This window comes from Zhengella sp., from assembly GCF_041397485.1.
In the GTDB taxonomy this organism is placed as follows: Bacteria; Pseudomonadota; Alphaproteobacteria; order Rhizobiales; family Rhizobiaceae; genus Zhengella.
Map to the genome: position 1 here is coordinate 115,344 of NZ_JAWKWO010000006.1, position 112,689 is coordinate 228,032.

Genomic DNA, 112,689 nt, shown 5'->3' on the forward strand with positions numbered 1-112,689 from the left:
AGCTGGTCGCGCAGGTTTCCCAGCCCGAGGATACCGATCCCGTTCTCATTGACGAGAATCGATATCGTACCATTTGCTTGAACGGATTCGCCGGACAGCGCGCACAGTTTCATGGAATGGCCCAATTGCTCCACGGCGCATTGAAGATATTCCTGTTCGCTCGCAGAGAACGCCCGCGCACCTTTCCCGATCCGGTAGCTCGACAGGTAGAAGGACGCCAGCCGCCCCTTGCGATGGTTCATCACGGTGGCGATCTTGTCCAGCCCGTAGCGGTCCGAGAGCGTGGTCATGCCGTCTGTCTGGCGCCCTGAGCGGCGGTCATAGGTGGCGATCGTCCAGGGACATTCCAGCAGCCGTTCGGCCAGCAGGTCCTCGTCTGCCATGGACATCCAGAAGGAAAAATAGTCGTCCGGCAGGTTGAGCGTGGCATTGGCGTGGATCTGGACGCCGGATGCATCGATCTGGGCCCATCCATACCAGGCGCATTCAAAACCGATCTTTTCGGAAAGCTCGCCGACCATCCAGCGCGCCAGGCCTTCCGAATCCGTTTCCGTGGCCATCGCATGGATTTCCGTGACCAGATTGGAAAACGACCGCAGCCCGAATTGCGACGTCATCGGTCCCGGCCCGACGGATCAGCGCCAGAGTTTCTCGTCTCCTGCAAATTCGACACCTGGCAAAACTCCTTCCCGCATGAAAGCATCAAGGACATTCCGCATCACCCTGCCCACGTTATTCTCGCCGTCATGGCAAGGCAATGCCTGGGACCACGCAATGGAACCGGCAGCAAACACGGCGCCGTTGTTTGGCGTGGTAAAGTAGATCATGTCGCCGCGAACCTGCGGGTCCTGGGTTCCGCCCCGTCCCGGAAAGGCATAGGTCACTTCTTCGGACACCAGCGGGTAGTTGTCCGAATGGCCCCAGGAAGACGCCAGCAGCAGCGTATGGGGCGGCGTGCCGAGCCCCTGCTCGTACCGATCCAGTTCCACGCCGGCGCATCCGCCGGCGGCAAGGCCGAAATCGCCGATGGCCTCGCGCTCTGCGATGCCTTCGAAAATCCAGCTCACGCGCTTGTGGAAACTGTCCGGCATCCGCTCGAAGGGCTGGCTTTCATCCATGCCCTCGGCCGTGAATCCGAGGCCGACGATCTTTTGCGGCGCCCGCCCGCGGGAGCGCCACAGCCCGGACCGCTCTCCGGTGCATGCGAGATATCCCTCGCCAGGCTCCGCCTGCCAGGCGCGTGAGCCGGTGTCGAGCTTGCGCACCTCGATGCAATGCGGCTCGCCATCGCGCAGCCCCGTGACCCAGTAGTAGCCGTTGCCACCGATATACATGACACGGCCGCCACCGGCCAGGTATTGCTCGGTGCCATCCATCATCTCTTCGGAATAATATTCGGGATGGGTTCCGTTGAGCACCACCTTGTAGGGTTCGAGCAGTGCCTTGCCCTCCGCGTGCAGGTCGTGATCCGTGATCACGTCATAGGCATACCCAGCATGTTCGAGCCACCAGATCAGCGACAGGTCGGCCGGCAGCGCCCACGGGAAGTTCATCGCGGGCATCCGGTATCGCGGCCTCAGCGAGATGATGGGCCGCCGCCAGGATGAGTAGCAGCAACCCGCGCCATCGCTGTGATGGTCATAGGTCGACAGACCGAACTCTTCCAGCTTCTTGTATTCCAGGTCCTCGGGAACGATGACCGGCGTATGGGCGGTGATTGCCTGTGCGATGGGCGCTTCATAGGCCAGGTGCTCGTTGGCATAGGCGAGATAGGTGAATGTCGGCAACAGCACGGCCACCGGCGCGCGCGGCCTGTCCGGCCGGACGATGAAGACCACGTGGTCGTCCGTCGCCCCGTCATCAAGACGCAGCGCATAGACGCCGCTCTTCAGGCTGGCTGGCACATCCCAGGCCAATGTGGTTTCCCACCGCGAATCGGTCAGGGCGTCCTCGTGATAGTGGACGCCGCCATAGGTCCGCGGTGCGAGGCGGAAACTGTCCGCTCCGCGCCAGTTGAAGCCGGTCATGCAGCGGATGGGACGGTTGACACCGTCCAGGTGAAGTCCGTGCGGACCGGTATCGCGAATGATGTCGTCAATCCCCTTGTCGGTATAGCCTTCAGTCGGGTCCCAATAGGCAAGAAGGCCGTCGCGTGAAGCGATTTCCCCGCGTGACAGCGCCTCGGCCTCCGCAGCTGCGATGTCGCGTGTAAACATGCCCGCGCGGTCGATCTTGCCGTTGAAGAGAAGGGAGACATGCGGCCCGCGGCTCGCATTGGATTCGCTGGCACCGGCCAGCATGAACCGCACATGGTCCGCCGTCCGCGCCGGCGCCGCGCGCAACGTCTCGACCAGCCAGGTGCCGAATTGGAAAGGCACGACGGTCGAGTAGCGGGAGTTCCAGGGATTGACACAATTCATGACGCGCAACCAGGCTTTCCGGCTCTCCGCGTCGAATCCGGCCGCCACGAAGTACCAGCAGCGCTCGACCACCGGTGTCTCGGCAACGATCTGGTCCACCGCGTCCCCGTCGCCGACCCAGAACGAGAAATGGCCGTTGGGATCGAGCCCGAGCCCGTAGCCCTTGTTCTCGTCGCTGCACCATTGGCCCATGACCTGCTGGCGCTCTGCCTTGCGCAGGGTCGGAAAGACATGCGCGAAAAGGGTGAAACTGCCCGGCGCGTCGAGGCGCCTGTCCGGGTCGCGGGCCACGCTGAAGGCGCCGATCTGGGTGAACTGGCGCCTGACGGCGAGCCGCGCCGGAATGCCGGCCTCGATTTCCTCCTCCACGAAGCCAGGCCCCTCCGGGTTCTCGTCGCCGTGGAGCAGGCGGACGATGCGGGCATTGACCTCGTGCACGCCTTCGACCGACAGCTTGAACTCGACCCTTTCGCCCGCCTTGGCAACGAGCGGGTCGCTGTAACCGAATATTCTTGTCGTCGTCATGGTCTCAGCTCTCCAGGAGGTCGTTCACACGCAGCAGGAAAACCGCGTGATAGGCTTCCTCGATGCTTTCGTAGACCCGGTCATCGACGATGCGCGGCGGCGCGCCGCGTTCGCCGGACAGGGCCACGATGGTGTAATGGTTGAAGGCGGTCGGCTGGCGCATGATCGCGTATTTGTCCGGCATCTCGCCGCGGCGGAAATAGTTGAGCACCCGGTTGAGCCCGTCGGAATGGCGCCCGAGCGGCTTGCGCCGGTGCTCTTCGATCAGATCCGGCGTGATGAGCTGCTTCAGTTCCTCGCGCAGGCGCTTGTGGAAGCGGCGATAGTAGATCTGCTGCTTGTCGGCCATTTCGGTTGCTTCCTCGGGCATCACCTCCCCTCCCTTTTCCGTTCTTCGGGCACGCGCCTCGGATCGTTTGCGGTTGCGATAGTTCCGGAACTGCTCGCGCGCGCCGACAAGCCCGTTATGGGCAAACAGCGTGACCAGCATCATGATGACGGCGATCAGGAGGATGCGCGCCGGGCCGAGTTCGAGCAGGCCCTTGTCGATCAGCACCACGATGGCGGTGCCAAGCACGGCGCCATCGGCGCGGCCGATACCGCCGATCACGATCATCGCGAAAAGCAGCAGCAACTGGTCGAGCGAAAAGATGGCTGGCGAGATGGAACTGTAATACATCGCATAGAAGGCGCCGATGACGCCAAGGCCCGCCGATGAAGACATGAAGACCTGCACGCGCGCGCGCCGGTAGTCGATCCCGATGGCCTCGGCGAAGGCTTCCTCGTCACGGGCCGTTTGCAGCAGGAGGCCGAGTCGCTCGGAATTGATCAGGCGAAACAGCGTCAGCGCGCCGAGCAGGAGAAGGAAGGCCATGCCGAAGTGAGAACGCCGGTGCAAAAATCGCCCACGGAAGCGGCCGGATGATCCGGCTGTTGGCCGGAGTAAAACTCCGCCAGTGGTAGCCTTCTCGCCTTTGGCAGAGGGCGGGGATGAAGGGCGTGGAACTTTATGGACGTGTCAGGCGGGCGGTTTTCGTCGAGGGCATGAGCCGGCGCGAGGCGGCCCGTGTTTTCGGGATCGATCGCCGGACGGTGGAGAAGATGCTGCAGTTCTCGGTTCCGCCGGGGTATCGGCGCAGTAAGCCTGTTCGCCGTCCGAAGCTCGACCCGTTTGTCGAGATTATCGACCGGATCCTGGCGGAAGACAGCGACCGGTCGAAGAAGCAGCGCCACACCTCGAAGCGGATCTTCGAGCGTCTGCGTGACGAGCGCGGCTATGTTGGCGGCATCACGATCGTGAAGGACTATGTCCATGCCGCCCGACAGCGCCAGCGCGAGATGTTCGTGCCGCTGGCCCATCCGCCGGGCCACGCCCAGGTCGATTTCGGCGAAGCGCTTGGCGTGATCGGCGGCGTCGAGCGCAAGATTCATTTCCTGGCGATGGACCTGCCGCATTCCGACGGCTGTTTCGTGAAGGCCTACCCGGCAGAGACCAGCGAGGCCTTCTGTGACGGTCACGTCTCGGCCTTTGCATTCTTCGGCGGGGTGCCTGTTTCGATCCTTTATGACAACACCAGGATCGCGGTCGCCCGCATTCTTGGCGACGGCACCCGCAAGCGGACACGCATCTTCTCGGAACTGATCTCCCACTATCTGTTCGAGGATCGCTTCGGACGTCCTGGCAAGGGCAACGACAAAGGCAAGGTCGAGGGGCTGGTCGGCTATTGCCGTCGCAACTTCATGGTGCCGCTGCCGCGGTTCGCCAGCTTCGACGATCTCAATGCCTGGCTGGAAGCCCGGTGCCGCCGGCGCATGAGCGACAGGCTGCGCGGTCATGGCGAGACGATCGGGGAACGCCTCGAACGCGACCGCGCCCACTTCCAGCCTCTTCCGGCCGTTGCCTACGACGCCTGCGACATGCGCACCGCCCGGGTCAGTTCGCTGTCGCTGGTTCGCTATCGCGGCAACGACTATTCCGTCCCAACCACCTACCTACGGCCATCGCGAGGTTCTCGTGCGCGGCTACGTCCACGAGGTGGTGATTGCCTGCGGCGCCGAGATCATCGCCCGCCATCGCCGTTCCTGGGAGACGGAGGACTTCATCTTCGACCCGCTGCACTACCTGGCGCTGATCGAGCAGAAGACCAATGCCCTCGACCAGGCGGCTCCGCTGGCCGGTTGGGACCTGCCGGAAGCCTTCACCACGCTGCGCCGGCTTCTGGAAGCGCGCCTGGGTAAAAAGGGCAAGCGCGAGTTCGTCCAGGTGCTGCGCCTGATGGAGACATTCTCCGTCGACGATGTCCATGCCGGGATCCGATGTGCGCTGGAACGCGGCACGATCGGGTTCGACGCGGTCAAGCATCTCGTCCTGTGCCGGATCGAACGCCGGCCACCACGCCTCGACATGACGGTCTATCCCTATTTGCCGAAAGCCCGCGTCGAGGTGACGTCGGCGCGGAGCTACATGAGCCTTCTGGCCGGAGCCGGGTCATGAACGATACGCCGCAACTGCTGCTGTCCCATCACCTGAAGGCGCTGAAGCTGCCGACCTTCCTGCGCGAATACGACAAGCTCGCCCGGCAGTGCGCCGCCGAAGGCGTCGATCATTCGCGTTATCTCCTGCGGCTTGCCGAACTCGAGCTGATCGATCGCGAACGGCGCATGGTGGAGCGGCGGATCAAGGCGGCCCGCTTCCCCGCCGTCAAGAGCATCGATAGCTTCGACTTCAATGCCATCGCATCGCTGAACAAGATGCTGGTGATGGAACTGGCGCGCTGCGACTACGTCACCCGCAACGAGAATGTCATCGCCGTCGGCAACAGCGGCACCGGCAAGACCCATATCGCTCTCGCCCTCGGTCTGGCCGCCTGCCAGAAGGGGCTGCCTGTCGGCTTCATCACCGCATCGGCCCTGGTGCACGAACTGCTCGAGGCGCGTGACGACAAGCGACTGCTGCGGCTGCAGAAGCAACTGGCCAAGGTTCGACTGCTGATCATCGACGAACTCGGCTACGTGCCGCTGTCGCCGACCGGAGCCGAACTGCTGTTCGAGGTCTTCTCACAGCGCTACGAACGCGGTTCGACCATCGTCACGTCGAACCTGCCCTTCGATGAATGGACCAGCGTCTTCGGCTCCGAGCGACTGACCGGCGCGCTCCTCGACCGGCTCACCCACCATGTCCATATCCTGGAAATGAACGGCGAAAGCTATCGCCTCGCACAATCCCGCAAGGCTGCCGAGCCAAACCGCGATTCCGCAACGGACTGATCCCGACGAAACGGCGCGCCGTCATGCGAAGGGGCCCGATCGGGCCCCTTCGCATGACGTCATCTGGCGCATTTTTGCTCCGGCCAACTGGCGCATTTTTGCTCCGGCGTTGACATCAGCCAAGGCAAGCGTATCGAAAAGCAGGTGGCGTTTATACAGCGGGCACTTATTCGTCTGGGCGATATCATATCAAGCGATGGTGGCCGAATCCTCATACTGCGCCGCGCAGCGTGAGCCGTATCAGGCTATCAAACCGGGATGACTCAGCAGGGTTCCTGCAAGATGCTGATTAGGCCAAGGATTATGGCACGACCAGAAAAGCGTTACTAAGTCATTGAAATTTAATGCATTGTGGCGGAGAGGGGGGGATTCGAACCCCCGATAGAGTTGCCCCTATGCCGCATTTCGAGTGCGGTGCTTTCAACCACTCAGCCACCTCTCCGCTCGTGGTTGACACCGGATACCGGCGCGGGCGCTTCAATAGCGGCAGGCAGGGCGGGTTACAAGGGCTAATTTGCCGCCCGGCTCGCTTTTCCTTCCGTCGCATCGGGCCGGAGCATTGACTCGCTCGCCCCGAAAGAGTATCCGCACGCCGATCCGGCGGTGTGGGCCAACCATGCCGCTCGATTGTTTTGGCCTTTCCGAACATGCATCGCCCGCCGGCCGCGCCGGTTGGCCGCGAAATCGGAACGGCCGGCAGACCGGGTTTCATCCGGTCCAAGACTGACAAAAAGACGGGCGGGCCGGCCGACGGGCGGTTCAGATCCGGACGGACACTGAAAGGAAGAAAGATGTTCGCAGTCATCAAGACGGGTGGCAAGCAGTACCGCGTTGCCGCCGAAGACGTGATCCAGATCGAGCGCGTTGCCGGAGACGCCGGCGATATCGTGACGCTCGGCGATGTTCTCATGGTCGGCGAAGGCGCTGACGCCTCCATCGGCGCGCCCTTCGTGGACGGCGCCTCCGTGGCCGCCGAGATCCTCGAGCAGAACCGCGGCCCCAAGGTGATTTCCTTCAAGAAGCGCCGCCGCCAGAATTCGCGCCGCAAGCGCGGCCATCGCCAATTGCTGACCACCGTGCGCATTTCCGAAATCCTGACCGGTGGCGCCAAGCCCTCCAAGGCCGCTGCCCCGAAGAAGGAAAAGGCAGCCGAGGCCGCTCCGGCCGCCGCCGCCGCGCCGCTCTTCACCGCGCCGGAAGGCGATGCCGACGATCTCACGAAGATCAAGGGCATCGGCCCGGTCGCCAAGCGCCAGCTCGCCGAACAGGGCATCACGCAGTTTGCCCAGGTTGCCGCGCTTTCCGATGAAGACATCGTGAAGATCGACGAGGCGATGCCCTTCTCCGCCGACCAGATCAAGGACTGGCGCGAACAGGCGCGGGAAATGGCGAAGTAAATCGCCACCGGCTGAAGCTTGAATTCGGGCGCATGAACGCCCATAAGGAACGAAAGGCGCCCCAGCGGCGCGAAGGAGACTTGAAATGGCACACAAGAAAGCAGGCGGTTCGTCCCGTAACGGTCGCGATTCCATTGGCCGCCGTCTTGGCGTGAAGAAGTTCGGCGGCGAGAAGGTCGTCCCGGGCAACATCATCATTCGTCAGCGCGGAACCAAGTGGCATCCGGGCAACAATGTCGGCATGGGCAAGGATCACACCATTTTTGCCGTGACCGAAGGTGCCGTGTCTTTCGCCCGGAAAGCCAACGGTCGAACCTATGTATCCGTCGTGCCGATGGCCGACGCAGCGGAGTAAGCCGGTTCCGCACCAAACACCGGCGGCCCACCTCGGGTTCCGGTGTCTGGCAAGGCAGCAAATGGATCAGGGGAGATGGGCCGCCATCTCCCCTTTTTCTTTTGGCCTGACGGAGGAACCCATGGTCGAGGATATCAAGGAGACTGAAGAAGACAGTTCGTTGCGCATCGATTGCCCGGTGCTGGTCACCGATCGCCTGGTGCTGCGCAAGCCGCATGAGACGGATGCGTCCGATCTCGCCCGGCTGGCCAACAATCCGCGCATCGCGATGATGCTCACCCGCATGCCGCATCCCTATGGCGAAGCGGATGCCGGGAACTTTCTCGACCATGCTTCGCGGCGCCGGAGCGGCTGCATCTACGCGGTCACCCTGGCCGCCAACGGCCGCTTCATCGGCTGCGCCGGCCTCGAGCCCGCCGACGGCGCGCTGGAAATCGGCTATTGGTTTGGCCAGCCCTTCTGGGGCAAGGGCTACGCAACCGAAACCGCCCATGCCCTGGTGGACACGGCGTTCCGCTGTACCGCCATCGAGCGGATGGAAGCCTCCTGCCGTGTCACCAACAGCGCCTCGCGCCGGGTTTTGCACAAGTGCGGCTTCCAGTTCGCCGGCCACGGCATGAAGACCTCGCAGGCCGCCGGCCGCATCAATGTCGAGCGCTATCGCCTCGACCGCGCCACCTGGATCGGCCTGAAAAGCTGGACGGCCCGGTCATGAGACCGGATCGTTCAGGCCATCTCCACCCAGACCGGCCGGTGGTCGGACCCTGTGGCGGTCGAATCGACACGCGCATTGCCGAAGCGGTGTGCGATGCCGGCACTGGCGAAACAATAGTCGAGCCGGCGCGGCTGCAATTTGCCGGCCGGGTCGAACCAGCTCGCCGCTCCGTCCGTCGTCACCGAGACGTCGCAGGCGAACCGCGCGTTGACCTGCCGGCCGTATTCGGCGTCCAGCGGACCTGCGAGAGCGACGTATTCCGGCGATTCCGGGTCCATGTTGAAGTCGCCCATCAGCACGAAATCCTCCGGCAGCGGCAATTCCGGAAAGCCGTTGACAGCAAGGCCCGTCGCCGCGCCGCCATCGAGGCGATGCTCCAGCGCCGTGCGCATCAGCCAGCGGATCTGGGCCAGCCGTTCGGCTGCACTTGTGTGATCGAGATGAACCGAATGGAAGCGGACATGCCCTGCGGGCGTATCAACGATCGCCTCCAGGGCGCCGCGCTGCAGGTTGAGCACGCTGACCGACCGGCTGCGCGGAAGCAGGAAATTGCGCGTGGCGATGATCGGCGTGCGCGACAGGATCATGTTGCCGAATTCGAAGAAGCGGCTGACGGCGCGCCCATTCTCCATGCCGCTGCCCATGTCGATCTGGAAGGGCGCGCCGAAGGCACAGAAATAGTCGGGAAACAGCTCACAGAGCCCGGCCACCATGTCGGCACCGCCGTTCTGCGGGTTGTTGCGGCTGACCTCCTGCAGCGCGATGACGTCCGCGCCCTTCACCTCCTGCCCGATGCGCTCCAGGTCGTACCGCCCGTCCATGCCGATGCCGTACTGGATGTTGTAGCTCACACACGAAAACGCCATGTTTTCACCTTCCGGGAGGATTTGCCTGATATGTCTCGCGATTCGTCGCCACATGCGTTAGAGCAACGTTTCAGAATTTCGCCAATCATTCACCGAACAGTGCGACAGTCCCATGAAATTTCTTGACCAGGCAAAGGTCTACATCCGTTCGGGCGACGGCGGCGCAGGCTCCGTCTCCTTCCGTCGCGAAAAATACATCGAGTTCGGCGGTCCGGATGGCGGCGATGGCGGGCGCGGCGGCGACGTCTGGATCGAGGCTGTCGACGGGCTGAACACGCTCATCGACTACCGTTATCAGCAGCATTTCAAGGCGAAGACCGGCATGCATGGCATGGGCCGCCACAAGACCGGCGCCAAGGGTGCGGATGTGGTGCTGAAAGTGCCGGCCGGAACCCAGGTCTTCGAGGAGGACAACGAGACCCTGGTCTGCGATCTGACCGAAACCGGCCAGCGTTTCCGCATCGCCAAGGGCGGCAATGGCGGCTTCGGCAACATGCATTTCAAGTCGTCCACCAACCAGGCCCCGCGCCGTGCAAATCCCGGCCTGCCCGGCGAAGAGCGCACCATCTGGCTGCGCCTGAAGCTGATTGCGGATGCCGGGCTCGTCGGCCTGCCGAATGCAGGCAAGTCCACCTTTCTGGCCGCGGTAACCCGCGCCAAGCCGAAGATCGCCGACTATCCCTTCACCACGCTGCATCCCAACCTGGGCGTGGCCCGCATCGATGCGCGCGAATTCGTCATCGCCGACATTCCCGGCCTCATCGAGGGCGCGCATGAAGGCACCGGCATCGGCGACCGCTTTCTCGGCCATGTCGAGCGCACCCGCGTGCTGCTGCACCTCGTCTCCGGGCGCGAAGAGGATGTGGCGGCGGCCTATCGCACGGTCCGCCACGAACTCGAGGCCTATGGCCATGGCCTGACGGGCAAGGCGGAGATCGTCGCCCTTTCGCAGGCCGACCTCCTCGACGCGGAGGCCCGCGCCGAAAAGCTGGCGGCGCTGGGTGAGGCTTGCGGGCGTGCGCCCATGCTCATCTCGGCGGCCACCGGTGAAGGCATGGAGGCCGTGCAACGCGCCCTGATGGAAATCATCGAAGCCGCACGAAGCGCCGATACGCCCGAAGAACCCGACGAGCGCTGGCAGAAGTGAAACCGGAACCATGGCCATGCTCTCCGCATACAGGCGCATCACGGTCAAGATCGGCTCTGCCCTGCTGGTCGACCGCAAGACAGGGCTGAAACGCGGCTGGCTGGCCGCGCTCGTCGCCGATATCGCCCGGCTGAAGGCGGGTGGCGCCGATGTTGTGGTCGTGTCCTCGGGCGCCATTGCCCTTGGCCGCACCATTCTGGGCCTCGGGCGAAGGCAGTTGAAGCTGGAGGAAAGCCAGGCGGCGGCGGCGGCAGGCCAGATCGCGCTGGCCCAGGCCTGGTCGGAGGAACTCGCCCGCCATGCCATCACGGCCGGGCAGGTTCTCGTCACGCTGGGCGACACGGAAGAGCGGCGGCGCTATCTCAATGCCCGCGCCACCATCGGCACATTGCTCAAGCTCGGTGCCGTGCCGGTCGTCAACGAGAACGACACGGTGGCGACCACGGAAATCCGCTACGGCGACAATGACCGGCTGGCCGCCCGCGTCGCCACGATGATGTCGAGCGACCTGCTGATCCTGCTCTCCGATATTGACGGGCTTTACACCGCGCCGCCCGCCCTCGATCCCGCTGCACGGCATATCCCGCTGGTCGCGCGCATCACGCCGGAAATCGAGGCCATGGCCGGCGCCGCCGCCTCGGAACTGTCGCGCGGGGGCATGCGCACCAAGCTCGATGCCGGCAAGATCGCCACGACGGCCGGAACCGCCATGATCATCGCGTCCGGTGAGGTCAATCACCCGTTGGGCGCCATCGAGGGTGGCGCCCGCTTCACCCGCTTCGAACCGGCCGGCAATCCCGTCTCCGGCTACAAGAGCTGGATCGCCGGGCAACTGGAACCGGCCGGACGGCTTCTCATCGATGACGGCGCCCTGAAAGCCCTGCATGAAGGCCGTTCGCTGCTCGCCGCCGGGGTGCGCGCGGTGACGGGCAATTTCGCCCGCGGCGATACCGTGGCCGTGCTCACCGCCGATGGCACGGAGGTGGCGCGCGGCCTCATCGCCTATGATGCCGCCGACGCGATGCGCATTGCCGGCCGCAAGAGCGCCGAGATCGAGCAGGTTCTGGGCTATCAGGCCCGCTCCGCCATGATACACCGCGACGACCTGGTGGTGACCGCGCCGGTCCCGTGATGAACCGGCGATTGCCCGCCGCCACCGGACCATGTATTGACCCTGCGACAGGGAGACCCGACATGCTGACCACCGACAGCACCGGCAAGACAGACGTTCACGCCCTCATGGCAGACATGGGAAGGCGCGCCCGCGCCGCCGCCGCCCCGCTTGCCATCGCCAGCCCGCAGGCCAAGCATGCCGCGCTGATGGCCATGGCCGATGCCATCGAGACGGGCATGGACACGATCCTGGCCGCCAATGCACGCGACATGGAAAACGGCGTGGCGGCCGGCCTCTCGCCGGCGATGCTGGATCGCCTGAAACTCGACGGGGACCGCGTGCGCGCCATGGCCGGCGGCATCCGCGCCATCGCGGAACTCAAGGATCCCGTGGGCGAGATCATCGCCGAATGGGACCGGCCCAACGGTCTGCACATCGAACGGGTGCGCACGCCGCTCGGCGTCATCGGCGTCATCTATGAAAGCCGGCCCAACGTGACCGCCGATGCCGGCGCGCTCTGCCTGAAGGCCGGCAATGCCGTCATCCTGCGCGGCGGCTCGGACTCGGCGCATTCATCGGCGGCCATCCACGCCTGCCTCGCCGAGGGGCTGGAGGCGGCAGGCCTGCCAGCCGATGCCATCCAGCGGGTTCCGGTGACCGACCGCGCCGCCGTCGGCGAATTGCTGACAGGACTGGACGGCAATGTGGACGTCATTGTCCCGCGCGGCGGCAAGAGCCTCGTCGCCCGCGTTCAGGCGGATGCCCGGGTGCCGGTCTTCGCCCACCTGGAAGGCATCTGCCATGTCTACGTGGACAAGTCCGCCGATCCGGCCATGGCCGTGGCCATCGTGACCAATGCCAAGATGCGCCGCACCGGCATTTGCGGCGCGGCGGAAACGCTGCTGGTGGACCGCGCCTGCGCTGCCACCCACCTGCCGCCGATCCTGCAGGCCCTTGCGGAAAAGGGTTGCGAAATCCGTGGCGACGACACCGTCATGGCCCTTTGGGACGATGCGAAGGAAGCGGCGGCCGAGGACTGGTCGACCGAATATCTCGACGCCATCATTTCCGTGGCCGTCGTCGATGGCGTGTCCGGCGCCATCGGGCACATCAACCGCTATTCGTCGCATCACACCGAAGCGATCATCGCCGAGGACGATGAGGCCGTCGCGCGCTTCTTCAACGAGATCGACAGCGCCATCCTGCTTCACAACGCCTCCACCCAGTTCGCCGATGGCGGTGAATTCGGCATGGGTGCCGAGATCGGCATCGCAACGGGCAAGATGCATGCGCGCGGACCCGTCGGCGTCGAACAGCTCACCTCGTTCAAGTACCGGGTGCGCGGCACCGGTCAGACCCGCCCCTGATGGAGGAGGCCGAGAGCGTAGCCCGGCACTATCTGCGCATGCCCGCAACCGCGCCCGGCTTGCGGGTCGGCCTGTTCGGCGGCTCTTTCAATCCGCCCCATGGCGGTCACGCGCTGGTTGCCGAGATCGCCCTGCGCCGGCTGGCGCTCGACCAGCTCTGGTGGATCGTCACGCCGGGCAACCCGCTCAAGGACAATTCCAACCTGGCGCCGCTGGCCCGGCGCGTCGCCGCTTCCGAGGCGGTCAAGCCTTCCCCGAAGGTGAAGATCACGGCCTTCGAGGCCGCATACCGGGTGCGCTTCACGGCCGATACGCTGGCACTGGTCAAGGCGCGCCGGCCCGGCGTGCGCTTTGTCTGGATCATGGGCGCGGACAACCTGCGCTCCTTTCACCGCTGGCAGCGGTGGCGGCAGATCGTCCGTACCTTCCCCATCGCCGTGATCGATCGCCCTGGCGATACGCTGGCGTTCCTTTCATCGCGCATGGCGAAGACCTTCGCGCACGCGCGCATCGATGAAGCCGATGCCCCGCGTCTGGCCTTTCTCGATCCGCCGGCCTGGACCTTCATTCACGGCCCGCGCTCCTCGCTCTCATCGACCGAGTTGCGCGCGAAGGCGGGGCAGGAGTCGCAGACGCGTTAGCAAACGTGAAAACAGTCGATCCGCCGTGTCTTGAAAATGCAAGGCTTTGCTGCCACCTTTCAAGCGTACGCTGGACACGGCGTGCGGCGTTGCTCTCATGATGAAAGGAAAGACACTGAGAACAGCAACTGTAGTGAAGGCAGACGAATTGTCTTCCCGGGCTGAGGCCGGCCGGAGCTCCGGCGCCGAAGCAGCCCTTCAGACGGCCCTTGAATCGCTTGAGAATTCCAAGGCCGAAGATATTGTTTCCATTGACATTCAGGGCAAGTCCAGTCTTGCGGACTACATGATCGTGGCCTCCGGGCGCTCGCATCGTCATGTTGCCGCCGTGGCGGATCACCTGATCCGGGCCCTCAAGGAGGCCGGCCATGGCAATGCCCGCGTCGAGGGTCTGGCCAGCGCCGACTGGGTGTTGATTGATTCGGGCGACGTTATCGTCCATGTCTTCCGGCCTGAAGTCCGCGAGTTCTACAACATCGAGAAGATGTGGCAGGCTCCGGACCTGGAGGACGGCACCCTGCACTGAACCCTGCGGGGTCATGGACAGGGAGCAAGCATGCGGATCGTCGTTCATGCCGTGGGCCGGATGAAGGCCGGCCCCGAGCGGGATTTGTCGGCGCGCTATTTCGAGCGCTTCGCCAAGGCCGGATCTCCGCTCGGACTGGATTTTGCCGGTGTGAAGGAAATGGCCGAGAGCCGGGCGCCCGATGGGGCGCGGCGCAAGGCGGAAGAAGCCGAACCGCTCCTGCGAATGGCTGCCGATGGCGCTTTCCTTGTGTTGCTCGATGAAACCGGAAAGTCCGTCACGTCCGCCGATTTCGCTGAGCGGCTGGCAAGCCTGCGCGATGAGGGTCCGCGCGATCTCGTCCTGGCCATTGGCGGGCCTGACGGACACGACCCGGCCTTGCGCGGGAAAGCCGGCATGCTCCTGTCTTTCGGCCGGATGACATGGCCCCACCAGATCGCGCGCATCCTGCTGGCCGAACAGCTCTATCGCGCCTGCACGATCCTTTCCGGCCATCCCTATCACCGGGCCTGATGCACAGGCCGTCGCGTGTCTTTGGTTAATGATTCCTTTGCCGTGCTCCGTTAGGCTGGTGCCATGAAACCGCGATGGAAGCTTGCCACCTGCGCCCGCTGCCCGGCCCTGCTTGCCGGCGCATTGGCGCTTGGCCTTCTGGCGTCCTGTCCCGCCAGCGCCCAGGATGCGGCCGCCCCCGATCCGGCAGCGCTGGAATCGCGACAGGGCGAAACCCGGGCGGCCTATGAACGGATCGCCGCCGAGATGGCGGCCGCGCAGGATCGCAAGGCGGCGCTGGTCGCGGAAATCGAATCACTGGAAAAGGACGCCACCGCGATCACCGCCGCGCTGATCCGTTCGGCAGGGGAGGAACGCAAGCTCGCCGAGGACATCGACGCCATCGCCGGCCGCATCACCGATCTGCATGCCCGGCAGGAGGCGGTTCGCCGGTCACTGGCCAGCCGGCGCGGCATCCTGGCGGAAGTACTCGCCGCCTTGCAGCGCATGGGGCTCAATCCCCCGCCGGCCATTCTGGTCAGGCCGGAGGATGCCCTTGGCTCGGTCCGCAGCGCCATTCTGCTTGGAGCCGTCGTGCCGGAACTGCGCAGCCAGACGGCGATCCTCGTTGCAGATCTCGAGGAGCTGCAACGCGTCACGGCGGCCATCATGCGTGAACGCCAACAGCTTGAAGGCGCCGTTCGCCGCCAGGTGGCCGAGCGCGAGCGCCTGGACGCCCTGCTTGCGGAAAAGAAGCGGTTGCGTGAGGAGACCGAGGCGCGCATTGCCGCCGAGACGGCCCGCGCCGAGGAACTGGCCGCACGCGCCACCTCCTTGCAGGAACTCATCGCCTCGCTCGACGCCGAGATCGCCACGGCCCGCGAGGCAAGCGAGGCGGCACACAAGGCCGAGCAGGAAGCCCTGGCCCGCAGCGAGGAACTGGAGCGTCTGCGCCGGCAGGAAAGCCCGGTGCCGGAAGAAAACAGGCTGGTGACCGGCCTGCCCTTCGATGCCATGAAGAAGCGCCTTCTCCTGCCCGTCTCCGGGCAGCTACGGGACCATTTCGGCGAGGTCTCGCCGGATGGCCTCCACCGGACCGGCGACACCATTCAAACACAATCGGGCGCTATCGTCACATCGCTGGCGGATGGTACGGTTCTCTTTGCCGGTGCCTTTCGTTCTTATGGCCAACTCTTGATCCTGGATGCCGGCGCCGGATATCATGTCGTAATGGCAGGCATGGGCAGGCTCAATGTGGTCCAGGGCCAGAAAGTGGCGGCAGGCGAGCCGGTTGGCGCCATGGGGGAAAGACGGGTGGCGGCTGTTGTCGCTACGGGTGATGAAAACGGACAGCCGGAGCTCTATGTTGAGATTCGGAAGGACAGGAAACCCGTTGATCCGGCACAATGGTGGTCGGACAAGGTAGCCGGAAGGACGAGGAATGATTCGTAAGTTTGCACTGCTTGGTACGGGCGCGCTCGTGGGCGCGGCGGCCATGGTGTCGATTCAGGGCGGGCCCTGGGCGCCGGCCAATGCCGCCGGGTCCGAGACCTATCGCCAACTGGCCATTTTCGGAGACATCTTCGAGCGCGTACGCGGCCAGTATGTCACGCCGCCCGATGAGAAGAAGCTCGTCGAATCCGCGATCAACGGCATGCTCACCTCGCTCGACCCGCATTCCTCCTACCTGAATGCGGATGACGCCAAGGACATGCGCGTCCAGACCAAGGGCGAATTCGGCGGTCTCGGTATCGAGGTCACGATGGAGAATGAACTGGTCAAGGTCATCACGCCCATCGACGACACCCCGGCCATGCGCGCGGGCGTCCTGGCGGGCGATCTGATCGCCGAGATCGATGGTGAGGAAGTGCGTGGCCTGTCGCTGGCCGATGCGGTCGACCGGATGCGCGGCGAAGTCAACACGCCCATCGAGTTGACCATCCTGCGCGAGGGCGCCGACAAGCCGCTCAAGATCAAGATCGTTCGTGACGTCATCAAGGTGAAGGCCGTCAAGGATCGCATCGAGGAGGATGTCGGCTATCTCAAGATCACGTCCTTCACCGAGAAGACGTTCGGCGATCTTCAGGACGCGATCACGCGGATCAAGAAGGAATTGCCGGACGACAAGCTGAAGGGCTATGTGCTGGACCTGCGCCTCAATCCGGGCGGGCTGCTGGATCAGGCCGTGGCCGTCTCCGATGCCTTCCTTGACAAGGGCGAGATCGTCCGCACCAAGGGCCGCGAGGAGCGCAACATCGATCTCTACACCGCACGCGCCGGCGATCTGACCAATGGAAAGCCGGTGATCGTCCTGATCAATGGCGGATCGGCCAGTGCCTCGGAAATCGTCGCAGGCGCGCTTCAGGATCACCGCCGCGCCACGGTGCTCGGCACGCGTTCCTTCGGCAAGGGTTCGGTGCAGACCATCATTCCGCTGCAGGAGAACGGTGCCCTGCGCCTGACCACGGCGCTCTATTACACGCCCTCCGGCAAGTCCATCCAGGGGGCCGGCATCAACCCGGATATCGAGGTTGCCCAGCCCCTGCCCGACGAACTGAAGGGCCGCGACCTGACGCGCGGTGAATCGGAACTTCGCGGGCACATCAAGGGTGATGAGGAAAACGAGGAAGGTTCAGGCTCCATCGCCTATGTTCCGCCGGAAGCCAAGGACGACCTGCAGCTTCAGGCGGCCTTGAAGCTGCTGCGGGGCGAGACGACAAATCCCGCCTTCCCGCCGAGCCCGGACAAGGCCGTCGTGCTTCAGCAGGCCGATTAAGACATCAGGAGTGCCGCCGCACGCGGCGGCGCTTCGCTTTCTACAGGGTGACACGGCCGGTCTTCCCGGCGGGCAATGCGAGCCGGACGAGACATGACCGATAGCGGGCACGACAGGCGCCAGCGGGAAATCGACCGGCCTCTCGGGCTGGAAGGGCGCCCCCGCAAGTCTGGCCTGGGGCTTCCAAGGGGCGTCCTCGGCGCTGCGGCCGCTCTCATCCTGGTGGGCTTGCCGGCAGGCTGGATTGCCTTGTCCAGCGATCCGTTCCGCGAGGTCCAGCCGGAGATCTCGGCCATTCCCGAACCGGCCACGAACCAGCCGACAACGGCCCGCGAGCCTGAGACCATGCCGGTGGCGGCAGCGAAAGGTGAGGGGCCCGCCGTCATCAAGGTCCCGCCCGATGACGCGGGCAAGGCGGCATCCGGCACCAAAGCGAGCGAATCCGGCAGCGTCATCATCATCCGCGATCCGTCGGAACTGAAACAGGACGGCCGGACCGCCCACCTGCCGGACAGGGCGCTGATCGAGCAGTCCGAACACGGCCCGTTGCCGGTCACCGGGCCGGATGGCCGCCGACCCTTCGATGTCTATGCGGGATCCTGGTCGGGAACCCGCGGCGCCAGGGTTGCGATCGTCATTGGTGGGCTGGGGCTTTCGCAAACCGGGACACAGGAGGCCATCCAGAAACTTCCCGGAGGCGTGACACTTGCCTTTTCCCCCCAGGGCAACAGCCTGAACCGATGGATGCAGGAAGGCCGGCGCAAGGCCCATGAAGTCCTGCTCCAGCTTCCTTTGGAACCTTTCGATTATCCCCGGGTCAATCCCGGTCGCAACACCCTGACGGTGGATGCGCAGCCGGAGCAGAACCTGTCCAAACTGTACTGGACGCTCGGCCGAACGACGAATTATGTCGGCGTCATGAACTATATGGGCGCGCGGTTCATGTCCGATGCCAACGCCATGCAGCCGGTCATGGCGGATTTGGCCGCGCGCGGCCTGATGTTTCTCGATGACGGCACCTATGCCCGTTCGTTGGCACCCTCGATGGCCAGGGGCGGCAAGATGCCCTTCGCCACCGCCGACACGATCATCGATCAGGTTCAGGACCGGGCAGCCATAGTGAAGAAGCTGGATGAACTGGAAGCGACCGCTCGCGCCAGCGGGTCGGCGATCGGCATCGGATCGGCTTTCGACGTCACGGTCGCAGCCGTGGCGGCATGGGTCGCGGAAGCCAGGAAAAGAGGCGTGGAAATCGTGCCGGTATCCGCACTCGCAACAGATCCGCGCATGTAGAGACAGGAGACGGAGGGGCGGGACGCATGGGAAAGAAAAAGATCAAGTCTGACGACCTGCCGTACAGGCCATGCGTCGGCGTCATGGTGCTGAACGGCGACGGGCTGGTCTGGGCCGGACGCCGCATCGCGGCCGATGACGGCGAAATGGCCGGCGCAACGCACCTCTGGCAAATGCCACAGGGCGGTATCGACAAGGGTGAAACGCCCCTGGAGGCGGCCTGGCGGGAACTCTATGAGGAAACCGGCATCCGCACCGCCTCGCTGGTCATGGAGGCTCCGGACTGGATCCATTATGACCTGCCTCCAGAACTCGTCGGCATCGCGCTCAAGGGCAAGTATCGCGGCCAGAAACAGCGCTGGTTCGCGTTCCGTTTCGAAGGCGATGAAAGCGAAATCCGGATCAATCCGCCACCGGGCGGCCATCAGGCGGAATTCGACGCCTGGTCATGGAAGCCCATGGCCGAATTGCCGGACCTGATCGTTCCCTTCAAGCGCAAGGTCTATGACGAGGTTGTGGCCGTCTTTTCGCACCTGGCGGCAACGCCGGCATGAAACTGATCGGTTTGCTTGGCGGCATGAGCTGGGAATCGACCGCCCTTTACTACCGCCTGATGAACGAGGAAGTCAGGCGATTGCGTGGCGGCCTTCATTCCGCGCGCCTTCTTCTTCATTCGGTCGATTTCCATGACATCGAGCAACGCCAGCACAAAGGTGACTGGGAGGGGACGGCCGACATCCTGGCCACCGCTGCGCGCGGCCTGAAGGCCGGCGGCGCAGATTTTGTCGTACTGGCAACCAACACGATGCACAAGGTCGCCGACAGGATCGGCGCCGCGTCCGGGCTCGATCTCCTGCATATCGCGGATCCGACCGGAACCGCCCTGAAAACGGACGGCGTCCACCGCGTTGCCCTTCTCGGAACGCGCTTCACGATGGAACAGGATTTCTACCGCGCGCGGCTCGAAAATGACTTCGGTTTGGACGTTCTGATTCCCGCGCCCGGCGACCGTGCCGACATCCATCGGATCATCTACGATGAGCTTTGCCGCGGCATCGTCGCCGACCGCTCGGCGGCCCGTTTCGGTGAAATCATCGAACGGTTGAAATCACGGGGCGCGGAGGCAGCGATCCTCGGCTGCACCGAAATCACCATGATCGTGAATGACGGCAATTCGGCCTTGCCTGTCTATGACACGACCGCTCTCCATGCCCGCGCCGCCGTGATCCGCGCCTTGGCGGACTGAAGAAGCCGCGCCACCAGGAGACGCATGCCGCAAACAGAAAACGGGCCCCGCAGGGCCCGTTTGAAACTGCGCGACATTCCTGCCTGGCATCAGGCCGGCAGAATGGCACCTTGAAGCGTCGTCAGCTGGTCCAGGAATTCCTGGGCGCGCTGACGGTTGTCGTCATCCTGCGCGTCGGCGAGGTCTTCACGCGCTTCCGCGATCCGGCGCTCGATATCCGCCTTGTCGATATTGTCGACATGCACCGACGCCTCGGCAAGCACTGTGCAGCTCTCCGGCATGACATCGGCGAACCCGCCGAAAATCACATACTGGTCTGCCTTGCCGCCTGCCGTATTCACCGTCACGACACCCGGCCGGATCGAGGTCATCAGCGGCGCGTGACTGGCCATGATGGTCATCTCGCCGTCAACGCCGGGGATCACGACAGATGCGACGTCTTCCGAGACAAGCAGCTTTTCGGGCGACACCAGTTCGAACTTGAAGGATTGGGCCATGTTCATCCAGCGAACAGCGAATAGCGGACAGCGTGACTGCCTAGACTATCCCTGCTCGCTACTCCCTGTTCCCGATTCGCTTTGATCAGGCCGCTTCCGCAGCCATCTTCTGGGCCTTCTCGACCGCTTCCTCGATGGACCCGACCATGTAGAAGGCCGGCTCGGGAAGGTGATCGTAGTCGCCGGCGCACAGACCCTTGAAGCCCTTGATCGTGTCTTCGAGGTCAACGAGCTTGCCCGGCGAGCCGGTGAACACTTCGGCCACGAAGAACGGCTGCGACAGGAAGCGCTCGATCTTGCGCGCGCGCGCCACCGTCAGCTTGTCCTCTTCCGACAGTTCGTCCATGCCGAGAATGGCGATGATGTCCTGGAGCGACTTGTAGCGCTGCAGGATCGACTGAACCTGGCGGGCCACTTCGTAATGCTCTTCGCCGACGATCATCGGGTCCAGCATGCGCGAGGTGGAGTCCAGCGGATCCACGGCCGGATAGATGCCCTTTTCGGCAATCGAACGTGACAGAACCGTCGTGGCGTCCAGGTGGGCGAACGAGGTTGCAGGCGCCGGGTCGGTCAGGTCGTCGGCGGGCACGTAAATGGCCTGCACCGAGGTAATCGAGCCCTTGGTTGTCGTGGTGATGCGCTCCTGCATGGCGCCCATGTCGGTCGCCAGCGTCGGCTGGTATCCCACGGCAGAGGGAATGCGGCCGAGCAGCGCCGACACTTCCGAACCGGCCTGCGTGAAGCGGAAGATGTTGTCCACGAAGAACAGCACGTCCTGGCCTTCGTCACGGAAATGCTCGGCCACCGTCAGGCCCGACAGGGCGACACGGGCGCGCGCACCGGGCGGCTCGTTCATCTGGCCGTAGACGAGCGCGGCCTTGGAGCCCTCGCCACCGCCGAGCTTGTTCACGCCCGATTCGATCATCTCGTGATAGAGGTCATTGCCTTCGCGGGTACGCTCACCCACACCGGCGAAAACCGAGTAACCGCCGTGCGCCTTGGCGACGTTGTTGATCAGTTCCATGATCAGAACCGTCTTGCCCACGCCGGCGCCGCCGAACAGGCCGATCTTGCCGCCCTTGGCATAGGGTGCCAGCAGGTCGACGACCTTGATGCCCGTGACCAGGATTTCCGCCTCGGTGGACTGTTCCACATAGGCCGGGGCTTCCTGGTGAATGGCGCGCGTCGACTTGGTTTCCAGCGGACCGGCCTCATCGACCGGCTCGCCGATCACGTTCATGATGCGGCCGAGGGTTTCAGGGCCGACGGGCACCGAGATCGGCGCCCCGGTATCGGATACGAGCTGACCGCGGACCAGGCCTTCCGTGGCGTCCATGGCGATGCAGCGCACGGTGTTCTCGCCCAGATGCTGCGCGACTTCGAGAACGAGGCGGTTGCCGTTGTTGTTGGTTTCCAGCGCGTTCAGGATCGGCGGAAGGTGGTCGGCGAAGGACACGTCGACAACGGCGCCGATAACCTGTGTGATCTTGCCGGTCCCACCGGCCTCCTTGGACGCTGCAGCCTTCTTGGCCGCTGCGGTTTTGGGGGTCGCTGCTTTAGCCATCGATCCTTACCTTTTCTAACCTCAGAGCGCTTCGGCGCCCGAAATGATTTCAATGAGTTCCTTGGTGATCTGCGCCTGGCGCTGACGGTTGTAGGAAAGCGTCAGCTTGTCGATCATCTCACCGGCATTTCGCGTCGCATTGTCCATGGCGGACATCTGCGCGCCGTAGAAGGAGGCCTGATTTTCCAGCAATGCGCGGAAGATCTGGACGGAGATGTTGCGCGGGATCAGCGTCTCCAGGATCGTTCCGGCATCCGGTTCGTATTCGTAGGTCGCCCCGGCCGTATCCGCGGCCGCCGTCTCCCCACCCGCCTGGGCCGGGATGATCTGCTGGGCGGTCGGCACCTGGCTGATCACCGACTGGAATTCCGAATAGAACAGGGTGCAGACATCGAACTGGTTGTCGTCGAACAGCGCGATGATCTTCTTGCCGATGGCATCGGCATTGACGAAGCCGATATTGCGCACTTCGCGCAGATCGACGCGGTCGATGATCAGGTTCGCATGATCGCGGCGAAGCTGATCATAGCCCTTCTTGCCAACGCACAGGATTTTCACCTGCTTGCCGTCCGCGAGAAGCTTGCGGATGCGTTCACGCGCAAGACGCACGATCTGCGTGTTGAAGCCGCCGCAAAGGCCGCGTTCGCCGGTGCAGACGACGAGCAGATGCGTCTCGTCCCTGCCCGTTCCCGTCATCAGGCGCGGCGCATCCGCCCCGTCGCCGACCACGGATGCGATATTGGCAAGCACTGCGCCCATCCGCTGCGAATAGGGACGGGCGGCCTCCGCCGATTCCTGCGCCCGGCGCAGTTTCGCGGCGGCGACCATCTGCATCGCCTTGGTGATCTTCTGCGTCGCCTTGACAGATGCAATGCGGACGCGGAGGTCTTTCAAAGAGGCCATGTCGGTTCCCGTTCAGCTATCAGGCAAAGCTCTTGGCGTAGGCGTCGAGCTGTGCCTTCAGCTTTTCCTCGATCTCGGGCGTCAGCGCCTTCTCGGTGCGGATGGCTTCCAGCACATCCTTGCCTTCGCCACGCATGTGGGCGAGCAGACCCTGTTCGAACTTGCCGACCTGGTTGACCGCCAGCTTATCGAGATAGCCCTTGACGCCCGCATAGATCACCGCGACCTGCTCTTCGGTCTTGAGCGGCGAGAACTGCGGCTGCTTGAGCAACTCGGTCAGACGGGCACCGCGGTTCAGCAGGCGCTGGGTAGCGGCGTCGAGGTCGGAGCCGAACTGGGCAAAGGCCGCCATCTCGCGATACTGCGCCAGCTCGCCCTTGATCGACCCGGCCACCTGCTTCATCGCCTTGATCTGGGCAGAGGAGCCCACGCGCGACACCGACAGGCCGACGTTCACCGCCGGGCGGATACCCTGGAAGAAGAGATCCGTCTCAAGGAAGATCTGGCCGTCGGTGATCGAGATCACGTTGGTCGGAATGAAGGCCGAAACGTCGTTGCCCTGCGTCTCGATGACCGGCAGCGCGGTCAGGGAGCCAGCCCCGTTGTCCTCGTTCAGCTTGGCGGCGCGCTCCAGCAGGCGGGAGTGCAGGTAGAAAACGTCACCCGGATAGGCTTCGCGGCCGGGCGGACGGCGCAGCAGCAGCGACATCTGGCGGTAGGCGACGGCCTGCTTGGAAAGGTCGTCGTAGCCGATCAGGGCGTGCATGCCGTTGTCGCGGAAATATTCGCCGATGGCGCAGCCGGCAAACGGGGCGAGGAACTGCATCGGCGCCGGATCGGAGGCAGTCGCAGCGATCACGACGGAATATTCCAGCGCACCGCGGTCTTCCAGGACCTTCACGAACTGGGCGACGGTGGAGCGCTTCTGGCCGACCGCGACATAGACGCAGAACAGCTTGTCCTTCTCCGGACCGTTGTCGTGGATCGGCTTCTGGTTGAGGAACGTGTCCAGGATGATGGCGGTCTTGCCGGTCTGGCGGTCGCCGATGACCAGCTCGCGCTGGCCGCGGCCGACCGGGATCAGCGCGTCGATGGCCTTCAGGCCGGTCGACATCGGCTCATGCACCGACTTGCGCGGGATGATGCCCGGTGCCTTGACGTCCACCTGGCGGCGCTCCTTGGCCTTGATCGGGCCCTTGCCGTCGATCGGGTTGCCCAGCGCGTCAACGACGCGGCCGAGAAGCTCCGGACCGACCGGAACGTCCACGATGGCGCCCGTGCGCTTGACCGTGTCGCCTTCCTTGATGTCGCGGTCGGAGCCGAAGATGACGACGCCGACATTGTCGCTTTCGAGGTTCAGGGCCATGCCCTGGATGCCGCCGGGAAACTCGACCATTTCGCCCGCCTGGACGTTGTCGAGACCGTAGACACGGGCGATGCCGTCACCGACGGACAGAACCTGGCCGACTTCGGAGACCTCAGCCTCCTTGCCGAAATTCTTGATCTGATCTTTCAGGATTGCGGAAATTTCCGCGGCGCGGATATCCATCAGCCGACCTCTTTCAGTGCAAGCTTCATCGAAGTGAGTTTCGTTTTGAGCGACGTATCGATCTGCCTGGAGCCGATCTTCACGATCAGGCCGCCAAGAATGGAGGGATCAACCGTCAGATTGATGGCAACGTCCTTGCCGGCCACATCCTTGAGGGTGGCGGCAAGTTCCTTCTGCTGCGTCGCGTTCAGCTCATGCGCGCTGACGACATCGGCAGCGATCTCGCCGCGCGCTTCCGCCGCGATGGCGCGAAACGCCGTGATGATGCCGGGCAGCGCAAACAGGCGGCGGTTGCGCGCCACCACCTTCAGGAAATTGGCCAGCAGGCCGTCGATGCCGGTCTTTTCCGCGATCGCGGAAATTGCCTTGAACTGGTCGTCCGCGGAGAAGACCGGGCTTTCGATCAGTCGCTTGAAGTCGGCCGATTCGCCGATCAGGGCTTCAACCTGGCCGAGGCCGGTTTCCACCGCTTCGACGGAACCGGATTCCGCTGCCAGCTCGTACAACGAGCCCGCATAGCGCCTGGCGACACCGGAAATGAGAGAGGAAGACTGTGTCACGGGTGACCGTTTCTCTTTCTGGCGGGATCAAGACCTGGCTTCGAGCCAGCCGAATGGCTTGCCCAAGCCCTTGATCATATTGACGTTTTCTGGCGTATCTCAAGGCTTGGCCGCCTTGTTTCCGCCAAAATGCGCTTGCCGTCTAACACAAGCTCAGGAGACTCGCAACATGGGCGCAGTCATGCTTTCGGATCAACTTGCCGCAGCGCGGCGGGGAAGCGGCCGCAATGCAGCAACCTTCAGGCGGCATATCCGAGCGCATGGGCCCCGCTGAGTCCGGCAAGCACGGCGGCGAGCAGGAGCAGCAGAATGGCCGGCAGCCGCGTTGCACCCGGCAGGAAGAAGGCCAGAACGGCGCCGATGGCCGCCGCGCCCCAGGCCATTGCCAGCGACAGGTAGAGCATTTGCTGGGCCAGCAGGATGCATGCCAGCCCCTGCCCCAGCATGAAACCGCCGGGCAGGGCCCGGACCATCGCCGCCGCATCGCCGTTCCGCCGCGCGCCCGGCGCAAGCAGCGCCAGAGCCAGGCGCGGAAGCAGCAGAAGCACCAGCCCGGCCAGGCAGGTCGCCGCCGCCGCCCAGAATGCCATCCATTCGCCCTGGCTGTAGGGCCACGGAAAAGCCAGTTCCATGTCTTGCACTCCCTTGTCTGGTCATGCCTGCGCGAATCGTCCTGCTTCACACCGGAACCGACCTGAGGGGAAGTGAATCGGCGACCGCGCCCCTGTCAAGCGCCCGGCGCCGCTACTTCGCCGAACGGTTGGCGGCATCCGGGCCGCACAGGCCGGCAACGGCAACCGCCTCGCCCGTCTTTCCGCCCCGTGATACCCGCACGCTTCCGTCGAGCAGGGTCAGCATCCGCGTCCGCTCGCTGACCGTGAATTCCAGAAAGACCGACACCGGCGCTTTCTCCAGCGTTTCATAGCGCCGCCTTTCGCCGTCCGTCCGCTTCGCGCGCTCGATCAGCACGAGTTCCCGCAACAGGCCGTTGATCCGGGCATAACCCCGCTCGAAGGTACCGAAACCGTCGAACCAGCGCTCCGTGAAGAACAGCGTTGCCGGATCGGCATGGATCGTCTTGTAGGTCGTCAATTGCTCTTCCGGCTTCGATTGCCCGGCATCGTCCCCGGAATCGGCTCCCTCCGCCCGGAGAAACCGGCAATGCGCGCCGGGATGGTCGAATCCGATGGCCGTGAGCGTGGGCGGAGCGCCGGATGGGGCCGGCAGAACGGGACTCTCAGCCGGGCCGGCATCGTCCTGTACCGGATCCGGCACGGGATCGCCGCCGCCAGGAGCCGGCCCCGGCGACGCCGGCGGCGGATTTTGCGCCTGTCCGGCGGTTCCGGGCGCAGGATCCCCGCTGACCTGTGCCTGGGCCTGGGCCTGCGCCTGCATCGCCATCAGCCCGGTTGCCGCCATTGCCGCGATCAAAGATCCGGCCCGTCGCACTACGGCCATGAAACTGCATCCTCGTTGCCTTTCCCGCGAACTCTAGCCCATCGCGGCGCCGGGACAAGGGGCCGCCTATGCCAGCATGGATGCGATCATCCGGGCCGACGACCGGGCATCCACCTCGCAATCGCGCACGAGCTGGTCGAAATGCGCCGTCAGCGCCTGCACCTGGCGGCTTTCGCGAAACACCAGATACTGGCTTCCGATGTAGACGACGCCGATCAACGGCCCGAACACCGTGACCGGCGCGGAATAGACCTTGCGGTTGTCGTAGAGATAGAGCCTGAGCGACGGATAGAGCCGCTCGCAGCTTTCTGCCATCACTTCGATCTGTCGCCGGCGCGCCCATTCCGGCAGGCCGGCCCAATAGCCCTCGCCGCGCGCCAGCGAACGAATCATCTCCAGCGATACGCAGATTTCATAGTCCGAGCCGGGCGAGCGCAGGAATTGCGCCTGATCCTCCACCGCCGCAGTCGCCTGTGCCGGCGTCTTGTCCAGAAAGGCGGAATATTCGAAATCCAGCACCGCATCGGTCTTCAGGATATCCGGCAGCGTGGCCGGAACATAGCGGATCTTGTGCCCGGCCGCTTCGCGGTGCCATTCGCGGATCTGGTCATCCGATGGTGTGTGCTGGGCATCGGCGACACGGAAACTGGCCTGCAACAGGTCGGCCGCCGTTTCGCTGCGCTCCGAGAGGCCGAGCAGCCAATCGGCCGAAACACCAAGCGCCGATGCACACTGGGCGGCCAGATGGGCATTGGGCAGACGCAGGTCATCGGCCCCGCCCAGCGCCTGCGCGATTGTCGAGCGATCGACGCCGCACGCCCGCGCCAGCGCGCTACGGGTCATGCCGATGGCCGCCATCCGGAGCGATACCCGCTCGCGGAAAAGCCGCGCTCTTTCTTCCTTGTTCATGATTTTTCTCTACAAAGAAAACTTTTATCATCATAGCGGCATTTTTGCAGCAAATTATCAGAATTCCCGTGGCCTGCAAGAAACGTCTATCCCCGGGACGTTCAAGACCAACGGGGGTACAAATGGAATCCAGACTGAGAACCGTCGTCAAGGCCGCCACATGGCAAATGCTGGGCCTTGTCACCATGAGCCTTCTGGCCTGGATACAGACAGGCTCGATAGCCGGTGCCTTCTCCTTCGCGCTTTCGGCGGCCCTTGTCGGCTTCGTCATGTTCTTCATTCACGAACGGGTCTGGGGCTTCGTTCCGTGGGGCCGGCAGGCACGAGTTCATCGCCAGACGGAATCCGCCGCCTGACCGCCGCGCGGTTCCAGTTTGGAAAACTTCCAATCTGCGGCACCGCCCATTGCAGCGGCACGCCTGTGGTGCCATGCCTCTCGCCGTCGCGGCCGCCGTGCCGCGGGCACTGTCAATGTTGGGGCCTTGAACCCCATCGATTGGAGAGAGAAATGTCATACATCGTTCGTGCCGTTGCGATTGCCATTGCGGCGACCCTGTTTGCATGTCCTGCCCTGGCTTCCGGACCCGGCGTGAAGTCAAAGCCCGGAGAGCATTTCGATTTCGCCAAGCCGAAGACCGGGGCGGAAGCGCGCGAGGCATTGCGCGACCACTCATCCGAAATGGTCATCGCCTTGGCCGGCGGCGATACCTACGGCGTGCATGAGGAAAGCTACTACCTCGAAGACGCGACGGCCTTCCTGCGCGAGGCGGGCATGTTGAGCGAGACCGAAGGGCTGGCTCTGGCCAATGAAATAGAGGCCGTTCATCTCGCATCCGAGACTGAGGATCTCGATATGGTCCGCCAGCGGATGCCGGACCTGCTGGCGCGCATTGACCATGTGCTGCTGAAGCCCTGAACGCCGGCTGACCGGAGGCATCGCCGCGCCTTCCGGTTCTCTGGCAAACGATCACACCCGTCCCTCGGTGCGGATGTGCAGCGTCGCCCCGCAATGCTTGCAATGCACCGCATCGGCATCATGCAGGAAGAGCCCGCATGTCTTGCATTCATGCGTCACCTTGGAAGGCCGGAACAGCACCTGCAGAAGGCGCAGGAACAATGTCACGCCGAAGATCATGACAGCCACGGAAATCATGCGCCCCGGCGTACCGGTCAGCGTGATGTCGCCGAAACCGGTCGTTGTCAGTGTCGTTACGGTGAAATAGAGCGCATCGGCATAGTTGTTGATTTCAGGATTGATGCCCACCTGCAGCGCATAGATCAGCCCGGTCATCACGAACAGGAAGACACCGAGATTGACCGAGGCCAGAACAATGTCCTCGTGCATCCGGAAGAACCGGAAATCCTGCCTCAGACGGCTGAGCAGCTGGTAGGTGTGCAGCAGTCTGAGCGTGCGCAGGATACGCAGGAAGCCGAAACCTTCTCCGGCGATCGGCGCGACGAAGGAAATGATCGCCGCGACATCGGCCCAGGTCGACAGGCGCAGCAGGAAACGCCCCTTTTTTGGCTCCAGCAGCATTCTGACGATGAAATCGGCGAGAATCAGCACGCCGAAGACAAGGTCGATGGTCTCGACCATGCCGCTTCGTTCGAAGAACGAGGTGACGATCACGAAACCGATCGTGACGATGTCGAAAATGAGCAGCCCGTAACGGAACCGCTGCGCAGCCGGCGTCTCATCCTCGTAGAGCGACCTGATCCGGTCCAGCAAGGCGTTGGCCTCCTCTCTGTCGGCGCATCCGGTTCCACAATGCAGAAACCGGCCCGTTTGGCCAGTCCCCGCACGAAGTGGCCGCGCTCACAGAAAGCTCTGCGGATCGATGTCCACCTGAACGCGGATTTGCCCGCGCTCCTTCGGCCCGGCCTTGAGCATGGCGCGAATGAAGCCCTGGAGATCGGCCTTGCGTTCGCCATGCACCAGAAGGCGCATCCGGTGGCGCCCGCGTATCAGCGCCAGCGGCGCTTCCGCCGGTCCCAGCAGCATGATGCCCGGCGCCTGCGGCGCGGCAGCACGCAGGGCACGCGCATGCCCCATGGCCTCGCCGGCGGTCGGCGCGGAGACGATGATGCCGGCCAGCCGGCCGAACGGAGGCAGGCCCGATTTCTCGCGCTCCGCGATCTCCCGGTCGTAAAATGCCTCCCGGTCACCGGAAATGATGGCCCGCATGACCGGGTGGTCCGGCTGGTAGGTCTGGATCAGGCCGAGGCTCTTCTTGCCCGTTCGCCCGGCACGGCCGGTGACCTGGGAAAGAAGCTGGAAGGTGCGTTCGGCGGCCCGCGGGTCGCCATTGGTCAGCCCGATATCCGCGTCGACCACGCCGACCAGCGTCATCCCGGGGAAATTGTGCCCCTTGGCCACGAGCTGGGTGCCGATCACGATGTCGGCCTCGCCCCCGGCAATGGCTTCCAGCTCCAGCCGAAGCCGCTTCACCCCGCCCAGGAGATCGGAGGAAAGCACGATGATGCGCGCCTGCGGGAAATGGCTGGCCACTTCCTCCGCGATCCGCTCGATTCCCGGCCCGCAGGCGACGAGATGATCCAGCGTCCCGCATTCCGGACAGGCCTCCGGCTTCGGCTCGTGATAGCCGCAATGATGGCACATGATCTGGCCGCGGAAGCGGTGTTCCACAAGCCAGCTCGAACAGTCCGGGCACTGGAAGCGGTGGCCACAGACCCTGCACAGCGTCAGCGGTGCATAGCCCCGCCGGTTGAGGAACAGCAGCGATTGCTCGCCGGCTTCCAGCGTGCGCTCCATGGCCTGCAACAGGACCGGCGAGAGGAACCCGCCGCGTGCGGGGGCATGCTTGCGCATGTCCACCGCTTTCAGGTCGGGCAGCGCGGCATCGCCATAGCGAACCGGCAGCGCGATGCGCCGGTACCGGCCCTGTTCGGCGTTCACCCGGCTTTCCACCGATGGCGTGGCCGAGGCGAGCACCACGGGAAACCCGCCGATATGCCCGCGCACCACCGCCATGTCGCGGGCATTGTAGAAAACCCGGTCTTCCTGCTTGTAGGCCGGGTCGTGCTCCTCATCGACGACGATCAGGCCAAGCGCTCCAAATGGCAGGAACAGCGCCGAGCGGGCACCCGCCACCACCTGCACACGGCCTTCGGCCACCTGCCGCCAGACCTTCTCGCGCGCCTTGGGTGCCATGTCGGAATGCCATTCGGCAGGCCGTGCGCCGAACCTGTCATGGAAACGTTCGAGAAACGCCTGCGTCAGCGCGATTTCAGGAAGCAGGATGAGCACCTGGCGGCCCGCTTCCAGCGCCGCCGCCACCGCCTCGAAATAGACTTCCGTCTTGCCCGAACCGGTCACGCCGTCCAGCAGCGTCACGCCATAGCCCCCAGCGGTCACGCCTTCGCGAAGTCCGGCCGCCGCCGCCGCCTGCTCGCCGGTCAGAACCGCGCCCCCATAGGCCGGATCGGGCGCGGGCACCACCGGCGGCGGCGGCAGGCGCACCGTCTCGAAACTGCCCTGCGCCATCAGCCCGTCCACCACGCCGGGCGAAACGCCGGCCGCATGGGCCAGGCCTGCGCGCGTCCAGGCCATGCCGTCCTGTGCCAGTTCGAGCACCCGCGCGCGCGCCGCCGTCATCCGGTCGGGGCGGATCGCGGTCAGGCGCAGTCCTTCCAGCGGCGCTTCGGGCTCGAAGGCGGCCGGCGCGCGCAGTGCCATGCGCGCCACCATGCCCGGCGGCGACAGCGTCCAGGCTGCCACCCAGTCGATGAACCGGCGCATGTCGGCGGTCAGCGGTGGACAGTCGAAGACCTGCGAAACGGGCCGGATCTTGCGCGGGTCGACCGCCCCGGCACCCCGGTCCCAGACGACGCCTGCCACCATGCGCGGCCCGAGCGGCACCTGCACGATCGCCCCCGCCGGCGCGTTCATGCCGGCAGGCAGGGCGTAGGTATAGGGTGTCTCGGCGGGTGTCGGCACCAGCACCGCGACCTTCCCGTTTTCGGCCGAATCTTCTGTCATGGTGGGTGACCTTGCCCTGAATGTGCGATAAGGGGAAGCCAATCTGAAAACGGCCGCGCGCGGCCGTGCGCAGCCATTGACGGAGCAACCCATGAAATTTTTTGTCGACACAGCCGACGTTGCCGAGATCCGCGAACTCAACGACCTGGGCCTGCTGGATGGCGTGACCACCAACCCTTCCCTCGTCATGAAGTCCGGCCGCGACATCATGGAAGTGACGAAGGAAATCTGTTCCATCGTCGAGGGTCCGGTCTCCGCCGAGGTGACCGCCGTCGATTTCGACGAGATGATGAAGGAAGCCGCGGTCCTCACGAAGATCGCCGACAACATCTGCGTCAAGGTCCCGCTGACCCTCGACGGGCTGAAGGCCTGCAAGGCGCTTTCCTCGGATGGCGTGAAGACGAATGTCACGCTGTGCTTTTCGGCCAACCAGGCACTGCTGGCGGCCAAGGCCGGCGCCACGTTCATCTCGCCCTTCATCGGCCGCCTCGACGACATCCACATCAATGGCATGGACCTGATCGGCGAGATCCGGACCATCTACGACAATTACGGCTTCCAGACCGAGATCCTCGCGGCCTCCATCCGCACCGTGAACCACGTCAAGGAAGCAGCCCTGATCGGCGCCGACGTCGCCACCATTCCGCCGTCGACGCTCAAGTCCCTGGTCAAGCACCCGCTGACCGACAAGGGCCTGGAAGCATTCCTGGCCGATTGGGCGAAAACCGGCCAGAAGATCGTCGGCTGAAGCCGAAAATCGCAACTTCCTGCTGCCAAGTTTTTGCAAGCAGTCTCTAAAATTTTGTTTACCCCCGCATGCAATGGTTGCGTCTCACCGGGCGGGGGTAGACCTTGGAGAATTTGCACTGGCGCGACCGCATCCTGACGGTTGGACATCCGCAAAGTGATTTGCTGACGGACGCGCAGTTCCGGCTCCTGCGCGCTGCTGTCGTCCCGCTGTTTTCCGGCATCCTGGTTCTCGCGGCCATACAGGCCCTGCTGGCTTCGGCCTATGCGCCAGCCTGGGTGGCGCTCACCCCGCTCGTTTCGCTGGTTCTCTTCACCGCCATGCGCGGGGCGGTCTGGTGGCGGACGCGAAAACGGCAGACCAGCGCGCCGGAAAGCCGGAACATCCTCTGGCAGACGGTGGTGCATGCGTTCGCCGCCGGCCTTGTCTTTCCCGCCGCGATCATGATCCCGCCGCTTATCGCCGCCGGCGAGACCGAAGCAACACAGGCCGCGCTCAGCACGCTGCTGACCATCGCCCTTTGCGGCTATTGCCTGCAGGCTCTTCCCGCTGCCGCGCTGGCGGTCTTTCTGGGTTCGCTGCCCGGCATGCTGCTCCTGCCGGTCTTCTTTCCAGGTGTGAACAACATCGCCCTGGCCATCGGTTACATCGTCACGGCGGTGCTGGCACTGGAATCGCTCTACAAGAATTTCGCTGGCTTCGTGGAGGGCGTTGATGCGCGCGCGCGGATGGAATCGCTGCAGCAGGCGGCGGCCCGCGCCGAGCGCGCCAAGGGCGAGTTCGTGGCCAGCATGAGCCATGAAATTCGCACCCCGCTCAATGGTGTGCTTGGCATGGCCGAGCTTCTGGCCCGCACCGGCCAGGATCCCCGGCAGGCCACCTATACCAACGTCATCATCAAGTCCGGCAACGCCCTGCTCGCAACGGTCAATGACATGCTCGACTTCGCCAGGATCGAAGCCGGGCAGCTCATGCTCGACCCGCAGCCCTTCTGTCTTTCCGAGGCTGTCGAGGATGTCGCCCAGGCTCACGCAAGGGAGGCCGCGGCAAAGGGCGTCGAGATCATCGACCGTTTCGATTCCTCCATGCCGCGATACTTTGTCGGGGATGCCGGCCGCGTCCGGCAAATCCTGTCCTGCCTGGTTTCGAATGCCGTCAAGTTCACCGGGCGCGGGCACGTCCTGATCGATGTTTCGGGCAAGGTGGAACGCGGGGCTGCCAGGATCAGCCTCCGCGTGGAAGACACCGGCCCTGGCATCGAGGCGGAGCGGCTGGCTGGCATTTTCGACCGCTTCACCGAGGATGGCGGTGCCCGCAAACGGCACGAGGGTGCCGGATTGGGGCTGGCGATCGCGCTGCGTCTGGTCCACATGATGGGCGGTGAGATCGGCGTCGAGAGCCAGCCGGGAGAGGGTTCAAGCTTCTGGGTCCATCTGCCGCTCGACGTCCATGAAGTGCTTGAAGCGCCCGTCCACCTGCCGCCGGGGATACAGGGCGCGCGGATCCTCATCGTCGATGACAACCCCGTCAACCGCTCCATCCTGACCGAGCAGATGCAGGGCTGGGAATTCGAGGCCGCGGCCGTGGAAAGCGGCGCGCTCGGGCTCGCCTTCTTCGAGCGGTCCCGGGCCCTGGGAGCGCGGGTCGACTGCGTGATCATGGACTGTCACATGCCGGGCCTGAACGGACCCGACACGGCCCGCAGGATGCGCGCGACCGCCGCCGGCGCCGATCTGCCCGTCGTCTTCCTGTCGTCTGTCGACCCGGACGATCTCGACATGGCCGGCTTCGATCCCGCCATCACGAAGCGGCTGACGAAACCCGCGCGATCCGCCGCTCTGCGTGAGGCGGTTGTATCGGCCATTTCACGGGGCCACGAGACCGGAGGAAGGAAAGGTCCCGCAGGGGATACGCTGACCGAACTGGACACGATGGGCGAGCCGGCCGCGCAACAGGTCCGCCCGGCCCGCGCCACGCTCGACATCCTGCTCGTCCAGGACAACGAGTTCCAGCAGGCAGCCTGCCGCCAGGCGCTCGACGCGCTCGGCCTCGATTACCGGATCGCTTCATCGGGCGAACAGGCCATTGCCATCGCCCGCGAACAGCACCCGCGGCTGACACTCGTCGACAGCGTCCTTCCCGATATCGAGTGGAGCGACGTGGCCATGGCGGTGCGCCGCAACGGATTGCTTCCCGATGGCTCGCCGCCGCTGGTCTTCGTGCTGGTCTCGCGGGACGGCCCCGGCGCCATGCACGGCGCCTTGCCCGGATTGCTCGATGGCCGCCTTGAAAAGCCGGTCTCGCCGGCCAAGCTGACCAGCCTGACAGGCACCTGGCTTTCGGCCGCAAAGCAGGACCAGGCACGAAAGCGCGCCTGACTTGTCGGCGGAAGACGGCGGCGGTCAGGGTCCGGCGCGTTTGAGATCCTGCGCCACGGCAAGCCGCATGAATTCCGCAAGTTCCCGCGCGGCCCTGTCGGCTGCATCCTTTTCGCCGCGCCATGCACTGTAGAACTGGCGTGGACGGTCATAGGAGGCCATCGCCGATCGCGTGCCCGTGGCGACCTTCTCGCCCGTCTGCATATCGGTGAGGACATAGTCGGCGCGCAGTTCGACGGTTCCCGCCGTGGGATCGAGGTCGTTGCTGCCGTCCGAAAGCTGGACATCCAGCACCCTCAGGTCGCGCTTGGTCAGATCGAATCCGAGCCGGTAGCGCGCATCGGCGGGCTGGCCTGCCCCGCCGTTGAACATGAAGATCAGGTGGTTGCGTACCTGCTGGGCTTCCCGCGTATCCACCGGTGCGACCGAAACCGATGTCAGCCGCGCCGCGCCTGGCTCCACCGAGGCGGTTTCGAGCCTTGCCGAGGAACCGTAAAGCGGCTCCACCGTGCAGCCGGCCAGCCCGGCCACGCACATGACGGCGACTATGCGGGCCGCCCCCCGGCCCATGCGATCAGACGACGACATTGACGATCCTTTGCGGCACCACGATCACCTTGCGCGGCGGCTTGCCCTCCAGCGCCTTCTGGACGAAGTCCAGCGCCAGCACCGCCGCTTCGACGGCAGCTTTGTCCGCGTCGCGGGCGATTGTCAAATCGCCGCGCTTCTTGCCGTTGATCTGGACCGGGTAGGCGATTTCGTTTTCGGTCACCAGCGCCGGATCGAAATCCGGCCAGGCCTGTTCGGCAACCAGGCCTTCGCCGCCGATCGCCGCCCAGCATTCCTCAGCCAGGTGCGGCATCATCGGCGCCAGCATCACCACCAGCTTTTCAACCGCATCGCGTGCGGCGGCCTTGCCGGCCGCATCGCCCTTGCCGGCGGCAATCTCGCCGAGCGGCTGGGCAATCGCGTTCACCATTTCGTAAAGCCGTGCCACGGCCTTGTTGAAATTGAGCTTCTCGATGTCTTCGCTCACCGCCTTGACGGTCTTGTGTGCTGCCTTGGACACCGGATTGTCGCCGGAAGCGGGCGCCACGCCTGCAAGCGAGCCGGCGGTCTCCGACACCAGGCGCCAGACGCGCTGCACGAAGCGGTGCGCGCCTTCCACCCCGGCTTCGGTCCAGATCACGTCACGGTCCGGCGGCGAATCCGAAAGCATGAAGAAGCGCGCCGTATCCGCGCCATAGGACGCGATGATGTCATCGGGGTCGACCACGTTCTTCTTCGACTTCGACATCTTTTCGATCGCGCCGATGGCGATCTCCGCGCCGTCGTCGATCAGGAACGCCTTGCGCTGGCCGTCCACCTCCTCGATGCGCACACGGGCCGGCTCCACCCAGCCTTCCGGCCCCTTGTAGGTCTCGTGCACCACCATGCCCTGGGTGAACAGGCCCTTGAACGGCTCGTCGATGTCCAGGTGGCCGGTCGCGCGCATGGCGCGGGTGAAGAAGCGCGAATAGAGCAGGTGCAGGATCGCGTGTTCGATTCCGCCGATATACTGGTCCACCGGCAGCCAACCATTGGCCGCGGCCGGATCGGTCGGATCGTTTTCCCATGGCGCGGTGAAGCGGGCGAAATACCAGGACGAATCGACGAACGTGTCCATGGTGTCGGTCTCGCGCCGGGCGTCGGCGCCGCATTTCGGGCAGGAGACGTGACGCCAGGTCGCATGCCGGTCCAGCGGGTTGCCGGGCCGGTCGAATTCCACATCGTCGGGCAGCTTGACCGGCAGATCCTTCTTGGGCACCGGCACGGTGCCGCAGCTTTCGCAATGAATGACCGGGATCGGGCATCCCCAGTAGCGCTGCCGTGAGATGCCCCAGTCGCGCAGACGGAACTGCACCTTGCGCTCACCTTGCGGGCGCCCGCCCAGCATGGTGTTTTCCAGTCGGGACGCCACGGCCTCGAAGGCCTCGTCCGGTGTCATCCCGTCCAGGAAGCGCGAGTTGATCATCACCCCGTCGCCGACATAGGCCTCCTCGGTGATCTGGAAGGAAGCGGCATCGCCATCCTTCGGCATCACCACGGGAACCACCGGCAGGCCGTACTTGTTGGCGAAGTCGAGGTCGCGCTGGTCGCCCGACGGACAACCGAAGATCGCGCCCGTGCCGTAGTCCATCAGCACGAAATTGGCCACGTAGACCGGCAGCGTCCAGTTTTCGTCAAAGGGGTGGACAACGCGGATGCCCGTATCGAAGCCCTTCTTCTCCGCCGTCTCCAGCGCCGCCAGTGATGTGCCCATGCGCCGGCACTCGTCGCAGAAGTCAGCCAGCGCCGGATTGCCTTCTGCCGCCTTGCGCGCCAGCGGGTGATCGGCGGAAATCGCCATGAAGGAGGCGCCGAACAGCGTGTCGGGCCGCGTCGTGTAGACGTCAAGATCGTCGAAGCCTTCCGGCGCGGTTTGCGGCACCATGGCCCAGCGCACCTGAAGCCCTTCCGACCGGCCGATCCAGTTCTTCTGCATCACCCGGACCTTTTCCGGCCACTGGTCGAGGTCGTCCAGAGCGTCCAGCAGGTCCTGCGAATAATCGGTGATACGGAACACCCATTGTGCCAGTTCGCGCTGCTCCACCAGCGCGCCGGAGCGCCAGCCGCGCCCGTCGATCACCTGTTCGTTGGCCAGCACCGTCATGTCCACCGGGTCCCAGTTGACCTTGGAGACACGCCGCCCGACCAGGCCCTTGTCCAGGAAGTCGAGAAACAGCATCTGCTGACGGTGGTAATAATCCACATCGCAGGTGGCGAACTCGCGCGACCAGTCCAGCGACAGGCCCATGGATTTCAGTTGCCCGCGCATCGTGTCGATATTGGCATAGGTCCATTGTGCCGGATGCGTCTTGTTGGCCATGGCTGCGTTTTCCGCCGGCATGCCGAAGGCGTCCCATCCCATCGGATGCAGCACGTTGAAGCCCTTGGCGCGCTTGTAGCGGGCCACCACGTCGCCCATCGTGTAGTTGCGCACATGGCCCATGTGGATGCGCCCGGACGGATAGGGGAACATCTCCAGCACATAGTATTTCGGCTTCGGATCGTCGTTCTTCGTCTCGAAGAGCTTCTTCTCCGCCCAGGCCTGCTGCCATTTGGGTTCCGCGGCACGCGGGTTGTAGCGTTCGGTTGCCATGTCCGGGTTTTCGCTTGATAACGTGGCTCGAAGGGATTGTGGGCGGACCTTCACCATGCTTTGGCGCAACCGTCAACCTGTGATGGCCGGAGTTCCGCCCCGGACGCATGAAAGAAAGGCAAGAGAGGCGCAATGAACACAAGCGCGGCACAGTTGCAGACGGTGCGCGACAGGATCGCGAAGGCAGCCAGGCAAGCCGGACGCGAGCCCGGCGATGTCGCCCTTGTCGCCGTCTCAAAGACCTTCGGTGCAGAGGACATCCGCCCGGTGCTCGACGCCGGCCAGCGCATCTTCGGTGAGAACCGGGTGCAGGAGGCGCAGGCCAAATGGCCGGACCTGCGCGCCGCTTTCCCGGACGTCGAACTGCACCTGATCGGCCCGCTTCAGTCCAACAAGGCGAAGGACGCCGTCGCCCTGTTCGACGTCATCGAATCCGTCGACCGCGAGAAGATCGCCGCCGAGCTTGCCAGGGAAATGCGCCGGCAGGACCGCCATCCCGCGCTCTATGTACAGGTCAATACCGGCCTCGAGCCGCAAAAGGCGGGAATCGATCCGCGCGAGACCGCCGCCTTCATCACCCGTTGCCGCGACATCCACGGGCTCGAAATCGAGGGGCTGATGTGCATTCCGCCGGCGGACGAGAATCCCGGTCCCCATTTCGCCTTGCTGGAAAAGCTGGCACGCGAGGCTGGCGTGCGCAATGTTTCCATGGGCATGTCCGGCGACTACGAGACGGCAGTCGCATTCGGCGCCACCCATGTGCGCGTCGGCTCGGCGATTTTCGGCAGCCGCGCCCGTCCGGCCTGACCTTCGCCCGCGCCGGACGGCTTTCCTGCCCGGCGCCTCATGCGAAAGACGCATGCCAAAGGTGGCAAGGGCGGATCGAACGTCTAATTTCAGGCGGGGAACGCCGATGCTAAGAGAGGCCCGACTTCACCGCTGGACTTGTTTGCCGGGGGAACGGGCAAGCGTGATCCGGGCTCAGAACATGGAGGAAACCTCATGAGTGTGAATGTGCATCCGGTCAAGCCGGACTGGAAAGCCAACGGGCTGATCGACAATGACACCTATCTGGCCTGGTACAACCGCTCTGTGGAGGACCCGGAAGGCTTCTGGGCCGAGCATGGCAAGCGCGTCGACTGGATCAAGCCGTTTTCCACGGTCAAGAACACCAGTTTCAATACGCCGGGCGTGGCGATCAAATGGTTCGAGGACGGCACGCTCAACGTCTCGGCCAATTGCATCGACCGTCATCTGGAAAAGCGCGGCGATCAGGTCGCCATTCTCTGGGAAGGCGACGATCCCTCCGAGGATCGCAAGATCACCTATCGCGAACTGTCCGAACAGGTGAACAGGCTTGCCAACGTGATGAAGGCCAACGGCGTGAAGAAGGGTGACCGCGTCACCATCTACATGCCGATGATCCCGGAAGCCGCCTATGCCATGCTGGCCTGCACCCGCATCGGCGCCATCCATTCCATCGTCTTCGGCGGCTTCTCGCCCGATGCACTGGCCGGGCGCATCGAGGATTGCGGTTCCGAATTCGTCATCACCTCCGACGAAGGCCTGCGCGGCGGCAAGAAGGTGCCGCTGAAAACCAACACCGACAAGGCCATCGAGATTGCCGAGAAGGCCGGCGCGAAGGTCCGTCACGTCCTCGTCGTCGAGCGCACGGGCGGCACCGTTGCCATGAAGGACGGCCGCGACATCTGGTACCACGAGGCCATGGCAGATGCCTCCGCCGATTGCCCGCCCGAGGAGATGAACGCGGAAGACCCGCTCTTCATCCTCTACACGTCCGGCTCCACCGGCAAGCCGAAGGGCGTGATGCACACCACCGGCGGCTATCTTGTCTATGCCTCGATGACGCATCAATACGTCTTCGACTATCATGAGGGCGAGGTCTACTGGTGCACCGCTGACGTGGGCTGGGTCACCGGCCATTCCTACATCGTCTATGGCCCGCTGGCCAACGGCGCGACAACGCTGATGTTCGAGGGCGTGCCGAACTATCCCTCGCCGTCGCGCTTCTGGGACGTGGTCGACAAGCACGATGTTTCCATCTTCTACACCGCGCCCACCGCCATCCGCGCGCTGATGGGCGCCGGCGACGAGCATGTCACGAAGACCTCGCGCAAGAGCCTGCGCGTGCTGGGCTCGGTCGGCGAACCGATCAACCCGGAAGCCTGGGAATGGTACTACACCGTGGTCGGCGAGGAGCGCTGCCCGATCGTCGACACCTGGTGGCAGACCGAGACCGGAGGCATTCTCATCACGCCGCTGCCCGGCGCGACCGATCTCAAGCCGGGATCGGCGACACGGCCCTTCTTTGGCGTCAAGCCGCAACTGGTGGACAACGAGGGCAACGTGCTTGATGGCGCCACGGAAGGAAACCTGTGCATCACCGACAGCTGGCCGGGCCAGATGCGCACCGTCTATGGCGATCACGAGCGCTTCGAGCAGACCTACTTCTCGACCTATCACGGCAAGTATTTCACTGGCGACGGCTGCCGCCGCGACGAGGACGGCTACTACTGGATCACCGGCCGCGTCGATGACGTGATCAACGTCTCCGGCCATCGCATGGGCACCGCGGAAGTGGAAAGCGCGCTTGTCGCCCATCCCAAGGTCTCGGAGGCCGCGGTCGTCGGCTATCCGCACGATCTCAAGGGCCAGGGCATCTACTGCTACGTCACCCTGATGGAAGGCGAGGAAGGCAACGATGCCCTGCGCAAGGAGCTCGTCGCCCATGTCCGCGCCGAAATCGGGCCGATTGCCTCGCCGGACAAGATCCAGGTCGCGCCGGGCCTTCCCAAGACCCGCTCCGGCAAGATCATGCGCCGCATCCTGCGCAAGATCGCCGAGGACGATTTCGGCGCACTCGGCGACACGTCGACGCTCGCCGATCCGACCGTTGTCGACGACCTGATCGACAACCGCCAGAACAAGAAGGGCTGAGGCGCCCGTCAGGCCACGTCACGACATGCCAACGGCCGGGGATGCTCCCCGGCCGTTTCGTTTTTAACATACTGAAATATTGGATTTCTTCCGGACCGGACGATGGCGCGGTATGCGCCGGGCATGAGTCCTTCGGCTATAAACCCAATGTCGGGCTTTCGTCATTCCGGGAAGCGGTTAATGAAATGCCGAAGCCATGTCTCATGGGGGGACTGGCTGTTCCAATGACCTGGGAGGGTTTGATGGACAACAAGGAACAGCGCGCAGCCGACTATTGGCGCGCAAACGTCCGGCTGATGATCGGATCACTCGTCATCTGGGCGCTCGTCTCGTTCGGGTTCGGCATCCTGCTGCGCCCGATGCTCGCCGGTATTCAGGTCGGCGGAACGGATCTCGGCTTCTGGTTCGCCCAGCAGGGATCGATCCTGGTCTTCATCGTGCTGATCTTCTTCTACGCGTTTCGCATGAACGCGCTCGATCGTCAGTATGACTTCGACGAGGAATAAGGGGGATCGATCATGAGCCAGTATGCACTCAATCTCGTTTTCATCGGTGGATCGTTCCTGGTCTATATCGGCATCGCCTTCTGGGCCCGCGCCGGATCGACCTCCGAGTTCTATGCCGCCAACCGCGGCGTCCATCCCGTGCTCAACGGCATGGCGACGGGCGCCGACTGGATGTCGGCCGCCTCCTTCATCTCGATGGCCGGCCTGATCGCCTTCGTCGGCTATGACAATTCAACCTTCCTGATGGGCTGGACCGGCGGCTACGTGCTGCTTGCCATGCTGCTCGCGCCCTATCTGCGCAAGTTCGGCAAGTTCACCGTGCCGGAATTCATCGGCGACCGCTTCTATTCCAGCACCGCGCGCATGGTGGCGGTTCTCTGCCTGATCGTCGCCTCGGTGACCTACGTCATCGGCCAGATGACCGGCGTCGGCGTGGCCTTCTCACGCTTCCTGGAAGTGGATAACACGACCGGCCTGCTGATCGGCGCCGCTGTCGTCTTCTTCTACGCCGTGTTCGGCGGCATGAAGGGCATCACCTATACCCAGGTCGCCCAGTATGTCGTGCTGATCTTCGCCTACACGGTCCCGGCGATCTTCATCTCGCTGCAGCTCACCGGTAACCCGCTGCCGCCGCTCGGCCTGTTCGGCGACGTGTCCGATGGCACGCCGCTGCTGGTCAAGCTCGACCAGATCGTCACCGAACTGGGCTTCAACAGCTATACCGGTCACCATACCAACACCTTCAACATGTTCCTCTTCACCCTGTCGCTGATGATCGGCACCGCGGGCCTGCCGCACGTCATCATCCGCTTCTTCACGGTGCCGAGGGTGTCGGACGCCCGCTGGTCGGCCGGTTGGGCGCTGGTCTTCATCGCCCTGCTCTATCTGGTGGCTCCGGCCGTCGGCGCCATGGCCCGCCTGAACATCCTCCAGACGGTCTACCCGAACGGTGTCAGCGAACAGGCCCTCGAATACGAGGCCCGTCCGCAGTGGATGAAGAACTGGGAAATCACCGGCCTGCTCAAGTTCGAGGACAAGAATGGTGACGGGCGCATCCAGTTCTACAACGACAAGGCCGCCGCAACGCCTGAAGCCCTTGCCGCGTCCAACCCGCAGGGCAATGAACTGTCGGTCAACAACGACATCCTCGTTCTGGCCAATCCGGAGATCGCGAAGCTTCCCGGCTGGGTGATCGCGCTGGTCGCCGCCGGTGGCCTCGCCGCCGCCCTGTCGACGGCAGCCGGCCTGTTGCTGGCGATTGCATCGGCCATCAGCCACGATCTCATCAAGGGCGCCATCAATCCGAACATTTCGGAAAAGGGCGAGCTGCTTGCAGCCCGCATCTCGATGGCGGTGGCGATCGTGGTCGCGACCTGGCTCGGCCTCAATCCGCCCGGGTTCGCGGCCCAGACGGTCGCACTGGCATTCGGTCTTGCCGCCGCGTCCATCTTCCCGGCGCTGATGATGGGTATCTTCTCCAAGAGGATCAACAACAAGGGCGCTGTGGCCGGCATGCTGGCAGGTCTCCTGTTCACCATCGTCTACATCTTTGTCTACAAGGGCTGGTTCTTCATTCCGGGCACCAACCAGTTGCCGGACAATGCCGCCAACTGGGTCTTCGGCATCTCCCCGCTGTCCATCGGCGCTGTGGGCGCGCTGGTCAACTTCGTGGTCGCCTATGCCGTCGCCTCGGCGACCGAGGAACCGCCGGCGGAAATCCAGGAGCTCATCGAGAGCATCCGCACGCCGCGCGGTGCCGGCGCCGCGCCCCACATCGCCCATCACTGACAAGGCGCTCAGGGCGGTCAGTCCGCCCTGCGTCATCGCAGACAAGGAACGCCCCGTGGCCCTGGCCGCGGGGCGTTTTCGTGCGGCGAGCCGGTCGCGCGGCCCCGTCGCGCCACCGGCCTTGACAATCGCCGCCCATGACCACACCTTCTAGACATGTTCAACGAAATGAAAGGAGGTGATCCGATGTCGAGTGATTTCCTGAAGGACGTGAGTGCAAGCGGATCGTCGCTCCTTCGGAGCAGCCTCTGAAGGAAGCGTGCGTGACGCCATGAGGTAAACCGGCCTTCGCCGGTTCGCTTCAGACAGGCTCGCGCCCGTTCACGGAATTGCGGCGCCGCCCCCGCCGGTCACACCGACCGGAGCAACGGGGGCGGCGCTTCGCATGTTTGGCCTCGCGGTCAAAAGGCCTCGTTTGCTTTGCATGGCCCGACCCGGAATGGCTGCGGTTCCTCTGCCTCAGGGGCACCAGTCCTGCCGCCGTCCTCCGCCATAGGGCCGCGCCAGCCCGGCCTCCAGAAGGAAAGCGGAAGCGCCGCGGCCGTCGGCCCGCGCCAGATCGGCCAGCACCCGACCATAATACTTCCCGCCGGAAATGTTCGTCAGCCGCAAATGCCCGTCCTGCAGGAATCCGGCCAGCGAATCCCGCGCCTTGCGCGCCGCCGCCTTTTCCGCGCCGCACCGCCCGCGCAGTTCCGGCGCGTCCACCCCGCGAATACGCACCGACACGGTAACCGAATGTCCCGGCCAGATTTGTGCGACCGCAAGCACCGAATCGCCATCGATCACCCGGATGACCTCCGCCTCGACAGGGCCGCGAATGGTGTCCTGCGCCGCAGCCGGCAGGGCGGAAAACAGGTGGCAGAACAGAAGAACCGGACAGGCGAGGCGAAGCAGCATGAAAGAGACATTATTCCTATTTCCCCCGCAAGGCAAGCCAAATAGGATTTTATTCCCGAGACCGGCGGTCACTCGCGCCGGCCGTTCCGCCACAGGGCGCCTCAGAAGTCGATGGCCAGCCCCTTGATCTCCCAGTCGCCGTAACGCACGGGTTCCTTGCCGCCGCGGCCGCCGAGTTCCTTTGCCATCGCCTTTTCGGCGGCCTCATAGGCTTGGCGGCGTTCGGCGGCTTCTTTCAGGGCCCGTTGAGCGGCCGGAGGAAGGTCCTCCAACCGCCGGCGCGCCGTGTCCTGTGCCCGCGCAGCGGCGCCGTCAGCGTCCTGCGCCATGTCCTGCCTTGCATCTGTCATGTCACGCATTGCCATTCCGTCCGGCGGCACGCCGCCTGCAATTGAAGTTGTGCTTCCCGCTCCCCATCATATAAGCCACATGAGACGGCGGATCGACCCCCCGCCTTTTTCGGAGAGCCGAACGATGAACACGATGAAGACAGCCATGCTGCTGGCCGCGATGACCGCGCTCTTCATGGGCATGGGTTTCCTGATCGGCGGCTCCACCGGCATGGTCATCGCCTTTGTCATCGCCGCCGGCATGAACCTTTTTTCCTACTGGAATGCCGACAGGATGGTGCTGTCCATGCACCATGCCCGCGAGGTGGACGAGACCAGCGCGCCGGAATTTCACGCCCTGGTGCGCGAACTGGCCGACAATGCCGGCCTGCCCATGCCAAAGGTCTATGTCATCGACAACCCGCAGCCCAATGCCTTCGCCACCGGGCGCAACCCGGAAAACGCCGCCGTAGCCGCGACAACCGGCCTGCTCAAGGCCCTTTCGCACGAGGAAGTGGCCGGCGTCATGGCCCATGAACTGGCCCATGTGGAACATCGCGACACGCTGATCATGACCGTCACCGCCACCATTGCAGGCGCCATTTCCATGCTCGGAAATTTCGCCTTCTTCTTCGGCGGCAATCGCGACAACAACAATCCCCTCGGCTTTGTCGGCGTTCTCGCCGCCATGATCGTCGCCCCGCTGGCCGCCATGCTGGTGCAGATGGCCATCAGCCGCACACGCGAATATGCCGCCGACCGCCGCGGCGCTGAAATTTGCGGACGGCCGGACTGGCTTGCCAATGCGCTTGAAAAGATTGCCATGGGTGCGCGCACCATTCCCAACGGCGATGCCGAGCGCAACCCGGCCACGGCGCACATGTTCATCATCAATCCGCTGTCCGGCCAGAACATGGACAATCTGTTCTCCACCCATCCCGACACCGCGAACCGGATTGCCGCGCTGATGGCGATGGCCGGAGACCCGTCATTCGCTCCGGCCGCGTCGGGCAGGGCCGCGGCGCCTGCGCGGCCGTCCTCCGGGCCCTGGGGCGAAGTGGCGCGCACGGATGCGCCTGACAGGACCGCCCCCCGCCGCTCGCCTGCGCGCGTGCCGTCGGTCAAGCGTCGCGTTGGCGCTGAAGGCCGCGACGATGAAGGGCCATGGTCTTGAGCACGAAACCACGCCGGCGCCCGGCGCCGCGCGCAAAGCCGAGCCAGCCCGATGCCGCGCCCGAAAGGCCGGGCCTTGCAGCCCGCCGGACCGCCGCGCGCCTGCTCGGCGCCATCGTCGATGCCCGGTCATCGATGGACGGCCTGACCGACAATGACCACGGCCACCCGGATTACATGAAGCTGGAGCCGCGCGACCGCGCCCTGGTCCGTGCGATCCTGATGTCGGCCCTGCGCCATCGCCGCACGATCCAGGCCATGATCGACAAGCGGCTGGACCGGGCCCTGCCGGCAAACGCCACCGTCCTTTCGCACATCCTCCATGTCGGCGCCGCACAGGTGCTTTTTCTGTCCGTCCCGGACAGCGCTGCGGTGGATCTTGCCGTCAGCCACGCCCAGGCCGATCCGCGTAGCCGGCGTTTCGCCAATCTGGTCAACGCGATCCTGCGCTCCATCCAGCGTGGCGGCGAACGTGCCCGTGCCGCTGCCCTGCACCAGACCGTGGATGCGCCCGACTGGTTTGCCGAACGCCTGACCGCCGATTACGGCGCGCAAACCGCCGCTCGGGTCCTTGCCATGCACCGCCATGAAGCGCCGGTGGATTTCACCGTAAAAGATGACCCCGATCACTGGGCAAGTGCATTGGGCGGCATCGTGCTTCCCACCGGTTCGGTGCGCGTTGCCCGCCTCGCCGCGCCCGTGCCGGATTTGCCGGGCTATGGCGACGGCCAATGGTGGGTGCAGGATGCCGCCGCCGCCCTGCCCGCCCGCATGATGGGCCCCATCGCCGGCAGACGTGTTGCCGACCTGTGCGCCGCACCGGGCGGAAAGACCGCACAGCTTGCCCTGGCCGGTGCCAGCGTGACGGCGCTCGACCTGTCCAAAAACCGTTTGCGCCGCCTGCGCGAAAACCTGGCCCGGCTCGGCCTTGAGGCCCGAACCGTCGCGGGCGACCTGCGGACCCATCGGCCCGAGGAGCCCTATGATGCCGTTCTGCTGGACGCGCCGTGCTCGTCGACCGGCACCGTGCGGCGGCATCCTGATGTGCCCTGGACCAAGACGCCGGCGGACATCGAAAAACTGGCCTCGCTTCAGGCGGAACTGCTGGCGCATGCCGTCGCGATGGTCCGGCCCGGCGGCAGGGTCGTCTTTTCCAACTGCTCGCTCGACCATGCCGAGGGTGAACGCATGATCCTGTCGCTGCTGGAAAGCCGCGGCGACCTGGCTGTCGATCCCCTCCGGCCCGGCGAACTGCCCGGCGCCGACGGCTTCATCGCGCCTCAGGGCTGGCTGCGAACGACACCGGCGGACTGGCCCGCCGACGACCCCGCACGCGCCGGCCTTGACGGATTTTTTGCAGTTCGGCTCACCCGCCTTGCCTGAAACTGGTCCGTCCACAGCCGCGCTTCGTTTTGCGCTTCGCATAACGCCTTGAATCGTCTACCATTCCGCGCAGCGCGTTTTCAGGAGGAGTGTGTGCTTGGCGACGACCGCCGCTGACAGGCCCCGGCTCTGGCCACTCGTGCTGCGCGAATTGTGGCGCCGCGCTCGCCTGCGCATGCGCGTCGGGCCGCTTTTTCGCTGGCGCTTTTCCGGCCGCGCGCCCGAGCGGGTTCTGGTTGCGCCACCTGATCTCCGGCTCGCCGACGGGCACATTGCCGCCGACATCTATGCCGGCCGCTTCGCGCTGGCTGGCCATGTGGTCGAGACCGGCGGTGAATCGCCCTTCCGCCTCGACATCCGCAACCGAGCCTGGACGGAGGCCCTGCACGGTTTCCGCTGGCTGCGCCACATGCGCGAAGCTGGCACCGATCTCGCCAATGCCAATGCCCGCGCCCTGGTTTCCGACTGGATCGCCATTCATGGTGGCCGCATCGGCGAGCCCGCCTGGAATCCGTCGACAACGGCCATTCGCGTCATCGCATGGCTGCAACATTCCACCGTGGTTCTGCAGGGTTGCGAACTGCCCTTCTATCGCACCTACCTGCGCTCGCTGAGCGCCCAGATCCGCTATCTGCGCGCCATGGTGCCGGACATGCCGGCCGGCGAGGACCGGCTGCGCGCGCGCATCGCCATCGCCCTGGCCAGCCTCTCCCTGCCGCAGAGCCCGGCTTCCGTTCGCCAGGCCGCCCGCCGTCTCGACATGGAACTGAAGGAGCAGATCCTGCCCGATGGCGGTCATGTCTCGCGCAGTCCGATGGCCGTTCTGGAACTGCTTGCCGACCTCCTGCCCCTGCGCCAGACCTATGCCAGTCAGGGTGAAACGCCGCCGCCGGAGCTCATCCCCGCCGTCGAGCGCATGCTGCCCATGCTGCGCTTCTTTCGTCACCAGGATGGCAATCTTGCCCGCTTCAATGGCGCCGGCGCGACCAGCCCCGACCGCATCATGGCCATACTCCAGCATGACGAGACGCAGGGCACGCCGCTGACCCATGCCACCCATACCGGGTTCAACCGCCTGCAACTCGGCAACACGACCGTGATCGCCGATACCGGCGCCGCGCCGCCACCCGATGTCGCCGGCCGCGCCCATGCCGGCTGCCTTTCCTTCGAGATGTCGTCCGGCCGCCATCACTTCATCGTCAATTGCGGCGTCGATGTTTTCGGCCCGGCTGAATTCCTGGCCCTGTCGCGCGCCACGGCTGCCCATTCGACAGCCACGCTGAACGACAGCTCATCGGCCCGCTTCGCTTCCACCGGCTGGACCAGCGACATCATCGGCGCCCCTCTGGTGCAGGGGCCGCGCAAGACCCCCTGCGAGCGCCATGACGGCGAAGGCCACCGTGCCTTTACCGCCAGTCACGACGGCTATGTCTCCCGTTTCGGCATCATTCACGAGCGCAGCGTGATGCTGCGTGAAAACGGCCATGTTCTCGACGGGGCGGACCGTTTCTTCAGGCCCGGTGGCGAAGCGCCAAGGGCCCGCAACGATGCGGTCGCGCTGCGCTTTCATGTCCATCCCGACATCGGCATCTGGCAGGATGAGCACGGGCAGGTCATTCTTTCCGCTCCCGCGGGCGACAGTTGGGTCTTCACCACCGGCGGCGTACAGCCGATGATCGAGGAATCCATCTTCTTCGCCGGTATTGCCGGCCCGGAAAAGACGAGCCAGGTGGTTCTGGCGTTCAAGGCTTCGGAAATTCCCGAGATCCGCTGGCGGCTGACCCGTGTCCCGCCGCAGGCCCATGGCGAGGCCTGATCCGCCTTCATCCCTATGTCCCATGGGCTGAAACGTTGGAACCGGCGTGAACCTGTGCTAACTGCGCGCCATTCCGTCCCGCATGCCGTTTGAAGCGAAAGGCTTGCCGCCCCCATGGCCGTTCAATCCAAGAAGATTCCCGCACCCGACCTGGTGCGTGTCCGCCGCGCCCTGCTGTCGGTCTCCGACAAGACCGGCCTCGTCGAATTTGCCCGCGCCCTGCACGACCTGTCGGTCGAACTGGTTTCCACCGGCGGCACGGCCAGGGCCATCAAGGAAGCGGGCATTCCGGTCCACGATGTCTCCGACATCACCGGCTTTCCGGAAATCATGGACGGCCGCGTCAAGACGCTCCATCCTTCCGTCCATGGCGGCCTTCTGGCCATTCGTGACGATGAGGACCATGCGGCCGCCATGCAGGCCCATGACATCCGCCCGATCGACCTTGCGGTCATCAATCTCTATCCCTTCGAGGACGTGCGCTTCTCCGGCGGCGATTATCCCTCGACGGTGGAGAACATCGACATTGGCGGTCCTGCCATGGTGCGCGCCTCGGCCAAGAACCACGCCTATGTCGGCATTGTTACCGATCCGCAGGACTACGCCGCCGTTCTCGACGAGTTGCAGGCCCATGCGGGGCAGTTGACCCATGCCTTCCGCCAGCAGCTTGCGGCCGCGGCCTTTGCCCGCACCGCCGCCTATGATGCCGCCATTTCCGGCTGGTTTGCCGAGACGCTGAAGCTGGAGGCGCCGCGCCACCGCGCTGTCGCCGGCCGTCTGCATTCGGTCATGCGCTATGGCGAGAATCCGCACCAGAAGGCCGGTTTCTATCTCACCGGCGACCGGCGTCCGGGCGTGGCCACGGCGACCCAGTTGCAGGGCAAGCAGCTTTCCTACAACAACATCAACGACACCGACGCCGCCTTTGAGCTTGTCGCCGAGTTCGATCCGGCCCGCGCCGCCGCCGTCGCCATCATCAAGCACGCGAACCCGTGCGGCGTGGCCGAGGGCGGCGATCTGCGCGAAGCCTATCTGAATGCGCTGCGCTGCGATCCGGTGTCCGCCTTTGGCGGCATCGTTGCGCTCAACCGCACGCTGGATGCGGCCGCCGCCGAGGAAATCGTCAAGATTTTTACCGAGGTCATCATCGCGCCTGACGCCACCGACGAGGCCCGCGCCATCGTCGCGGCGAAGAAGAACCTGCGCCTGCTGGTGGCAGGCGGCCTGCCGGACCCGCGCGCCCGCGGCATCACGGCGAAATCCGTGGCCGGTGGCCTGCTGATCCAGGACCGCGACAATGGCGTCGTCGATGATCTCGACCTGAAGGTGGTGACCAAGCGCGCGCCCACAGACGAGGAAATGGCCGATCTCAGGTTTGCCTTCCGGGTTGCCAAGCACGTCAAGTCCAACGCCATTGTCTATGCCCGCGGCCTTGCCACCGTCGGCATTGGCGCCGGCCAGATGAGCCGTGTCGATTCCGCCCGCATTGCCGCCCGCAAGGCGCTGGATGCCACCGAGGCGGCCGGGCTTTCCGAACCGCTGACGAAAGGCTGCGTGGTCGCCTCCGACGCCTTCTTCCCGTTTGCCGACGGCTTGCTGTCCGCTGTCGAAGCAGGGGCCACGGCGGTGATCCAGCCGGGAGGTTCGATGCGCGACGACGAGGTGATCGCCGCCGCCGACGAGCACGGCATCGCCATGGTGACGACAGGCATGAGGCATTTCAGGCACTGAGCACGTCCAGAAAAAGTTGCAGACTTTTTCGTCCGGACAGTGCGCCAGGGGAAACCCGGCACGTCCAGAAAAAGTTGCAGACTTTTTCGTCCGGACCGTGCGGCGGAAACAAACGGCACGTCCAGAAAAAGTTGCAGACTTTTTCGTGCCGGAAGTGCGGCGGAGGCAAACCGGCACGTCCGGAAAAGGTTGCAGACTGTTTCGTCCGGACAAGGCGCCGGGACACTGCGAAATTGTTCGGGCGATCCACCCGGGCTTTTTGCGTTGATGGCCCGCTGTCACACAAGCTTCTTGAAACGATTACAAACCGGACAACAAGCTGTCACTGAAACATCCGAGGTTCCCGCCGGCGCCAGCAGAAGGCGCCTGATCCAGTTTTGAGGGAACCCGTCATGTCGAAAATGATGAAGATGAGCCGCCGCGGTTTCATGGCCTCGGCCGGCGCAACCGGCCTCGTGGCCGCCTCCGGCCTTGCCATGCCGTTCTATTCGCGCGCCAGCCAGCGCCCGGCATTCACCCATGGTGTGCAGTCGGGTGACGTGGACATGTCGTCGGGCATGATCTGGGGCCGCACCGACCGCCCCGCCCGCGTGATGATGGAAGTGGCCACGCGCGAGGACTTCGCCAACGCCACGCGCCTTGCGCCGCTGAACGCGCTTCCCGAGAGCGATTTCGCGGTCAAGCGCCTTGTCGCGGACCTGGCAGCCGACCAGGACGTCTTCTTCCGCATGACCGCCGCCGACCTCTCCGATCTCAACGCCACGTCCGAGCCGGTCATCGGGCGCTTCCGCACTGCCCCCGCCGGCCGCCGCGACATCCGCTTTGCCTGGTCGGGCGACACCGCCGGTCAGGGCTGGGGCATCGATGACGACGGCATGAAGACTTATGCCACCATGGCCCGTCACACGCCCGATTTCTTCATCCATTCCGGCGACACCATCTATGCCGACGGGGCGATGAAGGACGAGGTGGAGCTGAAGGACGGCACCAAATGGGTCAACAGGGTGCTGATCGATGAGAAGCGCAAGGTCGCCGAGACCCTTGATGAATATCGCGGCCAGTGGAAATACAACATGATGGACGAGCATGTGCGCGCGCTCAATGCCATCTGCCCGACCTTCTTCCAGTGGGACGACCATGAAGTGGTCAACAACTGGTCGGACTCCAAGAACCTGATGGGCGACTACCGCTACACGGAGAAGTCGGTCCATGTGCTCGCTGCCCGCGCGGGCCGCGCTTTCCATGAGATGACGCCGATCCGCTACACGCCCGCGGAACCGGGCCGCGTCTATCGCAAGGTCGCCTACGGCCCGATGCTGGACATCTTCTTCCTCGACCTGCGCAGCTATCGCGGTGCCAATGGCGCGTCGATGGAAACGGACATGACGCCGGAAAGCCGCATTCTGGGCGAAGAGCAGGTCAGGTGGCTCAAGCGCGAGCTGGCCGGCTCCAGGGCCACCTGGAAGGTCATCGCCTCCGACATGCCGATCGGCCTGGTCGTCTGGGACAACTGGAAGGAACAGGCCGGCGCCGAGGCCATTTCCAATGGCGACAACGGCCCGGCAAAAGGCCGCGAACTGGAAATCGCCGACCTGCTGCGCTTCATCAAGACCGCCGGCATCGACAACACGGTCTGGCTGACGGCGGATGTTCACTACACCGCCGCCCATTACTACGACCCCTCGAAGGCGCAGTTCCAGGACTTCAACCCGTTCTGGGAATTCGTCTCCGGCCCGCTCCATGCCGGCACCTTCGGCCCGAACGCGCTCGACATGACCTTCGGCCCGGAAGTGAAGTTCGTGAAGGCGCCGACGCCGGAACAGGGCGCCAACCTGCCGCCCTCCATGGGCCTTCAGTTCTTCGGCCTCGTCGATATCGACGGCGCGACCGAGCAGCTTACCGTGCGCCTGATGGACCGCGACGACGCGGAACTGTGGAAGATCACGCTCGATCCGGTGCGCAGCGCCTGATCCGGCCATCGCAGCCAGGAAACGGCGGGCCGTTGCGCCCGCCGTTTTTTATCCTCGGGGCTTGCCCTTCGCGCTCCGCTCGCTATTCCTTCTGGCCGATAGCAAGGAGGGAGACGATCATGGAACAGCGCAAGCTTGGAGCGAACGGGCCGGACGTCGGCGCGCTCGGCCTCGGCTGCATGAGCTTTGCCGGTTTTTACGGGCCGACGGACAAGGCAGAGAGTTTTGCCACGCTCAGACGGGCGCTGGATCTGGGTATCACCCATCTCGATACCGCCCTCCTTTATGGCATGGGCCTGTCGGAAACCGTCATTGGCGAATTCATCCGGGACAATCCCAACGAATTCGTCATCGCGTCCAAATGCGGCATCGTGCCCAAGCCCCAGCGCCATTTCAACAACAAGCCCGACTATGTGCGTGAGGCCGTGGAAGGCTCGCTGAAGCGGCTCGGTGTCGACCATATCCCGCTCTACTATCTCCATCGCCGGGAACAGGAAATCCCGGTGGAAGAGGCCGTGGAAACCATGGCCGCGCTGGTGCGCGAGGGCAAGATCGGCGGCATCGGCCTGTCCGAGATCGCCCCGTCCACGCTGGAGCGCGCCTGTGCCGTGCATCCGGTCATGGCCGTGCAGAACGAATATTCGCTGTGGACACGCCTGCCGGAACTCGGCCTCATCCAGGCCTGCAAGCGTCTCGGCGTCGCCTTCGTCGCCTTTTCGCCCGTCGGCCGCGGCATCTTCGCCGACACCGCGCCGGACCCGTCCAGCTTCGGCGAGAACGATTTCCGCCGCGTCAATCCCCGCTTCGAGGAGCCCAACTGGTCGACCAACAATGCCCGTGTCGATGCCTTGCGGGCCTATGCCCGTGATCACGGCTGGAGCACGGCGGCGCTGGCCACGGCCTGGACGCTGGCGCAGGGCGATCACATCATTCCCATTCCCGGCACCCGCTCGCCGGCGCATCTCGACCAACTGGCCCAAAGCCTCGACATCCCGCTGGGGCCCACGGAACTGGAAGAGATCGAGGCCATTCTGCCGGTGGGCTTCGCCCATGGCGACCGCTACTCGGCCGCCCAGCAGATCGGCACGGAACTCTACTGCTGAACACGCCGGGAAACGGCTTGTCCCGCCCACGGTGGCGGGGTAAGCCCGGCAGCGCAACGGCAAGCCGCACGGAGTTCGAATGACGCCTGAACCAAGCGCAATCTCGCACCGGCGCATTTCCGTGCTGGGCAGCACCGGCTCCATCGGCGTCAACTCGCTGGATGTCATCGCCCACATGGGCGGACCGGAGGCCTTTGACGTGGTGGCGCTGACCGGCGCTTCGAACATCGACCTGCTGGCGCAGCAGGCGCAGGTCGTGAATGCGGAAATCGCTGTCACCGCCGACGAGACACGCTATCGCGATCTCAAGGCCGCGCTGGCCGGCACCGGCATAGAGGCCGCTGCCGGGCGCAACGCACTGATCGAGGCCGCGGGCCGGCCGGCCGACATCACCATGGCCGCCATCGTCGGCATGGCGGGGCTGGAGCCGACCCTGGCCGCCGCGGCCAACGGCGGCGTCATGGCGCTTGCCAACAAGGAATGCCTCGTCTCCGCCGGCGATCTCTTCATCGCGGCCGTACGCGAGGCCGGCGGCTCGCTCCTGCCTGTCGACAGCGAGCACAACGCCATCTTCCAGGTGCTTGATCCGTCGCAGAAACGCGGCGTCGAACGCATCATCCTCACCGCCTCCGGCGGCCCGTTCCGCACCTTCACGCGTGAACAGATGGAAGGTGTGACGGCGCAGACCGCGCGCAGGCATCCCAACTGGTCCATGGGACTGAAAATCTCCATCGACAGCGCCTCCATGTTCAACAAGGCGCTGGAAATGGTCGAGGCGCGCCACCTCTTCGATCTTTCGCCCGATCAGGTGGAAGTCATCGTCCACCCGCAATCCATCGTCCATTCCATGGTCGCCTATGCCGATGGCTCGGTCCTGGCCCAGCTCGGTCCCTCCGACATGCGCACCGCCATCGGCTATTGCCTGGCCTGGCCCTTCCGTGCCCACATGCCGGTGGAGCGCCTCGACTTCGCGAAGCTGGCCCGCCTCGACTTCGAAGCCCCGGATGAGACCCGTTTCCCGGCCCTGCGGCTGGCACGGCAGGCACTGGAGACCGGCGGCGTGGCCGGTGCGGTGCTCAACGGCGCCAAGGAAGTGGCGCTCGACGCCTTCATCGAGGGCCGGACAGGCTTCCTGCAGATGGCGGAGATCGTCGAGAAGGTGATGGACCGCCTGTCTCCCGATGTCGCCGCCGCCACGCTCGACGATGTCTTCAGCGCCGATCACTGGGCGCGCGGCATGGCGCGCAGCCTGATTGCGGCATAGGAACGCCGCACGCGATGGGGAAAGGCCGGCATGCCATGCCTGCCCGGCCGGCAAACCAGCCATGCAAACGCGCCCCCTTTCGCAATTGCACAAATTCCTGTATGAGGCGCGGCAAGACCATTGGCGGGCGGCCGTTGGCAACAGGCCCCGCCCCAGTTTCCGGGATACAAAATGACCCTCCGCAACATCGCGATCATCGCGCACGTTGACCATGGCAAGACGACACTGGTTGACGAACTTCTCAAGCAGTCCGGCGCGTTTCGCGAAAACCAGCGCGTGGCCGAGCGTGCCATGGATTCCAACGATCTGGAAAAGGAGCGCGGCATCACCATCCTCGCCAAGGCGACTTCGGTGGAGTGGAACGGCACGCGCATCAACATCGTCGACACCCCCGGCCACGCCGATTTCGGCGGCGAGGTGGAGCGTATCCTGTCCATGGTGGATGGCGCGGTCCTTCTCGTCGATGCCGCCGAAGGCCCGATGCCGCAGACCAAGTTCGTCGTCGGCAAGGCGCTGAAAGTCGGCCTCAAGCCAATCGTCGCGGTCAACAAGATCGACCGGCCCGATGCCCGCCCCGATGAGGTGCTCAACGAGGTGTTCGACCTCTTCGCCAATCTCGACGCCACCGACGAACAGCTCGATTTTCCCGTCCTCTACGGTTCGGGCCGTGATGGCTGGATGAATGTCGCGCCCGAGGGCCCGAAGGACCAGGGCCTCGGCCCGCTCTTCGACCTGATCGTGCGCCATGTGCCGCAGCCGTCCGTGGAGGCGGGCCCGTTCCGCATGATCGGCACCATCCTCGAAGCCAATCCGTTCCTCGGCCGCATCATCACCGGCCGCATTGCATCGGGTTCGGTGAAGCCGAACCAGCCGGTCAAGGTTCTCGATCGCGAGGGCAAGCTGCTGGAAACCGGCCGCGTCTCCAAGATCCTCGCTTTCCGCGGCCTTGAGCGCCAGCCCATCGAGGAAGGCCGCGCCGGCGATATCGTCGCCATTGCCGGCCTGCAGAAGGGCACCGTCGCCGACACGTTCTGCGATCCCTCCGTCACCGCGCCGATGGAAGCCCAGCCGATCGACCCGCCGACGGTCACCATGAGCTTCATCGTCAATGACAGCCCGCTGGCCGGCACCGAGGGCGACAAGGTGACCAGCCGCGTCATCCGCGACCGCCTGCTGAAGGAAGCGGAAGGCAACGTGGCGCTGAAGATCGAGGAGGCCGACGACAAGGATTCGTTCTATGTCTCGGGCCGCGGCGAATTGCAGCTTGCCGTTCTCATCGAGACCATGCGCCGCGAAGGCTTCGAACTTGCCGTTTCGCGTCCGCGCGTCGTCATGAAGAAAGATGAGCACGGCCAGCTTCTCGAACCGGTCGAGGAAGTGGTCATCGACGTCGACGAGGAACATGCCGGCATCGTCGTCCAGAAGATGAGCGAGCGCAAGGCGGAGATGGTGGAACTGCGCCCGTCCGGCGGCAATCGCCAGCGCCTGGTCTTCTTCTGCCCGACGCGCGGCCTGATCGGCTACCAGTCCGAACTGCTGACCGACACGCGCGGCACGGCGATCATGAACCGCCTGTTCCACGACTACCAGCCCTACAAGGGCGAGATCGGCGGTCGCATCAACGGTGTGCTGATTGCCAACGAGGCCGGCGAGGCCGTGGCCTATGCGCTGTTCAACCTGGAAGACCGTGGCCCCATGGTCATCGATCCGGGCGCCAAGGTCTATGCCGGCATGATCATCGGCATTCACTCGCGCGACAACGATCTGGAAGTCAACGTGCTCAAGGGCAAGAAGCTGACCAACGTGCGCGCGGCCGGCAAGGACGAGGCCGTCAAGCTGACCCCGCCGATCCGCATGACGCTGGAACGCGCCCTGTCCTGGATCCAGGATGATGAACTGGTGGAAGTCACGCCGAAATCCATCCGCCTGCGCAAGCTCTATCTCGACACCCATGAGCGCAAGCGCTTCGAGAAGAGCCGCAACCTCGGCGCGGCATGAGCCGCACCCGGCAGATCGACCTCGCGACCTGGCCGCGCGCCGGCCAGTTCGCCCATTTCCGGGCCTATGCCCAGCCGCATTTCTCCATCACCGCGCCCATTGAGGTCACGCGCCTTGTGCGCCGGCTGAAGCCGGAGGGCGTCTCGGTCTTCAACGCATGCGTTTTCGCCATCACCGAAGGCGGAAATGCTGTGCCCGAATTCCGCACCCGCTTCGATGACACCGGCGTCCATGAACATGATGCCGTCGGCGCATCCTTCACGGTTCCGCTCGAAAAAGGCGGCTTCGCCTTTTGCGAAGTGGCCCGCGATCCCGACTTCACCGCATTCGACCATGCCTGCACCACAGCCATCGCGGCGGCGCGCAAGCAATCCGGCCTGACGGACACGACGAAGGCGCAGGACGCATGGCTGTTCCTGTCATGCCTGCCCTGGCTGTCGTTCTCGGCCATGACGCATGCCCTGCGCGGCCCGGACGATAGCGTGCCGCGCATCGCCTGGGGCCGCTACCGGGAGGATGCGGCCGGCCGGCTCGTCATGCCGGTATCGGTGCAGGTTCACCATGCGCTTGCCGACGGCGAACACGTGGCAGCCTTCTTTGCTGCCACACAGGCCGCGCTCGACGCCATCCGCACCGACATCATCGTCTGACCGGCATCGCCTGCCGTCAGCGCGCCATGCCGTGATAGGCGTCGTTCGGCTGCATGTCGGTCGCCGCCGCCATGCGGTTCGACATGTTGAAGAAAGCCGCCGTTGACGCGATGTCCCAGATGTCGCGCTCGCTCCACCCCGCATCGCGCAGGCCCTGCCGGTCGCCTTCCTCGATTGTCGCCGGTGCTTCCGTCAGCTTGACCGCGAAATCCAGCATCGCCTTCTGCTTGCCCGTCAGGTCGGCCACCCGATAGTTCATCACCATCTGTTCGCCCAGTTTCGGGTCACCCGACAATTCGCGCACCGCCGCGCCATGCGCGGTCAGGCAATAGTAGCAATGGTTTACCGACGACACCGCCACCGCGATCATTTCGCGTTCCAGCTTTGTCAGGCCGGACGCGCCGAGCATCAGGTCATTGTACATGTCGGTGAAGGCGCGCAGCTTCTTGTCATCGAAGGAATAGGCCCGCAACACATTCGGCACCAGGCCGAGTTTTTCCTCGCACTTGTCGAAATAGGCCTGCGTTCCCTCGCTCACCGTCCCGAAACCGGGAATGTCGAGCGCGATGATCTTTTCATCGCCCATGCCGTCATCTCCTTGAGATTTTACCGCTTCATCCTGTCCGGCGGGTCGCCAAACGGGCTCCATCTGTTACGATAAAGCAATTCCGGCGGTACAAGATACCGGTTTTGCATGCCGGAAAGCGAAAAAAGCGCGGACATGCCGGCGCATGGCGCCGCATGAAGAACATGCGCGAAAGCGAGAGGGGAATCACCATGGCGGGAACAAAGTCGGCGAGCCGCAAGAAGGCCGGGCAGGAATCGGAAAGGATCGTCCACGACCTGTTTCAGCGGCTGGCAGGGGCCGACGGCCAGCCCCACTACGAGGCGGAAGCGATCGCGGCGAGCGCCACCCTTGCCCACGACGCGCTCTGCCGCCATCGCAAGGGTCATGCCGTGGTCTCCATCGACACCCATGCCGATCTCAGCCAGGCGGGCAGGCCGGTCACCGCGGTCACGATCATCAACGACAACATGCCCTTCCTCTTTGATTCGGTCATGGGGGAGATCAACGAATCCTGTGGCGAACTGCTCTTCGTGGTGCATCCTGTGCTCGAAGTCAGCTTCGAGACCAGGGGCATCTGCGACATCCACGGCATCGCCAGGCGCCGCAATCCCGAAACCGGCCGCGACCTTGTCTCGATGATCCAGATCCATGTGGCCAGGCTCGACGACGAGGACGCACGCGCCCTGCGCGCCCGGCTGGAAGCCATTCTCAAGCAGGTCCGCCATTCCGTGCATGACTGGCGCGACATGCTCATCCGCCTCGATCACGCCATCAGCGTCTATCGCCATGCGCAGGACACGCTGGACCGGCAGGCGACGGAAGAGGCGGCCGAGTTCCTTGAATGGCTGCGCGACGAGAACTTCACCTTCCTCGGCATGCGCGAATACACCTGGACCGGCGACGGCCGCAACGGCACGCTCAAGCGCAAGAGCGAGCGCGGTCTCGGCATCCTGCATGATCCCGATCTGCGCGTGCTGCGCCGCGGCGGCGAAGCGGTCACGACGACGCCGCAGATCCGGGAATTCATGGCCGGCCCCGATCCGCTGATCGTCACCAAGGCCAATATCAAGTCGGTCGTCCACCGCCGGGTCTATCTCGACTATATCGGCGTCAAGACGTTCGACCGCAAAGGCGCCCTGACCGGCGAATTGCGGATCGTCGGCCTGTTCACCGGCTCCGCCTACACGCATTCGGTCATGCGCATTCCCTTCATCCGCTCCAAGGCCGAGCAGGTTCTCACCGATCTGGGTTTCGATCGCGGCGGCCATTCCGGCAAGGCCCTGCTCAACATCATGGAGACCTTCCCCCGCGACGAGCTTTTCCAGATCGACCTGCCGACGCTGAAGAGCCATGCCAGCGCCATCCTGGCGCTGGGCGAACGACCGCGCCTGCGCGTCCTGCCACGGCCCGAAAAATTCGGCCGTTACGTCTCGGTCATCGTCTATGTCCCGCGCGACCGCTACGACAGCCAGGTTCGCCAGAAGCTGGGTGACTATCTTGCCCGGGCCTATGACGGGCGCCTTTCGGCCTATTATCCCGACTTCCCCGAAGGCCCTTTGGCACGCGTCCATTTCATCATCGGACGCGACGGGACGGAGGCGCCAAAGGTCGACGTCGGCAGGCTGGAAGCCGATATCCGCGCCCTTGTGCGCACCTGGGAGGACGACCTCGCGGACGCCGCGCGGGAAAACGGCTACGATTCGCGCACCCGCGCCCTGGCCTCGGGATTTCCGGCCGATTACCGCGCCATCACGCCGGCCGGCCGCGCCTTGCACGATGCCACGCTTCTGTCCGGGATTTCCGCCGACAATCCCTTTGTCGTCGATTTCTACCGCGACGAAGACCATGACGAGACACACGCGGCCCTGAAGATCTTTCATCGCGGCGAACCGGTTTCGCTGTCCGGCCGGGTTCCCGCCCTGGAGAACATGGGCCTCAAGGTGATCGCCGAGCGCACGTTCCAGACCAGTGCGTCCGATGGCGTGCCGGTCTACATCCACGACATGGAGGTGCAAAGCGCCGCCGGCAACGCCATCGATCTCGCCGACGATGGCGCATTGATGCAGGACACCTTTGCCGCCGCCTCGCGCGGCGCCGTCGATGACGACGCCTATAACGGCCTGTCCCATTCGGCAGGCCTGACCCATGAGCAGATCACCGTCCTGCGCACCTATGGCCGCTATCAGCAGCAGGCCGGCAGCACCTTCGGCCAGCCGGTGATCGCCAGCGCGCTGAATCGCTATCCGCTGATCGCCCGCGATCTCTACGACCTGTTCGACACGCGCTTCAATCCGGCCCGCTCAAAGGGCCGTGCGGAGGAATGCGAGCGCCTTCGCAAGTCCATAATCGGCAAGCTCGACAATGTGCCCGGCATCGACGAGGACACGATCCTGCGCCGCTATCTGACACTGATCGAAGCCACCATGCGCACGAACCGCTATGCCGCGCCGGTGGACGGCGTTCCGCCCCGCCAGCTCGCCGTCAAGCTCGACCCGCGTGGGATCCCCTTCCTGCCGGCGCCTCGGCCCGCGCATGAAATCTTCGTCTACGGGCTGGAAGTCGAAGGCGTGCACCTGCGGTTCGGGCCCGTCGCGCGTGGCGGACTACGCTGGTCCGACCGTTTGCAGGATTACCGCACCGAGGTTCTGGGTCTGGTCAAGGCGCAGCAGGTCAAGAATGCCGTCATCGTGCCGGTGGGTGCCAAGGGCGGTTTCGTTCCCAAGATGCTGCCGGCCGGCGGCAGCCGCGACGAGATCTTTCATGCCGGCCGCGAGGCCTACAAGTCCTTCATTTCCTCGCTCCTGTCGGTGACCGACAATCTTCAGGGCAGCGATGTCGTTCCACCGCAGGGCGTGGAACGGCTGGACGGCGACGATCCCTATTTCGTCGTCGCGGCGGACAAGGGAACGGCGACCTTCTCCGACACCGCCAACGAGATCAGCCAGGCCTATGACTTCTGGCTCGACGATGCCTTCGCCTCCGGCGGATCGGCGGGTTACGATCACAAGAAGATGGGCATTACCGCGCGCGGCGCCTGGGAGGCGGTCAAGCGCCATTTTCGCGAGATGGACTGCGACATCCAGACCCAGCCCTTCACCGTGGCCGGTGTCGGCGACATGTCCGGCGACGTGTTCGGCAATGGCATGCTGCTTTCCCCCTGCATCCGCCTGGTCGCCGCCTTCGACCATCGCGACATCTTCATCGATCCCGATCCCAACCCGGCGACCAGCTTCGAGGAGCGCAAGCGCCTCTTCGACATGGGCCGGTCGAGCTGGCAGGATTACAACCTTTCCTACCTGTCCAAGGGCGGCGGCGTGTTCTCGCGCAACCAGAAGCTCATCAGGCTGCCGGCGGAAGCGGCCGAAGCCATCGGACTCGGCAAGACCGAAGCCTCCCCCAACGAGATTCTTTCCGCCATCCTGAAGATGCGTGTCGATCTGCTCTGGTTCGGCGGCATCGGCACCTATATCCGCGCTTCCACCGAATCGAACGCCGATGCCGGCGACCGCGCCAATGACGCCATCCGTGTCACCGCGGCCGAGTTGCATTGCAAGGTGATCGGCGAGGGTGCCAATCTCGGCCTTACCCAGCGTGCGCGCATCGAGTTCGGACTCAATGGCGGGCGCTGCAATTCCGACGCCATCGACAATTCCGCCGGCGTCAATTCCTCCGACGTCGAGGTCAACATCAAGATCGCGCTGGCCGCGGCCATGCGCGACGGCAAGCTGTCACGCAAGGCGCGCAACACGCTTCTGGAAAAGATGACCGGCGAGGTGGCGGATCTCGTCCTGGAGACCAATTACGACCAGACGCTATGCATCTCGCAGACAGAGGCGCGCGGCATGGCGGACCTTGCCTATCAGGCGCGGCTGATGGAGCACCTGGAAAACCGGGGCCTGCTCGACCGCCGGGTGGAGCTGCTGCCCGACACCAAGGCGCTGTCCGAACGCCAGGCCCGCGGCGAACCGCTGACGCGCGCCGAGATCGGCGTATTGGTCTCCTATGCCAAGCTGGTGCTCTTCGGCGACATCATGGCGACCGACCTGCCGGCCGACCCGCATTTCGAGCAGACGCTGATCGATTATTTTCCGGCCGAGATGCAGAAGAAATACCGTTCCGAGATCTGCGATCACCGCCTGCGTGCCGAGATCATCGCCACGGAACTGGCCAATGACGCAATCAATCGCGGCGGGCCGGCCTTCATCGTGCGCCAGCAGGACATGACCGGGCGCTCGGCCGTCGAGGCTGCGCGCGCCTTCGCCATTGCCCGCGACGGCTATGAACTCGATGCGCTCTATGCCAGCGTGGATGCGCTCGACAACAAGATGCCGGGAAAGGCGCAATTGGGGCTTTATGCCCGCATTGCCCGCACCGTGATGAACGCCACCGCATGGCAATTGCGCAACGGCGACGCCGGTGAACCCGTCGAATCGGTGGTGGAAAGCCTGCGCAAGGGCCGAAAGGCGCTGGAAGCGGATCTGGCCGGCCTCCTGCCGGACTTCATGAAGGAACGGCTGGCCGACCGTTCCGCCCGCATGAAACATGACGGCACGCCTGCGGATCTGGCCAAGCGGATCGCGCTTCTGGGTGCCGAGGAACTGATCCCGGACATGATGCTCGTGGCCCGCGCATCCGGCGCCGACCTGCGCAAGGCCGCCCATGCCTTCTTCGCCGTGACCGACCTGTTCCGGCTTGGTCGCATCGAGGATGCCGCCCGGGCGATTTCGACCGGCGACTACTATGACGGACTTGCGCTTTCGCGCGCCGGTGCCATGATCGATGCTGCGCGCCGGGGCATCACCATTTCGGTTCTCTGCGACCATGGCAGCGGGGACGATCCCGTGGGGGCATGGCAGGAGGCCAATGAGGGGCGGATCCGGCGCACGCGTGAACGCATTCAGGCGCTGCTGGAATCGGGTGATCTGACCGTCTCGCGCATGACGGTGGCCGCCGGCCTGATGGGCGATCTCGCCGGGGCATGAATCGACCGCCATGGGCGGCAACGGGGACGGGACAAGATGAGCGAATTCGCGCTGCCGCCGGCCGGCCGCAAGGGTATCTGGGGCTGGATGCTTTTCGACTGGGCCGCGCAACCCTTTTTCACGGTGGTGACCACCTTCATCTTCGGCCCCTATTTCATCTCGCGCATGGCCTCCGATCCCGTGGCCGGGCAGGCCGCTTGGGGCTTTGCGGTAGCCGCCGGCGGACTGTTCATAGCCATCCTGTCGCCGGTCCTGGGCGCCATTGCCGACCATACCGGCCCGCGCAAGCCGTGGATCGGCGTCTTTGCCGTCATCAAGATCCTGGCCCTGTTCACGCTGTGGTGGGCCGAGCCCGGAGCCAGCCTTTTCTGGGTGGCGGCCGCCTTCACACTGGCCACCGTGGCGGCCGAATTTTCCATTGTCTTCAACGATTCCATGATGAACCGGCTGGTACCGGAAAAGGAGATCGGCCGCATCTCCAACACCGCCTGGGGGCTGGGCTACATGGGCGGCATGATCGTGCTGGTCTTCGTCATCCTCTTTCTCGCCGCTTCTCCGGAAACGGGCCGCACCCTGATCGGCATCCCGCCGCTCTTCGGCCTCGATCCGGTCCAGGGCGAGGACGCCCGCGCCACCGGCCCCATCGCCGCGCTCTGGTATCTCGTCTTCATTCTGCCGATGTTCCTGTTCACGCCCGATGCCCGCCAGGGAACCAGCACCACGAATGCCGTGGCCGCGGGGCTGGCGGATATCAGCCAGACCTTTCGCGAATTGCGCAAACGCGCCGGCATTGCCCGCTTCCTGATCGCCCGCATGATCTACCAGGATGGCGTCAACGCGCTCCTGGCGCTGGGCGGCGGCTTTGCCGCAAGCATGTTTGCCTGGTCGATCACCGAGATCGGCCTGTTCGGGATCATCCTCAACATCGTCGCCATTCCCGGATGCCTTATCGCCGGGCGCTTCGACGAGGTCTTCGGCTCCAAGCGCATCGTGCTGATCTGCGTCGCGATGCTGTTCGTCGCCACCATCGGCATCGTCTCCACCGGGCCGGGCTTCACCGCGTTCGGCCTTGTCGAGTTCGGCGGCGCCGATACGGGCGGTCTGTTCGGCACGCCGGCCGAACTGGCCTATATCGGTTTCGGCCTGCTCATCGGTGCGGCCTTCGGGCCGGTGCAGGCCTCCTCGCGCTCCTATATGGCCCGCTCGGTCACACCCGATGAAGCCGGACGCTATTTCGGCATCTATGCGCTCGCCGGCCGGGCAACCAGTTTCCTGGCGCCCTTCCTCGTCGCAACCGTCACCCAGACCGCCGCGTCGCCCCGCGCCGGCATGGCCGTCATCTGCCTGTTCTTCATCGCCGGCTTCGTCATCCTGTTCAGCGCGCCGAAACCGGCGGAAAACCGTTCGGCGGCGCTGGCCTGAACGGCAAAAAGCGAAAGGCCGCCCCTGCCGGGACGGCCCTGTGCATGACGGCAAAGCGCTTCCGGTTATTCGGAAGCGGCTTCCTCGGCCGGCGCGGCGGCAGCTTCGGCAGCGGCAGCGGCCGCTTCTTCCTCGCGCTGCTTCTGCTCTGCAATGCGCTCCTGCGCCTTCTTGCCCGGCTCGGCCTTTTTCGGGTTGCTGCGCTCGGGGCGCTTGGCAATGCCGGCCTGGTCGAGGAAACGCAGCACGCGGTCGGTCGGCAGTGCGCCGTTTTCCAGCCAGTGCTTGATGCGCTCCTCGTTCAGGGTGATGCGGTCGCCGTCCTTGGGCAGCATCGGGTTCCAGGCGCCGACGCGCTCGATGAAGCGGCCGTCGCGCGGGGCACGCACGTCGGCAATGACGATGTGATAGTACGGGCGCTTCTTGGAGCCAGCGCGGGCCAGACGGATTTTCAGTGCCATGGTCTACTCCTGTCGATTCTGATCCGTTTCAATGCATGCATGCCTTCGGGTCTTCCCTCAGGCGGTCTGTTCATCCTCCGCAGCACGGGCCGCGATGGCCTCGTGATGGCGGATCACCTCCCTGATGATGAAGGCGAGGAATTTCTCGGCGAAGTCGGGATCCATGCCCGCCTCGTCGGCCAGCCGGCGCAACCGCTCGATCTGCCGCGCCTCGCGGTCGGGATCGGATGGCGGCAGGTCGTGCTGCGCCTTCAGCTCGCCCACCTTCTGGGTGCAGCGGAAGCGTTCTGCCAGTGTGTGGATCAGCACCGCGTCGAAATTGTCGATCGACCGGCGCAGGTCCTTCAGCACGTCGCGGGCGCGCGCAATGTCTTTGTTGTCGCTCATTGCGCCCTCATTTCTTCTTCCCGGGCATGCCCGGCAGCTTCGGCCCGCCCAGCCCCGGCAATCCGCCCGGCAAACCGGGACCGCCAAGGCCCGGAAGTTTCGGCGCGCCGCCGCCGCCCATGCCCATGGCCTCGGCCTGTTTCTGCAGCGCTTCCAGTTCCTTCGGGCTCATTTTCGAAAGGTCGGGCATGCCGCCCATCCCGCCCATCCCGCCAAGGCCCATCTTGCTGGCCATGCCGCCCATCAGCCCGCGCATCATGCCGCCCTTTCGGCCCTTGCCGCCCATTGCCTTCATCATGTCGGCCATCTGGCGGTGCATCTTGAGCAGCTTGTTGATCTGCGCGGCATCGGTGCCGGAGCCAGCGGCGATGCGTTTCTTGCGGCTGTGCTTGAGAAGGTCGGGATTGGACCGCTCCGCCGGCGTCATCGACTGGATGATGGCGATCTGGCGTCCGAACATCCTGTCGTCCATGCCGGCAGCGGCCATCTGGTCCTTCATCTTGCCCATGCCGGGCATGAGTCCCATGATGCCGCCAAGCCCGCCCATGTTCTGCATCTGGCGAAGCTGGTCGGCGAGGTCGTTCAGGTCGAACTTCCCCTCCTGCATCTTCTTCGCCATGGCGGCGGCTTTTTCCTGATCGATGGTCTCGGCAGCCTTTTCGACCAGGCTGACGATATCGCCCATGCCCAGGATGCGGTCGGCGATGCGCTTGGGGTGGAATTCCTCCAGCCCGTCCATCTTCTCGCCCGTGCCGATCAGCTTGATCGGCTTGCCGGTCACGGCGCGCATCGAAAGGGCGGCGCCGCCGCGCCCGTCGCCGTCCATGCGGGTCAGCACGATGCCGGTAATGCCGACGCGCTCGTCGAAATTCCGCGCCAGGTTGACCGCGTCCTGACCGGTCAGCGAGTCCGCGACCAGAAGGATTTCATGCGGGTCCGACACCTTTCGGATATCGGCCATTTCCACCATCAGCGGCTCGTCTATATGCGTGCGTCCGGCCGTATCGAGGATGACGACGTCATGGCCGCCGAGTTTCGCCGCCTGGACGGAACGCTTTGCGATGGCGACCGGATCCTGGCCAGGCACGATCGGCAATGTCGCCACGCCCGTCTGTTCGCCGAGCTGCCTGAGCTGCTCCTGCGCGGCCGGGCGCCGTGTGTCCAGCGAGGCCATGAGCACCTTCTTGCCCTGGCGCTCGGTCAGCCGTTTGGCGATCTTGCCGGTGGTTGTCGTCTTGCCCGATCCCTGCAGGCCGACCATCATGATGACGACAGGCGCCGGCGCGTTGAGGTCGATGGCCTCGCCTTCCGACCCCAGCATCTCGACCAGTTCGTCATGAACGATCTTGACGACCTGCTGGCCCGGCTTGATCGACTTGAGCACATCCTGGCCCACGGCCTTGGCGCGCACCCGGTCGGTGAAGGAACGCACCACGTCCAGCGCGACGTCGGCCTCGATAAGGGCGCGGCGCACCTCGCGCAGGGCCGCCGAAACATCTGCCTCGGAAAGCGCGCCGCGGCCGGTAAGGCCGTTCAGGATTGATCCGAGCCGGTCGGATAAGCTCTCAAACATCGTCCAGTCCTTGGGTTCCGGGGTTCATGCCCCCGGAGATAACCATCGCAGCGCGGAATTCCAATCGCCAAAACGGTTCGGCGCCCGGGGGCGCATCGCGCTGCCGGGCGTTGACCTCCAGGTTTGCGGGGCGTCCCGCCTCCTGGTCGGCGCGTCGGAGTTCTCACTCGTCGCGGAAAGTCGAACGCGGTGCATAGTCGGGGAACGCCACGGAGTCAACCCGGCTGCCGAAATGCACGGTACTGCCACGCGATTGCCATGTTTGCCTGCAGGAATTGCATTTCCTCTTGTTGCCGGTTTCAGGCATTGCCCCGGATGACAAGAAGCGCAATCACTGGCAAATTCACGCCGGGGCTGACGATTCATTCTATCCGGAGGACCTACCGATGACCATCCGACGCCACGCCATGGCCACGGCCGTAGCTTGTGCCTTTCTCATGGCACCCGGCGCCGCGTTTGCAGCCAAGTGCGGAAACACATCGTCCGGGTTCGATGCCTGGAAGCGGCAAATGGCCGGCGAGGCGCAATCCGCCGGCGTCGGCCAGCGCGGCATCGCCGCCCTGATGGCGACACGCTACGCCAATGATACGATCCGCGCCGACAGGGGCCAGAAAAGCTTCAAATACTCGCTGAAGAAATTCATGCAGGTACGCGGCGCCAACACCATTGTCGCCAAGGGCAAACGGCTGAAGAAGTCCAAGGCATCGCTGCTGAAGCAGATCGAGGCCCGCTATGGCGTGCCCCCCGGCCCGCTGATCGCCATCTGGGGCATGGAAACGGCCTTTGGCGGCTTCCAGGGCAATTCCAATCTGCTTTCCGCCACCGCCACGCTGGCCTACGATTGCCGCCGGTCCGATTTCTTCACCGGTCACCTTCTGGCGGCGTTGAAGCTGGTGGATCGCGGCGTTCTGTCCAGTTCGACCGTGGGCGCCAAGCATGGTGAATGGGGCCAGACCCAGTTCCTGCCCGGTTCCGTCGCCCGCTACGGCGTGGATTTCGATGGCGGCGGGCTGAACCTGTCGCGCTCCTCCGCCGATGCGCTGGCATCGACGGCCAATTTCCTGCGCGCCCATGGCTGGCGTCCGGGCGCCGGCTACCAGCCCGGCCAGCCGAATTACCGTGCCATCCAGGGCTGGAATGCCGCCGGCGTCTATCAGCAGGCCATCGCCATCATGGCATCGCAGATCGACGGCCGGTAGGGCACTCGGCAAACCATGAGAAAGGCCGGCCTTCGCGCCGGCCTCGATCCCGCACAACAAGGCTCGCTTACGAGCCCTCGCAGTCCTCGCCCGTTTCGGCCTGCTCGCTGCGCACGACCTGGTCGCCAGCGAATGCGAATGTTTCGCGCGTTTCCACCGCGCTGCCGGGAAAACGGTAGCAGACCACCACGGTGGCGGTGTCCGCGCCCGCCGCATCCAGCCGCCAGTCGATCGATCCGCCCGCGATTGCCTCGCGCCATTCCGGCAGGCTTTCCAGAAACGCATCCCTGTTTTGTTCGATGCCGATGTCTTCCAGCACGAAGACGGCCTCATCCGCGATGAGCGGTGCAAGCACGGTAGCGTCGCCGGCTGCCAATCCGTCATACCAGCGCGCCAGGACATTGGCCGGGTCGGCCAGCACCGGACCGGACACGATCAGATACAGGGCGAAAGCTGCAAGGCGGAAAACGGGGCGCATGGGTCTTGCCTCACCAGAGAAGCAGGGATTGAGAAGAAGGTGAACGCACGCCGTTCAGGCCTTGTCTTTCCCGGCCGGTTCCATTCCTTCGGCCAGCATTTCCGGCGCCAGCCGTTCGAAATCACCGCTTTGGGCGTTCATCACCCACAATTCACCGGTGGAAATGTCGAACCACGCGCCGTGCAGCGCGAGCCGGCCTTTCTTTTCAAGGATGTCGACACAGGGAAAGCTGCGCAGGTTGTTGAGCGAATAGCGGATCGAGATCCGTTCCAGCGCCGTCTGCTTTTCCGTGCCGGTCATGAAGGTATAGGAGCCGACAGCCTCGGATGCAGGGCCGAGCAGACCCATCCACTTGCCGATGAAGTCACCCGGTGACAATGGCTCCGCCCCGCTCGTCAACGCAGCCGATATGCCGCCGCAGCGCCCGTGGCCGAGAACGAGTATGTTCTTGACCCTGAGGCTCTGAACCGCGAATTCGAGTGCCGCCGATGTCGAATGATATTCACCGTCCGGCTTGTAGGGCGGCACCAGGTTGGCCACATTGCGCACCACGAACAGTTCGCCCGGCAATGCATTGAAGATCATTTCCGGCGCGGCGCGCGAATCGCAACAGGCGATGACCATGGTTTCCGGCTTCTGCCCTTCCCGCGCCAGCGTCTGGTAGCGCTCCGTTTCGACGGTGAAGCGCCCCTGCATGAAATCGCGATACCCTTGGGCAAGGGAAGTGGGGAATGTGGTCATCGTCTGCGCCTCTGGTCCATGCCGATGCCCGATCAAGCCCCCTGCGCCGCCCCTGTCAAGCGCGAATGCAGACGGGTATTCCGTGCGCATCGGTCAGCGGCGGGTCCGGGAAGGCTTCGGTCAGGCCCTTTTCATGCCGCCGCGCGATCATCAGGCAGGCCAGCGCGTCCAGGCAATCGTCCGCGCCCGCACCGGGCGGCGCGGACGCCGCCACCAGCGCCTCCGGCAGGCCATGCCGCATCAGCAGGCCACGCCGCTCGGCCATGCCCGGTGGATGGATACGGCCCTTGAGCTTTTTCGGCAGCGTCATCGCCTTTTCGCCATTGAGACGCCAGAAGGCCAGTTCCGGATGGCATTCGATCACGCGGTCGCGCAGGTCGCGGGAGGCCCGAAGCAGGATGTCGATCTCGCGGATCTTGGGAAACAGCGTGAACGCCTGAAAGGCCAGCCCGCGCGGCGGGTCCGATGTCTGCCGCGCCACCCGGTCGGCCCGCAGGCGCGCCGCGCGCATCGCATTCCAGTCGGCAAACGGCCCCGGTTCGGCATAGACGGCGGCGCGCGAGGGAATGGAGAAGACGCTGGACTGGCGCGCGCCCAGATGCGGCCGGATCGCCTGTTCCGGTCCGCGGCCGCCGCGCCCGATGCGCTCCGGCAGGCCGATCGGCATGTCGACGGCAACAATGGCATGCGGCCCCAGCGTTTCCATCAGTCCGGCGAAGGAGGCGAATACCGCCAGGACCGGTTCGCACCCGGCACGCTCGATGGCCGCCACCCAACCGGCCTTGCATCCATCGACGCCGGCCAGAACGCCGTTCATGTCTTCACCCGCCGCGGCGCGGGGCGCGCAAGCTGGCGCATCGTGACCATGGCCAGAGGATGTTTCAGACTGTCGGCCTCCTGTTCCAGGAGAAGCTCGTCCGATCCGGCGCGCACCGACCGGTTGAGCACTTCGAACACCGAGGCCGTGGCCTTTTCCAGGGCCTTGCCTTCGTCGTCGCCACCGAGCAGCCGCGCCAGGAACAATGCGGCGGTCAGGTCGCCGGGACCGTTCGGCGCCTGGGGGATCAGCCTGTGCTCGGCCAGGAGCGCGCGCCGCGGCGTCACGAGAAGATTGGCCGTGGAATCCGCCATCATGGCATGAGCGGATGTGACGAGCAGGCGCGCAGGACCCGTTTCCGGTGCCGCGCGGAGGATATCGCCATTGGTGCCGAGTTGGCGGCCAACCAGCCATTCCAGTTCGAACCGGTTCGGCGTGGCGATGTCCGCCACCCGAAGCAGGCGGTCGCGAATTGCCGCCGCGGTGGCTTCGGGTACGTAAAGACCGTCCTTGTCGCCGATCACCGGGTCGCAGACATGGATCAAACCGGGTTGCTTGTCCTTCAGCGCCGCAACAAGGTCGGCAACTGCGCCGGCCTGCCCGGCATCGCCGAGATAGCCCGTAAGGACGGCGGCAAGTTCACCGGCCCATGGCGCGCGCGCCAGATCCTGCATGAAGGCGCGGAATTGATCCGGCGGCGGCACGATGCGCGTTGCCGGCCCATGCCCCGGATGCCAGGGCAGCAGAACGGTCGGCGCGGCCCAGACCGGGAAACCCAGCGTTTCGAGCGCGAAGACCGCCGCCCGGTTGCCGACCGAACCGCGCGCGACATGGCTGGAAACAACCAGCACCGCCTTTCCCTGCACCATTGTCCCGTCCCTTCAGGCACACCAGCATGGCCCGTTATGGCATGGCGGAACGCCATTGCGAACCGGACAAGCCTGTGGGTGGTGCAAAGGTGCATCTTGGCGCAAGGGCCGCTCTCCTCTATGGTTAAGAAACCATGAACACGCTGAGCATCGACATACGGCGCGCAGAGCCGGAAGACGCAGCTGCCATCTCCGATGTGCATCTTCACGCATGGACAGGTGCCTATGCCGGCATCATCCCGCATGGAGCGCTATCCCGCATGATCGCCCGGCGCGGGGTGCAATGGTGGGACCATGCCATCCGCCGGGCTGCCTCGGTGCTGGTCGTCGAGATCGGCGGCGTCATCGCGGGCTATGCGACGCTTGGCCGGAACCGTGCGAAGGAACTCGCTCAACAGGGCGAGATTTACGAGCTCTACATCCTGCCCGAGTATCAGGGCATCGGCCTCGGCTCCCGCCTGTTCGATGCGGCCCGTGCCACGCTGGAAGACCATGGCCTCAACGGCATGGTTGTCTGGGCGCTGGAAGAAAACGACATCGCCCAGGCCTTCTATTTCTCGCGCGGCGGCGAAGACGTGGCCGAGGGGGTCGAGGTGTTCGATTCCAGGGCCCTCCGCAAGGTCGCCTTTGTCTGGAACTGATCGGATTCGCCGATTTGCCGGCGCGGCTTTTTTCGCATCGCGTTGGACTTATGCGGCATTGCACAATGGCCAAGGCTCGTCTATCGGGGACGCAACGACAAACCCCGGAGTGATCCATGCGTATTGACGCCATTTCCATCGGCAACAACCCGCCGGAAGACATCAATGTCATCATCGAAGTCCAGGTCGGCGGCCACCCGATCAAGTACGAAATGGACAAGGAAGCCGGCACGCTCGTCGTTGACCGTTTCCTCTACACGCCGATGACCTATCCAGGGAATTACGGCTTCGTTCCCCACACCCTGTCGGAAGACGGCGATCCCATCGACGTCCTGGTTTGCAACACCCGTCCGCTCGTGCCGGGATGCGTCATCAATGTCCGCCCCATCGGCGTTCTCGTCATGGAGGACGATGGCGGCAAGGACGAGAAGGTCATCGCGGTTCCCACGCACAAGCTGACCAAGCGCTATGACAGCGTCGAGAACTACGACGACATGCCCGACATCACGCTCAAGCAGATCGAGCATTTCTTCGAACACTACAAGGATCTGGAACCCGGCAAGTGGGTCAAGATCGGCGGCTGGCAGGACAAGGATGCGGCAAAGCGCATGATCCTGGAAGCCGTCGAGCGCGCCAGGGCGGAAAAGGCCTGACCCGGCGGATCAGGTTCGTGACATGACAGGAGCCGGGCCCGCAAGCCCGGCTTTTTCATGCCGGTCCCGTCATTCCTGCCGGTGCCGCGACGTTGAGGGCAGAGCCACAGTGCCCGCGCGAACGATCGGCTCGTCCCGCCAGCAGGCGAAACCCCGCGCGTGGCGGTCCGCCAGGTCGCGCGCCTGCCGGTTGTGGCCGGAATTGCCTGTCGCCACCACATAGCCCACGACGCAGCCCTCACGCTCGCCCGGCTGCCCCACCTTTTCCACCACCAGAACCTGCACCGGTTTGCCGGCATCGCCGGTCGACACCGTCCAGCGATGAATCGTGGCGAAGGGAACGCCGCGCTCCACACGCCATTCGATCGTGTCCGATACCGAGTTGAACCCGCCGAAGCTCTCCCAGCTGTCCGCTACGCCACCTGGCGCAAACCCGTAGAAAAGGCTGTCGCGCAGATCGCCATAGGAAAGGTGGACCGGATAGTCGCGATAACCGGGACAGAGCATTTTCGCCCAGTCACCGCCCTCCTCTTCCGCCGGCCGGTCGATCACCGTGCAGCCATTCTGCGTATCGAGCTTCGTATAGACGCTGTCCGGCGCGGCGAAAGTCGGAAAAGCAATCAGCGGCAATACCAGCATTGCAGCGGCGAAGGACAGGAAAAGGCGCATCGGCAGCGTCTCCGGCAGGTTGGACCGGTGCCAGTTTGCCAGAGGTCACCGCGTGGCGACAATCAGTTTTCGCCCGCAAGCTGCTGCACTTGCCGGGCCAGCGCCTCACCATCTCCGGAAATGGTCACGGTCTTCAACCGCGATGTCCCGCCGGCCGTGACCGAAACGGTCGAAGCCGGAACGCCGAGCCAGCGCGCGACGAGCTTTTCCAGCGCCGCATTGGCCTTGCCCTTCTCCGGCACCGCGCGCACCCGCGCCTTCAGGTGCACCGCCCCGTCGGCGGATGAGCCGCAGCCTTCCACAGCATCGCGCGCGGCCTTGGGCGTGAGGCGCACGAACAGCTCGAGGCCGCCAGCGCCCTGCCGGAAACAACCGCCGCTCACAGCACTGCGGGCGCGATGGTCGTCCAGATGAAACGCTGCAGGAAGAAGATGATGAGGAACAGGACGATCGGTGAAAGATCGATGCCGCCAAGATCGGGCAGGATGCGCCGGATCGGCCGCAGCAGCGGTTCGGTCGCCTTGTAGAGGAAATCGCCGATCATCGCGACGAACTGGTTGCGCGAATTGATCACGTTGAAGGCGAACAGCCAAGAATAGATCACCATGGCGATCAGGATCCAGGAATAGATGTCCAGCGCCAGGTTGAGTGTCTGCAGAAAGGCCAGCATGGTCTCGGTCCGTTTGTCGTATCTGTCATGTAGCCACTGGTTTGGCGGGCGGCAAGTCCGCCCGCGCGCCAAGGACGCATCAAGCGCGATGCGATGCCACGCTTTCGCTTGACAGCATGCACGCCACTCCCATAAATGCGCCTCACTGGAACGGGGCCGTAGCTCAGCTGGGAGAGCGCGTCGTTCGCAATGACGAGGTCAGGGGTTCGATCCCCCTCGGCTCCACCAGTCTCTTCCCAGAAGATCAGGCATCACCTGTCCATCGGGTTGCGTCCGGCACCGTTCATCAGCACCATGGCTCGCGCCGCCCGGTCCACACCCGCGCCAGCCCCGCCGCGACGAGCATGCTGCCTGCGGTCTGCCTGCCGATGTTGAAGCGCCCAAGTGTCCGGCCGTAGCGGTCCTTGCCATGCCGCGTCAGCACCCATGAATGACCATTGAGGATAACGGCAAGGCGCTGCCGTGCCTCATGCGCCAGGGCTGCCTCGTGGCGGCAGCCCGGATTGCCCAGTTCAGGCGCGTCGATGCCTTCCAGCCGGATTTTCTCGCCCCTCAGCCAGACCGTGTCCCCGTCGACCACACAGGTGTGCCGCTTGCCGCTGCCGCAAAGATCGAACCATGCCGAATCGGAAAGCGCCGGCTGAACAATTGCCGAGGCGAGCCAGAGGCCTGTCGCAGCGACAGCCAGCAGCCGCACGGGCCAGGAACACCGGAGTCGTGGTTTGCATGCCATGAGGGCACAAAACCACGAAATTCACTAATTTTTCAAATTCTACTTTACCTTACGCACAGTCTCCGGCCGCGAGTCGGCGGCGCGTCCCGTTTCAGGCCGCAGGCGCTTGCCTGCCTCAGTTCAGGCGCACCGGCAGGTTGATCGGCCCACGGAAGCCGAAACCCTGCCAGGTCACCATCGCCGGGTCCACCAGTTCCATGTTGGGGAACCGGTCGAACAGCACCGGCATCAGGATGGCGCCAACCGTGCGCCGCGCCACATGCGCGCCGGCGCAATGATGCGGCCCGGAGCCGAAGGCCTGATGCGGGTTCTTGTCGCGGAAGACGATGTAGCGCTCGGGCGCTTCGTAGAGGTCTTCATCGTGGCAGGCCGAAGCCTGGATCGTCATCACCGTATCGCCCCTGGGAATGTGGCAGCCACGGATTTCCGTATCTTCCAGCACGAGGCGGGAACTGGCCTGGATCGGCGCGCACCACCGAACCGCCTCCTCGAACGCCTTGCCCCAGGCATCCTGCCGTTTCACCTCTTCCAGCTGGTCCGGGTTGGTCAGCAGGCCGAAAATCTCCGTCAGCGCCGAATCGCGCGGCTCGTTGATGCCGCCGCCAATGGCGATCTTGACGTTGGAAACCATCTGGCTCCACGCAATCGGCTTGTCGGAATTGACCATGATCGACAGGGCCGATGCATCCGGATCGGCCTTCAGCCTTGCGGCATTGCGCTCCAGGCAGGCGTCCATTTCGCTGTTGGCCTGGTCGGAAACCGCGAAGGGCTCGTCGCGCCAGCCGAAATTGCCCGCTCCGTCGATGAGGGCCTGGCTCCAGCGTTGCATCTCTTCGTCACTGGCATCCGGAACGCCCATGATCTCTGCCAGGATGCGAGCCGCCAGCGGACCGGCCAGGGCCGGGAACAGGTCCACCACCTCGCCGCGCGGCAGCCGACCGACATATTCCTCGGCATATTTCGTGTATAGCGGCGCCCAGTGGTTCTGGATCGTCTTGGGCAGGAAGGCCGGCATCATGGCCATGCGCTCGCGCATGTGCTCCTCACCGTCCTTGCGCATCAGCGTATGGGCGAGGAAGGCACGCTTCATCGGCGTGTTCGGATCGTCGGAGGAGAACAGCGCCGGATTGTCCTTGACCATCTTGCAGTCCGCGGCCTTGGTCAGCAGCGTGCGCCCCACCGATTTCACGCGCAGCACCGGGCGCTCCGCCCGCATCTGCCGGTAAAGCGGATAGGGATCGCGCGTCAGTTCGTCGATGGTGATCGTCTCGTCCAGCGGTGCCGGATTGGCAATCGTCGCGGTCATGGCCTGTTCCTCCCGTTGGCGGACCGGCGCCGCGGCGGCGCCGTCAACCGCCCATGTTACATCTGCTCTTCGGCAACCTGAACCACAAGCCCGTCAAGCGCATCACTCAGCCGGATCTGGCAGGACAACCGGCTGTTCGGCCGCACCTCCGAGGCCGCCCCGTCCAGCATGGCTTCCTCGCTGTCCGAGCGCGCGCCGGTGGCCGCGAGGAAGGCCTCGTCGACGAAGACATGGCAGGTGGCGCAAGCCATGGATCCGCCGCACTCGCCCACGATCCCCGCAATGTCGTTGTCGACCGCCGTCTGCATGACGCTGTCGCCAACCTGGCCTTCCACCGTGGTTCTCTCCCCCGTCGTCGACACATAGGTCACCTTCACCATGGTGGCATGCTCCTCCGTATTGCCGCCTGGAAACCCGGCCTGATCACCAGGTTCTTATGAAGTATAACTATAGCGAACGGGGCGTTCTGAAAAGGGGGGGGAACGGAAACGGCATGGGCGGCCGCGCCCGGCTTTCGGCAGCGCCTGCACGAAAACCCGTGTTTTCGCCTTCCCTTGATCGTCGCGCCGTGGCAGGAAACCATCCTGACCCATTGCGCCGGACATGAACGCCGTGACAGAGACCGCCGCCGGCGTTGACAGCCGCTTTTCCGCCTTTTCGCACCCGGCCTATGTCCGTTTCTGGGCAGCCCGCTTCATGGTCACCTTCGCCACCCAGGTGGTTTCGGTTGCGGTCGGCTGGCAGATATACGACCTGACGCGCGATCCCTTCGACCTCGGTCTCGTCGGACTGATCCAGTTCACGCCCTCTCTGCTGCTTGTCCTCGTCACCGGTGCGGCGGCCGATCGCTACGGCCGCCGTCTCGTCATGGGCCTGTCGATCGCCCTGGAAGCCGCTTGCGCGGCCGCAATTCTCCTGCTGACGCTCAAGGGCCTGACAACGCCGCTGCCGGTCTTCCTGATCCTCGCCGTTTTCGGCATTGCCCGCGCCTTTTTCGGGCCCGCCTCCTCCGCGCTCGTTGCCAACCTGGTACCACCGCGCGATTTCGCCAATGCCGTGGCGTGGAATTCGTCCGCCTGGCAAACCGCGACCATCGTCGGCCCGGTCGCCGGCGGTCTGCTTTATGGTGTGGGCGCCGGCGCGGCCTATGGCCTTGCCGGGGCATTCATGGCCGGCGCAGCGCTGCTCGTCCTGTCCATCCCCAAGCCGCCCCAGCATACCGAGCGCGAACGGGTGACGCTGGAAGCGATCTTCGGCGGCTTCCGCTACATTCGCGAGGAAAAGGTGGTTTTCGGGGCCATTTCGCTGGACCTTTTTGCCGTGCTTCTGGGCGGCGCGGTGGCGCTCATGCCCGTCTATGCGCGCGACATTCTCGACCTCGGACCCTGGGGCCTTGGCATGCTGCGCGCCGCGCCCGGTATCGGCGCGGTCGCCATGGGCCTGTTTCTCGCCATGAACCCGGTCCGCGACCATGCAGGCATCATCATGCTCGGTGCCGTCGCCCTGTTCGGTCTTTTCACCGCCGTCTTCGGCATATCCACGACACCATGGCTTTCCATACTCGCCCTGGCGCTGATGGGCGCGGCCGACATGATCAGCGTCTATATCCGCGAAACGCTGATCCAACTCTGGACGCCGGATCGCCTTCGCGGCCGCGTGTCGGCGGTCAACATGGTCTTTGTCGGTGCCTCCAACGAACTGGGCGAATTCCGCGCCGGCGCCATGGCCGCGGGCCTCGGCGCGGTTCCCGCTGTCGTGATCGGCGGCGCGGGCGCCATCGGCGTGGCAGCCCTCTGGGGCTTCATCTTTCCGGCCATGCGCAAGGCGCGCCATCTGGACGGACGCACCTGAACCAGGCGGACAAACGTCAGCCGGGCGCCCCGCCGTCCTCGAAGATCAGGTGCAGGAAGTCCTCCAGCCAGCGCCGCAGCCTGGGATCCCAGACATAGCGGCCCTCGATATGCTCACGCCCCTGCTGGGCTCCCGGCAGCACGAAACGATGAGCGCCGCGCACGATCCAGCGCTGCATCATGGCACGCGTCAGTTCGCCATGAAACTGGATGCCCCAGGCATTTTCCCCATAGCGGAAGGCCTGGTTCGGATAGGCCTCCGCGCTTGCCAGAAGGGTTGCGCCATGGGGCAGGGAAAAGCCTTCGCGATGAAACTGGTAGACCATGTCCGGCCATTCCATCAGCGCCTTGCCCTCATCGGTGGCTTCAAGCGGATACCAGCCGATTTCCACCTGTCCGTCGGCTCGCCCTTCCACGCGCCCGCCCAGATGGTTGACCAGCATTTGCGCGCCGAGACAGATGCCGAGAAACGGCTTCTTCTCCTCCAGCGCCACGCCGATCCACTCGGTTTCACGCCTGACGTAATCTTCCGGGTCGTTGGCGCTCATCGGCCCGCCGAAGATGACCGCGCCGGCATGATCGTCAAGCGTTTCAGGCAGGGCATCGCCGAGCGGCGGACGGCGGATATCCAGTTCGAAACCCCGTGCTTGCAGAACCTGGCCCACCCGCCCCGGACTTGAATGTTCCTGGTGAAGGATGGTGAGGATTCGTCCCTTGTCGCCCGCGCCCATGCGCTCGCCTACCCCTTGATATCAATACCGCGTGCAGAGGCCACGTCCTGCCGCAGAAGAATGCGTTCCCGGTTCGAGATACCAATCAGTTCCGCCACGCGCCAGACCGTATTGTCCTCCAGTTCATGCATCACGCCGTCGGCGAAGGCCACTTCCCACATCAGGCGGATGAAATCGAGCCGCCCCTGCTCGTCCAGTTCCCGCTTGATGACGGAGGTGAAGGCGTAGAGGTCCACGGCCTCGCGATCCGCCGCCTCGCCTGCCTCGAGCACCCGGTCAAGTTCCGCATCCGAAAGCCCGTAGGTCTCGGACAGCGATTGCGTGAGCCGCACCCGCTCCTCCTCGCTGCGCTCCCCGTCGGCATCCATGACGTGGAACAACAGCGCCGCGGCGGCCACCTTGGGGTCGTCCCCGTCATCGCCGCGATTGCTTGTGGCGGAGTCGGAGAAAAGGCTGAAAAGCCGTTCAAGCATGATGCATTCCTGCTGCCGTTTCTGCGGCCGGTCTCACGGCCGCCTCATGTCAGGTTATAGATCGCCCGCGCCTCAGAACAACCGGAAGCGCGGTACGCTTTCCTCCTGCGGGGCATTGGGGTCCACACCCGGATCGTCGGGAACCGGCGGGCGTTCGGATGATGCGGCCTTGCGCTGCGGATCGACCGAATCGGGCACGCTGACGCCCTCGGCCAACGGCGCGGGCTGCTCTGCCGCGCGTGCCGCCGCCGCGGCAGCCGGCGTGTTGGAAGCCAGTGCCGCAGGCTCCTCCGCCTTGCCGGTGCCGGAATCCGCGGCAACCGCAACGGCAGGCGCCCCCGTGTCAGCGGCCAGTTTCGCGCCCTTGTCCTGGGCCTCCGCTTTCTTCGCTTCGGCGCCTTTGCGCCCGTCGTCTGCCGGCCCCGCCGGTTCTTCCCCCGCCACAGCCTGCGTCTCGTCGTCGACCCGCCGCCGGTCATCCGTATCCGGCGCCGGCGCTGGCGGAATGATCTCGATATCGTCGTCGGGATTGGCCGTAGCAGGGCGCGCGCCGTCATTCCCGTCTGCCGCGTTGCGTTCCGCTTCGGACGCGGCAGCCGATGTCGCGGCCACACTGCCCGTAATCGAATCGCCCCGGTTCCCGGCCGCAATGGCCGGCGGCATCACCGAAACGCCGCCATCGGCCGGACGGTCGTCCAACACAGCGCCCAGCCGCTCGACCGGCACACGCCATTCGAAGGCGTCGATGCGGCCCGTGACCGGCGAGAACGGCGCCCAATGTTCCGAGACATAGCCGTCCGCCGTCCAGGCAGGATCGCGCGGCGCACGCACCGCCATGGAAAGCCAGTGCCGGACCCGCCCCTGATCGCCGGTTTCGGCTTCCTCGATGTCGGCCAGCAGAAGGTATGCGCCCTCGCGCGGATCCTGTTTGAGCACCGCTTCCAGCTTTTCGCGCGCAAGGCGGTATTCGCCGGCATCATAGGCCGCGCGTGCCACCGCATAGGCCGATTCCCGGTGATAGGTGCGCAGCGCCTGCAGACGCTCGGCGCGCTTCAACCGGTCCGCAACGGAATCGCCCGGCCGAAGGTGGACATAGGCCTGCGCCACTTCCGGATGCGCTTCCTTCTTCCACACGGATTCGAGGATCTTCGCCGCCTTCTTCAGGTCGTTGAGACGGACGAATGCCCTCGCCGTGACGATTGCCGCCGGCACCAGATCCGGCGCCAGCCGCAATGCGGCCTGGCCGTCATTGCGCGCGGCGGAGGGATCGGCTTCCGCTTCCGCCATGGCCTTGGCGGTCAGCAGAACGGCCCGGCGGCGTGCCGCCATGTCCTTTCCGACCTGTCTTGTGGACGCCTGTTTTTCCAGCAGCGCCAGGGCCGCGCCCCAGTCGCCTTCGCGGGTGCGCGCTTCCAGCGTGGCGCTTGAGGCCCAGCCGAGCTGCGGAGCCAGTTCGGCGGCCTTTTCGGCATAGTGGCGGGCTGCCTCCGGTTCGCGCATGCGCTGGGCTTCAAGGTAGAGGCCGCGCAGGCCCAGAAGCCGCGTTTCCGGATCCTCCGCCATTGCTTCAAACTTCTTGCGGGCCGCCTCCGTATCCCCTTCCAGCAGCAGGGTCTGCGCGTCCAGCAGGTGAATGAGCGGCTCCTGATCCGCCGACAGGTTGCTCTGCGCCTGCTTGCTCATGCGCCGCGCCGACACCGCATCGCCGGCGCCCGCTGCGATAAGCCCGGTCGACAGCGACTGGTAGCCGCGATCGCGCTTGCGCGCCCTGAAGAACCGGCTGACCCGGTGCGGACTGGTCCAGATGGCTTTCAGCACCCACCAGGCAAGCATGATGGCGGCAACGACGCCAACCACGGCAACCGCCGCGACAAGCAGCGAAACCTCGTATTGCATGGCGTCAAGCGTGACCACCATGGTGCCCGGACGATCCGCCAGCCAGGAAAATCCGATGCCCAGCGCGAAGACGGCGGCGAGAAAGACGAGAAGCCTGATCATGATATGTGTCCTCCTCAGCCGTTCTGCCCGGCCGCTTTCAGCGCCGACGACAGCACCGCGTCAACCAGCCGGTCGGCTTCCATGCGTGCCTTCAGCTTCGCGGCGAAATCCGCCCCGGCGGCCTGCGCCGCCTCCGGCAGGCTCTGATACTCGGCAAGGGCCTTTTCGTAGTTCCCCGTCTCGACCGCGCTGACCATGCGCGCGGCGGCATCCGCCGGTGCGTCTCCTTCCGGCTCGCCGACAGGGCGTGCCTTCACAAGCGACCGTGCACTGGCCGTCAGCCGGTCCATGAGACCCGCGTCAGCCGGCAATTCCTGTGTCGCATCGATCATGGCATAGGCGGCGTCATTGGCCTGTTCCGCGATCGCGGCGCGGGTGGGAACACCGGTCGCAGCCATCGAACGGAGCGCTTCCACCGTTTCGCCGCCGCCGGTCACCGAGGCGAAGGTTTCCAGTTCGCTCATGAAGGGCTGTCCCCTGTCGATGGCGGATTTGAGCGCCGTTGCCGCGATGGCGCGGGCCACATCGTTGCGGCTCCCGTCATCGGCCAGTTTCTCGTTGACCGCGGAAAGGCCCTGCTCAAGCCCGGCGACTTTTTCTTCCAGGCCGGCGATCGAAGACTGCGCGGCCGATGCCGCGTCGCTCACCTGGTTGATGCGCTCCACAAGCGGTGCGGCCGCCTCTTCGATCAACGGCCGCACGGCTTGCTCATCCAGCCCGCCGCCGCCTCTCGGCATGGAATCGGAAAGCGCTTGCAGCCGCTGCTCGATACCGCTCAACCGTTCACCGAGCGCCGCGGCGGCCTCGCCATTCCCGGTCCCGTCCGAAGCCGAGCCGAGAACGGCCACATCGTCACGCACGCTTTGCAGCGACTGCGACAGGTTGGCCAGTTCACCGCGCAGCGCTTCGACATCGCCCGATACATCGGGCTGCGCCGTGTTGGCGGCCGTGGCAGCGCTGACTTGTCCTTTCAGCGTTTCGATTTCCGCGCGCAGCGAATCGATGGCGCCGGACTGCTGCTCGACGGCAGACCGGTTTCCATCTGCGGCAGGCACGAAACCGGCATACCAGGCGCCACCGGCCACGGCCAGCGTCACCACGGCACCGATAACGCCGCCGGCGATCGCGCCCGCGCCGCCGGACGTGCGCTGCGGTTGTGCATGCGCTGCCCGGCTGGTTTCCCGCTGTTCGGGTTCATTCGCCGTGTCCGGCTTCGGTTCCTCCTTGTCATCGCCAGGGGCAGCCGCTTCCGTCGATCCGTCCTCGACAGCCGATTGCGCTTGGCTGTCGGTCCCGGAACTTCCCTCTTCGGGCGCTGCGGCGGCGCCGGAACCGGTCTCGTCCGCCTGCTCGGCGGCATCGGTTACAGCCGCGCCCGGACCCTTGGCAGCCTGTTCGTCGTCCAGCGCGGCATTGGCCGTGGCCACGGCCTCCGTTTCGCTGCCCTGGTCAGCACCGGCCTTCTCTTCCTCGATCCGTGTCACATCGCTGGAATCCAGATCGATCGTGACAGGATCACGCTTGTCCTTCGAGTGGCGCTGGTCCGGCTTTTTCGCCATGGCTCTTCTCCGCATCGCATGTCATGCGCCTGTTGTGGCGTTCAGATACCGCTTAGCACAATGATCGGGGAGGAAAAGGGTTGCAACCGCGACAAAGCTTCGCCTTGCGTCACAGAAGGGCCAGCAGGCTTGCCTCGTCGGGATGGTCGGCAATGCCTACGCTCAGGCCCGGCGGCACGGCAAGCGCCTTGGCAACCCTTTCGGAAATACAGAGAATTCGTGTATTTTCAAAGATTTGGGGAAGATCTGCGAGATTGAGAAGATGGCTCGCGGCTTCCGCGCCACTGACTGAATAAACCATGATATCGTCAATTGGTTCGAGACCGAGCCTCTGCTCCAGTTCATGAGTTGAGTAACTGACTTTTTCGGTATCATAGGTTTCCAGCGCCGTGGTGCGGAACCCGGCGCGGTGAAATGCGCTCTCCAGTTGCGGACGCCGGACCCGTCCGCACAGATAGGCGACGCGGGCACCGCGCGGCAGGCGCCTGCTCGCCATCGCTGCCAGGTCGTCCATGTCGCCGCCGGCACTTGACACCTGCCCGAAGCCGGCTCTGGCCGCCGCCTGCGCCGTGGCATCGCCCACCGCCAGGCAGGGGAGGCGGTCCAGTTTCCGGACAAGCGCGGCATCGGCATGGCGAATGGCATTGGAACTGGTGACCGCAACGGCATCGAAGGCCGCATCGACCGGCACCGGGCAATGCAGGGGAACGATGCGGCTCAGCGGAAGGGCGACAGGCCGGTGCCCCAGCCGGGCAAGGCGATTTGCCGTCTTTTCCGCGGCATCCCCTGGCCGGGTGACGAGAACGCGCCGCCCGCCGGGCATGTCAGGCCCAGCTATCGAAAAAGCCCGGCCCGGCCTTGGCCCGCACCGCCTCGCCGGCCTTGCGCCCGATGATCTCGGCGTCGGTGATCAGGCCGTCCGCGGCAATCTCGTGGGCTTGCGTGCCGTCCGGCGTGAGGATCATGCCGGCAAAGTGGATTTCCGTCTTGTCGATCCGTGCATGGCCGGCCAGCGGAGTACGGCAGGAGCCGTCAAGCGCGGCGAGGAAGGCCCGTTCGCAGCTCAGCGCAATTCGCGTCTCATCGTGGTTTATGGCATCGAGCAGGCTTCTGATGTGCGAATCGCCGATCCGCGATTCGATGCAGATGGCGCCCTGTCCGGGGGCCGGGGGAAAGCTGTCGACGTCCATCAGGTCGGTAATCACATCAGCCAGGCCCAGCCGGCGCAGGCCGGCATTGGCCAGCATCGTTCCGGCGACAACGCCCTCTTCCAGCTTGCGAAGCCGTGTCTGCACATTGCCGCGATACATCACCACCGAAAGGTCGGGCCGCATGCGCCGGATCAGGGCCTGCCGGCGCAACGAGGACGAACCCACCGTTGCACCCTCCGGCAGCTCGGCGATGCGCGCCGCCGCCTTGCCGATGAAGGCATCGCGCGGGTCCTCGCGTTCCAGGAAGGCCGAAAGCTCCAGCCCGTCGGGCAGTACGGTCGGCATGTCCTTGGAGGAATGCACCGCCAGGTCGATGCGCCCGTCGTAGAGTGCTTCCTCGATTTCCTTGGTGAACAGCCCCTTCCCGCCCGCTTCGGAAAGCGGCCGGTCCTGGATACGGTCGCCGGAGGTCGAGATCACCACGATCTCGAAGGCGTCTTCCGGCATGTCGTGGGCCGACATCAGGCGGGCGCGTGTCTCACGGGCCTGTGCCAGTGCCAGTTCGCTGCCGCGCGTGCCGATTCTGATCCGCCGTGTTTGCATGTCCGCCCGTCCGTGGTAACCGTCGCCATCTCTTGTCGCCCTGTCTATCGGGATAAGCCCGCCCCCGCAATGATCGAACCAGCGCCCTTCGCACTCACCGTTCTCGGCATCGAAGCCAGTTGCGATGAAACCGCCGCATCCGTGGTCTCGTTGGGCAGCCATGGCGCGCCCGTCATCCGCTCGAATCGTGTGTTGAGCCAGATCGACGATCACGCGGCCTTTGGCGGCGTCGTGCCTGAAATCGCCGCCCGCGCCCATGTCGAGGCGCTCGATGGCGTGGTCGCCGCCGCGATGCGCGAAGCGGATGTGACGCGCGACGGTATTGACGCCATCGCGGTGACGGCTGGTCCGGGTCTGATCGGCGGCCTGATCGCCGGCTTGATGACCGCCAAGGCCATGGCCGCCGCCTGGGGCAAGCCGCTCATGCCGGTCAACCATCTGGAAGGCCATGCCCTCACCGCCCGGCTGACCGGCCAGGCGGATTTCCCGTTCCTGCTTCTGCTTGTCTCCGGCGGACATACCCAGGTCGTCCGGGTCGCGGAAGTCGGAGACTACCGGCGCTGGGGCACCACGATCGACGACGCCCTGGGCGAGGCCTTCGACAAGACGGCCAAGCTGCTCGGCCTGCCCTATCCCGGCGGGCCGGCAGTCGAGAAGGCCGCCCTGTCCGGTGATCCGAAACGCTTTTCCCTGCCAAGGCCGCTCCGGGGGGAGACCCGGCCCGATTTTTCCTTTTCAGGCCTGAAGACGGCCGTGCGCCAGGCGGCAACCGCGATTGCGCCGCTCGATGAACAGGATGTCGCCGACATCTGCGCCTCCTTCCAGCACGCCATCTGCGAAACGCTGTCCGAGCGCCTTGCCCGCAGCCTGGAGCGCTTCCGTGCCGAATATCCGCAGGTCGCCGATCCCGTTCTGGTGGTCGCCGGCGGCGTGGCAGCCAACAAGACGGTGCGCGCGGCACTGGAGGCACTGTGCGCCAGCCATGGGTTCCGCCTCGCCGCCCCGCCCATGAATCTGTGCACGGACAACGCGGCCATGATCGCCTGGGCCGGGGTGGAGCGCCTGCGCAAAGGGCTTGTTCCGGAGGATGCCATGGAGATCGCGCCGCGTGCGCGCTGGCCGCTCGATGAAGGCTCGGTTCCGGTTTTCGGCACCGGCAAGCGGGGCGCCAAGGCATGACCGGCGCGGGCGGGAAGATTGCGGTCCTGGGCGGCGGCGCATGGGGGACCGCGCTGGCAGTGACCATGGCACGCGCCGGCATGAACCCGGTGCTGTGGGCCCGCGACGCCGCAACTGTGGATGAAATCAACAGCCGGCAGACCAATGCCCGCTACCTTCCGGATATTCCTCTTTCACCGTCGATAACGGCCACGACCGATGCCGCCCAGGCCCTGACCGGTGCCCGTATCATTCTTGCCGTCGTGCCCGCACAAACCCTGCGCGCCGCGCTTGACGGCCTGCGCCAAGCCATTCCGCGCGGGGTGCCGATGGTCCTCTGCGCCAAGGGCATCGAACGCGAAACCGGGCTGCTGATGTCGGATATCGCGCAGGAACGCCTGCCGGACAATCCGGTTGCCGCCCTGTCCGGGCCAAGCTTCGCCACGGATGTTGCCAATGGCTTGCCGACGGCCGTCACCGTTGCGGCCGGTGACGAGGCGATGGCGCGTGACCTTGCCGCCCGTCTGTCCGGCCCTGCTTTTCGCTGCTATGCCAGCGACGACCTGAAGGGCGTGGAGGTGGGGGGCGCGTTGAAAAACGTTCTGGCCATTGCCGCCGGCTCCATCCGTGGCGCAGGCCTCGGCGCCAGCGCGCAGGCTGCCGCCATCACCCGCGGTTTCGTGGAATTGCGGCGCATCGGTGCGGCGCTTGGCGGGCGCCCGGAAACGATGATGGGCCTGTCCGGCCTGGGCGACCTCATCCTCACCTGCGGCTCGGAGCAATCGCGCAATTTCGCCTATGGCGTGGCGCTGGGGCGCGGCGAAAGCCTGCAGGGCCGTCCGCTTGCCGAGGGTGCGGCCACCGCCGGCATCGCTGCACGCATTGCCGGCGAACAGGGCATCGAGGCGCCCATATGCGATGCGGTGGCCGCGGTCCTGGACGGCCGCCAGACCGTGCATGCCGCCATGGAGGCCCTCTTGGCCCGTCCGCTGAAAACCGAAGACATCTGAAGACGCCAGACAAACGGGCCGCCGGCCCCGAGGAGGAAGGAAAACCATGCTTTTCGCCCTGATCTGCAACGACAAGCCAGGCGCGCTGCAACTGCGCCTCGACACCCGCCCCGCCCATCTGGAATGGCTCAACGGCCTGAAGGACAAGGGAATCGTGAAACTGGGCGGCCCCTTCATGGATGCTGAAGGCAAGCCGAACGGCAGCATGGTTGTCATCGAGGCCGAGCACCTGTCCGCCGCACAGGTGCTTGCGGCGCAGGATCCTTACGCCAAGGCCGGGCTTTTCGCCGGCGTCGAGGTCCGGCCCTGGACCTGGGTCGTCAACAATCCGGAAAGCTGAGGATCGCGCAATGCAATATTGGCTGTTCAAGTCCGAGCCTTTCAAGTGGTCCTGGGAGAACCAGAAGGCGAAGGGCGAAGCCGGCGAACAATGGGATGGCATCCGCAACTACCAGGCCCGCAACAACATGCGCGCCATGAAGATCGGCGATCGCGGTTTCTTCTACCATTCCAACGAGGGGCTGGAAGTCGTCGGCATCGTCGAGGTCTGCGCCGAAATCCATCCCGACACCACCACGGACGACCCGCGCTGGGAATGCGTGGACATCAAGGCTGTCCGCGACATGCCGGAGCCGGTGACGCTGAAGGACGTGAAGGCGAACCCGAAGCTGGCCGCCATGTCGCTCGTCACCTCCATGCGCCTGTCCGTCCAGCCGGTGACGGAAGACGAATGGATGGAGGTCTGCCGCATGGGTGGTCTGGATGGCAGAACGCTGAAGCCGCTTTGACGGTGCCCGCATCCATGCGTCTGCAGCCGGATACGGCGCGCGGTTTCATCCTCGCCAACACGGCCCGGCACCATCCGCCGCACGTGCCGGAAATCGCGCTGCGTTTGGCCGACGAAGCCTATGGCCTGTGGCGCCGCACCGAGGAGGAACTGGCGGAGATGGGCCTGCCGCCGCCCTTCTGGGCCTTTGCATGGGCAGGCGGGCAGGGCCTTGCCCGCCATGTCCTCGACCATCCCGAAATCGTGAAGGGCCGGTCCGTTCTCGATTTTGCCGCCGGATCCGGCCTTGTCGGCATCGCCGCCGCGATGGCCGGCGCGGCAAGTGTTCTGGGGGCCGACATCGATCCGTTCTGCGCACCGGCCATTGCCCTCAATGCCGATCTCAATGGCGTGTCGGTTGACACCACCTCCGAGGACCTGACCGGCACGGATGACGGCTGGGACGTGGTACTGGCCGGCGACGTCTTCTACGACCGCGATTTCGCGCAACGGCTTCTGCCCTGGTTCGAGGCGCTGGCCGCGCGCGGCTGCACGGTTCTGGTCGGCGATCCCGGCCGGTCCTACCTGCCGCGCGAACGCCTTGTTGCCTGTTCGGTGCATGAAGTGCCGGTGACCCGCGTGCTCGAAGATGCCGAGGTGAAGAAGACGACGGTCTGGCGCCTGGCGTGAAAGTCTAGAGTATTTCCGGCGAATATTGAATCGTTCGAGCGCCGGGAGCTTGTGCGCTGACGAGACGCGTACGGCGACGCGGTGCAAGCACCGCCAGCCTGTGCGCAACGCTGTCAGCGTGCAAGAAACCAAGCTCAGATGATTGCAGTTTCTGATTTGATTTCATTTGCTTACCTCTTCGGCTTGGGTGTCTTTTCCGCTCTGGCTGCGTCGAAATCCTCGCCCGATGCTCGGCATCGCGCTGCGGTGTTCTCCTTGCCAGTTCGAAAAATCCATCCCATCAAACTGCTCCAATATCCGCCGGAAATGCTTGTCTTATGATTCTTCCGCCTTCTCTGCGAAGGTGGAGCCACTGCCGCCGGCTCAAACGGCAGGCAGTGGCGGTGGTTGGATCGCGAACGGCTTGGTCATGGACAGTGACGTCGATGGACCGTTCTAGAGTGTGATCGGCCACCGTCTTCGCATGAGGCCTGAACGGATACGCAGCGGCTTCTGGCCCTGCATGACAAGCATAGGACACGCGAAGACCATGAAAGATAGCATCGGTATCGACATCTCAAAAGCCCATCTTGACGTTTGCCGTCCGGCGACCGGTCAGACAGCCCGGTTCGAGAACTCGGCGGCGGGATTGACTGCGTTCAAGCGCTGGGTCGGTTCAAGTCAGCCCGATCTGGTGATCTACGAGGCAACGGGGCTTATCATGGCCTGCTTGAGAAACGCTGCTCTGGCGATCTGCCCTTGGTGAAGGTCAATCCGTTACAGGCCCGCCGCTTTGCCCAGGCCCGCGGAACCCGTGCCAAGACCGATGCGGTTGACGCGCATGTACTGGCTTTGATGGGCGAGGCGCTGGATCTGCAACCGGACAGCCCTGCCAGCGAAGATCACCATGATCTCAAACAGTTGCAGGTCGCGCGCACCGCCATGATCAAAGCGCGCACGCGGCTGAAGAACCGGCTTGCCACCCAGACGCTCTCCCTGCTCAGACGTCAGGCGAAAGTGCAGCTGGCTTTGCTCGACAGGCAGCTCAAAGCCATCGACGCCGAGATCGCCAGCAGGCTGTCGCGGGATCAGGCCCGCTCCTCGACATCCTGCAATCCATTCCCGGCCTCGGGTCCGTTGTTGCAGCCACCATCCTCATCGAGTGCCCGGAAATCGGCGCGATGGACCGCAAACAAGCCGCAGCCTTGCCGGGCTCGCCCCGATGACCCGACAATCGGGCCAATGGCGAGGCAAGGCCTTCATTCAGGGTGGCCGTAAATTCCTGCGTGACGCGCTCTACATGCCCGCACTCGTCGCTACCCGCTTCAATCCAGACATGAAACAGAAATACAATGCGATGCGCAAAGCCGGAAAGCCAGCAAAAGTCGCTTTAACGGCTATCATGCGAAAGCTCATCGAGCTGGCAAACACACTCATAAAACAGGATAGGAAATGGGCGCCAAATCCAGCTTGATCAATACGGATACTCTAGCGGAGGACCCGGACGATCGTGCCGCGCCGCAGATGCGGCAGCAGGCGCCGCATCAGCGATGGCGCGATGGCGATACACCCTTGCGTCGGCGCAAAGCCCTCTTTCGCAACGTGAAGGAAAATGGCCGAACCGCGATGGCGCCGCCGCGCCGTGATGTTCCAGTCCATGACGAGGCAATGGTCGTAAAGCCGGTCGGCGCGCATCATGCATTCGTGGCTGGCCGGAAAGGGCAGGCGAACCGGCCTGTTGTAGGCACCATGGGCAGGCGCGTCGCACCAGCCGTCATCGGGACGTATCGCCTTGAGCTGCAGGCCGGAACGGCGCGCCATCGTGCGGTCTGCCCGCACTTGGCCCGACAACAGCCTCATCGCGGCAAGCGGTGTTGCGCCGTCGCCCTCGCGCTTGAAGGCGGAGATGCCCGACCGCCCCAGCGCGCAGGGAAATGTCCGCCCGCCGGCGCGAAGCAGCCCGCGCTGCGGCTTTCCCGGCGCGGTCCGCACGGTGATGATTCGGATACCGGATCGCTTTTTGGCCGGGTTGACCTTCATTTCACCTTTTTTCGAGAAAGACTGGCGTTCGGGACAAATGCACGTGATGATCTTTGCGCTGCAAACGCGAAAGCGTAAAGATGCCGCGCGAAAAACTTGTTCAAGGAAAGGGATGGCATGACGGCACGCACGATCCTGATCGTCGACGATGACGAGGACCTGCGCCAGACGCTGGTGGAGCAGCTCTCGCTTTACGAGGAGTTCCAGGTCTCCGAGGCCGAGACCGCCACGAAGGGCGTTCAGGCCGCGCGCGGCGGCATCATCGACCTGCTCATCATGGACGTGAACCTGCCGGACATGGATGGCCGCGAGGCGGTCAAGCTGCTGCGCAAGGGCGGCTTCAAGTCCCCTGTCATCATGCTCACCGGCCAGGACACCGACTCCGACACGATCCTCGGGCTGGAAGCCGGCGCCAACGACTATGTCACCAAGCCGTTCCGCTTCGCCGTCCTGCTGGCCCGGATCCGCGCCCAGCTTCGCCAGCATGAACAGAGCGAGGACGCCACCTTCATTGTCGGCCCCTACACGTTCAAGCCCAGCCAGAAACTGCTGATCGACCAGCGCGGCGCCAAGGTGCGGCTGACCGAAAAGGAGTCCGCGATCATCAAGTATCTCTACCGGGCCGACCAGAAAGTCGTCACCCGCGATGTCCTGCTTGAGGAAGTATGGGGCTACAATTCAGGCGTTACCACGCACACGCTGGAAACACATGTCTACCGCCTGCGCCAGAAGATCGAACGGGATCCTTCCAATGCGCAGATACTTGTGACAGAAAGCGGCGGATACAAGCTGGTTCCCTGACCGTTACGCCTTGAGGTGATTCGCGGGGAGCCCTGGAGGGGACGCCGCCACCCATGGCGCTCGACGACGATATCCGGCTGATCGGCTCCGTCGGCTTTTTCGAAGGCCTGACAACGGAGCAATTGCGCCTGCTCGCCTTCGGCGCAGAGAGCATGCGCCTTTCGGCCGGCCGCGAACTCTACCGCGAGGGCGCTACGGCCGATGGCGCATTCATCATCGCCGCCGGCGAGATGGACCTGACCACGCTGAAGGGAAACCGGCTCGTCACCCTCAAGACGCTCGGCCCCGGCGCGATCCTCAGCGATGTGGCGCTGATCGCCCCCACGCGGCGCGCCACGGGCGCCATGGCCCGCACCGATTGCGAATTGCTGCGCATCGGGCGCACGCTCTTCCGCCGCATCCTGACCGAGTATCCCGAAACCGCCGCCCTGCTGCAGGAGCGTTTCGCCCGGGAATTGAAGGATCTGGCCGATCAGGTGGCCCGCCTGGAAGCCCGCTTCCGCGACTGAGCCGCTGTTTCAGTCAAGATCGAAGGTCGCGATCACCGGCACATGGTCGGAGGGCTTTTCCCAGCCGCGCGCCGCGCGCAGCACGTCGATGCCGGTCAGCCGTTCCTGCAGATCCGGCGAGGACCAGACATGATCGAGCCGGCGGCCCTTGTCTGCGGCAGCCCAGTCCTTCGCCCGGTAGCTCCACCAGGTGAAAAGTTTCTCATCCGCCGGAACGTGGCTGCGCATCAGGTCGCGCCACCCGCCCTTGACGCGCATGTCTTCCAGCGTCTCGGTCTCCACCGGTGTATGGCTGACGATCTTCAGCAATTGCTTGTGCGACCAGACGTCGTTTTCCAGCGGCGCGATGTTCAGGTCGCCAACGAGCACGGAGGAACGGGCCTCCCCGTGATCCGCGGTAATCGACCGCATTTCCTCCAGGAAGTCCAGCTTGTGCCGGAACTTCGGATTGATCTCCGGGTCCGGTTCGTCACCGCCCGCCGGAACATAGAAATTGTGCAGCAGGATATCCCGTCCGCCGGCCGCGACATTGACCGAAAGATGACGGCAATCGCCCATGTCGCAGAAGCCGCGCCGTTCGACGACGGCGATCTCGCGCCGCGCCACCGTTGCCACCCCGTGATAGCCCTTCTGGCCATTGACCGCGACGTGTTCGTAACCGAGCGCGCGAAAGGCCTTTTCCGGGAACTGGCCGTTTTCACACTTGATTTCCTGCAGGCACAGGACATCCGGGCGATGTGTGGCGAGGAACTGTTCCACCAGCGGCATGCGCAGGCGCACGGAATTGATGTTCCAGGTGGCAATCGAAAAAGGCATGGGAAAAACCTGAACGGGCGTGAACCAAGAGGCCGGACTTTGCCAATCCGACCTGCCGCTTTCAAGCCCGAAGACCGGCCACGCCGCCCGTCACGGCATGGTCCACAGGATTCGCGGGTTCAGCGCCCGCGCCCGCCCGCGCCGCGCCGGGCATTGGTTTCGGCCACCTTGTCGTAATCGATGGCGAACGCGGCCGCCTGAAGCGGCACGTCCTGCTTCACGTTGAAGATCATGACCGTGGTGTCCTTGCCCTGCTGGTCGGTGATCGTCCATTGCCGCAGTTCCGACGTCACCGCGTCGAACACGATGGTAATGCGCGCATTGCCGAAGACCGACTTGTCGCTCATCTTGACCGTGACGATATCCTCGTCCGCCGCGACATCGTCGATGGATGCCTTGGACAGGTCGATCCGCTCGTCGAGCAGCAGCTTCAACGGCGTCTTGGACAGCGGATAGGTTTCGTAGGTGCGCAGTTTCCGGTTGTTGAGCAGCACATGGCTGCCGTCCGAGACCACGCGATAGGCCGCAGGCTCTTCATAATCGAACCGGATTTTCCCCGGACGCATCAGCGCGAAGGTTCCGCCGGTCTGCTCGCCGCGCGGGCCGAACTGCACGAATTCGCCCGTCATGCTTTTCACCGACGAGAAATGGTCGGCGATCTTCTGTGCAATGGCTGGCGGCGCGGCCACGCCAGGCGCGACCGGCAGGGCCAGTGCGGCGCCCAGCGCCAGGGCCGATGCCATGGCAGCCACGCGCAGCCGGGGGAAGATGGAATTGATCATGTCGACGCTCCGTCTCTTTCCGTCGTCATTCGTTGTCCCCCTGATCGCCTGCAACAACGGCTGCATTGCGGCAGGGTTGCCGTCTTCACGCGAAAAACCCGGTCACTCACCGCCCGCTGCATCGCCGCGGCTAGAACTCCTCGGCATCCGGACCGCGCGGCACCAGGATTTCCCGCTTGCCGGCATGGTTGGCCGGCCCGACAATCCCCTCGTCCTCCATCCGCTCGATGATCGAGGCGGCGCGATTGTAGCCGATTCCCAGCCGCCGCTGGATATAGGACGTGGAGGCCTTTCCGTCGCGCAGCACCACGGCCACGGCCTGGTCGTAGGGGTCATCCGAGCCGGCCATTCCGCCGCCATTGCCGCCGCCCCCGCCAGCGTCTCCCCCGGCGCCCTCGTCCTCGTCTTCCTCGGTGATCGAATCGAGATATTCCGGCACGCCCTGCGTTTTCAGATGCGAAACCACGTGCTCCACCTCCTCGTCGGAGACGAAGGGGCCGTGGACGCGCTGGATACGCCCGCCGCCGGCCATGTAAAGCATGTCGCCCATGCCGAGCAGCTGCTCGGCACCCTGTTCGCCCAGGATCGTCCGGCTGTCGATCTTGGACGTGACCTGGAAGGAAATGCGCGTCGGGAAATTGGCCTTGATCGTGCCGGTGATCACGTCCACCGAGGGCCGCTGCGTCGCCATGACGACATGGATGCCCGCCGCACGCGCCATCTGCGCCAGCCGCTGCACCGTGCCTTCGATTTCCTTGCCCGCCACCATCATCAGGTCGGCCATCTCGTCGATGATGACGACGATATAGGGCATGGCTTCCAGGTTGAGTTCCTCGGTCTCGTAGATGGCCTCGCCGGTGTCGCGGTCGAAACCGGTCTGCACCGTGCGGGTGATCTTCTCGCCCTTGCGCTCGGCCTGCACGACGCGCTGGTTGAAACCGTCGATATTGCGTACGCCGACCTTGGACATCTTGCGGTAGCGGTCCTCCATCTCCCGCACTGTCCATTTCAGCGCCACAACCGCCTTTTTCGGATCGGTCACGACCGGCGTCAGCAGATGCGGAATGCCGTCATAGATCGACAGTTCCAGCATCTTGGGATCGATCATGATCAGCCGGCATTGCTCCGGCGTCATCCGGTAGAGCAGCGACAGGATCATCGTGTTGATCGCCACCGACTTGCCCGAACCGGTGGTGCCGGCCACCAGCAGGTGCGGCATTTTCGCCAGGTCGGCGATCACCGCCTCGCCATTGATCGTCTTGCCCAGCGTCAGCGCCAGCTTGGCTTTCGATCCCTCGAAATCCCGGCTGGCCAGCAACTCGCGCAGGTAGACGGTCTCCCGCTTGGCGTTGGGCAACTCGATGCCGATGGCATTGCGTCCCGGCACGACCGCCACGCGCGCGGCGATGGCGCTCATCGAGCGGGCGATGTCGTCGGCCAGGCCGATCACACGGGACGACTTGATGCCCGGCGCCGGTTCCAGTTCATACAGTGTCACGACCGGGCCCGGACGCACCTGGATGATCTCGCCCTTGACGCCAAAATCGTCCAGAACGCCTTCCAGCAGCCGGGCGTTCTGTTCCAGCGCCTCGTCCGACAGCGTCGGATCACGGCCGGTGGTGCGGGCTTCGGACAGGAAATGCAGCGACGGCAGCTCGAAACTGCCATCCGAGATGAGCGAGCCCTGGGCTTCGCGCATCACCCGCGCGCCTGGCTTCGGTGCACCGGCAGGCTGCGAGACGCGTGGCGCGGCATCGGGATCGATGGGCTCCATCAGCCGGTTGTCCGCGGAGATGCCGCGTGGACGCGGCTGCATGTCCGGTGCCCGCGGCTCCTCGCGGGAAACCGGTGCCTGCACGATCCGCCGGGATTGCGCCGGGCGTGCCGGTTCCACCGGATCGACGGTATCGTCGTCCCAGGGCAGATCGTTGTCATCAGTATCGAAATCCGGCGCGATGGAGGGTGCCGTCCGTTCGGCGCGGCGTGGCGCCAGCGTATCGAGTTCGGGCTCGATCCGCTCCGCCCATCTGCTTGCGCGTGGAGCGGACGCTTCCGGCAAGGCAAGAACGGCGTCATCGTCCTCGTCTTCATCCTCCAGATCCGGCAGCACGAGCTTGCGCCGGCCGGCGGCGGCAGCCGATTGGCGCCCGCGGGTCAGGCGGCGCACATGCGCGCGCGCCGACAGCCACCAATGCGTCACGAGACCCAGTGCCTGGAAACCGTCATCCTCGTCTTCGTCTTCGTCGAAGTCGCTTTCCTCGTCATCCACCGTCTTGCCGGCCGCCGCGAAGTCCACGGCCCGTCCTTTCAGGCCCGAGGCATCCCAGAAGAACCAGCCCATGCCCGGCAGAAGCACGGCACCGGTCAGCAGCGCCACGAAGCCGGAGGGATAGCCGCCCGACAGCGCACCGGGAATCCTCAGCAGCAGGTCGCCGGCAACCCCGCCGAGCCCCAGCGGCAGCGGCCATGTGACCGGGGCATCGAAAAGCGCGATGAACCCCGCTGTGGCAATCGTGAAGGCCAGCCAGGCCCCGGCACGCCGCCAGCGATGCGACGGCGCACGCGCCTGCAGCATGAACAGCCCCCAGGCAATGGCCGGTACAAGCGCGGCCACGCTGGCCAGACCGAAAAACTGCATGAACAGATCGGAAAAGACCGCGCCGGGATAGCCCATCGCATTGGTGACCAGATTGCCCGTCGCGTGGCTCCAGGACGGATCGGCGACATTCCAGCTTGCCAGCGAAGCGATGGCAAAGAGCGCGAAGGCCAGCATGGCAAGACCGCCCAGCCTTTGGGCCTGGCGGCGCAGAAAGCCCTTCAAGCCCTGGTGCGCCATGCCTGCCGCCATGGTTCCCGAACCGCCTGCCCGCATCCGTACCGATCCCTTGTTCATGCCGGCCGCCCGCATGTGGCCTGCCGGTTCACGCGTCACTCACCCGGGTAGAGCCGTGTCCGGCACGGCCGTTTCCCGGAATTCGCGACAGAAACTAGCGGCCAGATGGTTAAGGCGGCATTAACCATGCACGGGCAGACGCCGCCGCCGGCAATGAAAAACCCGCCGGCGCGAAACCGGCGGGTCGCGAAATCGTCTCGGACCGTTGTCAGACCCCGCGGATTTCCTGCTCCGGATTGGCGCCGATGCGATGGATCGACAGGTCTGCCCCGCGCATCTCCTCGGTTTCGGAAAGGCGCAGGCCCATCGCCGCCTTCAGCACGCCATAAACGAGGAAACCTGCCGCCGCCGCATAGGCCACGCCGAGGAGCGAACCGGCAAGCTGGCTCATGAAGGAGACGCCGCCCAGGCCGCCCAGCGCCTCGAGGCCGAATATGCCGGCCGCGATGCCGCCCCACAAGCCGCACATTCCGTGCAGCGGCCAAACGCCCAGCACGTCGTCGAACTTGAGCTTCTCCTGGCAGAAGGCGAAGCCCTTCACGAAGATGACGCCGGCCGCCGCCCCGACGGCAAGCGCGCCGATGGGATGGAAGATGTCGGATCCGGCACACACCGCCACGAGGCCGGCCAGCGCGCCGTTGTGAACGAAGCCCGGATCGTTGCGTCCGGCGACCAGCGCCGCGACGATACCCCCCACCATGGCCATCAGCGAATTGATGGCGACGAGACCGGATGCCGAGCCGACCGATTGCGCGCTCATCACATTGAAGCCGAACCAGCCTGTGCACAGCAGCCAGGAGCCCAGCGCCAGCCACGGAATGGACGAGGGCGGAATACCGACCGAACGCCCGGAACGGGTATAGCGGCCAAGCCGCGCTCCCAGCAGCACCACCGCGCCCAGCGCAATCCATCCGCCCACGGCATGGACCACGATGGATCCGGCGAAATCATGGAAGGGATGGCCGAAAGCGGCCTCCAATGCACCTTGCAGGCCGAAATTGCCGTTCCAGACGATGCCCTCATAGAAGGGGTAGACGAGCCCGACCAGCGCCGCCGTCGCGAAACATTGCGGCAGGAAACGCATGCGCTCCGCGATACCGCCGGAGATGATCGCCGGAATGGCCGCCGCGAAGGTCGTCAGGAAGAAGAATTTCACCAGCGTGAAGCCCTGCGGCAGGAAGGTCTCGCCCCCCTGGCTGCCCGAGAGCACCGCCGCGTTGACGAAAAAGGTCACGCCATAGGCGACCGTGAAGCCGACGAAGAAGTAGGCGATGGTTGAGATGGCGAAATCCACGAGGATTTTCACCAGCGCGTTCACCTGGTTCTTGTGCCGCACCGTGCCGACTTCGAGAAAGGCGAAGCCGCCATGCATGGCGAACACGAGAATGGCGCCGAGGAGGACGAAGAACACATCCCCGCCGATCTGGTCGTTCTGCATCGTATTGTCCCGTCTGTACCGTTTTCCGGATTGATGGGACCCGCAAAATCAAGATGCATGCCAGATGGGCACCTGCCGGAAAAGGCTGCTTTCCATGGCAGGAACTCCGGCATGCGAAGAAAGTTGCCCATTTCCCATGCAACATGCAAAGCACATGCACAGGAAATGGGCTTCTTTCGCCTGCGCCGGGGGCGGTATCGCAGGCGGGAAGGTCAGGCGTGGTAGGCTGCCTCTCCATGGGAGGTGAGATCGAGCCCCTGGCGTTCCTTGTCCGCCTCCACGCGCAGGCCGACGATCATGTCCACGATCTTGTAGAGAATGAAGGAGATGACGCCGCACCAGACGATGGTGATGGCCACGGCCTGGATCTGGATGAATGTCTGCCCGGCGATGGAATAATCGTCTCCACCCGTTCCGCCGAGGCCTGGAGCAGTGAAGATACCGGTGCCTACCGCGCCGATGATGCCGCCAATGCCATGCACGCCGAACACGTCGAGACTGTCGTCATAGCCGAACCGGTTCTTCACCACCGCGACGAAGAAATAGCATCCCGCCGAGGCCAGCGCGCCAAGCACGATCGCGCCAACCGGTCCGACCGTGCCGGCGGCGGGTGTGACCGCGACAAGTCCGGCAACGAGGCCGGATGCCGCGCCGAGCATGGATGCCTTTCCGCGCAGGACCGCTTCCAGCCCCGCCCATGCGAGGATGGCGCCGGCCGTGGCCGTGAACGTGTTGATCATCGCCAGCGCTGCGCCGCCATTGGCTTCCAGGTTGGACCCGGCATTGAAGCCGAACCAGCCGACCCAGAGGATGGACGCGCCGACCATGGTCAGCGTCATCGAATGCGGAGCCATCATGTCCTTGCCCAGACCGATGCGCTTGCCGACAAGGATCGAGCCGATCAGCGCGGCAATGCCGGCATTGATGTGAACCACGGTACCCCCGGCGAAATCCAGCGCGCCCATGTTGAAGATCAGGCCCGACCCGTCCCACACCATGTGCGCGACAGGGAAATAGACGAAGGTGACCCAGAGCAATGTGAACAGCAGCACGGCGGAGAACTTGATGCGTTCGGCGAACGCCCCGACGATCAGCGCCGGCGTGATGGCGGCGAAGGTCATCTGGAAGGCGATGAAGACATATTCGGGAATGACGACGCCTTCCGAGAAGGTCGCCGCCGTCGAATCGGCCGTGACGCCGGCGAGAAACAGCTTGCCGAAGCCGCCCCAGAACGGGCTCGTGCCGCCACCGAAGGCGAAGGAATAGCCGTAGACCACCCAGATCACCATCACCAGCGCGGTGATCAGCGTGCATTGCATGAGAACCGACAGCATGTTCTTGGCCCGCACGAGACCGCCATAGAACAGGGCGAGGCCCGGAAGGATCATGAACAGGACGAGAAGCGTCGAGACCATCATCCAGGCCGTGTCGCCCTTGTCCATCACCGGAGCCGCGGCATCCTGCGCCGCTGCCGGCATCAGGCCGGTCACCAGAAGAAGGGCGGACATGAGCGCCACCCCGGGAAATCGCATTGCCATCATGTCAACTCCGAAAAGAACGGTTGCGGCCGGCGAACCGGATCGCTCCTGCCTGTCAAGGATCGTGCCAAGCGATGCGGCAATGTTTATCATTCTGTTTTCAAATGTCTTTTTGGATTCACTCAGGCCATGGGCGTCTTGCCTTCGCTTCATGTTGCACAATAATTTGGCAAAAAGGCCAGAGCTGTCTGAATAATAGGCAAAAAAAGAACCCGGCCGAAGCCGGGTCAAAGGTAGCGGTGCCAGATGCCTGGCGCCGCGACGGGATCGTGAAACGCATCAGAAGCGTGTGCCCGCGGCCGTGAATTCCGGATAGGCTTCCACGCCGACTTCCGCCTTGTCGAGGCCGATCGCCTCTTCCTCGTCGGAAACCCGGATGCCCATGACCGCCTTGAGGATCAGCCAGAACACGGCGCTGACGACCACGGTGAACACGCCATAGGCAAGGATGCCGATGATCTGGACACCGAAGGAGGCATCGCCATTGGACAGCGGCACGATGAACGTGCCCCAGATGCCAGCCAGCAGGTGAACCGGGATCGCGCCGACCACGTCGTCGATCTTCAGCTTGTCGATGGCGGGCACCGCGAAGACCACGATGATGCCGCCGACCGCGCCGATGATGATCGACAAGAAGGGCGAGGGGTTGAGCGGCTCGGCGGTGATCGAGACGAGGCCCGCCAGGGCACCGTTGAGAACCATGGTGACGTCGACCTTGCCATAGATGAGCGGCATCAGGATCATGACCGCGACGACGCCGCCGGCAGCCGCCAGGTTGGTGTTGGCGAAGATGCGCGACACGTCGGACGCGTCACCGATCGTGCCCATGGCGAGCTGCGAGGCGCCGTTGAAGCCGAACCAGCCGAGCCACAGGATGAAGGTACCCAGCGTGGCCAGCGGAATCGACGAACCGGGCATCGGCTGAACCCTGCCGTCGACATACTTGCCCTTGCGCGCGCCGAGGATGAGGGCGCCCGTCAGCGCGCACCAGCCGCCGACCGAGTGGACCAGGGTGGAGCCCGCGAAATCCTGGAAGCCCATGGCGTCGAGCCAGCCGGCGCCCCACTTCCACGAACCGGCGATGGGATAGATGAAGCCGGTCAGGATGACGGTGAAGATCATGAAGGGCAGCAACTTGATGCGCTCGGCCAGCGTGCCCGAAACGATCGAGGCGGCGGTGGCCACGAACACCATCTGGAAGAACCAGTCGGAGGCGGTCGAATAGCCGGTATCGAGCGCGTTGCCGCCCACCGGATCGAACGAATAGGGGCCAAAGGAGCCGAAATAGCCGCCGTCGACGCCCGTATACATCAGGTTGTATCCGACGATCCAGTACATGATACCGGCCACCGAATACAGGCCGATATTCTTGAGGCACTGCATGGAGACATTCTTGGATCGCACCAGGCCCGCTTCGAGCATGGCGAATCCGGCCGCCATCCACATGACGAGAAAGCCGCCCATCAGGAACAGCAGCGTGTTGAAGATATAGGCGGTTTCCGGGCTGACGGCCGGGGCCGCATCCTGCGCCAGGGCCACGCCCGCCATTCCGGCGAGCATCAAGCCCGAAAGGGCCGCAGTGGAAAGGGTCTTAACGGTCATCAATACTACTCCTGTCCCTTACAATGCTTCCGCATCGGACTCGCCCGTGCGGATCCGCACGGCCTGTTCAATTGCGTAGACGAAGATCTTGCCGTCACCGATCTGGCCTGTTTTCGCGGCACCGGAGATCGCCTCGATGGCCTTGTCGACCATGTCGGAGGCGATGGCGACCTCGATCTTGAGCTTGGGCAGGAAGCTGACGGCGTATTCCGCGCCGCGATAGATTTCCGTGTGCCCCTTCTGACGACCGTAGCCTTTGACTTCGGTGACGGTCAGGCCCTGGATCCCGACGGAGGTGAGCGCCTCGCGCACCTCGTCAAGCTTGAACGGCTTGATGATTGCCATCACGATTTTCATAAGGTTTCACCCTCGCTTGAATGCGGTTTCCCGCGTTTCGTCCATCACGGGCCTGGAGTTGCCCGCGATTGCCGACACCAATTCAAGCGGCGTGCCAATTTGATAATGAACTACTTAAATTATTGAAAATAATATCGAATATTGTTTTTGCTGCGTCGCGACTGGTTTCTTCGCAACCGCAATATGCATATTATTTATGCATTTCTTCTTTTTTGATTATTTTTTAGGCGCTCTCCGCTGGCGGATAAGCCCTTCCTGCGCCATCGAGGCGATCAGCGTGCCGTCGCGCCCGTAGAGAAACCCGCGTGTCATCCCGCGGGCCCCCTGCGTCGTGGGGCTGTCCTGGGCATAGAGCATCCAGTCACCGAACTGCGCGGGCCGGTGAAACCACATCGAATGGTCGAGGCTGGCGACTTGCAGGTCGCGGTCGAAAACGGCCCGGCCATGCACGAAAAGCGACGTGTCCAGCAGGGTCATGTCGGACAGATAGGCCAGAACGGCAGCCTGCAGGGCAGGCTCGTCCGGCACCGGTCCGGTCGTGCGTACCCACGTGTTCTGGCGCGGCGGCAATTTGTTGCGGCTGGTGTAATGCTCCACTTCCACCGGCTTCATCTCGATGGGCCTTGGCCGTTCGAAATAGTTGCGGATGTTTTCCGGCAGCTTGTCGATGAACCGTTCGATCAGCTGCTTTTCCGATAGCAGGTCTTCGGGCGCCGGAACATCCGGCGGAATCTCGAACTGGTGCTCCAGCCCCTCCTCCGCGATGTGAAAGGACGCGATCAGGGTGAAGATGGCACGGCCATGCTGGATGGCGTTGACGCGGCGCGTCAGGAAGGACGAACCGTCTCGGATCCGGTCCACCTGGTAGATGATCGGCACGGACGGATCGCCCGGCAGCATGAAATAGCAATGCAGTGAATGGACATGAAACCGGTCGCTCACCGTGCGCTGCGCGGCCACCAGGGCCTGGCCGATCACCTGCCCGCCAAAGACCCTTTGCCAGCCGACCTGCGGGCTGCGTCCGCGAAAAAGGTTGTGTTCGAGATATTCGAGATCGAGGATCTCGAACAGCATGTCCGTGGCACTGACCATCGGGGCTCCGTCATGAAATTTCCGTCATGACGGTTCGACCAGCAAGCGGCGGGGCCGTCAAGTCCACGTGGTCAGTCAGGTGCCGCCAGGCGTCTTTGCCAGCGCCGCCTCGACAGCCAGCGTGATACGGCTGTCATCCGGGCGCATGCGGCTCGGAAAACCCGCCACCGGTACGCCATTGCGCCCGACAAGCACCTTGTGGAAATTCCAGCCGGGCACACCGTCGCGTCCCAGGGTCTGCGCGAATGCCCTGTAGAGCGGATGGGCGCCTGCGCCGCGAACCACCGTCTTGCCCGCCATCGGAAAGGTCACGTCATAGGTCTGCGTGCAGAATTCCTTGATGTCGCTGGCGCTGCCCGGCTCCTGGCGGCCGAAATCGTTGGAAGGAACGCCGATGACCACGAGCCCCCGCCCACCATACCGCCGCCAGAGCGCCTCCAGCCCTTCATACTGGGGCGTGAAGGCGCATTTCGATGCCGTGTTGACAACCAGCAGCACCTTCCCGGAAAAGCGCGACAGCACAAGCGGATTGCCGTCCAGGCCGTCCAGTGTGAACCCGAACACGTTTCGGGCCTGCTGGGCGGAGGCCGCGCCGGGCAGAAGCGGCAGAACGGCGGAAAGCGACAGGAAGGCGCGGCGGTCGATCATGGCAATTTCTCCCTTGATGCTTTATCTACGGGCACGGAACAGGCACGGATGACAGGCTGGAACGATTGCTATGGCCAAGGCGGACAATGAATTCGACATCTTCGTGGCGGGCGCGGGCTATGTGGGCGTGGCGGCGGCCGTTTCCATCGCCGGCGCGGCACCGGACCTGAAGATCGCGGTTGTCGATGCCGCCCCGGAAGGGGTCTGGCAGAAGGATACGCGTTGCTCGGCCATTGCCGCTGCCGCCGTTCGCATGCTGGAGCGCCTTGGCGTCTGGCAGGAAATGGCCGGCGAGGCGCAGCCGATCACCGAAATGGTGGTCACCGATTCGCGCACGGCCGATCCCGTGCGACCCGTCTTCCTGACCTTCGATGGCGATGTCGCGCCCGGCGAACCTTTCGCCTGGATGGTTCCCAACAAGGTGATGAACGGCGCGCTGCGCCGGAAGGCCGAAGAACGCGGCGTCACCATCCTGCAATCCACGCCCATCGAGAGCTTCGAAACCCTGCCGTCCCACGTCGCGATCCGGGCAGGCGATGGCCGCACATTCTCAGCCCGCCTGCTGGTGGCCGCCGATGGCGTGCGCTCGCGCCTGCGCGAACAGGCTGGCATTCGCACCGTTTCCTGGGACTATGGCCAGTCGGGCATTGTCTGCACCGTGGCACACGAGCGCCCGCATGAAGGCCGCGCGGAAGAGCATTTCCTGCCCGCCGGCCCCTTCGCCACCCTGCCGCTGAAGGGCAACCGTTCCTCCATCGTCTGGACCGAGCGCACCGCCGATGCCGAAAGGCTGGTCAACGAGGATCCCTTCGTCTTCGAGGTCGAACTGGAAACCCGCTTCGGCCACAAGCTCGGCCATATCCGGCTTGAGGATACGCCGCGCGCCTGGCCGCTCGGCCTGACGCTTGCCCGCGATTTCGTCGCGCCGCGTTTTGCGCTGGCCGGGGATTCGGCCCACGGCATCCACCCCATTGCCGGCCAGGGCCTGAACCTCGGCTATCGCGATGTCGCCGCGCTGGCGGAAGTGGTCGTTGAAGCCGCACGGCTTGGCCAGGACATCGGCGCGCTTGACGTGCTGGAGCGCTACCAGCAATGGCGCCGCTTCGAGACCGTGCAGATGGGCATCACCACTGACGTGCTGAACCGCATGTTCTCCAACGATTTCGGGCCGCTGCGGGCCATCCGCGACATCGGGCTCGGCATGGTGGACCGCATGCCCGCGCTCAAGACCTATTTCATCCGCCAGGCCGCCGGCCTGACCGGCGCAACGCCTCGCCTGCTGAAGGGCGAGGCGCTCTGATACCGTTCTGAAAGGACCAGACATGAACCGCGAACTCGATTTCGACGAGGTGGCGAAGCTTGCCGCGGCCTCCGCCGAAGCGCTGGCCGGCTACCCGCGCGAGCTTGCAGGCATGGTGGGCGAAATGACGCTCTGGCTGGAACGCCATCGCCTGCCGGGCCTTGCCCTGCTGGCCGGCTGGCTGGAGCATGCGCCCGCCTTCGATGCCGATGCCGCCGGCCCAGTAATCGATGAACAGGGCATGGTCAGCTTTCCCGATCCCTTCATCGGCGGCATGTTCGTGGTCGACCGTTTCGACACCTGGACCCTGCCCGGTCTCATGGAAGGGCCGCAGCACGGCGCGGTCCTGATGACCCCTTTCCTTGCCATGGCGGCACACAAGCGGTCCATGCCGCTGGAAATCGTCTTCTTCGGCGACGAAGCCACCCAGGGTGAAGCCGGGCGGCTGACCTACCGCGAAGGCAAGTCGGTGTTCGAAGGCAAGATGAATGTGCTTGATGGCGTCCGCCGCATCGGCATATCCAGACCCGAATTCCTCGCCAGGCAGCCACAGGCGCCGCTTGAAGCCGTCGTGACCGTCGACCAGTCGGTGCTCGGTCGCCTGACGCCGCCCCGTGCCAACTGACCCCTGCGTGCCGCACTGCAAGAAAGAATGTTGCGCCGCAGAGGATTGCGGCGTCGCGAAACGATCATTCCGCAAAGGCATGCCGCACATGCGCTAAGCTGCGCGGAAGGGCCTGAAATGGCAACCAAAATACGCGCATAGGCGTTATCCTCGGGATCAATGAAATCCTTGAGGGAGGAAACGCAATGCTGCATGTGGAAAAACCCGCTCGAAGTGCCCTGGACGGCACCGACAGCCTGCAACTGACAGACATCACCGCCGATGCCGCCCGGCTTCCGGGCTTCGATGGCCATGAGCAGGTCTGGCTCGGCCGTGACCGGGCGCGCGGGCTGACCGCCATTGTCGCCATACACGACACGACGCTCGGGCCCGCGCTGGGAGGAACGCGGATCTGGGCGCATGACACGCTGGATGCCGCCATCACGGATGCGCTGCGCCTGTCGCGCGGAATGACCTGCAAATCGGCCATTGCCGGTGTGCCTTTCGGCGGCGGCAAGGCCGTCATCAGGGCCGATGCGCGCACACAGAAGACGCCCGAACTGCTTGAAGCCTATGCCGACATGCTCGCGGCCCTTCAGGACCGCTTCTTCACCGGCGAGGATGTCGGCCTGACCGTAGCCGATGCCGATTTCCTGCGCCAGCACACGCCGAATGTCGCCGGCACCACGATTGGCGGCTCCGGCAATCCTTCGCCCGTAACGGCGCTCGGCGTCTTCCTCGGGCTGAAGGCGGCGGTGCGCCATCGCTACGGCTCCGATGTCACCGGCGAACTGACCATTGCCGTTCAGGGCCTTGGATCCGTAGGCTGGGCACTGTGCGAAATGTTGCATGAAACCGGCGCGCACCTGACCGTCACCGACATCGATCAAGCCCGCTGCCGGCAGGCTGGCGATCGGTTTGGCGCAAGAATTGTCGCACCCGATGCCATCCTGCAGGCCGATGCCGATATCTTCGCACCCTGTGCGCTGGGCGGTGTGCTGACGCCCGGCACGATCGCCGATCTCAAGGCCGGCATCGTGGCCGGATCAGCCAACAACCAGCTGGCTGACGAGGCGGACGCCGAACGGCTTCAGGCGCGCGGCGTGCTTTACGCACCCGATTACGTCATCAATGCGGGAGGGCTGATCAACGTCGCGGCAGAACTGGCACCGGGCGGCTATGACAGGGAAGATGCGCTGGCGCGGGTCGACCATATCGACGACATCCTGACGACCATCTTCCGCCGCGGCGACGAGACGGGAGAACCGACAAACCGGATCGCCGAGGCGATTGCGGCTGAACGGCTGGCAGGCGCGAAGGTCTGAAAGGACGGGTGCCGGCCATGTCTGGCCGGTGCCCGTTCGTCTGGCTGGCGATCCCGCGAACGGCACCTTGCCGTGTTCAACGGAATTACTGCAATGCGCAACCGGAGTGCATGTCCGCGATGGCGGCCGCGGTGCCGGACTTGCTTGCGGAAACGCCGCTAGTGCATTTCGACGCCCTTGTAGGCTTCATCGCCCCAGAGCCTGCGCACCGATGCTGTGCGGCGGCTTCCCTCGCGGTAACGCTTGTAGGCATCCGCACGCTTCACATAACCGAAGCGGGACAGCGTCCTCTCATTGCTCCTGTAGTAATTCTGGTGGTAGTCCTCCGCCCGCCAGAACCTGGCCGGCCCTTCGACCGGCGTCACAATCTTCCGGCCAAGCGCCTTTTCGGCTTCTGCGACCGCCGCGCGCGCAGCCTTCGCCTGCGCCTCGTCGAGGGCATAGATGGCCGTGGTATAGGAATGCCCCCGGTCGTAGAACTGGCCACCGGCATCCGTCACGTCGATCGTGCGAAGGAATATCGCCACGAGGTCCTTGTAGGAAATGACATCCTCGTCAAACTCGATTCGCACAACCTCGCGATGACCGCCCCTTTCATGATTTTCATAGGTGGGGTTCTCCGTTTCACCGCCTGCATAGCCCGAAACGGTCCCGGTAACCCCGGGCACCTTGTCCATGTCCGCTTCCACGCACCAGAAACAGCCTCCGGCAAAAAGCGCGGTCCCGGCGCGGGCAGTGCCCGTCAGGGCAAGGAGTGCGAGACCGGCGGCCAGCGCCATGCTCTTGTATCGGAACATCTGATGAACCTCCGTTTTTTGCGGAAACTGGATCAGGCGGCACCGGCTTTCAAGTCACGCCTCAACACATCACCGTGAACCTCCATCCCGCCTGCGGGCTGAAACAAAACACGTGCCACTGCCGTTGAAGCTGAGGGCTGCCCATGGCCCGCAATCACGAAAAGTGATCTTCAAAGGGAGAATTGGCATGAAACGGCACGCTACAGCCACCTGGAAGGGTGCCCTGGCAGACGGAACGGGGGCCATCGACACGCAGTCGGGTGCGCTCTCGGCAACCGCATACTCCTTCCGCAGCCGGTTCGAGGATGAGGAAGGCCGCGCCGGAACAAATCCGGAGGAATTGCTCGCCGCTGCGCACGCTGGCTGCTTCGCCATGCAACTGTCCCATCTGTTGGCTGAGAACGGAACGCCGGCCGAACGGCTTCAGGCGACCGCCACGGTCGCGGTCGAAAGGGACGACGGCGGCTTTTCCCTGCGATCGAGCATGCTGGACCTGAGCGCTCGCGTTCCCGGTATCGATGAATCGGCTTTCAACGAACTTGCCGCCAAGGCAAAGGACGGCTGCCCGGTATCCCGGGCGCTGGGCGCGATTTCGATCAGCCTGAACGCGAAACTCGAATAGCCTCAATCGCCAAGCGAATCGAAGACGGACAACGCCTCCGCGCCGTAAATCATCGACGGGCCACCGCCCATGTAGACCGCAACCGCAATCGTCTCGACGATTTCCTCCCGCGTGGCACCATGTTTTTTTGCCGCCTTCGCATGAAAGGCAAGGCAGCCGTCGCAGCGTGCCGTGATGCCGATTCCCAGCGCAATCAGTTCCTTGGTCTTGGAATCCAGTGCGCCGGGCATGATGGCGGCCTTGGCCAGATCACCGAATCCCCTGGCCGCCTCGGGCATTTCCTTGCGAAGGGCAGCCATGCGGCTGTTGGTCTGGTCGATGAAAGCGCTCCAGTCGGTCGTGGCCATCCGGCAATATCCTTGTTCATGAATTGCGACATGCAGCGCGTACCTGCCACGCGCGGCGGGACAGATCCTTGACGGGAATCAACTGGGATCAGGCAGGCTCAGGCACCGACCGCGTCAAGACGCGCCTTGAGGGCGGCAAGCTCTTCTTCGAGAAGCCGCACCCGCTCCTCCAGTTCCGCAACCGCCGGGGATGCCGGGGCACGCGACGAAGTCTTCACCACGATATCGCCGATATCCACATCGCCGGCCAGCAGATGCGCGAAGCGGTCTTCCCGCTGGCCCGGTGCCCGGCCGATCTCCTTGACCAGCGGCGGACGTTGCCCGATCAGCATGTCCAGTTCCTCGCGCACGGCTTCGGCCGAGCCGAAATTCACCATCCGTTCGGTACGGGTCAGCAATTCGTTGAGCGTTTGCGGCCCGCGCAGAAGAAGCAGGGCCATCACGGCCGATTGCGCGGCGGTCAGCCGGAAGGTCTTGCCGGCAAGGTGCTCGAAACGCTCGGTGCGGGATCCGAAAACCCGCCGCGCAAGCCCTTTCTCTTCCAGCGATTTCAGCGTCCGGTTGATATCCACCGGCTCCAGCGCCATCACCGGATCGCGTGAACTCTTCTGGTTGGCGGCTGATTGCAGGGAATTCAGCGTCAGCGGATAGACATCCGGCGTCAGCAACTGCTTTTCCATCAGACAGCCGAGAACGCGGACTTCGAACGGATTGAGGTGGGGAAGTTCAGAATCGCTCATGCGCCCAATCTAGCCGGACTGCACCGCGCGCGCCAGTGAGGTGAACGCTGGAAGTTCCATGCCCGCCGCGGCGCTGCCCCGCCATGCAAGGAAAGGCAGACCGACATTGCGGCACGACGGAAGGGAAGGCGCCGGGGTCAGACCCGGCGCTCCACCATCATCTTCTTGATTTCGGCAATCGCCTTGGCCGGGTTGAGGCCCTTGGGGCAGGCCTGGGCGCAATTCATGATCGTATGGCAGCGATAAAGCCGGAACGGATCCTCCAGATCGTCGAGTCGCTCGCCCGTCGCCTCGTCGCGGCTGTCGATGAGCCAGCGATAGGCCTGCAACAGGGCCGCCGGACCGAGGTAGCGGTCGCCGTTCCACCAGTAGCTCGGGCAGGAGGTGGAGCAGCAGGCGCACAGGATGCACTCGTAGAGGCCGTCCAGCTTCTGCCGGTCCTCGTGGCTCTGCAGCCACTCGGTTTCCGGTGCCGGCGTGGTCGTCTGAAGCCACGGCTCGATCGACCGGTGCTGTGCATAGAACTGGGTCAGATCGGGAACCAGGTCCTTGACCACCGGCATGTGCGGTAGCGGGTAGATCTTCACCGCACCGTCGATCTCGTCCATCCCCTTGGTACAGGCCAGCGTGTTCGTGCCGTCGATATTCATCGCGCAGGAACCGCAAATGCCCTCGCGGCAGGAACGGCGGAAGGTCAGCGTCGGATCGATCTTGTTCTTGATGTAGATGATCGCGTCGAGCACCATCGGACCGCAATCGTCCATGTCGACATAATAGGTATCGACACGCGGATTGGCATCGTCATCCGGGCTCCAGCGGTAAACGCGGAATTCGCGCAGGTTCTTCGCCCCCGCCGGTTTCGGCCAGGTCTTTCCCTCGGTCATCTGCGAATTCTTGGGAAGTGCGAGTTCAACCATGTATCGGCTCCTCAGTACACCCGCGCCTTGGGCGCGATCTTGGCGAGATCGATACCATCGGCGATGAGATCGACGTGAACCGGCCGGTAGGCCAGATCCACCTTGCCCTTTTCGTCCACTGTCGAAAGGGTATGCACCCGCCAGTTGGCATCGTCACGCTCGGAGAAGTCCTCGCGGGCATGGGCACCGCGGCTTTCCTTGCGTGCCTCGGCCGAATAGACCGTGGTAATGGCGTTCGCCATCAGGTTTTCCAGTTCCAGCGTCTCCACCAGGTCCGAATTCCAGATCAGCGAGCGGTCGGTGACCTTCACATCCGGCATCTCGTCCCAGATGGCGGAAATGCGCTTGCAGCCCTGCTCCAGCGTTTCCTGGGTGCGGAACACGGCGGCCTCTTCCTGCATTGCCCGCTGCATCTTCTCGCGCAGATCGGCCGTGGGCGTGGAGCCGTTGGCATGGCGCAGACGGTCGAAACGGGAAAGGATTTTCTCGCTTTGCGCCTCGTCGATGGCGGGAATGGCGCTGTCGCGGTCGATCACCTCGCCGGCGCGAATGGCCGCGGCCCGGCCGAAGACCACCAGGTCGATCAGCGAATTGGAGCCCAGCCGGTTTGCCCCGTGAACCGAGGCGCAGCCCGCCTCGCCGACGGCCATCAGGCCCGGCACGACGGCATCGGGCGCATCCTTGGTCGGGTTCAGCACCTCGCCCCAGTAGTTCGTGGGAATGCCGCCCATGTTGTAATGCACGGTCGGCAGGACCGGGATCGGCTCCTTCGTCACGTCCACGCCGGCAAAGATCTTGGCCGATTCGGAAATGCCCGGCAGCCGCTCGGCCAGCACGGCGGGATCGAGATGATCGAGGTGCAGGAAGATGTGGTCCTTGTTCTTGCCGACACCCCGGCCTTCGCGGATTTCCATCGTCATGCAGCGCGAGACAACGTCGCGTGAGGCAAGATCCTTGGCCGACGGTGCGTAGCGCTCCATGAAGCGCTCGCCCTCGGAATTGACGAGATACCCGCCCTCGCCGCGTGCGCCCTCGGTGATCAGGCATCCCGCGCCGTAAATGCCGGTGGGATGGAACTGCACGAATTCCATGTCCTGCAGCGGCAGTCCGGCCCGCGCCACCATGCCGCCGCCGTCGCCGGTGCAGGTATGGGCGGATGTCGCGGAGAAATAGGCACGGCCATAGCCGCCCGTGGCCAGTACGACCATCTTGGCGGCGAAACGGTGGATCGTGCCGTCATCGAGGTTCCACGCGATCACGCCGGTGCAGCGTCCATCGTCGCTCATCAGCAGGTCGAGCGCGAAATACTCGATGTAGAACTCGGCATTGTTGCGCAGCGACTGGCCATAGAGCGTGTGCAGGATGGCATGGCCGGTGCGGTCGGCGGCCGCGCAAGTGCGCTGTACGGGCGGCCCGTCGCCGAAATTCTGCATGTGGCCGCCAAACGGGCGCTGGTAGATCTTGCCGTCCTCGGTACGGCTGAACGGAACACCGTAATGCTCCAGCTCATAGACCGCTTTCGGCGCTTCCATGGCCAGGTATTGCATGGCGTCGACATCGCCCAGCCAGTCGGAACCCTTGACGGTGTCGTAGAGATGCCACTGCCAGCAGTCCGGCGTCATGTTGGTCAGCGACGCGGCAATGCCGCCCTGCGCCGCGACCGTGTGCGAACGCGTCGGAAAGACCTTGGAAATGCAGGCGGTCTTGAGCCCCTGCTCGGCCATGCCGAGCGTGGCGCGCAGACCGGCGCCGCCCGCGCCGACCACGACCACGTCGAAACGGTGGTCGACGATCTCGTAGGCGCGCCCGTTGATGGAAAAGCTCTTGTCTGTATTGGCCATCGTGACTGCGTCCTTAACCGGCGAAAGCAAGCTTGAGCAGCGCGAACACGGAAAGGAGGCCCACGCTTGCGATGAAGAATGTGTTCAGCATGACGAGCAGGAATTTCCAGCCTTCTGCATGGACATAGTCCTCGATGACGACCTGCATGCCGAGCTTCATGTGATAGAGCGCGCTGAGCAGGGCGCCCATGGTCAGAAGCGCCACGAAGGGATTGGAAAGCGCTGCCCTCACATCCTCGTAGCCCGCCCCGTTGAGCGCGATGATCAACCCGATGAAGAAAATCAGCAAAGGTATGTTGGCAACGGCGGTGACCCGCTGGCGCCAGAAATGCTCCGTCCCGTCCTTGGCCGATCCGAGGCCCCGAACCTTGCCGAGTGGTGTGCGCATGTCGCTCATGTCGTCTCCTCCTCAGCGCGCCAGGTAGCCGATGATCCAGACCAGCACGGTCAGGATCGCCGCGGCAACGGGCTGCATCTTCGCCACCCGGGTGGCGAAAGTCTTCTCGAAGCCGTAGCCCATGTCCCAGAACAGGTGCTTCACGCCGCCGAGCATGTGGTGGATCAGCGCGAAGGTGAAGCCGAACAGGATGAGACGGCCGAGAAACGACCCGTAAATCCCGTTCACCCACTCGAAATAGGCCGGCCCCGACGCGGCGGCGATCAGCCACCAGGCCACCAGCAGCGTGCCGGCATAAAGGGCCATGCCGGTGATGCGGTGACTGATGGACATCATCATCGTCGGGATCGGCTTGTAGATTTGCAGATGCGGCGACAATGGCCGCGCGCGCTTCAAGGCGTCCTTGCTCACGTGTTCCCCCATAGGGCTGGGCCGGTCAGACGCGGCGGGCTGAGGCGCCCGTCGGCGGCCGGCAAGGTTCTCCGATCCCGGGCTTTCTAGTCCCGTTTTTGCACCGCGTCAAAGGCCGCAACCCAATCCGGCGATGATTCATTGGTCTGATACGGATATCCGCCCGGCATGCCAAGCAGTTCAATCGGTTGAAGTTTTTCCCTGATGGAAAAGCCGGGCGCGATAGGCGTCACGCCGCTAGCGCCGGCAGTTCAGCGGCGACTTCCCCGTCACGAACCAGAGCGCCTCGCGCCCGTTGAACACGACGGCATAAAGACCCTCGCCGTAACGCTCCCGCGAACCGGGCGGTGACGCCGGCAGCGTGACATCCACGCCGCGCGGTGAACTGACCTCGATCGCGTCGCCGACGCGGCGCACTGTCATCGTTCCGCCGCCTTCGCAGCGCCAGGTGGCCAGCGCCGGTTGCGCGTCGGTCGGCAAGGGCCTCAGCGCGGCTCCCTCGGACACGCAACCCGCCAGCACGGGTGCCAGGAGGACTGGAAAAAACAGGCGAATCGCTTTCATGGGCGCGTTATCGTCCATCGCCGCGGACATGAAAAGCCATTGCTGTCACTTGTCGTCGAAGCGGATGATATAGCTGGTCCAGTCCGCCGGCGCCGCGATGCGCTCATAGAGCTTTCTCCCGTCTTCCGGCTGGCGCGGCGCATGCAGATGCAGCTTCGACCAGCCCCGTTCCTCCGCCTGGTCGGCCAGCACGTCGACAAGCGCCTTGGCAATGCCCTTGTTGCGATGCTCGTGATGGACATAGATATGGTCGCACACGCCCATGCGCAGGCCGGACACCGGCTCCGGAACGTCATAGAACATCAGGAAGCCGACCAGTTCCCCGTCAATGCGCGCACCCAGCACCTCGGCCGTCCGGTCCTGCAGGATCTGCTCTGCATAGAATTCGTCCGGCCGCCGCGGCGCCCCGCGTTTCAGGGCCTGTGCATAGGAGGCCAGCAGCGGCGCGAAGACGTGTGCATCCTTCAGGCGCAGGATCTGGATGTCGATTGTGTGCTGCTCGCTCATGACCGTTTCGTCGCCTCTTCTCGATGGTTCGTCCGGGGGATGCCGCAGTTAACCATGCCTGTCAATTGCGCCGGCGGCGGTGAACTTTCGCCCGTGACAAAGGTTAACGGAAGGTTAATATCCGCAAACATGGGGAGGCTGCGGCAACCCGGATGAAAGAGGAGGACGCAACATGCGTTCCGTCAAGCGTAAATTGAGTTC

The 112,689-nt window shown here is 64.6% G+C and carries 110 protein-coding genes, 2 tRNA genes and 1 pseudogene (1 of these 113 cut by a window edge); 55 read left to right on the forward strand and 58 right to left on the reverse strand.

The genetic code is table 11. The features are described 5' to 3' along the window. The 3 genes in view from R3D65_RS17600 to R3D65_RS17610 are tightly spaced (at most 18 nt apart) and all read right to left on the reverse strand, a layout consistent with a single transcriptional unit that may run on beyond the window. A protein-coding gene (locus tag R3D65_RS17600) for a response regulator transcription factor (RefSeq protein ID WP_371276589.1) crosses the window boundary here: on the reverse strand, positions 1 to 617 show its 5' portion. It extends 367 nt beyond the left edge of the window; the window shows 617 of its 984 coding nt (coding positions 1–617); its start codon is at positions 615 to 617; its stop codon lies beyond the left edge, outside the window. Between the two features lie 18 nt (positions 618 to 635). Then, a complete protein-coding gene (locus R3D65_RS17605) occupies positions 636 to 2,945 on the reverse strand; it encodes a N,N-dimethylformamidase beta subunit family domain-containing protein (protein WP_371276590.1) in 2,310 nt (769 codons plus the stop codon). Between the two features lie 4 nt (positions 2,946 to 2,949). After that, complete coding sequence (locus R3D65_RS17610) at positions 2,950 to 3,819, reverse strand: branched-chain amino acid ABC transporter permease (protein ID WP_371276591.1); 870 nt, start codon at positions 3,817 to 3,819, stop codon at positions 2,950 to 2,952. A gap of 116 nt (positions 3,820 to 3,935) precedes the next feature. On the opposite strand from R3D65_RS17610, the pseudogene istA reads away from it, so the two are divergent. Further along, positions 3,936 to 5,439, forward strand: a pseudogene (istA, locus tag R3D65_RS17615) (IS21 family transposase). Next, the gene (istB, locus tag R3D65_RS17620) at positions 5,436 to 6,212 is read left to right on the forward strand and encodes an IS21-like element helper ATPase IstB (RefSeq protein WP_371275638.1); all 777 of its coding nucleotides are present in this window, start codon (positions 5,436 to 5,438) and stop codon (positions 6,210 to 6,212) included. Before istA ends, istB begins: the two are co-directional and overlap by 4 nt. 352 nt (positions 6,213 to 6,564) lie before the next feature. Here the strand turns inward: istB and R3D65_RS17625 are convergent. After that, positions 6,565 to 6,654, reverse strand: a tRNA-Ser gene (locus R3D65_RS17625). Between the two features lie 349 nt (positions 6,655 to 7,003). On the opposite strand from R3D65_RS17625, the gene R3D65_RS17630 reads away from it, so the two are divergent. The 3 genes from R3D65_RS17630 (at position 7,004) to R3D65_RS17640 (ending at position 8,679) form a co-directional block, all read left to right on the forward strand. Further along, positions 7,004 to 7,609: a 50S ribosomal protein L21 gene (locus R3D65_RS17630; RefSeq protein WP_371276592.1), complete on the forward strand. Its 606-nt coding sequence runs from the start codon at positions 7,004 to 7,006 to the stop codon at positions 7,607 to 7,609. A gap of 85 nt (positions 7,610 to 7,694) precedes the next feature. Beyond that, positions 7,695 to 7,964, forward strand: a complete 270-nt coding sequence (rpmA, locus tag R3D65_RS17635) for a 50S ribosomal protein L27 (protein ID WP_371276593.1) — start codon at positions 7,695 to 7,697, stop codon at positions 7,962 to 7,964. A gap of 121 nt (positions 7,965 to 8,085) precedes the next feature. Then, positions 8,086 to 8,679, forward strand: coding sequence for a GNAT family N-acetyltransferase (locus tag R3D65_RS17640; protein ID WP_371276594.1), 594 nt, complete (start codon positions 8,086 to 8,088; stop codon positions 8,677 to 8,679). Between the two features lie 11 nt (positions 8,680 to 8,690). On the opposite strand, the gene R3D65_RS17645 is transcribed toward R3D65_RS17640, so the two are convergent. Then, positions 8,691 to 9,545 (reverse strand): endonuclease/exonuclease/phosphatase family protein, encoded by an 855-nt coding sequence (locus tag R3D65_RS17645; protein WP_371276595.1) that lies wholly within the window; start codon positions 9,543 to 9,545, stop codon positions 8,691 to 8,693. Between the two features lie 112 nt (positions 9,546 to 9,657). Between R3D65_RS17645 and obgE the strand changes: the two genes are divergently transcribed. From obgE to R3D65_RS17700, 11 genes are all read left to right on the forward strand, one after another. Further along, on the forward strand, positions 9,658 to 10,692 hold the full coding sequence (gene obgE, locus R3D65_RS17650; protein WP_371276596.1) for a GTPase ObgE: 1,035 nt from the start codon (positions 9,658 to 9,660) through the stop codon (positions 10,690 to 10,692). A gap of 10 nt (positions 10,693 to 10,702) precedes the next feature. Further along, the gene (gene proB, locus R3D65_RS17655) at positions 10,703 to 11,824 is read left to right on the forward strand and encodes a glutamate 5-kinase (RefSeq protein WP_371276597.1); all 1,122 of its coding nucleotides are present in this window, start codon (positions 10,703 to 10,705) and stop codon (positions 11,822 to 11,824) included. Then, positions 11,824 to 13,173 (forward strand): glutamate-5-semialdehyde dehydrogenase, encoded by a 1,350-nt coding sequence (locus R3D65_RS17660; RefSeq protein WP_371276598.1) that lies wholly within the window; start codon positions 11,824 to 11,826, stop codon positions 13,171 to 13,173. The genes proB and R3D65_RS17660 overlap by 1 nt, the downstream gene beginning before the upstream one ends. Next, positions 13,173 to 13,814: a nicotinate-nucleotide adenylyltransferase gene (locus tag R3D65_RS17665; protein WP_371276599.1), complete on the forward strand. Its 642-nt coding sequence runs from the start codon at positions 13,173 to 13,175 to the stop codon at positions 13,812 to 13,814. The genes R3D65_RS17660 and R3D65_RS17665 overlap by 1 nt, the downstream gene beginning before the upstream one ends. A gap of 49 nt (positions 13,815 to 13,863) precedes the next feature. After that, entirely contained in the window at positions 13,864 to 14,340 is a 477-nt protein-coding gene (rsfS, locus tag R3D65_RS17670) for a ribosome silencing factor (RefSeq protein ID WP_371276833.1), read from the forward strand. Between the two features lie 30 nt (positions 14,341 to 14,370). Next, positions 14,371 to 14,853 carry a 23S rRNA (pseudouridine(1915)-N(3))-methyltransferase RlmH gene (gene rlmH / locus R3D65_RS17675; protein ID WP_371276600.1) on the forward strand — a complete coding sequence of 161 codons (483 nt, stop codon included), beginning with the start codon at positions 14,371 to 14,373 and terminating at the stop codon, positions 14,851 to 14,853. Between the two features lie 63 nt (positions 14,854 to 14,916). Next, positions 14,917 to 16,284 carry a murein hydrolase activator EnvC gene (locus R3D65_RS17680; RefSeq protein ID WP_371276601.1) on the forward strand — a complete coding sequence of 456 codons (1,368 nt, stop codon included), beginning with the start codon at positions 14,917 to 14,919 and terminating at the stop codon, positions 16,282 to 16,284. Then, complete coding sequence (locus R3D65_RS17685; protein ID WP_371276602.1) at positions 16,274 to 17,608, forward strand: S41 family peptidase; 1,335 nt, start codon at positions 16,274 to 16,276, stop codon at positions 17,606 to 17,608. The genes R3D65_RS17680 and R3D65_RS17685 overlap by 11 nt, the downstream gene beginning before the upstream one ends. 93 nt (positions 17,609 to 17,701) lie before the next feature. Then, positions 17,702 to 18,901, forward strand: a complete 1,200-nt coding sequence (locus R3D65_RS17690) for a divergent polysaccharide deacetylase family protein (RefSeq protein WP_371276603.1) — start codon at positions 17,702 to 17,704, stop codon at positions 18,899 to 18,901. A gap of 26 nt (positions 18,902 to 18,927) precedes the next feature. Further along, entirely contained in the window at positions 18,928 to 19,455 is a 528-nt protein-coding gene (locus tag R3D65_RS17695; RefSeq protein ID WP_371276604.1) for an RNA pyrophosphohydrolase, read from the forward strand. Beyond that, positions 19,452 to 20,147 (forward strand): aspartate/glutamate racemase family protein, encoded by a 696-nt coding sequence (locus tag R3D65_RS17700; protein ID WP_371276605.1) that lies wholly within the window; start codon positions 19,452 to 19,454, stop codon positions 20,145 to 20,147. Before R3D65_RS17695 ends, R3D65_RS17700 begins: the two co-directional genes overlap by 4 nt. Before the next feature lie 89 nt (positions 20,148 to 20,236). On the opposite strand, the gene R3D65_RS17705 is transcribed toward R3D65_RS17700, so the two are convergent. From R3D65_RS17705 to R3D65_RS17740, 8 genes are all read right to left on the reverse strand, one after another. Next, positions 20,237 to 20,644 carry a F0F1 ATP synthase subunit epsilon gene (locus R3D65_RS17705; protein ID WP_371276606.1) on the reverse strand — a complete coding sequence of 136 codons (408 nt, stop codon included), beginning with the start codon at positions 20,642 to 20,644 and terminating at the stop codon, positions 20,237 to 20,239. Between the two features lie 85 nt (positions 20,645 to 20,729). Beyond that, complete coding sequence (gene atpD, locus R3D65_RS17710) at positions 20,730 to 22,208, reverse strand: F0F1 ATP synthase subunit beta (protein ID WP_371276607.1); 1,479 nt, start codon at positions 22,206 to 22,208, stop codon at positions 20,730 to 20,732. Between the two features lie 21 nt (positions 22,209 to 22,229). After that, positions 22,230 to 23,111, reverse strand: coding sequence for a F0F1 ATP synthase subunit gamma (locus R3D65_RS17715; RefSeq protein ID WP_371276608.1), 882 nt, complete (start codon positions 23,109 to 23,111; stop codon positions 22,230 to 22,232). 19 nt (positions 23,112 to 23,130) lie between these two features. Next, positions 23,131 to 24,660, reverse strand: a complete 1,530-nt coding sequence (atpA, locus tag R3D65_RS17720; RefSeq protein ID WP_371276609.1) for a F0F1 ATP synthase subunit alpha — start codon at positions 24,658 to 24,660, stop codon at positions 23,131 to 23,133. Then, positions 24,660 to 25,220, reverse strand: a complete 561-nt coding sequence (locus tag R3D65_RS17725) for a F0F1 ATP synthase subunit delta (RefSeq protein WP_371276610.1) — start codon at positions 25,218 to 25,220, stop codon at positions 24,660 to 24,662. The genes atpA and R3D65_RS17725 overlap by 1 nt, the downstream gene beginning before the upstream one ends. Positions 25,221 to 25,459: 239 nt before the next feature. Continuing rightward, on the reverse strand, positions 25,460 to 25,852 hold the full coding sequence (locus tag R3D65_RS17730; RefSeq protein WP_371276611.1) for a DUF4345 domain-containing protein: 393 nt from the start codon (positions 25,850 to 25,852) through the stop codon (positions 25,460 to 25,462). A 112-nt stretch (positions 25,853 to 25,964) separates the two neighbouring features. After that, on the reverse strand, positions 25,965 to 26,678 hold the full coding sequence (locus tag R3D65_RS17735) for a hypothetical protein (RefSeq protein ID WP_371276612.1): 714 nt from the start codon (positions 26,676 to 26,678) through the stop codon (positions 25,965 to 25,967). Between the two features lie 66 nt (positions 26,679 to 26,744). Continuing rightward, positions 26,745 to 27,587, reverse strand: coding sequence for a helix-turn-helix domain-containing protein (locus R3D65_RS17740; protein WP_371276613.1), 843 nt, complete (start codon positions 27,585 to 27,587; stop codon positions 26,745 to 26,747). Between the two features lie 122 nt (positions 27,588 to 27,709). On the opposite strand from R3D65_RS17740, the gene R3D65_RS17745 reads away from it, so the two are divergent. Then, on the forward strand, positions 27,710 to 27,943 hold the full coding sequence (locus R3D65_RS17745) for a DUF2061 domain-containing protein (protein ID WP_371276614.1): 234 nt from the start codon (positions 27,710 to 27,712) through the stop codon (positions 27,941 to 27,943). A gap of 152 nt (positions 27,944 to 28,095) precedes the next feature. Next, a complete protein-coding gene (locus R3D65_RS17750; protein ID WP_371276615.1) occupies positions 28,096 to 28,503 on the forward strand; it encodes a DUF6746 family protein in 408 nt (135 codons plus the stop codon). 51 nt (positions 28,504 to 28,554) lie between these two features. On the opposite strand, the gene R3D65_RS17755 is transcribed toward R3D65_RS17750, so the two are convergent. Then, positions 28,555 to 29,316, reverse strand: coding sequence for an ion transporter (locus R3D65_RS17755; RefSeq protein ID WP_371276616.1), 762 nt, complete (start codon positions 29,314 to 29,316; stop codon positions 28,555 to 28,557). A gap of 87 nt (positions 29,317 to 29,403) precedes the next feature. Further along, the gene (locus tag R3D65_RS17760; RefSeq protein WP_371276617.1) at positions 29,404 to 31,587 is read right to left on the reverse strand and encodes a primosomal protein N'; all 2,184 of its coding nucleotides are present in this window, start codon (positions 31,585 to 31,587) and stop codon (positions 29,404 to 29,406) included. A gap of 91 nt (positions 31,588 to 31,678) precedes the next feature. Here R3D65_RS17760 and fsa point away from each other — a divergent pair, with 91 nt between their 5' ends. After that, on the forward strand, positions 31,679 to 32,335 hold the full coding sequence (fsa, locus tag R3D65_RS17765; protein ID WP_371276618.1) for a fructose-6-phosphate aldolase: 657 nt from the start codon (positions 31,679 to 31,681) through the stop codon (positions 32,333 to 32,335). A gap of 161 nt (positions 32,336 to 32,496) precedes the next feature. Further along, entirely contained in the window at positions 32,497 to 34,713 is a 2,217-nt protein-coding gene (locus tag R3D65_RS17770) for a response regulator (protein WP_371276619.1), read from the forward strand. A 24-nt stretch (positions 34,714 to 34,737) separates the two neighbouring features. On the opposite strand, the gene lptE is transcribed toward R3D65_RS17770, so the two are convergent. Then, a complete protein-coding gene (gene lptE, locus R3D65_RS17775; protein WP_371276620.1) occupies positions 34,738 to 35,301 on the reverse strand; it encodes an LPS assembly lipoprotein LptE in 564 nt (187 codons plus the stop codon). Then, complete coding sequence (leuS, locus tag R3D65_RS17780) at positions 35,288 to 37,894, reverse strand: leucine--tRNA ligase (RefSeq protein WP_371276621.1); 2,607 nt, start codon at positions 37,892 to 37,894, stop codon at positions 35,288 to 35,290. Before leuS ends, lptE begins: the two co-directional genes overlap by 14 nt. 132 nt (positions 37,895 to 38,026) lie before the next feature. Between leuS and R3D65_RS17785 the strand changes: the two genes are divergently transcribed. The 4 genes from R3D65_RS17785 (at position 38,027) to R3D65_RS17800 (ending at position 43,146) form a co-directional block, all read left to right on the forward strand. After that, positions 38,027 to 38,701 carry a YggS family pyridoxal phosphate-dependent enzyme gene (locus R3D65_RS17785; protein ID WP_371276622.1) on the forward strand — a complete coding sequence of 225 codons (675 nt, stop codon included), beginning with the start codon at positions 38,027 to 38,029 and terminating at the stop codon, positions 38,699 to 38,701. A gap of 195 nt (positions 38,702 to 38,896) precedes the next feature. Further along, positions 38,897 to 40,852: an acetate--CoA ligase gene (acs, locus tag R3D65_RS17790; protein WP_371276623.1), complete on the forward strand. Its 1,956-nt coding sequence runs from the start codon at positions 38,897 to 38,899 to the stop codon at positions 40,850 to 40,852. Between the two features lie 239 nt (positions 40,853 to 41,091). Then, the gene (locus R3D65_RS17795; protein ID WP_371276834.1) at positions 41,092 to 41,358 is read left to right on the forward strand and encodes a DUF4212 domain-containing protein; all 267 of its coding nucleotides are present in this window, start codon (positions 41,092 to 41,094) and stop codon (positions 41,356 to 41,358) included. A gap of 12 nt (positions 41,359 to 41,370) precedes the next feature. Beyond that, on the forward strand, positions 41,371 to 43,146 hold the full coding sequence (locus R3D65_RS17800; RefSeq protein ID WP_371276624.1) for a sodium:solute symporter family protein: 1,776 nt from the start codon (positions 41,371 to 41,373) through the stop codon (positions 43,144 to 43,146). Positions 43,147 to 43,605: 459 nt separating this feature from the next. Here the strand turns inward: R3D65_RS17800 and R3D65_RS17805 are convergent, their stop codons facing one another. Then, complete coding sequence (locus R3D65_RS17805; protein ID WP_371276625.1) at positions 43,606 to 44,046, reverse strand: thermonuclease family protein; 441 nt, start codon at positions 44,044 to 44,046, stop codon at positions 43,606 to 43,608. Between the two features lie 101 nt (positions 44,047 to 44,147). Then, a complete protein-coding gene (locus R3D65_RS17810; RefSeq protein ID WP_371276835.1) occupies positions 44,148 to 44,375 on the reverse strand; it encodes a DUF1674 domain-containing protein in 228 nt (75 codons plus the stop codon). Positions 44,376 to 44,520: 145 nt separating this feature from the next. Here R3D65_RS17810 and htpX point away from each other — a divergent pair, with 145 nt between their 5' ends. The 9 genes from htpX (at position 44,521) to R3D65_RS17855 (ending at position 57,463) form a co-directional block, all read left to right on the forward strand. Next, entirely contained in the window at positions 44,521 to 45,549 is a 1,029-nt protein-coding gene (htpX, locus tag R3D65_RS17815; RefSeq protein WP_371276626.1) for a zinc metalloprotease HtpX, read from the forward strand. Further along, complete coding sequence (locus R3D65_RS17820) at positions 45,540 to 46,931, forward strand: RsmB/NOP family class I SAM-dependent RNA methyltransferase (protein WP_371276627.1); 1,392 nt, start codon at positions 45,540 to 45,542, stop codon at positions 46,929 to 46,931. The genes htpX and R3D65_RS17820 overlap by 10 nt, the downstream gene beginning before the upstream one ends. Before the next feature lie 97 nt (positions 46,932 to 47,028). Next, a complete protein-coding gene (locus R3D65_RS17825; protein WP_371276628.1) occupies positions 47,029 to 48,747 on the forward strand; it encodes a heparinase II/III family protein in 1,719 nt (572 codons plus the stop codon). A 114-nt stretch (positions 48,748 to 48,861) separates the two neighbouring features. Next, positions 48,862 to 50,478, forward strand: a complete 1,617-nt coding sequence (gene purH / locus R3D65_RS17830) for a bifunctional phosphoribosylaminoimidazolecarboxamide formyltransferase/IMP cyclohydrolase (RefSeq protein WP_371276629.1) — start codon at positions 48,862 to 48,864, stop codon at positions 50,476 to 50,478. Between the two features lie 401 nt (positions 50,479 to 50,879). Further along, entirely contained in the window at positions 50,880 to 52,448 is a 1,569-nt protein-coding gene (locus R3D65_RS17835; protein ID WP_371276837.1) for an alkaline phosphatase, read from the forward strand. A 119-nt stretch (positions 52,449 to 52,567) separates the two neighbouring features. After that, complete coding sequence (locus R3D65_RS17840) at positions 52,568 to 53,551, forward strand: aldo/keto reductase (RefSeq protein WP_371276630.1); 984 nt, start codon at positions 52,568 to 52,570, stop codon at positions 53,549 to 53,551. Between the two features lie 79 nt (positions 53,552 to 53,630). Further along, on the forward strand, positions 53,631 to 54,815 hold the full coding sequence (gene dxr / locus R3D65_RS17845) for a 1-deoxy-D-xylulose-5-phosphate reductoisomerase (protein ID WP_371276631.1): 1,185 nt from the start codon (positions 53,631 to 53,633) through the stop codon (positions 54,813 to 54,815). A 171-nt stretch (positions 54,816 to 54,986) separates the two neighbouring features. Further along, on the forward strand, positions 54,987 to 56,813 hold the full coding sequence (gene typA / locus R3D65_RS17850) for a translational GTPase TypA (protein WP_371276632.1): 1,827 nt from the start codon (positions 54,987 to 54,989) through the stop codon (positions 56,811 to 56,813). Beyond that, positions 56,810 to 57,463, forward strand: a complete 654-nt coding sequence (locus R3D65_RS17855) for a CatA-like O-acetyltransferase (protein WP_371276633.1) — start codon at positions 56,810 to 56,812, stop codon at positions 57,461 to 57,463. The genes typA and R3D65_RS17855 overlap by 4 nt, the downstream gene beginning before the upstream one ends. 16 nt (positions 57,464 to 57,479) lie before the next feature. Here the strand turns inward: R3D65_RS17855 and R3D65_RS17860 are convergent, their stop codons facing one another. Then, a complete protein-coding gene (locus tag R3D65_RS17860; protein WP_371276634.1) occupies positions 57,480 to 58,049 on the reverse strand; it encodes a peroxidase-related enzyme in 570 nt (189 codons plus the stop codon). A 164-nt stretch (positions 58,050 to 58,213) separates the two neighbouring features. Here R3D65_RS17860 and R3D65_RS17865 point away from each other — a divergent pair, with 164 nt between their 5' ends. Together R3D65_RS17865 and R3D65_RS17870 are read left to right on the forward strand one after the other, a co-directional pair. Further along, a complete protein-coding gene (locus R3D65_RS17865; RefSeq protein WP_371276839.1) occupies positions 58,214 to 63,013 on the forward strand; it encodes an NAD-glutamate dehydrogenase in 4,800 nt (1,599 codons plus the stop codon). A gap of 36 nt (positions 63,014 to 63,049) precedes the next feature. After that, the gene (locus R3D65_RS17870; RefSeq protein ID WP_371276635.1) at positions 63,050 to 64,435 is read left to right on the forward strand and encodes an MFS transporter; all 1,386 of its coding nucleotides are present in this window, start codon (positions 63,050 to 63,052) and stop codon (positions 64,433 to 64,435) included. A 65-nt stretch (positions 64,436 to 64,500) separates the two neighbouring features. Here R3D65_RS17870 and rpsP read toward each other — a convergent pair whose 3' ends face one another. The 3 genes from rpsP to ffh are packed head-to-tail and all read right to left on the reverse strand — an operon-like array spanning position 64,501 to position 66,856. Then, positions 64,501 to 64,896 (reverse strand): 30S ribosomal protein S16, encoded by a 396-nt coding sequence (rpsP, locus tag R3D65_RS17875; RefSeq protein WP_371276636.1) that lies wholly within the window; start codon positions 64,894 to 64,896, stop codon positions 64,501 to 64,503. Positions 64,897 to 64,953: 57 nt separating this feature from the next. Further along, a complete protein-coding gene (locus R3D65_RS17880; protein WP_371276637.1) occupies positions 64,954 to 65,283 on the reverse strand; it encodes a chorismate mutase in 330 nt (109 codons plus the stop codon). 7 nt (positions 65,284 to 65,290) lie between these two features. Further along, complete coding sequence (gene ffh, locus R3D65_RS17885; protein ID WP_371276638.1) at positions 65,291 to 66,856, reverse strand: signal recognition particle protein; 1,566 nt, start codon at positions 66,854 to 66,856, stop codon at positions 65,291 to 65,293. 386 nt (positions 66,857 to 67,242) lie between these two features. Between ffh and R3D65_RS17890 the strand changes: the two genes are divergently transcribed. Further along, positions 67,243 to 68,055 carry a lytic transglycosylase domain-containing protein gene (locus R3D65_RS17890; protein WP_371276639.1) on the forward strand — a complete coding sequence of 271 codons (813 nt, stop codon included), beginning with the start codon at positions 67,243 to 67,245 and terminating at the stop codon, positions 68,053 to 68,055. Between the two features lie 67 nt (positions 68,056 to 68,122). Here R3D65_RS17890 and R3D65_RS17895 read toward each other — a convergent pair whose 3' ends face one another. The 4 genes from R3D65_RS17895 to pdxY are packed head-to-tail and all read right to left on the reverse strand — an operon-like array spanning position 68,123 to position 70,960. Then, on the reverse strand, positions 68,123 to 68,533 hold the full coding sequence (locus R3D65_RS17895; RefSeq protein ID WP_371276640.1) for a nuclear transport factor 2 family protein: 411 nt from the start codon (positions 68,531 to 68,533) through the stop codon (positions 68,123 to 68,125). Positions 68,534 to 68,587: 54 nt separating this feature from the next. Next, a complete protein-coding gene (locus tag R3D65_RS17900; protein WP_371276641.1) occupies positions 68,588 to 69,274 on the reverse strand; it encodes a carbonic anhydrase in 687 nt (228 codons plus the stop codon). A 55-nt stretch (positions 69,275 to 69,329) separates the two neighbouring features. Then, on the reverse strand, positions 69,330 to 70,091 hold the full coding sequence (locus R3D65_RS17905) for a DUF429 domain-containing protein (protein ID WP_371276642.1): 762 nt from the start codon (positions 70,089 to 70,091) through the stop codon (positions 69,330 to 69,332). Continuing rightward, complete coding sequence (pdxY, locus tag R3D65_RS17910) at positions 70,088 to 70,960, reverse strand: pyridoxal kinase PdxY (RefSeq protein ID WP_371276643.1); 873 nt, start codon at positions 70,958 to 70,960, stop codon at positions 70,088 to 70,090. Before pdxY ends, R3D65_RS17905 begins: the two co-directional genes overlap by 4 nt. A gap of 134 nt (positions 70,961 to 71,094) precedes the next feature. On the opposite strand from pdxY, the gene R3D65_RS17915 reads away from it, so the two are divergent. Together R3D65_RS17915 and ppa are read left to right on the forward strand one after the other, a co-directional pair. Continuing rightward, the gene (locus R3D65_RS17915; RefSeq protein ID WP_371276644.1) at positions 71,095 to 71,601 is read left to right on the forward strand and encodes an N-acetyltransferase family protein; all 507 of its coding nucleotides are present in this window, start codon (positions 71,095 to 71,097) and stop codon (positions 71,599 to 71,601) included. A gap of 116 nt (positions 71,602 to 71,717) precedes the next feature. After that, entirely contained in the window at positions 71,718 to 72,254 is a 537-nt protein-coding gene (gene ppa / locus R3D65_RS17920) for an inorganic diphosphatase (RefSeq protein WP_371276645.1), read from the forward strand. 69 nt (positions 72,255 to 72,323) lie between these two features. Here ppa and R3D65_RS17925 read toward each other — a convergent pair whose 3' ends face one another. From R3D65_RS17925 to R3D65_RS17935, 3 genes are all read right to left on the reverse strand, one after another. Next, entirely contained in the window at positions 72,324 to 72,923 is a 600-nt protein-coding gene (locus R3D65_RS17925; protein ID WP_371276646.1) for a hypothetical protein, read from the reverse strand. Between the two features lie 62 nt (positions 72,924 to 72,985). Continuing rightward, a complete protein-coding gene (locus R3D65_RS17930; protein WP_371276647.1) occupies positions 72,986 to 73,306 on the reverse strand; it encodes a DUF167 family protein in 321 nt (106 codons plus the stop codon). After that, complete coding sequence (locus R3D65_RS17935; RefSeq protein ID WP_371276648.1) at positions 73,303 to 73,593, reverse strand: YggT family protein; 291 nt, start codon at positions 73,591 to 73,593, stop codon at positions 73,303 to 73,305. The genes R3D65_RS17930 and R3D65_RS17935 overlap by 4 nt, the downstream gene beginning before the upstream one ends. 152 nt (positions 73,594 to 73,745) lie before the next feature. On the opposite strand from R3D65_RS17935, the gene R3D65_RS17940 reads away from it, so the two are divergent. Continuing rightward, positions 73,746 to 73,821 (forward strand) — tRNA-Ala (locus R3D65_RS17940). A gap of 58 nt (positions 73,822 to 73,879) precedes the next feature. Here the strand turns inward: R3D65_RS17940 and R3D65_RS17945 are convergent. The 3 genes from R3D65_RS17945 to R3D65_RS17955 all read right to left on the reverse strand — a co-directional run bounded on the left by R3D65_RS17945 (position 73,880) and on the right by R3D65_RS17955 (position 76,012). Further along, positions 73,880 to 74,290 carry a thermonuclease family protein gene (locus tag R3D65_RS17945; RefSeq protein WP_371276649.1) on the reverse strand — a complete coding sequence of 137 codons (411 nt, stop codon included), beginning with the start codon at positions 74,288 to 74,290 and terminating at the stop codon, positions 73,880 to 73,882. Positions 74,291 to 74,441: 151 nt separating this feature from the next. Continuing rightward, entirely contained in the window at positions 74,442 to 75,632 is a 1,191-nt protein-coding gene (locus tag R3D65_RS17950; protein WP_371276650.1) for a cytochrome P450, read from the reverse strand. 56 nt (positions 75,633 to 75,688) lie between these two features. Further along, on the reverse strand, positions 75,689 to 76,012 hold the full coding sequence (locus R3D65_RS17955; protein WP_371276651.1) for a 2Fe-2S iron-sulfur cluster-binding protein: 324 nt from the start codon (positions 76,010 to 76,012) through the stop codon (positions 75,689 to 75,691). 232 nt (positions 76,013 to 76,244) lie between these two features. Here R3D65_RS17955 and R3D65_RS17960 point away from each other — a divergent pair, with 232 nt between their 5' ends. Beyond that, complete coding sequence (locus tag R3D65_RS17960) at positions 76,245 to 77,483, forward strand: MFS transporter (protein ID WP_371276652.1); 1,239 nt, start codon at positions 76,245 to 76,247, stop codon at positions 77,481 to 77,483. Positions 77,484 to 77,499: 16 nt separating this feature from the next. On the opposite strand, the gene R3D65_RS17965 is transcribed toward R3D65_RS17960, so the two are convergent. From R3D65_RS17965 to hemC, 6 genes are all read right to left on the reverse strand, one after another. After that, positions 77,500 to 78,213 carry a glutamine amidotransferase gene (locus R3D65_RS17965; RefSeq protein WP_371276653.1) on the reverse strand — a complete coding sequence of 238 codons (714 nt, stop codon included), beginning with the start codon at positions 78,211 to 78,213 and terminating at the stop codon, positions 77,500 to 77,502. Positions 78,214 to 78,221: 8 nt separating this feature from the next. Beyond that, the gene (locus tag R3D65_RS17970) at positions 78,222 to 78,686 is read right to left on the reverse strand and encodes a TerB family tellurite resistance protein (RefSeq protein ID WP_371276654.1); all 465 of its coding nucleotides are present in this window, start codon (positions 78,684 to 78,686) and stop codon (positions 78,222 to 78,224) included. Between the two features lie 72 nt (positions 78,687 to 78,758). Further along, positions 78,759 to 80,684, reverse strand: coding sequence for a heme biosynthesis protein HemY (locus tag R3D65_RS17975; protein WP_371276655.1), 1,926 nt, complete (start codon positions 80,682 to 80,684; stop codon positions 78,759 to 78,761). Between the two features lie 14 nt (positions 80,685 to 80,698). Next, the gene (locus R3D65_RS17980; RefSeq protein WP_371276656.1) at positions 80,699 to 82,243 is read right to left on the reverse strand and encodes a COG4223 family protein; all 1,545 of its coding nucleotides are present in this window, start codon (positions 82,241 to 82,243) and stop codon (positions 80,699 to 80,701) included. Between the two features lie 109 nt (positions 82,244 to 82,352). Then, positions 82,353 to 83,066 carry a uroporphyrinogen-III synthase gene (locus R3D65_RS17985; RefSeq protein ID WP_371276657.1) on the reverse strand — a complete coding sequence of 238 codons (714 nt, stop codon included), beginning with the start codon at positions 83,064 to 83,066 and terminating at the stop codon, positions 82,353 to 82,355. Between the two features lies 1 nt (position 83,067). Further along, positions 83,068 to 83,997: a hydroxymethylbilane synthase gene (gene hemC, locus R3D65_RS17990; protein WP_371276658.1), complete on the reverse strand. Its 930-nt coding sequence runs from the start codon at positions 83,995 to 83,997 to the stop codon at positions 83,068 to 83,070. A 69-nt stretch (positions 83,998 to 84,066) separates the two neighbouring features. Between hemC and tsaD the strand changes: the two genes are divergently transcribed. The 9 genes from tsaD (at position 84,067) to R3D65_RS18035 (ending at position 89,074) form a co-directional block, all read left to right on the forward strand. Further along, positions 84,067 to 85,176, forward strand: coding sequence for a tRNA (adenosine(37)-N6)-threonylcarbamoyltransferase complex transferase subunit TsaD (gene tsaD, locus R3D65_RS17995; protein WP_371276659.1), 1,110 nt, complete (start codon positions 84,067 to 84,069; stop codon positions 85,174 to 85,176). Further along, on the forward strand, positions 85,173 to 86,165 hold the full coding sequence (locus tag R3D65_RS18000; protein WP_371276660.1) for an NAD(P)H-dependent glycerol-3-phosphate dehydrogenase: 993 nt from the start codon (positions 85,173 to 85,175) through the stop codon (positions 86,163 to 86,165). Before tsaD ends, R3D65_RS18000 begins: the two co-directional genes overlap by 4 nt. A 46-nt stretch (positions 86,166 to 86,211) precedes the next feature. Beyond that, positions 86,212 to 86,505, forward strand: coding sequence for a YciI-like protein (locus R3D65_RS18005; protein ID WP_371276661.1), 294 nt, complete (start codon positions 86,212 to 86,214; stop codon positions 86,503 to 86,505). 10 nt (positions 86,506 to 86,515) lie between these two features. Beyond that, positions 86,516 to 86,953 carry an EVE domain-containing protein gene (locus R3D65_RS18010; RefSeq protein ID WP_371276662.1) on the forward strand — a complete coding sequence of 146 codons (438 nt, stop codon included), beginning with the start codon at positions 86,516 to 86,518 and terminating at the stop codon, positions 86,951 to 86,953. Continuing rightward, a complete protein-coding gene (locus R3D65_RS18015) occupies positions 86,896 to 87,621 on the forward strand; it encodes a methyltransferase (RefSeq protein WP_371276663.1) in 726 nt (241 codons plus the stop codon). Before R3D65_RS18010 ends, R3D65_RS18015 begins: the two co-directional genes overlap by 58 nt. Before the next feature lie 138 nt (positions 87,622 to 87,759). Then, positions 87,760 to 87,942 (forward strand): hypothetical protein, encoded by a 183-nt coding sequence (locus tag R3D65_RS18020; protein ID WP_371276664.1) that lies wholly within the window; start codon positions 87,760 to 87,762, stop codon positions 87,940 to 87,942. A gap of 208 nt (positions 87,943 to 88,150) precedes the next feature. After that, a complete protein-coding gene (locus tag R3D65_RS18025) occupies positions 88,151 to 88,366 on the forward strand; it encodes a hypothetical protein (protein ID WP_371276665.1) in 216 nt (71 codons plus the stop codon). Then, a complete protein-coding gene (locus R3D65_RS18030; protein ID WP_371276841.1) occupies positions 88,363 to 88,878 on the forward strand; it encodes a transposase in 516 nt (171 codons plus the stop codon). Before R3D65_RS18025 ends, R3D65_RS18030 begins: the two co-directional genes overlap by 4 nt. Continuing rightward, positions 88,823 to 89,074 (forward strand): transposase, encoded by a 252-nt coding sequence (locus R3D65_RS18035; protein WP_371276666.1) that lies wholly within the window; start codon positions 88,823 to 88,825, stop codon positions 89,072 to 89,074. Before R3D65_RS18030 ends, R3D65_RS18035 begins: the two co-directional genes overlap by 56 nt. A 14-nt stretch (positions 89,075 to 89,088) precedes the next feature. On the opposite strand, the gene R3D65_RS18040 is transcribed toward R3D65_RS18035, so the two are convergent. Continuing rightward, entirely contained in the window at positions 89,089 to 89,640 is a 552-nt protein-coding gene (locus R3D65_RS18040) for a L,D-transpeptidase (RefSeq protein ID WP_371276667.1), read from the reverse strand. Between the two features lie 117 nt (positions 89,641 to 89,757). Here R3D65_RS18040 and R3D65_RS18045 point away from each other — a divergent pair, with 117 nt between their 5' ends. Beyond that, positions 89,758 to 90,441 (forward strand): response regulator transcription factor, encoded by a 684-nt coding sequence (locus R3D65_RS18045; protein ID WP_371276668.1) that lies wholly within the window; start codon positions 89,758 to 89,760, stop codon positions 90,439 to 90,441. Positions 90,442 to 90,494: 53 nt separating this feature from the next. After that, complete coding sequence (locus tag R3D65_RS18050) at positions 90,495 to 90,950, forward strand: cyclic nucleotide-binding domain-containing protein (protein ID WP_371276669.1); 456 nt, start codon at positions 90,495 to 90,497, stop codon at positions 90,948 to 90,950. 9 nt (positions 90,951 to 90,959) lie between these two features. Here the strand turns inward: R3D65_RS18050 and R3D65_RS18055 are convergent, their stop codons facing one another. From R3D65_RS18055 to R3D65_RS18095, 9 genes are all read right to left on the reverse strand, one after another. Further along, positions 90,960 to 91,766, reverse strand: a complete 807-nt coding sequence (locus R3D65_RS18055) for an exodeoxyribonuclease III (RefSeq protein WP_371276670.1) — start codon at positions 91,764 to 91,766, stop codon at positions 90,960 to 90,962. 119 nt (positions 91,767 to 91,885) lie between these two features. Beyond that, the gene (locus tag R3D65_RS18060; RefSeq protein WP_371276671.1) at positions 91,886 to 92,548 is read right to left on the reverse strand and encodes an outer-membrane lipoprotein carrier protein LolA; all 663 of its coding nucleotides are present in this window, start codon (positions 92,546 to 92,548) and stop codon (positions 91,886 to 91,888) included. A 130-nt stretch (positions 92,549 to 92,678) separates the two neighbouring features. Continuing rightward, a complete protein-coding gene (locus R3D65_RS18065) occupies positions 92,679 to 95,420 on the reverse strand; it encodes a DNA translocase FtsK 4TM domain-containing protein (protein ID WP_371276843.1) in 2,742 nt (913 codons plus the stop codon). Positions 95,421 to 95,649: 229 nt separating this feature from the next. Further along, on the reverse strand, positions 95,650 to 96,879 hold the full coding sequence (locus R3D65_RS18070) for an ammonium transporter (protein ID WP_371276672.1): 1,230 nt from the start codon (positions 96,877 to 96,879) through the stop codon (positions 95,650 to 95,652). A gap of 212 nt (positions 96,880 to 97,091) precedes the next feature. Further along, positions 97,092 to 98,387 (reverse strand): ammonium transporter, encoded by a 1,296-nt coding sequence (locus R3D65_RS18075; RefSeq protein ID WP_371276845.1) that lies wholly within the window; start codon positions 98,385 to 98,387, stop codon positions 97,092 to 97,094. Positions 98,388 to 98,696: 309 nt separating this feature from the next. After that, positions 98,697 to 100,019 carry an ammonium transporter gene (locus tag R3D65_RS18080; protein ID WP_371276673.1) on the reverse strand — a complete coding sequence of 441 codons (1,323 nt, stop codon included), beginning with the start codon at positions 100,017 to 100,019 and terminating at the stop codon, positions 98,697 to 98,699. Between the two features lie 18 nt (positions 100,020 to 100,037). Continuing rightward, a complete protein-coding gene (locus tag R3D65_RS18085) occupies positions 100,038 to 100,376 on the reverse strand; it encodes a P-II family nitrogen regulator (protein WP_371276674.1) in 339 nt (112 codons plus the stop codon). A gap of 216 nt (positions 100,377 to 100,592) precedes the next feature. Then, complete coding sequence (gene tesB, locus R3D65_RS18090; RefSeq protein WP_371276675.1) at positions 100,593 to 101,468, reverse strand: acyl-CoA thioesterase II; 876 nt, start codon at positions 101,466 to 101,468, stop codon at positions 100,593 to 100,595. 75 nt (positions 101,469 to 101,543) lie between these two features. After that, a complete protein-coding gene (locus R3D65_RS18095; RefSeq protein ID WP_371276676.1) occupies positions 101,544 to 102,116 on the reverse strand; it encodes a glutathione peroxidase in 573 nt (190 codons plus the stop codon). 70 nt (positions 102,117 to 102,186) lie between these two features. Between R3D65_RS18095 and R3D65_RS18100 the strand changes: the two genes are divergently transcribed. The 3 genes from R3D65_RS18100 (at position 102,187) to R3D65_RS18110 (ending at position 105,345) form a co-directional block, all read left to right on the forward strand. Further along, complete coding sequence (locus tag R3D65_RS18100) at positions 102,187 to 103,416, forward strand: ubiquinone biosynthesis hydroxylase (protein ID WP_371276677.1); 1,230 nt, start codon at positions 102,187 to 102,189, stop codon at positions 103,414 to 103,416. A gap of 22 nt (positions 103,417 to 103,438) precedes the next feature. After that, positions 103,439 to 104,041, forward strand: coding sequence for a hypothetical protein (locus R3D65_RS18105; RefSeq protein WP_371276678.1), 603 nt, complete (start codon positions 103,439 to 103,441; stop codon positions 104,039 to 104,041). 185 nt (positions 104,042 to 104,226) lie between these two features. Then, complete coding sequence (locus R3D65_RS18110; RefSeq protein WP_371276679.1) at positions 104,227 to 105,345, forward strand: Glu/Leu/Phe/Val dehydrogenase; 1,119 nt, start codon at positions 104,227 to 104,229, stop codon at positions 105,343 to 105,345. Positions 105,346 to 105,503: 158 nt separating this feature from the next. On the opposite strand, the gene msrA is transcribed toward R3D65_RS18110, so the two are convergent. After that, on the reverse strand, positions 105,504 to 106,142 hold the full coding sequence (gene msrA / locus R3D65_RS18115) for a peptide-methionine (S)-S-oxide reductase MsrA (RefSeq protein WP_371276680.1): 639 nt from the start codon (positions 106,140 to 106,142) through the stop codon (positions 105,504 to 105,506). Positions 106,143 to 106,329: 187 nt separating this feature from the next. Here msrA and R3D65_RS18120 point away from each other — a divergent pair, with 187 nt between their 5' ends. Continuing rightward, the gene (locus R3D65_RS18120; protein ID WP_371276681.1) at positions 106,330 to 106,764 is read left to right on the forward strand and encodes an OsmC family protein; all 435 of its coding nucleotides are present in this window, start codon (positions 106,330 to 106,332) and stop codon (positions 106,762 to 106,764) included. Between the two features lie 2 nt (positions 106,765 to 106,766). On the opposite strand, the gene R3D65_RS18125 is transcribed toward R3D65_RS18120, so the two are convergent. From R3D65_RS18125 to R3D65_RS18160, 8 genes are all read right to left on the reverse strand, one after another. Next, on the reverse strand, positions 106,767 to 107,111 hold the full coding sequence (locus R3D65_RS18125) for a carboxymuconolactone decarboxylase family protein (protein WP_371276682.1): 345 nt from the start codon (positions 107,109 to 107,111) through the stop codon (positions 106,767 to 106,769). A 98-nt stretch (positions 107,112 to 107,209) separates the two neighbouring features. Then, complete coding sequence (locus R3D65_RS18130; RefSeq protein WP_371276683.1) at positions 107,210 to 107,851, reverse strand: YceH family protein; 642 nt, start codon at positions 107,849 to 107,851, stop codon at positions 107,210 to 107,212. A gap of 137 nt (positions 107,852 to 107,988) precedes the next feature. After that, entirely contained in the window at positions 107,989 to 108,768 is a 780-nt protein-coding gene (locus R3D65_RS18135) for a succinate dehydrogenase iron-sulfur subunit (RefSeq protein WP_371276684.1), read from the reverse strand. 11 nt (positions 108,769 to 108,779) lie between these two features. Then, positions 108,780 to 110,609: a succinate dehydrogenase flavoprotein subunit gene (gene sdhA, locus R3D65_RS18140; RefSeq protein WP_371276685.1), complete on the reverse strand. Its 1,830-nt coding sequence runs from the start codon at positions 110,607 to 110,609 to the stop codon at positions 108,780 to 108,782. Positions 110,610 to 110,622: 13 nt separating this feature from the next. Then, positions 110,623 to 111,006, reverse strand: coding sequence for a succinate dehydrogenase, hydrophobic membrane anchor protein (gene sdhD, locus R3D65_RS18145; RefSeq protein WP_371276686.1), 384 nt, complete (start codon positions 111,004 to 111,006; stop codon positions 110,623 to 110,625). 12 nt (positions 111,007 to 111,018) lie between these two features. Next, complete coding sequence (gene sdhC / locus R3D65_RS18150) at positions 111,019 to 111,417, reverse strand: succinate dehydrogenase, cytochrome b556 subunit (protein WP_371276687.1); 399 nt, start codon at positions 111,415 to 111,417, stop codon at positions 111,019 to 111,021. A gap of 237 nt (positions 111,418 to 111,654) precedes the next feature. After that, positions 111,655 to 111,981 carry a hypothetical protein gene (locus R3D65_RS18155; protein ID WP_371276688.1) on the reverse strand — a complete coding sequence of 109 codons (327 nt, stop codon included), beginning with the start codon at positions 111,979 to 111,981 and terminating at the stop codon, positions 111,655 to 111,657. A 45-nt stretch (positions 111,982 to 112,026) separates the two neighbouring features. Next, positions 112,027 to 112,488 carry a GNAT family N-acetyltransferase gene (locus R3D65_RS18160; protein ID WP_371276689.1) on the reverse strand — a complete coding sequence of 154 codons (462 nt, stop codon included), beginning with the start codon at positions 112,486 to 112,488 and terminating at the stop codon, positions 112,027 to 112,029. Positions 112,489 to 112,689: the final 201 nt, after the last annotated feature.

Coding starts and splice junctions, on each gene's coding strand:
- R3D65_RS18045 (WP_371276668.1), top strand. CDS start 89,758: ATGACGGCACGCACGATCCTGATCGTCGACGATGACGAGGACCTGCGC.
- R3D65_RS18125 (WP_371276682.1), bottom strand. CDS start 107,111: ATGGCCACGACCGACTGGAGCGCTTTCATCGACCAGACCAACAGCCGC.
- R3D65_RS17975 (WP_371276655.1), bottom strand. CDS start 80,684: ATGATCAGGCTTCTCGTCTTTCTCGCCGCCGTCTTCGCGCTGGGCATC.
- R3D65_RS17665 (WP_371276599.1), top strand. CDS start 13,173: ATGGAGGAGGCCGAGAGCGTAGCCCGGCACTATCTGCGCATGCCCGCA.
- R3D65_RS17860 (WP_371276634.1), bottom strand. CDS start 58,049: ATGGGCGATGAAAAGATCATCGCGCTCGACATTCCCGGTTTCGGGACG.
- R3D65_RS17695 (WP_371276604.1), top strand. CDS start 18,928: ATGGGAAAGAAAAAGATCAAGTCTGACGACCTGCCGTACAGGCCATGC.
- R3D65_RS18060 (WP_371276671.1), bottom strand. CDS start 92,548: ATGATCAATTCCATCTTCCCCCGGCTGCGCGTGGCTGCCATGGCATCG.
- istB (WP_371275638.1), top strand. CDS start 5,436: ATGAACGATACGCCGCAACTGCTGCTGTCCCATCACCTGAAGGCGCTG.
- sdhA (WP_371276685.1), bottom strand. CDS start 110,609: ATGGCCAATACAGACAAGAGCTTTTCCATCAACGGGCGCGCCTACGAG.
- R3D65_RS18160 (WP_371276689.1), bottom strand. CDS start 112,488: ATGAGCGAGCAGCACACAATCGACATCCAGATCCTGCGCCTGAAGGAT.
- R3D65_RS17935 (WP_371276648.1), bottom strand. CDS start 73,593: ATGCTGGCCTTTCTGCAGACACTCAACCTGGCGCTGGACATCTATTCC.
- R3D65_RS17855 (WP_371276633.1), top strand. CDS start 56,810: ATGAGCCGCACCCGGCAGATCGACCTCGCGACCTGGCCGCGCGCCGGC.
- R3D65_RS17880 (WP_371276637.1), bottom strand. CDS start 65,283: ATGAGCGACAACAAAGACATTGCGCGCGCCCGCGACGTGCTGAAGGAC.
- pdxY (WP_371276643.1), bottom strand. CDS start 70,960: ATGGTGCAGGGAAAGGCGGTGCTGGTTGTTTCCAGCCATGTCGCGCGC.
- lptE (WP_371276620.1), bottom strand. CDS start 35,301: ATGTCGTCGTCTGATCGCATGGGCCGGGGGGCGGCCCGCATAGTCGCC.
- R3D65_RS17705 (WP_371276606.1), bottom strand. CDS start 20,644: ATGGCCCAATCCTTCAAGTTCGAACTGGTGTCGCCCGAAAAGCTGCTT.
- R3D65_RS17905 (WP_371276642.1), bottom strand. CDS start 70,091: ATGAACGGCGTTCTGGCCGGCGTCGATGGATGCAAGGCCGGTTGGGTG.
- typA (WP_371276632.1), top strand. CDS start 54,987: ATGACCCTCCGCAACATCGCGATCATCGCGCACGTTGACCATGGCAAG.
- R3D65_RS18065 (WP_371276843.1), bottom strand. CDS start 95,420: ATGCGGGCAGGCGGTTCGGGAACCATGGCGGCAGGCATGGCGCACCAG.
- atpD (WP_371276607.1), bottom strand. CDS start 22,208: ATGGCTAAAGCAGCGACCCCCAAAACCGCAGCGGCCAAGAAGGCTGCA.
- R3D65_RS17740 (WP_371276613.1), bottom strand. CDS start 27,587: ATGAACAAGGAAGAAAGAGCGCGGCTTTTCCGCGAGCGGGTATCGCTC.
- rlmH (WP_371276600.1), top strand. CDS start 14,371: ATGCGGATCGTCGTTCATGCCGTGGGCCGGATGAAGGCCGGCCCCGAG.
- R3D65_RS17980 (WP_371276656.1), bottom strand. CDS start 82,243: ATGGCGAAAAAGCCGGACCAGCGCCACTCGAAGGACAAGCGTGATCCT.
- R3D65_RS17610 (WP_371276591.1), bottom strand. CDS start 3,819: ATGGCCTTCCTTCTCCTGCTCGGCGCGCTGACGCTGTTTCGCCTGATC.
- R3D65_RS18015 (WP_371276663.1), top strand. CDS start 86,896: ATGGATGGAGGTCTGCCGCATGGGTGGTCTGGATGGCAGAACGCTGAA.
- tesB (WP_371276675.1), bottom strand. CDS start 101,468: ATGGTCAGTGCCACGGACATGCTGTTCGAGATCCTCGATCTCGAATAT.
- R3D65_RS18040 (WP_371276667.1), bottom strand. CDS start 89,640: ATGAAGGTCAACCCGGCCAAAAAGCGATCCGGTATCCGAATCATCACC.
- R3D65_RS18055 (WP_371276670.1), bottom strand. CDS start 91,766: ATGCCTTTTTCGATTGCCACCTGGAACATCAATTCCGTGCGCCTGCGC.
- R3D65_RS18010 (WP_371276662.1), top strand. CDS start 86,516: ATGCAATATTGGCTGTTCAAGTCCGAGCCTTTCAAGTGGTCCTGGGAG.
- R3D65_RS17605 (WP_371276590.1), bottom strand. CDS start 2,945: ATGACGACGACAAGAATATTCGGTTACAGCGACCCGCTCGTTGCCAAG.
- R3D65_RS18020 (WP_371276664.1), top strand. CDS start 87,760: ATGATTGCAGTTTCTGATTTGATTTCATTTGCTTACCTCTTCGGCTTG.
- R3D65_RS17895 (WP_371276640.1), bottom strand. CDS start 68,533: ATGCGCCCCGTTTTCCGCCTTGCAGCTTTCGCCCTGTATCTGATCGTG.
- R3D65_RS18100 (WP_371276677.1), top strand. CDS start 102,187: ATGGCCAAGGCGGACAATGAATTCGACATCTTCGTGGCGGGCGCGGGC.
- R3D65_RS17690 (WP_371276603.1), top strand. CDS start 17,702: ATGACCGATAGCGGGCACGACAGGCGCCAGCGGGAAATCGACCGGCCT.
- R3D65_RS17985 (WP_371276657.1), bottom strand. CDS start 83,066: ATGCCCGGCGGGCGGCGCGTTCTCGTCACCCGGCCAGGGGATGCCGCG.
- R3D65_RS17760 (WP_371276617.1), bottom strand. CDS start 31,587: ATGACAGAAGATTCGGCCGAAAACGGGAAGGTCGCGGTGCTGGTGCCG.
- proB (WP_371276597.1), top strand. CDS start 10,703: ATGGCCATGCTCTCCGCATACAGGCGCATCACGGTCAAGATCGGCTCT.
- R3D65_RS18105 (WP_371276678.1), top strand. CDS start 103,439: ATGAACCGCGAACTCGATTTCGACGAGGTGGCGAAGCTTGCCGCGGCC.
- R3D65_RS18135 (WP_371276684.1), bottom strand. CDS start 108,768: ATGGTTGAACTCGCACTTCCCAAGAATTCGCAGATGACCGAGGGAAAG.
- R3D65_RS17730 (WP_371276611.1), bottom strand. CDS start 25,852: ATGGAACTGGCTTTTCCGTGGCCCTACAGCCAGGGCGAATGGATGGCA.
- atpA (WP_371276609.1), bottom strand. CDS start 24,660: ATGGATATCCGCGCCGCGGAAATTTCCGCAATCCTGAAAGATCAGATC.
- fsa (WP_371276618.1), top strand. CDS start 31,679: ATGAAATTTTTTGTCGACACAGCCGACGTTGCCGAGATCCGCGAACTC.
- R3D65_RS17805 (WP_371276625.1), bottom strand. CDS start 44,046: ATGCTGCTTCGCCTCGCCTGTCCGGTTCTTCTGTTCTGCCACCTGTTT.
- R3D65_RS17685 (WP_371276602.1), top strand. CDS start 16,274: ATGATTCGTAAGTTTGCACTGCTTGGTACGGGCGCGCTCGTGGGCGCG.
- R3D65_RS17865 (WP_371276839.1), top strand. CDS start 58,214: ATGCGCGAAAGCGAGAGGGGAATCACCATGGCGGGAACAAAGTCGGCG.
- R3D65_RS17820 (WP_371276627.1), top strand. CDS start 45,540: ATGGTCTTGAGCACGAAACCACGCCGGCGCCCGGCGCCGCGCGCAAAG.
- htpX (WP_371276626.1), top strand. CDS start 44,521: ATGAACACGATGAAGACAGCCATGCTGCTGGCCGCGATGACCGCGCTC.
- R3D65_RS17715 (WP_371276608.1), bottom strand. CDS start 23,111: ATGGCCTCTTTGAAAGACCTCCGCGTCCGCATTGCATCTGTCAAGGCG.
- R3D65_RS17785 (WP_371276622.1), top strand. CDS start 38,027: ATGAACACAAGCGCGGCACAGTTGCAGACGGTGCGCGACAGGATCGCG.
- leuS (WP_371276621.1), bottom strand. CDS start 37,894: ATGGCAACCGAACGCTACAACCCGCGTGCCGCGGAACCCAAATGGCAG.
- R3D65_RS17800 (WP_371276624.1), top strand. CDS start 41,371: ATGAGCCAGTATGCACTCAATCTCGTTTTCATCGGTGGATCGTTCCTG.
- ffh (WP_371276638.1), bottom strand. CDS start 66,856: ATGTTTGAGAGCTTATCCGACCGGCTCGGATCAATCCTGAACGGCCTT.
- R3D65_RS18000 (WP_371276660.1), top strand. CDS start 85,173: ATGACCGGCGCGGGCGGGAAGATTGCGGTCCTGGGCGGCGGCGCATGG.
- R3D65_RS17660 (WP_371276598.1), top strand. CDS start 11,824: ATGAACCGGCGATTGCCCGCCGCCACCGGACCATGTATTGACCCTGCG.
- dxr (WP_371276631.1), top strand. CDS start 53,631: ATGACGCCTGAACCAAGCGCAATCTCGCACCGGCGCATTTCCGTGCTG.
- sdhD (WP_371276686.1), bottom strand. CDS start 111,006: ATGAGCGACATGCGCACACCACTCGGCAAGGTTCGGGGCCTCGGATCG.
- R3D65_RS17840 (WP_371276630.1), top strand. CDS start 52,568: ATGGAACAGCGCAAGCTTGGAGCGAACGGGCCGGACGTCGGCGCGCTC.
- purH (WP_371276629.1), top strand. CDS start 48,862: ATGGCCGTTCAATCCAAGAAGATTCCCGCACCCGACCTGGTGCGTGTC.
- hemC (WP_371276658.1), bottom strand. CDS start 83,997: ATGCAAACACGGCGGATCAGAATCGGCACGCGCGGCAGCGAACTGGCA.
- obgE (WP_371276596.1), top strand. CDS start 9,658: ATGAAATTTCTTGACCAGGCAAAGGTCTACATCCGTTCGGGCGACGGC.
- R3D65_RS18130 (WP_371276683.1), bottom strand. CDS start 107,851: ATGAGCGATTCTGAACTTCCCCACCTCAATCCGTTCGAAGTCCGCGTT.
- R3D65_RS17630 (WP_371276592.1), top strand. CDS start 7,004: ATGTTCGCAGTCATCAAGACGGGTGGCAAGCAGTACCGCGTTGCCGCC.
- R3D65_RS17925 (WP_371276646.1), bottom strand. CDS start 72,923: ATGCGCCTTTTCCTGTCCTTCGCCGCTGCAATGCTGGTATTGCCGCTG.
- R3D65_RS17955 (WP_371276651.1), bottom strand. CDS start 76,012: ATGGTGAAGGTGACCTATGTGTCGACGACGGGGGAGAGAACCACGGTG.
- R3D65_RS18025 (WP_371276665.1), top strand. CDS start 88,151: ATGAAAGATAGCATCGGTATCGACATCTCAAAAGCCCATCTTGACGTT.
- R3D65_RS18005 (WP_371276661.1), top strand. CDS start 86,212: ATGCTTTTCGCCCTGATCTGCAACGACAAGCCAGGCGCGCTGCAACTG.
- R3D65_RS17810 (WP_371276835.1), bottom strand. CDS start 44,375: ATGGCGCAGGACGCTGACGGCGCCGCTGCGCGGGCACAGGACACGGCG.
- R3D65_RS17965 (WP_371276653.1), bottom strand. CDS start 78,213: ATGGGCGCGGGCGACAAGGGACGAATCCTCACCATCCTTCACCAGGAA.
- R3D65_RS17700 (WP_371276605.1), top strand. CDS start 19,452: ATGAAACTGATCGGTTTGCTTGGCGGCATGAGCTGGGAATCGACCGCC.
- R3D65_RS17890 (WP_371276639.1), top strand. CDS start 67,243: ATGACCATCCGACGCCACGCCATGGCCACGGCCGTAGCTTGTGCCTTT.
- R3D65_RS17735 (WP_371276612.1), bottom strand. CDS start 26,678: ATGGCCGTAGTGCGACGGGCCGGATCTTTGATCGCGGCAATGGCGGCA.
- R3D65_RS17900 (WP_371276641.1), bottom strand. CDS start 69,274: ATGACCACATTCCCCACTTCCCTTGCCCAAGGGTATCGCGATTTCATG.
- R3D65_RS18080 (WP_371276673.1), bottom strand. CDS start 100,019: ATGACCGTTAAGACCCTTTCCACTGCGGCCCTTTCGGGCTTGATGCTC.
- R3D65_RS18155 (WP_371276688.1), bottom strand. CDS start 111,981: ATGAAAGCGATTCGCCTGTTTTTTCCAGTCCTCCTGGCACCCGTGCTG.
- R3D65_RS17835 (WP_371276837.1), top strand. CDS start 50,880: ATGATGAAGATGAGCCGCCGCGGTTTCATGGCCTCGGCCGGCGCAACC.
- tsaD (WP_371276659.1), top strand. CDS start 84,067: ATGATCGAACCAGCGCCCTTCGCACTCACCGTTCTCGGCATCGAAGCC.
- R3D65_RS18050 (WP_371276669.1), top strand. CDS start 90,495: ATGGCGCTCGACGACGATATCCGGCTGATCGGCTCCGTCGGCTTTTTC.
- acs (WP_371276623.1), top strand. CDS start 38,897: ATGAGTGTGAATGTGCATCCGGTCAAGCCGGACTGGAAAGCCAACGGG.
- R3D65_RS17745 (WP_371276614.1), top strand. CDS start 27,710: ATGGAATCCAGACTGAGAACCGTCGTCAAGGCCGCCACATGGCAAATG.
- msrA (WP_371276680.1), bottom strand. CDS start 106,142: ATGTTCCGATACAAGAGCATGGCGCTGGCCGCCGGTCTCGCACTCCTT.
- R3D65_RS18120 (WP_371276681.1), top strand. CDS start 106,330: ATGAAACGGCACGCTACAGCCACCTGGAAGGGTGCCCTGGCAGACGGA.
- rpmA (WP_371276593.1), top strand. CDS start 7,695: ATGGCACACAAGAAAGCAGGCGGTTCGTCCCGTAACGGTCGCGATTCC.
- R3D65_RS18075 (WP_371276845.1), bottom strand. CDS start 98,387: ATGTCCGCCCTTCTTCTGGTGACCGGCCTGATGCCGGCAGCGGCGCAG.
- R3D65_RS18085 (WP_371276674.1), bottom strand. CDS start 100,376: ATGAAAATCGTGATGGCAATCATCAAGCCGTTCAAGCTTGACGAGGTG.
- R3D65_RS17870 (WP_371276635.1), top strand. CDS start 63,050: ATGAGCGAATTCGCGCTGCCGCCGGCCGGCCGCAAGGGTATCTGGGGC.
- R3D65_RS18070 (WP_371276672.1), bottom strand. CDS start 96,879: ATGCAGAACGACCAGATCGGCGGGGATGTGTTCTTCGTCCTCCTCGGC.
- R3D65_RS17640 (WP_371276594.1), top strand. CDS start 8,086: ATGGTCGAGGATATCAAGGAGACTGAAGAAGACAGTTCGTTGCGCATC.
- R3D65_RS17915 (WP_371276644.1), top strand. CDS start 71,095: ATGAACACGCTGAGCATCGACATACGGCGCGCAGAGCCGGAAGACGCA.
- R3D65_RS17680 (WP_371276601.1), top strand. CDS start 14,917: ATGAAACCGCGATGGAAGCTTGCCACCTGCGCCCGCTGCCCGGCCCTG.
- ppa (WP_371276645.1), top strand. CDS start 71,718: ATGCGTATTGACGCCATTTCCATCGGCAACAACCCGCCGGAAGACATC.
- R3D65_RS17750 (WP_371276615.1), top strand. CDS start 28,096: ATGTCATACATCGTTCGTGCCGTTGCGATTGCCATTGCGGCGACCCTG.
- R3D65_RS17645 (WP_371276595.1), bottom strand. CDS start 9,545: ATGGCGTTTTCGTGTGTGAGCTACAACATCCAGTACGGCATCGGCATG.
- rpsP (WP_371276636.1), bottom strand. CDS start 64,896: ATGGCACTGAAAATCCGTCTGGCCCGCGCTGGCTCCAAGAAGCGCCCG.
- R3D65_RS18110 (WP_371276679.1), top strand. CDS start 104,227: ATGCTGCATGTGGAAAAACCCGCTCGAAGTGCCCTGGACGGCACCGAC.
- R3D65_RS17950 (WP_371276650.1), bottom strand. CDS start 75,632: ATGACCGCGACGATTGCCAATCCGGCACCGCTGGACGAGACGATCACC.
- R3D65_RS17970 (WP_371276654.1), bottom strand. CDS start 78,686: ATGCTTGAACGGCTTTTCAGCCTTTTCTCCGACTCCGCCACAAGCAAT.
- R3D65_RS18035 (WP_371276666.1), top strand. CDS start 88,823: ATGACCCGACAATCGGGCCAATGGCGAGGCAAGGCCTTCATTCAGGGT.
- R3D65_RS18095 (WP_371276676.1), bottom strand. CDS start 102,116: ATGATCGACCGCCGCGCCTTCCTGTCGCTTTCCGCCGTTCTGCCGCTT.